We start from the raw sequence: 115,343 nt of genomic DNA on the forward strand, positions 1-115,343 counted from the left end.
ACGCCGGGTGACCGGCGTCGGCGAGGACGCGGTCCTCGGCGTCGAGGCCCCGCTGTGGTCGGAGACCCTACGGAGTCTGGACGACATCGAGTACATGGCCTTCCCGCGCCTTCCCGCGATCGCCGAACTCGGTTGGTCGACGGCGGCCAGCCACGACTGGGAGTCGTTCCGGGCCCGGTTGGGACAGCAGGCACCACGGTGGCGCCTGCAGGAGGTCGACTTCTACCCGTCTCCGCAGGTGCCATGGTCTTGACCGATCCCGTGGTGGGTCCGGGCCAGGCACAGGCATTCCGTGCCCGGCGCCCAGCCGCCCCGGGTCAACCGGCGGCCACCACCTGGTTCGCCGGCTGCGGCGTCGGCCCGCCGACGGGGGCCTGATCACCGGCGCCTGAGGTGGCCGGCGCCGGGTGGCCGGTCCCCTCCGACACCCCCTCGTCGGCGGCGGGTTCCACCGCCACCGGTGCCGGCCGGCTGATCCGAGGCCGGGCCGCGACCTGCGGATACTCGGCGGTCTCCGCGCCACCCGTGGCGGCTGCCATGACCGCTGCCGCGGCCAGGTCGGCCACCCGCTTCGCCTCCCGCTTGACCCGGGCGCGGACCTCCTTGGCGTGCTGCTCGGCGGAGTCCCCGGCCCGGCGCGCCTCGTCCAACCGGTGCAGCTCGTCGGTCAGCTCCTGCCGGGTCCCGGCGAGCCGCTGCTGCACCTCGGCGAACTCGCGCTCGATGCTCCCGCTCTCCTGCCGGGCCTGGGCGAGCTGCTGCTGCGCGGTGTCCAGCTCGGACTGCATCCGGGCCAGCGCCTCGCGCCGGTCCCGGATGCCCTGCTGCGTCGCGGCGAGCTGCTGCTGGTGGGTCGCGGCCTGCTCGTCCACGTGCTGGCGCACCTTGGCCGCGTACTGCTGGGCCTCGGCGATCAGCGTCGCGATCTCCTGCTCGGCCGCCGTACGCTGGGCGGCGAGTTCCCGCTCGGCGGACGCGAGCTGCTCGGCGATCTCCTGCTCGGCGGCGCTCCGCCGCTCGTTGATCTCCCGCTCCACGCCGGCCTGCCACTGGCCCAGCTCCTGCTGGGTCGTCGCGCGTGCCGCCTGCACCTCCTGCTGGATCTGGGTACGGGCCGAGACGAGGAACGCCTCGGACTCGGCGCGGGCCCGCTCGACCTGCTGGGCGGTCTGCTCGTCGATCCGCTCGGCCTCCTGCCGCGCGTGGTCGTGGGCCGCCTCGCCGGCCGCCCGCAGCCGCTCCGCCGCCTCGCGGACGCGGGCCAGCTCGGCCTGGGCGTTGGCGAGGCGCTCCTCGTGTTCCCGGTCGTGTTCCGCCCGCCGCGCCTCGGCCGTCTCCGCCAGTTCCCGTAGCGTCGTGTTGGCCTGCTCACGGGCCTCGGTGAGCACCCGCTCCGCCTCGGCCTCCAGCTCGGCGGCCCGCTGCCCGGCGGCATCGGTGATGGCCCCGCCCTGCTTCTCGGCCAGGGCCAGGATCTGGTCGACCATCGGGCCGAGGTCGCGGAAGGTCGCCCGGTCCGGCTGGGCCGGCCGGTCCCGCAGCTCGCTCACCTCCGCCCGCAGCCGGCGCGCTTCGACGGTCAGCTCGCGAAGTTGGGCCGCAGCCCGGTGCCGCTCGGCGGCCAACGCTGACCGCCCACTGTCGACCTGTTCGACGTAGCGGTCCACCTGCCGCTTGTCGTAGCCGCGCAGCGTAAGGTCGAAGCTCGGCCGCGAGGCCGCGTCCTCGCGTGCCGCGAACGGGTCGTCGCCGTGGGACATGCACCCTCCTCCGTACGAATCGCGAGCGCCATGCCGGCGGGAGATCCGCCCCACGGGCCGTGCTGTGGCGCCACGCTACCGTCGCGGCTCTGCGCCTGCGCGAAAAGGGGTGACCCTATGCGCCGGCCCCGCGGACCGGTAGGTCCACGGGGCCGGCGTCGCCCGGGTGCGGGCTATCGCCAGATGATGTCCGACGTGGAGTAGAGGCAGTTGGTGCCGTCGGCGCCCTCACCGATCTCGGTCGGCTCGCTGCCCTTCGGCACGCCCCTGTACTTCACGCAGATCCGGGTCGTGCGGTTCGGGTCGTTGAGGATGGTGATCCGGCTGAACCGGGCGGTGTCACCCCAGTTGGTGTTGATGCCGGCCAGCATCTTCGTCGAGGTCGCGGTGACGTTGTCCATCACCACGTGCCGCTGGTACGACGTGGAGCAGTTGCCGCACGCCCGGTAGAGCTTGCCGGAGCTCTCCACCCGGAAGTTGCGGATGTACACGGTGCCCCCGCCGTTGTGCTGGAACACCTTGTCGCTGGCGGAGCGCGCCCCGCCACCGTCCACGGTGTAGGTGGTGCCGCCCCGGAAGGTCGCGGCGTCCTCGCCGACGTCCTCCCACCAGACGTTGACCAGCGTGCAGTTGCCCTCGCAGTGCACGCCGTCGCCGGCCGGGGCGCCGATGATGACGTTGCGCAGGGTGGCTCCGGGGGCGAGCAGGAACATCGGGTCCTGGCTCTCGCCCTGCCCGCCGTCGCCGATGCCGTAGTACCGCTTGAGCCCGCCGTCCAGGCTGACCGGGACGTCGATGGTGGCGTCGACCTTGTAGTTGCCCGTCGGCGTGGGCCAGTTCGCCGGCGGGTTGGTCGGCGGGGGTGTGGTGGGCGGCGGCGTGGTCGGCGGGGCGGTGGTCGACGGCGGTGTGGTCGGGGTGGTCCCGCCGGAGGAGTCGACCGCGACGTCGTCGAAGCTGCCGCTGGCGTACGAGGTGACCAGCCCGATCCGGCCGGCGGAGGCCAGGGCACTGGTGCCGGAGCCGACCTGGGTGCCGTTGACGAAGCCTCGGATGGTGTTGCCGGCGGTCTCGATGCGTAGCGTGTACCAGCTGCCGGCGGCGGCCCCCACGGATGCCGAGCCGAGCGAGGTGATCTGGCTGCCGTTGACCGCCTGCAACTCGGCCCGGCCGGAGCCGAGCAGGGCCAGCCGGTACATCTTCGTGCTGCTGGCCGAACGGGCGGCCAGGCCCACCAGGCTGCTCGACGAGCCGAAGGACAGCGGCTTGACCCGCGCCTGGACCTGATAGTCGGTCCAGCTCGTCTGGCCGGCGAACTGCCGGGTCAGTTCGCTGCCCGCGTTGGACTGCTGGAACACGCCGGAGGTGTCGGTGACCACCGACCAGGTGCCGCCGGACTTCGACCAGCCGCTGGCGTCGCCGTCGTTGAAGTCGTCCGAGAAGACGGTGGCGGCGGAGGCCGCCGAGCCCAGGCCGGCGGCCAGCACGGCGGCGGTCGCCCCGGCGGTGAAGGCCGCCGCCAGGGCCCGTCGGTGAGTGCGTCTCAGTTGCACGATCTTTCTCCTTCGAGGGGGTGGTGTGGCGGTCCGCGGTCCGGTGGCCCGATGGGAGGGCCGGGACGGTACGTGCTGTGACCGGGACCGGTGCCCGCCGGCCCGCGTGCCGGAGGCCCGGACTCCGGCGAGGCTCGACGGGGAGGTCAGATGCCCTGGAAAGCGCTTCCCCGTGCTGTTTCAGACTATGGTTCGGCGAAGATGGCGGTCAATGCCACGGCATGTGCAGGTCTGTTGCAGCCGTGGGTTCTACAGGGGCAGTCGGTCCGCGCCGGCCAGCACGCCCACGACCGCCGGCACGGCGGGCGCCGGCAGCACGGGGCCGCGTCGCAGGGTCGGCGTCCAGCCGGCGTCCGGGGCCAGGTCCGGCTCGTGTGCCCCGTTGTACGCGGCCACCAGGTCGACAGGGCGGGCCCGGTCCCCGGCGGCGCGGACCCAGTTGCCCCGGGTGGTGACGGCGGTGCCGCCCCAGTCGTACAGCAGGTCGCCGGCCGCGACACCGGCCCCGAGGCTGAAGAAGTTGTTCTCGGCGACCACGGCGGACTGCACCCCGACGCCGATCGCGTACTCGAAACCGTCGCCGGCCAGCCGGTAGTGGTTGTTCCAGACGTCGACCTGGCCGAACCGCACCCGGGGCAGCCGCTGGAGCACCCCGTCGAAGAGGTTGTGGTGCAGGCTGACCTTCAGCCGCCCGACGTCCGGGGCGACGGTGTTGGACGAGCCGATCAGCATGACCTTGTCCCGCCCGACGAACCGGTTGTACGAGACAGTCACCAGGCTCGCGGTGTGCGTGACGTCCACCGACCCGTCGTGCACCTGGTACGGCCGACCGAAACGCACCGGCTGGCCGCTGTCCGGGTTGTCGCCGTCGGTGAACGTGTTGTGGTCGATCCAGACGTGCTCGCTGCGGCGCACCGAGACCTGGTCGTACTGGGAGTTCCAGTTTCCGGCGTCGCCGTCGGTGGGGGACCAGGCGGGGAAGCAGTCCCGGGCATCGTCGAAGGTCAGGTTCCGCACGATCGTGTTGTGCGCCCCGTCGAGCATCAGCGTCAGGCCGGTCAGTCGGGCGCCGCGCAGCCCGACGACGGTGGTGTTGGGGCCGACGTTGATCTGGGTCTGCCGGGTCTGGTTCGCGACGGACCGCACCCGCGCCGCCTCCAGTGGCCCGCTCGGTGCCACCCGACCCCATACCGCCGGGTCGTACGCCGCGAGGTACGCCGGCAGCGAGTACGCCGGGTCGGCGAGGTCGACGCAGTCGAGCAGTGCCCCGTCAGGCCCCTCGAACCCGTCCACCACGCCCCGGACGTAGATGATCTTCGGCGTGGCGTTGCCCCGGTTGGTGGCGTTGTCGCCGCCGAGGGCCGCGACCAGCTCGGCCCGGCTGGAGACCACGTGCACCTGCTCCGCCGTCGCGCCACCGGTGGTGCCGGTCCCCTCAGCCGCCCAACCGTCCCCGGCCGGCAGCGCCTGCCGGCCGAGGTGCCGGGCGGCCGGGGAGAGCCCGCCGCCGGTGGCGGTCATGCCGTCGTCCGGAGCCGGAGCCGCCGTGCCGTCCGGAGCCGGAGCCGGAGCCGGAGGGGCCGCGCTGTCGGGAGCCGGGGCTGCCGTAACGCTTCCGGGGGCCGCCGCGAGCGTGACGGCGATGATCGCCGCGCCCACTGTCTGCTTCCACATCTGTCGGACCGCCTGTTCGTCGCCTTTTCGATATCAGGCAACGGTAGGTTTCACAATTTATGTGAGTCAATGACCAGCGTGTGCAGAAATGTTGTAACTGATTTAGGTATGCCGATATTGTCCCGACCGCCTCGGTCGGGTTGGTTGCACTATGTCCGGTATGGACCCGCGTCAGACGGGCGGTTGAGTTGTAGTGCGTTGCGGTTCGTCCCCTCCGGTCAGGTCCGTCCGGTGCGGCGGCACCGCCCACGGCACCGCCAGCTCCGACAGCAGCGCCCCCTCGTCGGCCGACCGGCGCAGCAGCCGGTTGATCCCGCGCACGGTCAACACCCGGCCCGGGCCGTCGCCGGCGACGGTGACGAGATCGCCGCCCAGCGGCGTCGGCTCGGGTGCGGCGGTGACCGCCTCCATCACCGCGGTGAACCCGGCGGTCCGCGCCAGCGGCGCGATCAGCGGCACCGCACGGTCGGCCCGGTGGTCGAGGAGATTCTCCAGCAGCCCGCGCCGGCCCGGGACCTCGCGCGGGCCGGCGTCGCCGGGCAGCAGCAGGCGGTCGGTCGGGTACTCCAGCACGGCCCGGCCGGCGGTGCCGGTCACGAGCACCTCCCCGGCGACGAAGTCCTCCCCGGCCAGGGTCACCGCCGCCACGATCGGCGGTCCCGAGCGGGACAGCACCCGCAGGGTGGCCGTGTCGTCCACTTCGATCGGGCGGACCCGGTAGCGCTCCACCTCGATCCGCGCGGGTTCCACCGGCCCGTTCCCGGCGGCCTCGGCGACCGCCAGGCACTGCATGACCGCGTGCGCCAGCGGGTTGGCGAGGGCACCGTCCAGCACCGCCCGGCCGTGCAGCGTCCGCCGCCCGGCCCACGGTGCCCGCGCGTAGTAGGCGTCGGGGCGCTGCCAGGCCGCCACCGTCGCGATGCCGGTGACGGTCCCGAGCCGCCCGGCCCGGACCGCCTCGGCCAGCTCCGTCAGCGCCGCCGAACCGAGCGCCTGGAAGCCCACCTGGCACGCCCGGCCCGTCGCCGCCAGGGCGGCGGCGAGTTCCCGATGCTCGGCGGTGGACAACACCGGTGGCTTCTCCAGCAGCAGGTCGGCGCCCGCGGCGAGCACGTCCAGGGCGATCGGCAGGTGGGTGTGCGGCGGGGTGCAGACCACCACCACGTCCGGCCGGGCCGTCCGCAGCATCTCCCGGTGGTCGGTGCAGACCAGAGTGCCGTCCGGCACCGGAGCCGCCGGGTCGTCCTCGATCGGGCGTACGTCGACCAGGGCGACCAGCCGCAGCCGCCCGGCGGCGTGCAGCGGGGCGACGACCCGCCGGTGCGAGCGTCCGTGCCCGTTCGCCCCGACGACGGCGACCCGGGGCGCGGCGGTCGGGGGCGACCCGGTGCGGGCCCGTGGGTGGGCCGGCCGCACCGGCGATCCGTCCCGGCCCGCCGGTGCGGCCGTCACCGGGCACCCGCCAGCGTCGCGGCCACCCCGTGCCGTTGCAGGGCGGTCAACCACCCGGTCACCTCGGCGCGCACGTCGTCGTCCTCGGCCACCTGGGCGGGGAAGACCGCGCGCAGCGCGAACACCGCGTCGACCGCCCCCGCCGGGGTCCGGGGGCCGGCGGCGAGCGCCGCGCGGATCTCCTCGGCGAGCGGATCAGCCAACGGCAGCAGGCGGCCGTCGTCGGCGTGGCCCTGGGCGAAACGCAGCCAGGCGGCCACCACCAGTGTGGCCCAGTGCGCCGACCGCCCGCCGGCCCGCAGGTCGGCGATGGTGTGCAGGACCCGCTGCGGCAGCTTCTGCGAGCCGTCCATGGCCACCTGGAGGGTGCGGTGGTGGATCGACGGGTTGGCGAACCTCGCCAGCACCTCGTCGCCGTACGCGACGACCGAGACGCCCTCGGGTGGGTCGAAGCTGGCCGCCACGTCCTCGGCGACCAGCTGCCGCAGCACCGTGGTCAGGTGCGGCAGCGCCAGCGCGTCGGCGACGGTCTCCCGGCCGGCCAGCGCGCCCAGGTAGGCGGCGGCCGAGTGCACGCCGTTGAGGGCGCGCAGCTTCAGCCGCTCCCAGGGCCCCGCGTCGGTGGTGAGCACCGCGCCGGCCCGCTCCCAGGCCGGCCGCCCGCCCGGGAAGTCGTCCTCGATGACCCACTGTCGGTACGGCTCGGCCACCACCGCCGCCAGGTCGGCCACCCCCAGCGCCCGCTCGGCGTCGGCGAGGGTCCGTGCCGTGCTGGCCGGCACGATCCGGTCCACCATGGTGCCCGGGAAGCTGACGTGGTCGCGTACCCACCCGGCCAGCGGCTCCGGCACCCCCGCGTACGCCACCGACTGCTCGACCAGGCCGCGCAACCGGCGGCCGTTGGCGGGCAGGTTGTCGCAGCTGACCAGCGCCAGCGGCGGGCCCTGCGCGGCGGCGCGGGCGAGCAGCCCGCGCAGCAGCAGGCCCGGGACGGTGACCGGCACCCGGTCGGTACGCAGATCGGCGGCGACCTCCGGGTCCGGCCGCAGCAGCCCGGTCACCGGGTCGAGCTGGTACGCCTTCTCCGTGACGGTGAGGGTGACCACCCGGATCCCCGGGTCGGCCAGCAGCGCCACCACGGCGGCGGGGTCACCCGCGGCGTGTCGCGTTCCCGCCAGCGCGCCGACCACCCGGGTGTGACACCCTTCGGCGCTGGTGGTGGTGACGCTGAACAGGTTGTCCTGCGCGGCCAGCGTCGTCACCACGTCGGGGTTGCGTGGCGCCACGCCGACGATGCCCCAGTCGCCCCCTGCCCGGGCCATCGCCTCCTCGGTGTAGACCGCCTGGTGGGCGCGGTGGAACGCGCCCAACCCGAGGTGCACGATCCCGGCCGGCGCGCTGCCCGGGCGCAGCAGCGGGCGGCTGTCGGTCGGCACCCGGCGCAGCGTGCCGAGCCCGAGCCGGGCGACGCCGACGCTCACCGCCACACCGGCCCGTCCGGGAAGCGGAACCCGGCGACCGACTCCGGCTTCATGGTGGAGCTGTAGCCGGGCGCCGTCGGCAGCAGGTAGCGCCCCTCGCGGGTGCGCACCGGGTCGACGAAGTGCTCGTGCAGGTGGTCCACGTACTCCACCATCCGGCCGTCGAGGCTGGTGCCGACCCGCAGGTAGTCGAAGACCGCCAGGTGCTGGACGTACTCGCACAGGCCCACGCCGCCGGCGTGCGGGCAGATCGGCACCCCGAACTTCGCCGCCATCAGGATCTCGGCGAGGACCTCGTTGACGCCGCCGACCCGGCAGGCGTCGATCTGCATCACGCCGATCGCCTCGGCCTGGAGCAGCTGCTTGAAGATGACCCGGTTGGCGGCCACCTCGCCGGTGGCGACCCGGCACCGGCCGCCGGTCAGCCCGGTGACCGCCCGGGCGATCCGGGCGTGCCCGAGGATGTCGTCGGCGTGCGTCGGCTCCTCGATCCAGTACGGGTCCACCTCGGCCAGGGCGGTCATGTTGGTGATCGCCTCGTCGACGTCCCAGACCTGGTTGGCGTCCATCATCAGCAGCGCGTCCGGCCCGATCTCCGCCCGGATGATCCGGGCCCGCCGCAGGTCGTCGACCGGCAGCCCGCCGACCTTCATCTTCATCGCCCGCCAACCCTCGGCGTACGCCTGCCGGGTCAGCGCCCGGACCTTGTCGTCGGGGTAGCCCAGCCACCCCACGGAGGTGGTGTACGACGGGAACCCGTCGCGCTCCAGCCCGGCGCGGCGCTCGTCCAGCCCGACCAGCCCCTTGTCGAGGATGGCCGCCGCCTCGTGCGGGGTGATGGCGTCGGTGATGTGGTGGAAGTCGATGCTGGCCACCAGCTCCTCGGTGGGCAGCTCGGCGAGCAGCTGCCACATCGGCTTGCCGGCCAGCTTGGCCCGCAGGTCCCAGACCGCGTTGACCAGCGCGCCGGTGGCCATGTGGATGACCCCCTTCTCCGGGCCCAGCCAGCGCAGCTGCACGTCGGCGCTGAGCGAGCGCCAGAACGCCACCGGGTCGGCGAAGATCTCCTCCACGGTCCGGCCCTGCACGTGGTGGGCGAGGGCGCGGATCGCCGCGCAGGTCACCTCGTTGCCCCGACCGTTGGTGAAGGTGAACCCGGCCCCGGTGACGCCGGCGTCGGTGCGTAGCTCGACGTAGCTGGCCGAGTAGTCGCCCCGGTTGATCGCGTCCGAGCCGTCGCCGGCGGCGGCGGTCGGGAACCGTACGTCGTGCACGTCGACGGCGGTGACGGTGACACTCACAGGACCTTCTCTCCGATCTTGAAGACCTTCTTCGGCAGCCGGTACGCCAGGTCGACGATGGTCTCGGCGGCCTCGTCCTCACCGAGCCGGTGCTCGGTGACCAGCCGGGCCAGGTAGCCGGCGTCGACCCGGCGGGCCACGTCGTGGCGTACCGGGATGGAGCAGAACGCGCGGGTGTCGTCGACGAATCCGGCGGTGTTGTAGAAGCCCGCGGACTCGGTGACCGACTCGCGGAAGCGGCGCAGCACCTCCGGCGAGTCCAGGAACCACCAGGGCGCGCCGAGGTACACCGCGGCGTACCCGCCCGCCAGCGGCGCGAGTTCCCGGCTGAAGGTGTACTCGTCGAGGGTGTAGAGCACCACCCGCAGCCGCGGGTCGTTGCCGTACGCGTCCAGCAGCGGGGTCAGCGCGTGCAGGTATTCCGTGGCCTGCGGCAGGTCGCCACCGACGTCGCGGCCGTGTCGCGCGTACAGCCAGCGGTTGTGGTTGCGCACCGCCCCGGGGTGCAGTTGCATGACGAGGCCGTCGTCCAGCGACATCCGGGCGAACTCCAGCAGCATGTGCGCCCGGAACGTCTCCGCGTCGGCCGCGTCGGCGAGCCCCCGCAGCCCCCGGTCGTAGAGCCGCGCCGCCTCGTCCGCGCCCAGCGTCAGGGTGCGCGCGGTCGGGTGGCCGTGGTCGGTCGAGGTGGCGCCGGCCGCGATGAAGACCTCCCGCTGCCGGCGCAGCGCCGCCAGGTAGCCGGCGTACCTGCCGGTGTCCTCGCCGGTGATCTCCCCGAGTCGGGCGACGTTGCCGGCCCAGCCGTCGAATTCCATGTCGGCCACGTTGTCCGGCCGGAACGTGGTGATCACCCGACCGCCCGGCCCGCCCCAGCCGTCGGCTGCGAGCTTGGCGTGCTGCCCGAGGTCGTCCAGGGGCGACTCGGTGGTGGCGAGCACCTCGATGCCGAACCGCTCGAAGAGCGCCCGAGGCCGGAACTCCGGCTCGGCGAGCCGGGCCGCCAGCTCGTCGTAGACGGCGTCGGCGGTGGCCGGCGAGAGCGGGGTGCGCACCCCGAACACCTCGCGGAAGGTCTGCTCCAGCCAGAGCCGCGACGGGGTGCCCCGGAACAGGTGCCAGTGCGCGGCGACGCGTCGCCAGATGGCGCGCCCGTCGGTCTCCGTGTCGCTGCCGTCGACGGTGGGCACGCCCAGGTCGGCCGGGGGTACTCCCTGGCTGAGCAGCATCCGGGTGAGGTAGTGGTCGGGCACGATGAGCAGCCGTGCCGGGTCGGGGAACGGGCGGTCCTCGGCCAGGATCGACGGGTCGACGTGCCCGTGCGGGGAGATGATCGGCTGGGGGGCGGCCAACGCGTACAGCCGTCGGGCCACCGCGCGCTGCGCGGGGTCGGCGGGGAAGAGCAGGTCGGTCGTGGGCACGGATGGGACTCCTCGGAAGGGTTCTCGGCTCAGGGGAGGTCGAGCAGGTCGGCGACCTGGACCGGGGCGCCGGTGGTGAAGGACCGGTTCGCGGCCAGCCCGGTGAGCAGGGCGAGGGCACCGTCGCGGGCGGTCGCCGCCCGTCCCATCGGGTCCGGCTCGCCGCCGATCAGGACCCGGGCCATCCGGGTGTCAGCGCCACCGTGCCCGGAGCGGGTGTGCCCGGACACGGGTACGACCTGCGGCGGCGCCCAGAACGGCCGCAGGGTCAGCGTGGCGTGGCCGGCCTCGGCGGCGGCCTCGTCGCCGTGCAGCGCCGCGCCCTTGAGCGCACCGGCGGACGCCGGGCTGACGTGGTCGCTCTCCACGACCTCCAGCTCCACGCGGCCCCGGCTGCCGTTGACCATCACCCGGTAGCCCTCGTAGGGGGCGTACGCGGTGAGGTGGTAGGTCATCGTCGCGCCGGTGGAGTACCGGGCCAGCACCGCCATGTCGTCCTCGATGTCGACGCCGGGTGCGAAGACGTTGCGGTCGCGCTGGTAGCCGTCCTCGGCCTCCGCGTCGAGGTAGAGCTCGCGCAGTTTCGGGTGCGCGTCGAGGCGCAGCGCGAACGGGTCGTCGCCGGCGGCGGGGGAACCGTGCGCCCGGTCGTAGTCGCGTGCGTGGCCATGCCGGCGACCGGCCTCGCCGTAGAAGAACAGCCGGCCGCTGGCGTACACCTCGACGGGGGTGGCGTCCAACCACCAGTTGACCAGGTCGAAGTGGTGGCCGGCCTTGTGCACCATCAGCCCGCCCGAGTGCGCCTTGTCGCGGTGCCAGCGGCGGAAGTAGTCGGCACCGTGTCGCACGTCGAGCAGCCACTCGAAGTGCACCGAGCCCACCTCGCCGACCGCGCCGTCGGCGAGCAGTTCCCGCAGCTTCTCGTGCAACGGGTTGTAGCGGTAGTTGAACGCCACCCGTACCTGCCGGCCGGTGTCGGCGACCGCGTCGAGGATCTGCCGGCAGCCGGCGGCGTCGACGGTCATCGGCTTCTCGGTGATGACGTCGCAGCCGGCCCGCAGCGCCGTGTCGATGTGCCCGGCGTGGGTGTCGTCCACGCTGGTCACCACCAGCACGTCGACGCGTTCCCCGCCGAGCATGGCGGCCAGGTCGTCGGCCCGGTACGTCGGCACCGGCGGGTGGCCCAGCTCGCCGAGCCAGCGGTTGTGGGCGCCCATCCGGGCCTGGTTGACGTCGGCGAACGCGACGAGTTCGGCGGTGTCGGCGTGGTCGCGCACCAGCGCCCGGACGAACATCTCGGCCCGGGAACCGGTGCCCACGAGGGCGTGACGGACCCGCTGACCGTTGCTGGACGACATGGCGACCGCCTTCCGATTGCTGCAAAGGTTTGCAGCGAAATAACCACGAGCCACGCGGCGCCGTCAACGATCGATGTCAAACCGGCGGCATAGATCCGATTTGATGGGCATTTGAGAGCATGGTGGGAGCGTGGCCGAAACACATCTGTAATCGTCGACCGTTGACACCGGCGCAACCGTTTGCATTAATTGGCGGCACCTGACGTGACGCCAGCCACACTGGACGAAGGGCCCCGCCGTGCCAGCCACCATCCGAGACGTCGCCCGGGCCTCCGGCGTGCACATCTCCACGGTCTCCCGCACGTTCTCGGCCCCGCACCTGGTCAACCCGGACACCCGGGGCCGGGTGCTGGCCTGCGCCGAAGAACTCGGCTACCGGCCCAACCGCGCCGCCCGCGCCCTGATCACCGGCCGTACGCACAACATCGGGCTGATCATCGCGGACATCGCGAACCCGTTCTTCCCGCCGCTGATCAAGGCGGCGGAGAGCCAGGCCCGGCAGCGTGACTACCACGTGTTCGTGGCCGACACCAATGAGGATCCGATCGCCGAGGAAGAGCTGGTCCACGCCCTCGCCAAGCAGGTGGACGGGGTGCTGCTGTGCAGCCCGCGGATGAGCAACAGCATGATCGAGCAGCTCAGCCGCGAGGTGCCGCTGGTGGTGATAAACCGTCAGGTCGCCGGCCTGCCGTGCGTCACCATGGACGTCGGCCAGGGCGCCCGGTCGGCAATCGAGCACCTGCTCGGCCTCGGGCACCGACGGATCGCGCTGCTCAGCGGGCCGCGCGGCTCGTGGACCAGCCGGGAGATCCGCCGGGCGGCCGGCGTGGCGGCGCGGGCCGGCGGCGCCGAGTTCACGGTGCTCGGGCCCAACCAGCCCACCGAGACCGGCGGCGCGGCCCTCGCCGAGCAGGTCCGCCGCAGCGGGACCACGGCGGTCCTCGCCTACAACGACCTGATGGCGATCGGCCTGATCGAGGGGCTCGACGCCCTCGGGTTGCGCGTCCCGCAGGACGTGAGCGTCGTCGGCATCGACGACATCGCCCTCAGCCGGCTCACCCGGCCCAAGTTGACGACGGTGGCCACGCCCAACGCGGCCGCCGGCCGGACGGCCGTCGACATGCTCCTGCAACACGACACCGTCGCCGCCCGCGGATCACGCGGCAGCCGGGGTGTCACGAGCGACGACCGTCGTACCACCGCACAGGTAATGCTCCAGACCGAACTGGTCATCCGCGACTCGACCGCCGCCGCGCCGGCGGACGGTCGGAACCGCCCCGACGCCGAGTCGGCCACCCCGGGCCCGCATCGCCTTGCGGGCCCGGGTCGCCCGACCGCGGCCACCGGTGGCGTGGTCGCCTCCTAACGCCAAGGAGTGAGCGCACATGCACCCCGCAACGCCCCCCACCACTGGCACGTACGCCGTGCCCGTTCACCGTACTCCCGTCCGCCGACGGCGGCTGATCCGCGGCCTGCTCGCCGCGGTCGTCGCCCTGCCCCTGGTCCTCGGTGCCGCCGGCTGCGGCGACGAGGAGACGAGCACCGATCCGAACGCCCCGGTCAAGCTCTCGATCTTCTGGTGGGGCGGTGAGGCCCGGGCGAAGCTGACCGAGGAGGCCCTCGCCCTCTACACGAAGAAGCACCCGAACGTCACCTTCGAGAAGACCTGGCAGGCCAACCAGGGCTACTTCGACAAGCTGGCCACCCTCACCGCCGGTGGCAACCCGCCGGACATCTTCCAGATCGACGACAACTACCTGGCCGAGTACGCGTCCCGCAGCACCACCCTCGACCTGACGTCCTACAAGGACGCAGGCGATCTCGACGTGTCGAAGTTCCCCAAGAGCCTCTGGCAGTACGGCGTGGTCGACGGCAAGCTCGCCGGCGTGGCCGCGGGGGAGAACACCCAGGGCCTGGTCTACAACAAGACGTTGCTCACGAAGAACGGCCTGCCCGAGCCGACCACCGGCATGAGCTGGGAGGAGCACATCGCCTGGGCCGAGCAGGTGGCGAAGAAGACGAAGGTGCCCGGCACCCAGGACCCGAGCGCCGACTACAAGGCGTTCTGGGTGTGGCTGCGCCAGCAGGGCAAGGACCTCTACAAGGGCAAGGAGCTCGGCTTCACCGCCGAGGACGTGACGAAGTGGTTCGACCTGTGGAAGGGCGCCCGGGACCGGGGCGCCACCCCGACCCCCGACATCATCCACGAGGGCAACGCCACCGACATCACCAAGCAGCTCGTGGTCACCGGCAAGGCCGGCACGAGCTGGGTCTGGGTCAACCAGATGCCGGAGCTGAAGAAGAACACCAAGGACGAGTTGGGCGTCATCGCCTACCCCGGTGACCCGAGCGCCCAGTGGGCCCGCGCCTCCATGTACTGGTCCGTCTTCAAGGGCAGCAAGCACAAGGACGTCACGGTCGATGTGATCAACTTTCTGGCCAACGACCCCGAGGCCGTCAAGATCCTCGGCACCGACCGGGGCCTGCCGTCCAACCTGGACCTGCGCCGGGTGGTCAGCGACGACGTGACCGACCCGGCGATGAAGCAGTCGATCCAGGTGGAGTCCGATCTGGCGCAGAAGTTCGGCGAATCGCCGCAGGTGCCGATCAAGGGCCACAGCAAGGTCAAGTCTGAGCTGATCAAGGCCGCCGAGAACGCCCAGTACGGCCGGGTCGCCCCCGCCCAGGCGGCGGAGCAGTTCCTCGCCGCCTGCAAGTCCGCCATCGCCTGACCCTGACGCTAGGAGAGGAACCGGCTCGTGGCCCTGACCACGGCGCCCGGTCCGACCCGACGTACCGGATCCGTCCCGACCCCCGCCGGCAGGCGCGGGGTCGGGCGGGCCCGGCACGGTGACGGTCTGGCCGGCTACGTCTTCCTGTCGCCCTGGCTGCTCGGCCTGCTGGCCGTCACGGCGATACCCATGCTCCTGTCGCTCTACCTGAGCTTCACCAACTACGACATCCTCACCCCCTTCTCCGAGGTGGAGTGGGTCGGCTTCGCCAACTACGAGCGGATGTTCACCGCCGACCCGTCGTACTGGCACTCGGTGCGGGTGACGCTCACCTTCGCGCTGGTCGCCGTACCGCTGAAGCTGGCCGCCGCGCTCGGGGTGGCCCTGCTGCTCAACCGCGCCTGGCGCGGCGTCGGGTTGTTCCGCGGCCTGTTCTACCTGCCGTCGCTGCTCGGCGGCAGCGTCGCGCTGGCCATCGTCTGGGTGAACATGTTCAACCGCGAGGGCGCGTTCAACTCGCTGCTGGCCGTCTTCGGCATCGAGGGCAAGCCGTGGGTCAACGACCCCGACTGGGCGCTGGAGACTCTGATGGTGCTCGCCATCTGGCAGTTCGGCGCGCCCATGGTGATCTTCCTGGCCGGTCTCAAACAGGTGCCCACCGAGCTCTACGAGGCGGCCTCCGTCGACGGCGCCGGCAAGTGGCGGCAGTTCGTCAACATCACCCTGCCGATGCTCTCGCCGGTGATCTTCTTCAACCTGGTGCTGGAGACCATCAACGGCTTCCAGGGCTTCACCGCCGCGTTCGTGCTCAGCAACGGCACCGGCGGCCCGGTCGACTCCACCCTGATGTACACGCTGAACCTCTACATCACCGGGTTCACCGACCTGGAGATGGGCTACGCCTCCGCGATGGCCTGGGTCTTCCTGGCCGCCATCGCGATCATCACAGCGATCTTCTTCAGCACCGGGCGGTTCTGGGTGCACTACTCCGACGGGGAGGACCGGTGACGGCGACGGCAACCCCGGCGACCGGCCGGCGCCGCGTGGGCGGCGGGCAGGCGGTGCGTCTGCTCATCCTGATCGCGATCGTCGCGGTCGTGCTCTACCCGCTCTTCTGGATGATCGGTACGTCCCTGAAGAGCCAGGAAGAGATCGTCAACAACATCGGCCTGCTGCCGAACGAGTTCACTCCCGGCAACTACGTCGACGGGTGGACCAACTTCGACTTCAGCTTCGGTCGGTTCTTCCTCAACAGTGCGATGGTCAGCCTGCTCACCGTGATCGGCAACGGGATCTCCTGCCTGCTCGCCGCGTACGCCTTCGCGCGGCTGCGGTTCCGGCTGCGCGGCGTCTGGTTCGCCGTCATGATCGGGACGCTGCTGCTGCCCGGGCACGTGCTGATCGTGCCGCAGTACATCCTGTTCCGCAGCCTGGGCCTGGTCGGCGGCGAGTGGCCGTACCTGCCGCTGCTGATCCCGCAGTTCCTGGCCACCGAGGCGTTCTTCGTCTTCCTGATGGTGCAGTTCATGCGGGGCATCCCGCGCGAGCTCGACGAGGCCGCCAAGATCGACGGCGCGAACGCCTTCGGCATCTTCCGGCACGTGATCCTGCCGCTGAGCCGACCGGCGCTGGTCACCACGGCGATCTTCTCGTTCATCTGGACCTGGAACGACTTCTTCCGCCAGCTCGTCTTCCTCTCCGACCTGGAGGACTACACCGTGCCGGTGGCGCTGACCCTGTTCATCGACTCGACGAGCCAGAGCGCCGTCGGTCCGATGTTCGCCATGTCGGTGCTGTCGCTGCTGCCGGTGTTCCTGTTCTTCGTGGCCTTCCAGCGGATGCTGGTGGAGGGCATCAACACCAGCGGGCTCAAGGGATGAGGCCGCACCGGGACGACGGGCCGTACGGGGATCACGGGCCACAGCGGGACGACGGGCCGGTCCGCCGTGACTGGCGGGACGTGCTCACCGACGCGACGGACCTGGCCGTGCTCGGCATCGTGCTGACGCTGGCGGCGCTGCCGGTGCTCACCGCGGCGGCGGCCGTCGCCGCCGCCAGCGCGGCGGTGCACGACCGGTACACCGTCGGGTCCTGGCCGTCCGCGCGGGAGAACCTGACCCGGTACGGCCGGGCGTTGCTGCCCGGCGCCGGGGTGAGCGTGCTGGCGGTCGCTGCCCTCGGGCTGCTGGCCGTCGACGTCGCCGCGCTGGCCGGCGGCCGGGTCCCCGGCGGCGCACCGCTGCTGCTGGTGACCGTCGCGGTGACCGCCGCCCTGGCCGGGTACGCCGCGCTGGTGGTGGTGGAGGTCGGTCGCCGGGGTGGGCGCGGCTGGCGGGACGCCGCCCGCGCCGCCGCCGGGGCCTGCCGTACCCACCCGGGCACCTGGGCCGCCGCCGGCGGTGCCGTCACCGTCGCCGCGCTGCTCGCCGTGCTGATCACCCCGGTCGCGTTGCCCATCCTCGCCGGGTACGTGGTCGCCGCCCTGCACGCGGTCGCCCGGCGGGTCGTGTTCACCCCGGTGGGCCAGTCGTGGCCGAGAACTACCAGGAGCTCGACGTGATCGCGGACCGGCAGCCCGGCGTGACCGAGAACGACCGGCAGCTCAGCGTGGACGACGTGCCGGTCGCCCGGTACGTCGTCGACCCGGCGATCGACCCCCGGCACGGGCCCCGCCCGTACCTGCATCCCGTGCGGACCCTCGGCGGGACGGTGGTCACGGACGTGTTCCCGGCCGACCACGTCTGGCACCTCGGCGCCTCCCTGGCCGTGCAGGACGTCGACGGCACCAACCTCTGGGGCGGGCGTACCTACGTCCGCGACGCCGGCTACACCTGGCGCGACGACCACGGCCGGATCGCGCACACCCGGTGGGAGACCCGCGACCCGCAGCGGCTGGCGCACCAACTGGAGTGGCGCGACCGGGCCGGGGCGGTGCTGCTCACCGAGCGGCGCGAGCTGGCCGCGCAGCGGGTCGACGAGCGGGCCTGGGCCCTCGACGTCGGGTACACGCTGACCGCCCCCGCCGACCGGGACGTCGCGCTCGGCAGTCCGGCGACCAATGGGCGCCCGGGCGGCGCCGGCTACGGCGGCTTCTTCTGGCGGGCGGTCAGCACGACGCCCGGGCGGGTGTGCACGGCCACCGCCGAGGGGGAGGAGGCGGTCAACGGCAGCGCCGAACCGTGGCTGGCCTTCAGCGGTACCGGGCCGGACGGGGCCGCGTACACCCTGGTGCTGGTGGGGCTCGCGGAAGGTGACCGGTGGTTCGTGCGGACCGCGATGTACCCGGGGATCTGCGTGGCGTTCGCGTTCGACCGACCCAGGGTGATCGCCGCGGGTGCGAGCCGAGCCGGCCGGCACCGGGTGGTCGTCGCCGACGGCACGCTCGACCGGGCGGTGGCCGACGCGTTGGCCACCGGCGAGCCGGTGTGACGCGAGCCGGCACACCCCGGATTTGACGATCTTGCCGCGCGGGCGTAACTTTCTCTCTGCCAGCGCGGAACGGACGAACAGGGCGAAAGCCCTGGTCAGGCCGGAGCGTGGTGTGACCGTCGGTCCGGGTGGGTTCGCCTGTCTGGGCCGGTACGGGCGGTGCCCCCGGATTCGTCGCGAGGCGGATTTGGCGCGGCGGAACCGACCGGGTAAGGTTCACGACCGGCAGGAAACCGGGCGAGCTCGCGGGAAACCGTAGAGCGGCCGGTCTGCCGAACTTCCCGAAAATCGTCGGCGAGAGTCGGCGTTCGAGGGGTGCCTGGAAATAGGGTTGAAGTGGTGCGGATCGCTACAGAGCGGTTTGACTCGGCGGAAATCACCGGGTAGCGTAGTAAAAGTGCCCGGCGCGAGAGCGGCGGGGATGTGAGGGAAATGCCCCGGGTCGGGTGCTCCACGGTGTGGGGTTTCTGGGCGGTGTGTGGTTGTTCTTTGAGAACTCAACAGGGTGCTTGATAAGCCAGTGCCAAAATGATTTATACCCCGGGATTGGTCAGGCTTCGGTTTGGCTGGTCTTGGATTCCTTTGGCAACATTTGTTTGTTGCCGGGACAGTTTTTCAACAAGTTTTTGTTGGAGAGTTTGATCCTGGCTCAGGACGAACGCTGGCGGCGTGCTTAACACATGCAAGTCGAGCGGAAAGGCCCTTCGGGGTACTCGAGCGGCGAACGGGTGAGTAACACGTGAGCAACCTGCCCTAGGCTTTGGGATAACCCTCGGAAACGGGGGCTAATACCGAATATGACCTTATACCGCATGGTGTTTGGTGGAAAGTTTTTCGGCCTGGGATGGGCTCGCGGCCTATCAGCTTGTTGGTGGGGTGATGGCCTACCAAGGCGACGACGGGTAGCCGGCCTGAGAGGGCGACCGGCCACACTGGGACTGAGACACGGCCCAGACTCCTACGGGAGGCAGCAGTGGGGAATATTGCACAATGGGCGGAAGCCTGATGCAGCGACGCCGCGTGAGGGATGACGGCCTTCGGGTTGTAAACCTCTTTCAGCAGGGACGAAGCGTAAGTGACGGTACCTGCAGAAGAAGCACCGGCCAACTACGTGCCAGCAGCCGCGGTAAGACGTAGGGTGCGAGCGTTGTCCGGATTTATTGGGCGTAAAGAGCTCGTAGGCGGCTTGTCGCGTCGACTGTGAAAACCCGCAGCTCAACTGCGGGCCTGCAGTCGATACGGGCAGGCTAGAGTTCGGTAGGGGAGACTGGAATTCCTGGTGTAGCGGTGAAATGCGCAGATATCAGGAGGAACACCGGTGGCGAAGGCGGGTCTCTGGGCCGAAACTGACGCTGAGGAGCGAAAGCGTGGGGAGCGAACAGGATTAGATACCCTGGTAGTCCACGCTGTAAACGTTGGGCGCTAGGTGTGGGGGGCCTCTCCGGTTCCCTGTGCCGCAGCTAACGCATTAAGCGCCCCGCCTGGGGAGTACGGCCGCAAGGCTAAAACTCAAAGGAATTGACGGGGGCCCGCACAAGCGGCGGAGCATGCGGATTAATTCGATGCAACGCGAAGAACCTTACCTGGGTTTGACATGGCCGCAAAACTCGCAGAGATGTGAGGTCCTTCGGGGGCGGTCACAGGTGGTGCATGGCTGTCGTCAGCTCGTGTCGTGAGATGTTGGGTTAAGTCCCGCAACGAGCGCAACCCTCGTTCGATGTTGCCAGCGCGTTATGGCGGGGACTCATCGAAGACTGCCGGGGTCAACTCGGAGGAAGGTGGGGATGACGTCAAGTCATCATGCCCCTTATGTCCAGGGCTTCACGCATGCTACAATGGCCGGTACAATGGGCTGCGATACCGTGAGGTGGAGCGAATCCCAAAAAGCCGGTCTCAGTTCGGATCGGGGTCTGCAACTCGACCCCGTGAAGTCGGAGTCGCTAGTAATCGCAGATCAGCAACGCTGCGGTGAATACGTTCCCGGGCCTTGTACACACCGCCCGTCACGTCACGAAAGTCGGCAACACCCGAAGCCGGTGGCCCAACCCGTAAGGGAGGGAGCCGTCGAAGGTGGGGCTGGCGATTGGGACGAAGTCGTAACAAGGTAGCCGTACCGGAAGGTGCGGCTGGATCACCTCCTTTCTAAGGAGCACCTTCCGACGAAAGTCGGTAAGGAGCCCGCACTGCCCGCATGTGGTGGTGGGGTGCTCGATGGCGGAGACACTGGCGAGTTTTTCTTCGGCAACGGCCGGGGCAACCTAGTACAGCTGCCTTTTGGGGTGGTGGGAACGGATTGTTCTGGTGCGGCTGAGGGAGGATGTAGAGCACCCTGTTGGGTCCTGAAAGAACAACCGGTGGTTGTTTCTTTCGGAGCCGTTGGCGAGCGTGAGCTCGTCGGGCTGCCAGGCATGACCTGGCCTCGCATACCGATCACTGTGGTGGTGCTGGTGTGGGGTGGATCTGGTTGTGGGTTGGTCGTTTGTTGAGAATTGCACAGTGGACGCGAGCATCTTTGTGGTCAAGTTGTCAAGGGCGAACGGTGAATGCCTTGGCACCAGGAGCCGATGAAGGACGTGGGAGGCCGCGATAGGCCTGGGGGAGCTGTCAACCAAGCTGTGATCCCAGGGTGTCCGAATGGGGAAACCTGGCTGGAGTCATGTCCAGTCACCCACACCTGAACACATAGGGTGTGTGGAGGGAACGCGGGGAAGTGAAACATCTCAGTACCCGTAGGAAGAGAAAACAATTTAGTGATTCCGTGAGTAGTGGCGAGCGAAAGCGGATCGAGGCTAAACCGGCTGCGTGTGATACCTGTCAGGGGTTGCGTGGTCGGGGTTGTGGGACCCTGCTGAACGAGCTGACACTTGTTCGAGAAGTTACAAAGTTAGTGGCTAGTCGAACAGTCTGGAATGGCTGACCGTAGACGGTGAAAGTCCGGTAGGTGAAAGTTGCTGACCTTCTGTGGGTATTCCCGAGTAGCGGCGGACCCCTGTAATCTGCCGTGAATCTGCCAGGACCACCTGGTAAGCCTAAATACTTCCTGGTGACCGATAGCGGACAAGTACCGTGAGGGAATGGTGAAAAGTACCCCGGGAGGGGAGTGAAATAGTACCTGAAACCGTTCGCCTACAATCCGTCGGAGCCTTGCGGGGTGACGGCGTGCCTTTTGAAGAATGAGCCTGCGAGTTAGTGGCATGTGGCGAGGTTAACCCGTGTGGGGGAGCCGTAGCGAAAGCGAGTCTGAATAGGGCGATTCAGTCGCGTGTCCTAGACCCGAAGCGGAGTGATCTAGCCATGGGCAGGCTGAAGCGCGGGTAAGACCGCGTGGAGGGCCGAACCCACCAACGTTGAAAAGTTGGGGGATGACCTGTGGTTAGGGGTGAAAGGCCAATCAAACTCCGTGATAGCTGGTTCTCCCCGAAATGCATTTAGGTGCAGCGTCGCGTGTTTCTTGCCGGAGGTAGAGCACTGGATGGTCTAGGGGGCCCACAAGCTTACCGAAATCAGCCAAACTCCGAATGCCGGTAAGTGAGAGCGCGGCAGTGAGACTGCGGGGGATAAGCTTCGTAGTCGAGAGGGAAACAGCCCAGATCACCAGCTAAGGCCCCTAAGCGTGTGCTAAGTGGAAAAGGATGTGGGGTCGCATAGACAACCAGGAGGTTGGCTTAGAAGCAGCCACCCTTTAAAGAGTGCGTAATAGCTCACTGGTCAAGTGGTTCCGCGCCGACAATGTAGCGGGGCTCAAGCACACCGCCGAAGCTGTGGCATTCACATTTTATCCTCGCTTGGACTTGATTCCTTGTGCAGGTGTGTGGATGGGTAGGGGAGCGTCGTGCCGCGAGTGAAGCAGCGGGGTGACCCAGTTGTGGACGCGGCACGAGTGAGAATGCAGGCATGAGTAGCGAAAGAAGGGTGAGAAACCCTTCCGCCGGATGACCAAGGGTTCCAGGGCCAGGCTAATCCGCCCTGGGTGAGTCGGGACCTAAGGCGAGGCCGAGAGGCGTAGTCGATGGACAACGGGTTGATATTCCCGTACCCGCGAAAGAGCGTCCCTGATGAATCTCGTTGTGCTAACCATCCGAACCGGCGGCGACCTTCGGGTCAATGTTTGGGGAGCGTGGGAACCTGGCGGGTAGTAGTCAAGCGATGGGGTGACGCAGGAAGGTAGCTGAGCCCGGCCGGTGGTTGTGCCGGGGTAAGCGTGTAGGCCGTACCATAGGCAAATCCGTGGTGCATGAAGGCTGAGACGTGATGCCGAGCCGATTCAGGTGAAGTCAGTGATCCTATGCTGCCGAGAAAAGCCTCTAGCGAGTTCTTAGCGGCCCGTACCCCAAACCGACACAGGTGGTCAGGTAGAGAATACCGAGGCGATCGGGCGAACTGTGGTTAAGGAACTCGGCAAATTGCCCCCGTAACTTAGGGAGAAGGGGGGCCGGAGACGTGAAGCCCCATGCGGGTGGAGCGTTGTATGGCCGCAGAGAGCAGGGGGAAGCGACTGTTTACTAAAAACACAGGTCCATGCGAAGAAGTAATTCGATGTATATGGACTGACGCCTGCCCGGTGCTGGAACGTTAAGGGGACCTGTTAGCTCTTCGGGGCGAAGCGGAGAACTTAAGCGCCAGTAAACGGCGGTGGTAACTATAACCATCCTAAGGTAGCGAAATTCCTTGTCGGGTAAGTTCCGACCTGCACGAATGGCGTAACGACTTCCCCACTGTCTCAACCACAGGCCCGGCGAAATTGCATTACGAGTAAAGATGCTCGTTACGCGCGGCAGGACGGAAAGACCCCGGGACCTTTACTATAGCTTGACATTGGTATTCGAATTAGCTTGTGTAGGATAGGTGGGAGCCGGTGAAGTCCATACGCCAGTATGGGTGGAGGCAATCTTGAAATACCACTCTGGTTGATTTGGGTATCTAACTTCGGACCGTTATCCGGTTCAGGGACAGTGTCTGGTGGGTAGTTTAACTGGGGCGGTTGCCTCCTAAAGGGTAACGGAGGCGCCCAAAGGTTCCCTCAGCCTGGTTGGCAATCAGGTGTTGAGTGCAAGTACACAAGGGAGCTTGACTGTGAGACTGACAGGTCGAGCAGGGACGAAAGTCGGGACTAGTGATCCGGCACTTGCGAGTGGAAGCGGTGTCGCTCAACGGATAAAAGGTACCCCGGGGATAACAGGCTGATCTTCCCCAAGAGTCCATATCGACGGGATGGTTTGGCACCTCGATGTCGGCTCGTCGCATCCTGGGGCTGTAGCAGGTCCCAAGGGTTGGGCTGTTCGCCCATTAAAGCGGTACGCGAGCTGGGTTTAGAACGTCGTGAGACAGTTCGGTCCCTATCCGCCGTGCGCGTAGGATACTTGAGAAGGGCTGTCCCTAGTACGAGAGGACCGGGACGGACGAACCTCTGGTGTGCCAGTTGTCCCGCCAGGGGCACGGCTGGTTAGCTACGTTCGGAAGGGATAACCGCTGAAAGCATCTAAGCGGGAAGCTTGCTTCAAGATGAGGTATCCCACCCCACTTTGTGGGGGTAAGGCCCCCAGCTAGACGACTGGGTTGATAGGCCGGAAATGTAAGCCCGGTAACGGGTTCAGTTGACCGGTACTAATAGGCCGAGGACTTGACTACTAAGCTGCTACGCGTCCACTGTGCAACTCTTGGCAAACGAACAACAAACCCACGCGTGTGTGGTGTTGTTTGATATGTCGATAGAGTTACGGCGGTCATGGCGGAGGGGAAACGCCCGGTAACATTCCGAACCCGGAAGCTAAGCCCTCCAGCGCCGATGGTACTGCACTCGGGAGGGTGTGGGAGAGTAGGACACCGCCGGACAACTTTTTCAGTTCAGGGCCACCCTTCGGGGTGGCCCTGAACTGCTTTTCCGACCCGTGTCGAATAGGACTTCAGGTCCGTGTCGCACTCCTTCCAGCCGGCGGCCTTCCAACCGGCGGCCTTCCGGCCGAGGCCGAGGCTGAACCTGAGCACCGGCCGGTGGTGCCACATCACTTCGAGGGGCTCGGCCACCGCGCCGAACATCCTCCTGCTGATCTTCTTCAGCACGGCGCCGTAGACACCGGTGATCTCAGCCCTGGGGACCCGGGTGTTGCTGCTCATGTCTCCTCCTCGAGTGCTGCTCTCCGCATGGAGACACCGGCCGGCGCCGGTCTGTGAAAGCACCATCGCGCGGCCTGGGCCGTTTCACGAGACGCGCTCGTATGCGTACGCGCCTCGCGCGCATGGCCCTGGCCGTCGGGCGGCCGTTGGATGGAGGCATGACAGACACGAACCTCACCGTCCTCGTACTCGGCGGCACCGGCCGGACCGGCAGCCGCGTCGCCGCCCGGCTCGTCGCCCGCGGCCTATCCGTCCGGCTCGGCTCCCGGTCCGCCGAGATCCCCTTCGACTGGGCGGACCGGTCCACCTGGCCGGCCGTCGTCGCCGGGGTCGACGCGGTCTACCTGTCGTACCAGCCGGACCTGGCGGTGCCGGGTGCCGTCGAGGTCGTGGAGTCGTTCACCCGGCTGGCCGTGGCGAGCGGGGTGCGTCGGGTCGTGCTGCTCTCGGGGCGGGGCGAGCCGGAGGCGGAACGGGCCGAGAAGGCGGTCCGCCACGCGGTGGAGGCGGCCGGCGGCCGGTGGACCGTGGTGCGTGCGAGCTGGTTCCAGCAGAACTTCAGCGAGGGGCCGTTCGTCGACGGGCTGCGGGAGGGGACGCTGTTCCTGCCCGTCGACGCCGTACGGGAACCGTTCGTCGACGCCGACGACATCGCCGACGTGGCCGTGGCGGCGTTGCTGGACGACGGGCACGCCGGCGAGGTGTACGAGGTGACCGGCCCTCGGCTGCTGACCTTCGCCGAGGCCGTGGCCGAGATCGCCGCCGCGACCGGCCGCCCCGTCTCGTTCGTCCCGGTCACCATCGAGGAGTACGTCGGCGCGTTGCGCGACGCGGGCGTCCCCGCCGACATGGTGTCACTGCTGACGTATCTGTTCACCGAGGTGCTCGACGGACGTAACGAGAGCCTGACCGACGGCGTACGACGGGCGCTCGGCCGCGCACCCCAGGACCTCGCCGACCACGCCCGGGCGGCGGCTGCGGCGGGCGCCTGGGCCGCCTGACCACGGCCGGCCGCGGTCAGTGCCGGGAGCGGCGGGAACCGACGAGCCGTAGGGCGTTGCAGACGTCGACCACGCCCCGGACGTCCCAGGCGATCTCGCCGGCCACCTGCCTGGTGTCCGGACCGGCCACGATGCCCGCGAGGATGACGACGCGGTTCTGCACGGTCACCACGATCTGTTGGCGGCGGGTGCTCCAGTCGCTGCTCAACCGCTGGGCAACCAGCGCCGTCAGCCGGGTGTCCTCGTCGTCCGGCGCAAGTCCCGGCGGTTCGGGGCGGAAGCCGCCTTCGTCCGGGTAGGGCCAGGGGATGAGCATGTGTGCTCCTTTCGGTGGTCTGCCGGCCCGGCCGCCGGGTCAGCGGGACAACGCCTCGGTCACCGCCGCCGGGGGAAGGCCGCGCGGATCCGGCCCGGCGGCGACGGCCGCCAGTCCGCTGGCGTCCCCCGTTCCGCCCGAGGACAGCCGCCGGACGGCCTCCTCCGGGCTGGCGAAGATCGGGAACAGGCCGTCGAGCCGCATGGTGTGCAGGACCGTGCGGATGAAGCGGGACGGAGCGGCCAGGCAGAGCACGGCGCCACGGTCCCGGGCGTCGCGGTGGGCCCGGACGAGCAGCCCGAGCCCGTCGGCGTCGATGAGGTGGACCCGGGTCAGGTCGACCACCACGTGTCCGCGGACATCCACGGCCTGCCGCAGGGCGGCCCGCAACTCGTCGGCGGTGTCGACGTCGGTGTCGCCGGTGGTCGTGACCACCGCGACGTCGACGCGGCCATCGGCGCCCGCCCTGCCCGGCACTCCGCCGGCCGGCTGCCCGCCCCGCCCGGCGCTGCCGCCTCCGACGCCAGGCACCGGCAGGCTGCACCGGGGACAGCGGTGCGGGCCCGTGGCGAACGGCGAGCCGCTCCAGCCGTGGTCGGCGACCAGGGTCCAGACGACCTCGGCGTCGGGCAGGACGCAGGCGGTTCCCGTGGTTGTCTCCCCGCAGCTGTCGCAGATCAACGTCATGAGGTGCTCGTCCGGTACGACGGTCATGGTGTCTTCCTCCATGGGAGGTCGGGCCGTGCCACGCGCCGGCTCGCGACCGGCGGCTTCGGGGCGGGGTCGAGGTCCGGCTGGGCCCCGCGCGTCGGGGCGGGGCCGGCCGTGGCCAGCACCAGTGCGACGCCGAGGACGGCCGAGCCGGCCGGTACGCCGATGCTCCACGGGCCGGACCCGTCGAGGTCGAGGCCGACGATGCGGGCCAGGATGACGCCGAGCAGGGCGGTGACGATTCCCGCCACCAGGATCAGCCAGATCGGCACCTCCCGCCGGCGCGGGGCCAGCCGCCAGCCGAGCGCGGCGACGAGGAGACCGACGGCGAGTGCGGTGACGAGACCGGCGACGGTCATCTGCGCCCTCCTCCGGAACTGGTCGGCTGTTGCGTCCTCGGGGCCGGTAGGCCGACGGCAGCCGGCCCACGGGCGTCATCCACCACCTTTGGTGCCGCCCGTGGCGCAAGCCACGCGGTTGTATGACAGTTGCGTGACAAAACCGCCGAACGTCGGACACGGTTGGGCGGTCGCCGTCGCCTTGGGGATGATGCCGGTATGACGGACGTGCTGGTGATCGAGGACGACGACCGGATCCGTCTGGCGTTGCTGCTCGCACTGGAGGACGAGGGCTACCACGTCCGGGGCGCGGCCACCGCCGAGGAGGGGCTGCTGATGCAGCGCCGGGAACCGGCCGACAACGTGCTGGTCGACCTCATGCTGCCGGGCCTGGACGGCTTCGAGTGCATCCGGCGGCTGCGCCGCGACGACGACGTGCCGATCGTGGTGGTCAGCGCCCGAGACGACACCCACGACATCGTCGCGGCGCTGGAGGCCGGGGCCGACGACTACGTGGTCAAGCCGGTGGCGATCAAGGAACTGTCGGCGCGGCTGCGCGCCCTGCGGCGCCGGGCCCGGGCGGCGCCCGACCCTGTGCCGGTGCTCACGTTCGGGCAGTTGGAGATCAGTCCGGACGCCGGGGAGGTACGCCTGGCCGGCCGGTCGGTGCCGGTCACCCGCACCGAGTTCCGGCTGCTGTGCGAGCTGGCCGAGCATGCCGGCCGGGTGCTGTCGCGCCACCAGCTGCTGCAACGGGTCTGGGGCTACGACACCGGCGACGAGCGGCTCGTCGACGTGCACGTGGGTCGGCTGCGGCAGAAGATCGAGGATGATCCGGGCAACCCCCGGCACCTGGTGACCCTGCGCGGCCTCGGCTACAAGCTGACCCGGTGAGGCGGCTCGGACTGCGGGCCCGGGTGTCCGCCGGGTTCGCCGTCGGCGCGCTGCTGCTGTCCGCGTCCATGGCGTTGGTCTCGTACGAGCTGACCAGGCGGTCCCTGCTCGACGAGCGGGAGCGCACCGCCGTGCGGGCGGCGTACTTCGACGCGGCGGTGGTGCGTACCGGCCTGGACACGGAGGAACCCGACGTGGTGGAGGTGCTGCGGTCCCTCGACACCGGCGGCAACCGCCGACCGCTGCTGCACCGCGGGGACGACTGGTACGCCCGCACGGCCGACGCCGGCCTGACCGCCGCCATCCCGGCCGACCTGCAACAGCTCGTGCAGACCGGGAAACCGGCCGTGCAGCGGGTCCGGGTCAACGGCCAGCCCACCCTGCTCGTCGGCCTGCCGCTGGCCCCGTCCACCAGCTACTACGAGCTGACCTCACTGCGCGAGCTGGACCAGACCCTGCGGGTCCTGGCGCTCGCGCTCACCGCCGTGGCCATCGTGGTCGCCGGATCCGGCGCCGCTCTGGGCTGGTATGCCACCCGGCACAGCCTGCGTCCGCTGACGGCGGTGGCCGACGCCGCGCAGGAGATCGCAGCGGGCAACTTCTCCGCCCGGCTCGCGGCGACCACCGATCCTGACCTGACCCGGCTCTCCACGTCCTTCAACCACATGGTCGACCAGCTCTCCCAACGCATCGCACGGGATCGCCGCTTCGCCGCCGACGTCAGCCACGAGCTGCGCTCACCGTTGCAGACCCTGTCGGCGGCGGCCAGCGTCCTGGCCCGTCGCCGGGAACACCTCGACGAGCGCACCGCCACCGCCGCCGGACTGGTGGCCGACGAGATCACCCGGTTCCAGCAGCTGGTCAACGACCTCATCCAGCTCGCCCGAAGCGACCAGCCGGTCGACCGGGCGCCGGTCGACGTGGCGGCCCTGGCCCGCCGCGCCTGTCACGCGCGCGGGCTGGCGGACACGCTCGTGCGCACCGATCGGGGTGCCGCCCCCACCTGGCTGGTCGACGAACGCCGGGTCGAGCAGATCCTGGCCAACCTGGTCGACAACGCGCTGCGCCACGGCGGCGGACCGGTGGCTGTGCGGCTGTCGCGACGGGGCGGGACGGGAGTCATCGAGGTCGAAGACGGGGGGCCGGGCGTGCCTCCCGGCGACCGGGACATCATCTTCGACCGCTTCGTCCGTGGCCGGGCCGCGCACTCGCGCGCTGGCGGTGACGGCACCGGCCTCGGGCTGGCCATCGTCGCGGAGCACGCCGCCGCGCACCGGGGGCGCGCCAGCGCGGGCGCCCGCCCCGGCGGGGGTGCCCGCTTCCGCGTCGAGCTGCCCGGGGCGCTGCCGTGACCCGCCACGCGCCCGCCGAACCGCGACTCGGCGGGACCGGCCGCGTGTCCGCCGACCCACAGCTCGGCGGGATCCGCCGTGCGCCCGCGAGCATCCCGCCGGGGTCACGCTGGTCGGCGCGGCGGCCGGGCTGGTGGCGCGGCGTGGGCGGCGCGCTCGTCGTCCTCGGGCTGCTCGGCGGCTGCGGCGTCCCGACCGAGGACGCACCGCGTGCCGTGGCACCCCCACCCGGGCCGTTCCCCTCGCCGGGAGCGGTCGTCGGAACGCCGACCCCCACCCTGACGGCGGGGCGGGCGACGGAGGTGCTCTGCTTCGTACGGGACGACCGGCTGGTCCGCGTCGAGCGCCACGTCGACGGCACACCCACCGTCGACGCCCAGCTCCAGCACCTGCTGGCCGGGCCGACCACCGCCGAGCGCGACACCGGTTTCACGACGGCCCTGCCCGGGGCCGTGCCGGTGGCCGCCGCCCGGCCGCGAGGCACCGAGGTCGACGTGGACCTGGGTGGGGCCGGCGACGAGACGGGCCGCAGCGACGAGGTCCTCGCCTTCGGGCAGATCGTCTGCACCCTGACCGCCCGCTCCGACGTCGACACCGTGGTCTTCTTCCGGGGCGGGGCCCCGCTGGGGGTGCCGCGTGCCGACGGGTCGCTGTCCCGGCGACCTCTCGCCGCCGACGACTACGCCGGCCTCGTGGTGCCCCGTTGACGGGGCCGGCGGTGCGCGGTCCGGCCAGGGTCAGCCGCTGAAGGCGGTGAGGAACCGCGCGGAAGGCGTCCATCGGCCAGACCGGCGCGCGCGGGCCAGGCCGTAGGCCGTCGTCCCAGCCCCACCCCGAGATCCGGTCGAGCACCGCCGGATCCCGGGCGACGACGGTGACCGGCACGTCGCGACCCGCCCCCGCGCCGGTGACGACCGGGGCGGGCTGGTGGTCGCCGAGGAAGACCAGCACGAGGTCGTCGTCGCCGTGGGTCTCCAGGTAGGACACGAGGGTGCCGAGCGAGTACTCGACGCAGCGGCGGTAGCCGGCGCGGGGCTGCGACGACGGGTTGCCGGTGGTCGCGTGGTGGAAGATGCTCCCATCGCCGACCTGCGACCAGTCGACCAGGCGGGGGATTCTCGTCCAGGGGGAGTGGCTCGACACGAGCGCGATCTCGGCCATTGCCGGAGCGCGGTCCGCCCGGGAGCGTTCCAGCCGCTCGAAGGCCGCCAGCGTGTACTGGTCGGGCATCGGGGCGTAGCCGAACCTCGGCCCCCGGTAGCCGAGGCCGCGGCCGTCGTAGAAGCGTTCGTAGCCGAAGAAGGCCCCCTCCGGCCAGGGGCGGGTGACGGCCGGCATCACGCCGACCGTGCGCCAGCCGGCCCGCCGGAAGGCGCCGCCCAACGTCAACCGGTCGCTGGACAGCAGGCTGCGATGCCGTTGGTCGTTGTCGACCCACATCCCGGACAGCAGCGTGGCGTGGGCCAGCCAACTGCCGCCGCCGGTGGTCGGCGAGGTGAGAAACCCGCTGCGGGAGGCGAAGCCGGCCGCCCGCAGCCGGCGGTCCCCGTCGGCCAGCACGGCCCCCACGCCCTGGGCGTACTCCGGGTCCTCCACCGCGTCGCGCCCGTAGCTCTCCACGAAGGCGACCACCACGTCCTTGCCGCGCAGCCCGGTCAGCAGGCGGTCGCCGGGAGTGTCCCGGAACGGGTCGACACCGATCTGGGCCGCGAAGACCTCCCGGTCGCGCAGCCGGGCGCGCACCTGCGACGCGTGGGCGCCGACCAGGTCGGTCGCGGCGGCGTCGGCCACCGGCACGCCGGGGGACACCCGCACGCCGAACGTGGCGCAGGCCAGCCAGACGACCACCAGCGCCGCGACCGTACGCCGGGTGGCGACGCGGTGCCGGACCAGCGGACGGGTCAGCCGTAGCACCGACCGCGTCGTCGCGAGGACGAGGGCGGCGAGCAGCAGCACGGCCGCGACGACCGCGCCGGTGGCACCCGCCCGGCCGACCGAGTCGGTGAGGAACCCGACCGCGTCGTCGAGCAGGGCCCAGTCGAGCACCGGGTCGAAGGGACGGCCGAGCGTGGCGAGGAAGCCCAGGTCGGCCACCTTCAACAGGGTCAGCAACCCGAGCAGCGCGCCGGCGAGCGCCGCCACCGGCCGCCGCGCGGGCGCCGGCAGGGCGAGCAACAGGGCGACGACGAGCAGCCCTTCGAGGGGGACCCGCACGAACGCGCCGGGCGTGAGCCGGGCGGGCTGGTGCGGCGCGGTCAGGGCGGCCAGCACGAGCAGGGCGGCCAGCGCGGTCGTCGCCCGCGCCGCGTGCGGCCCCGGCGGGTTGTCGCCGAGCACCACCAGCTGCCCGGACGGCCGCCCGCTGGCTCCTTCGCGGGTACGGCCGCGGGGCGGTGACGGGCGGTCGGTCACCGGTGGCGACGAGGTCGGGGCGGACCGGCGCGAGCCGCGCGGCCGGTGACGCGGGACATCCCGGGCCGGCCGGTGCCGCCACAGCCAGCCGACGTCGCGGCCGAACGACTCGACGAGCAGGGCCAGCGCGACCGCCAGCACCAGCGCGTCGCCCGGACCGGGCAGCACCCCGGCCGCCGCGACCAGCAGCAGCACGCCCTGCGCCGCCGCGACGACCTTGCGCCAGTACCTCGGCGGCAGCGGGCGGCGCAGCCAGGGCAGCAGCCACCCGGCGGCGACGAACGCGTACCGCATGGCACCGAGGGCGAGCACCCAGGCGCCCACGGCGGGCGCGACGGCCAGCCCGAGGACGAGGATGAGGAACGCGTCGACCTCCATGTCGAAGCGTGCCCCCAGCGCGCTGGCGGTGCCGGTGCGCCGGGCAACGTACCCGTCGGCGGCGTCGAGGGCCAGCGCCACGGCGGCGAGGGCGACCAGCACCCCGACCGGCCCGGGCCGGTCGCCGGCGGCCGGGGCGAGCGCGTCCACCGTCAGGGCCGTCACGCCGCCGACGAGCACGGCCCTGGCCAGCGTCACCCGGTCGGCCGGCCCGAGCACGTCCCCGCCCGAGCGGCGCAGCCCCCGGTCGAGGGCCAGGCACAGCACCGTCCCGTACGCGGACCCGGCGAGCCAGCCCGCCGGGCCGAGGCCGACCGTCGCGGCCAGCCCCGCCAGCAGGACGATCTGGACGATCAGCCCGATCACCGGGCCTGTTCGAACCGTGGGCACCGTGCCTCCGTGTCTATTATCGACGATTACCGACAGCAACTACGGGTATACCGCTGTTCGGTTCGCCCCGGATTCGGGTGAGGAGGAGCCGATGACCGGTGAGGCGCGCGCCTTCTGGCTGCGTACGCCCGGCGAGGGCGAGATCCGGTCGGTGCCGCTGGCCGCTCCCGGCCCGGGCGAGGTGCTCGTCCGCAGCCGGTACTCCGGCGTCAGCCGGGGGACCGAGACGCTGGTCTTCGCCGGCCGTGTCCCCGCCGACCAGCACGCGGCGATGCGGGCCCCGTTCCAGGAGGGCGACTTCCCGGCACCGGTGAAGTACGGCTATCTCAACGTGGGAGTGGTCGAGCGGGGCCCGGACGAACTGCGCGGGCGGACCGTGTTCTGCCTGCACCCGCACCAGAGCGCGTACGTCGTCCCGGCCGGGGCGGTGGTGCCCGTGCCGGACGCGGTGCCGCCCGCCCGCGCGGTGCTCGCCGGGACCGTGGAGACGGCGGTGAACGCGCTCTGGGACGCCGCGCCCCTGGTCGGCGACCGGGTGAGCGTGGTCGGCGGCGGCATGGTCGGCTGCTGCGTCGCGGCGCTGCTCGCCCGTTTCCCGGGCGTGCGGGTGGAACTGGTCGACACCGATCCGGCCCGGGCGGCGGTCGCCGCCGCGCTCGGCGTCGGCTTCGCCCCGCCCGAGGAGGCCGCCGGCGGGCGGGACCTCGTGGTGCATGCCAGCGCCACCGCCGACGGCCTGCAACGCTCGCTGGAACTGCTCCGGCCGGAGGGCACGGTCGTCGAGCTGAGCTGGTACGGCGACCGCACCGTCGCGCTGGCGCTGGGCGGGGCGTTCCACTCCGGCCGGCTGACCGTGCGCGGCAGCCAGGTGGGCGCCGTCGCGCCGGCCCGCCGGGGCAGCCGGGACTTCGCCGACCGGTTGGGGCTCGCCCTGGAACTGCTGACCGATCCCGCCTTCGACGCGCTGCTCACCGGCGAGTCCCGGTTCGCGGAGCTGCCCGACGTACTGGCCCAGCTGACCGCCGGCAGCCTCCCCGCACTGTGCCACCTCATCACCTACGAGGGAGAGTGACCCGTGTTCAGCGTGACCGTCCGGGACCACATGATGATCGCCCACAGTTTCCGGGGGGAGGTGTTCGGCCCGGCGCAGCGTCTGCACGGGGCGACCTTCGTCGTGGACGCCACCTTCCGCCGCCCCGACCTCGACACCGACGGCGTGGTGGTCGACATCGGACTGGCCGCCGCGCAGCTGAAGGCGGTGCTCGGCGAGCTGACCTACCGCAACCTCGACGACGACCCGGCCTTCGCCGGCGTGAACACCACCACCGAGATGTTGGCCCGGACCGTCGCCGACCGCCTCGCCGAGCGGGTACGCGTCGGCGACCTCGGCGTGGGCGCCCGCGCCCTGGCCGGCATCACCGTCACGCTGCACGAGTCGCACGTCGCCTGGGCCAGCTACGAACGATCCCTCTGAGGCCGTGATGGTCGGGAACCCGGTGAGGCCGACGACCGCCCGCGGTGGCCCGGCGACGGTGCACGTGGTGCTGCCGAACGACATCGACGACCCGGCCACGCCGAGCGGCGGCAACAGCTACGACCGCCGGCTCTGCCGGGGCCTGGCGGCGGCCGGCTGGACGGTCCGCGAGCACGCCGTGCCCGGCGACTGGCCCTGCCCCGACCGGGCGGCGCGAACCGGGCTCGCCGAGGCACTCGCGGCACTGCCCGACGGTGCGCCGGTCCTGCTCGACGGGCTGGTCGCGTCGTCCGTACCGGAGGTGCTGAATCCGCACGCCCGACGGCTGCGCCTCGTCGTCGTCGTGCACCTGCCGCTGGAGCACGACGCCGAGGGCGCCGCCCTGGCCGCCGCCGTCGCGGTGGTCACCACCAGCGAATGGACCCGGCGGCGGCTGCTCGACCGGTACGCACTGCCGGCCGGCCGGGTGCATGTCGCCCGGCCCGGCGTGGACCCGGTCCCGCCCACGCCAGGGACACCGGCCGGCGGGAACCTGCTCTGCGTCGCCGCCGTCGCCCCGCACAAGGGGCACGACGTGCTGGTGGAGGCCCTGGCGGCGGTCGCCGACCTGCCCTGGAGCTGCGTCTGCGTGGGACCGCTGACCCGGGACCCGGGATTCGTCGTGGGCCTGCGCCGGCAGGTGACCGGGCACGGCCTCGCCGACCGGGTGCGCCTGGTCGGCCCGCGCACCGGGGCGGCCCTGCACGCCGGGTACGCCGCCGCCGACCTGCTGGTGCTGGCGTCGCGTCGGGAGACGTACGGGATGGTGGTCACCGAGGCCCTCGCGCGGGGGATCCCGGTGCTCGCCACGGCGGCCGGCGGGTTGTCCGAGGCCCTGGGCCGCGCGCCGGACGGCGCGGCGCCGGGACTGCTGGTGCCGCCCGACGATCCGGCGGCCCTGGCCGGCGCGCTGCGGCGCTGGCTCGGCGAACCCGAGCTGCGGCAGGTGCTGCGGCGGGCGGCGCGTGGGCGGCGGCGCACGCTCGACGACTGGACGGTCACCGCGACCGTCACGGCCGGGGTGCTGAGCGGGGTGGTGACGGCATGACGGCGCACCTGCCGCCGCACTTCGCGGACTGGCTGACGCTGCGGGAACCCGCCGACGCGGCGGCCCGCGCCGCCGACCTGGTGGACCTGGTCCGCCGCCGGCTGACCGGCGGACCGCGCGTCGTGCACGACCTCGGCGCCGGCACCGGCGCGATGGCCCGCTGGCTGGCGCCGCGACTGCCCGGCCCGCAGCACTGGATCCTGCACGACCAGGACGCCGACCTGCTCGCCCGCGCGGCGGCCGGGATGCCCGTGGCCGGCGACGGCGGGCCGGTCACCGCCGAGACCCGACGCGGCGACCTCACCCGGCTGACCGCCGCCGACCTGGCCGAGGCGTCGCTGGTCACCGCGTCCGCGCTGCTGGACATGTTCACCACCGAGGAGGTGGAGCGGCTCGTCGCGGCCTGCGCCGGCGCGGGCTGCCCGACCCTGCTGACCCTCTCGGTGACCGGCCGGGTGCGGCTCGCGCCGGCGGACCCGTGGGACGCGCGGATCGCCGCGGCGTTCAACGAGCACCAGCGTCGCAAGGTCGCCGGACGTGCCCTGCTCGGGCCGGACGCCGTCGACGCCTGCGCGGCGGCGTTCGCCCGGCGCGGCGTCGACGTGGTCCTGCGGCCCAGCCCGTGGCGGCTCGGCCCGCAGCGGGCCGGGCTGGCCGCCGAGTGGTTCACCGGCTGGCTCGACGCGGCCTGCGAGCAGCGGCCCGAGCTGACCGGCCCGACCCGGGCGTACGCCCGCCGGCGCCGCCGTGAGATCGCCGCCGGCCGGCTCGTCGTGCTGGTCGACCACCTCGACCTGCTGGCCGGCGGCGGGTGAACCGGGCCGGCCCGGGTGCCCGCCCGTACCGTCTGACGAGGAGTCCGATGTCCGAAGCCCCGCCCGCCGCCACGGTCCGTACGCAGGTCACCGTGCCGCTACGGTTCCCCGACGGATACCTCACCACCGCCCGGGTGTTCTCCTTCGACGGTCTCGTCGACGGCCGGGAGCACCTCGCGTTCGGGCTCGGCGACCAGGGCGGACACGCCCTCGACCTCCCCTTCGTCCGTGACTGAGCGTCCGTACGTCCTGCTCAGCTGCGCGACGTCGATCGACGGCTACCTCGACGACGCCAGCGGGCAGCGGCTGCTGCTGTCCAACGAGGCCGACCTGGACCGGGTCGACGAGGTCCGCGCCGGCTGCGACGCGATCCTGGTGGGCGCGGGCACGGTCCGGCGGGACAATCCGCGTCTGGTGATCCGCTCGGCGCGGCGCCGCGCCGACCGCCTCGCGCGGGGCCTGCCCGCCTCGCCGGCCAAGGTCACGGTGACCGGACGCGGCGACCTGGATCCCGCCGCCCGCTTCTTCACCACCGGCGACGCCGACCGGATCGTCTACTGCGCCAGCCCGACGGTGGGCCGGACCGGGAAGCGGCTGGCCGGCCGGGCCACCGTGGTGGACGCGGGTGATCCGGTGGACCCGGCGTGGGCGCTGGCGGACCTCGCCGCCCGGGGGGTGGACCGGCTGATGGTGGAGGGTGGGGCGGCCGTGCTCGGGCAGTTCCTCACCGCCGGTCTCGCCGACGAGCTGCACCTTGTGGTGGCCCCGTTCTTCGTCGGTGACCTGCGGGCACCCCGGTTCGGCGGCGAGGGGAGCTTTCCCTGGCATCCCGGCCACCGGGCCCGGGTGGCGGAGACCCGCCAGATCGGCGACGTCGTGCTGGTCCGCTACGCGCTGTCGGAGCGCTGCGACGCGGGCTGAGCGGGCCCCACCCCGAGCGCCTCGTCCACCCGCTCCAGCACGGCGACGTCGTCGCGACCGACCCCGCGTAGCAGGTCGATGGCGGTCGCCCGGATCTGACCGACGATCATCGTGACGGGCAGGGACGGGTCGGATCCGAGCAGCCGGCCGGCGACCCGCACGGCCGCCATGGCCGCCTCGTCGGCCCGCGCCACGTGCCGGTCGGCGTCCCTGCCGGTCAGGTCGGTCGCCATCGCCTCGCCCGCGGCGCGTACGGCGGTGGCCAGGGCCCGGATCGCGTCGCCCAGCTCCGGTGGCGTCCGGGTGTGCAGCCGGGTCAGCGTCACCCCGGCGCGGGTCAGCACCCGGACGTTGCGTACGGCGTAGTCCAGCTGCCGGGTGGTTGCCTCCACCTCCCGCACCTGGCCGAGGTGCCGCCGCCGGCGGACCCGGAACCGCAGCGTCTCCCCGGTGGCCCGGACAGCCGTGTGCAGCCGATCCACGCAGTCGTCCAGCCGCCGGGCCCGGTCCAGCGCCGCCCGGGCAGCGGTCTCGTCGCACCGGGCGAGTGCGCCGTCGAGCTCGTCGAGCAGCTCGGCCAGGTCGGCGAAGCTCTGCCGGGCCTCCCTGACGAGCGGGGCGAGCGGGTCGCGGGCCACCAGCAACTGGCTCGCGGCCAACGCCACCGCGCCGCCGATCAGCGCGTCGACGAACCGGAACGGCATCAGCGTGCCGCTGGGCGCGGCGACCGCCACCAGGTACATCGCGGAGACCGCCGCCTGCACCACGAGGGTGGTGCTCGCGCCGATCGCCACCATCAGGCCGGTGGTCAGCAGCACGACCAGGAGAATGGTGTCGGTGCCCGGGCCGAGCGCGTACACCAGCAGTTCGGCGACGAGCACGCCGGCCGCGACCCCCAGCAGGACCTCCACCGTCTGCCGGACCCGCCGCCCCCGCGCCTCGCCGAGGACGACCAGCGCGGCCGTGGGCGCGAAGAACGGGTCGGGATGGCCGATCACCAGGGCGGCGAGGACCCACGCCACGGTCGCGGCGAGGGTCAGCTCGACCACCGCCATGCCGTCGCGCCGGATCCGCCCGCCCACGCCCCGCAACCGCTGCCGCACCGCTCGTACCTCTTCCTGCCCAGGCCGCATCCACGCCGAATCCCGCTTGCCGGTGGGACCGGCACAGGCGTCGCCTCTACCCACACCGGGATCCCGGTAACCGTCCTGGTCAACGCGGTGCCGCAGGGGCTGCCCGGCGGTCGGCGGCGAGGGTCGCCCGTGCGGTGGCGGGGCTGCGCACCCTGCGCGACCGGTCAGGGCCGGCGGGCCTCGAACGTCTCCCGGTCGAGGAAGAGCAGCCGGGCGCGCTTGCCGTTCAGGTCGATCAGCGGCCCGGCGACGAAGCCGGTACGCAGGAGCCGGTTCACCGCCTTCTCGTTGCGCGCGTCCGGCTCCATCACGACGCGCCGGTGTCGCGGGTCGGCGAAGACGAAGCTGAGGAACACGTCCAACAGGGTGCCCGTGAAGCCCCGTTCGACCGTGTCGGGCGGGCCGATCAGCAGGTGGGCCCCGTGGTCGCCGGGCTGGACCTGGTAGCACTCGCCGACCGGGTCGGCGGCCGGCTCGTACGTCTGGAACAGCGCGACCGGCCTGCCGTCGCGGTGCGTCAGCCAGGCGTGGTGGGTGGGCAGCGAGTCCAGGTAGCGGTAGATTTCCTCGACCCGATCCCGGCCGGCGTCGCGCATGCCCCAGAACTGGGCGCGTTCCTGACTGACCCAGGCGTGGATCAGGTCGATGTCGGTGTCGGGGTCGACGGGGCGGATCGTCACGTGGCCGAAGCCGTCGACGTCCTGTCGGTAGGTGCTGGCGAGATCACGCATCGCGTGCCACCGTACGGTGATTCCGGTCGATGCGCGAGTAGGTCGGCTCGCGGCGTGCCACCGACCGTCCGGCGCTCCCGTTCGGCGGCGCCCACGCCCGTCACCCGTTGGCGACGGCGACCGTCGGGGCGCTCGCGGCGGCCCGGCGGCGGGCGGCGGGAACCACCAGGGGAGTGCCGGTCTCCGGGTCGTCGATCACCCGGCAGGGCAGCCCGAACACCGCCTCGACCAGTTCGGCGGTGACCACCTCCCGGGGTGGGCCGGCGGCGACCACCCGCCCCTCGCGCATCGCGATCAGGTGCGACGCGTAGCGGGCGGCGTGGTTGAGGTCGTGCAGCACCGCCACCAGCGTGCGGCCCTGCTCCTCGTGCAGCCGGGCGCAGAGGTCGAGGACCTCGATCTGGTGGGCGATGTCCAGGTAGGTGGTCGGCTCGTCGAGCAGCAGCAGGGGCGTCTGCTGGGCCAGCGCCATCGCGATCCACACCCGCTGCCGCTGCCCGCCGGAGAGCTCGTCGACGGGCCGGTCGGCCAGGTCGGCGACCCCGGTGGCGGCCATCGACTCGGTGACCACCCGCTCGTCCTCGCGTGACCACTGCCGCAGCAGCCCCTGGTGCGGGTACCGGCCGCGGGCGACGAGTTCGGCGACGCCGATGCCGTCGGGCGCGATGGACGACTGGGGCAGCAGGCCGAGGGTGCGCGCCACGCCCCGGGCCGGCAGCCGGTGGATGTCCTCGCCGTCGAGCAGCACCGCCCCGGCGGCCGGCTTCAGCAGCCGGGACAGGGCCCGCAGCAGGGTGGACTTGCCGCAGGCGTTGGGGCCGATGATGACGGTGAAGGACCGGTCGGGCACGGCGACGCTCAGGTCCTGCGCGACGGTCCGCCGCTCGTAGGCGAGGGTCATCGCCGTGCCGCTCAGCCGGGACTGCATGCTCGGTGCTCCGTTCTCGTCGTGGTTGGCCCGCGGGCCGGGCCCGGTCACAGCCGGCCGGCCCGGCGTTCGGTGGCCAGCAGCCAGACCAGGTAGGCGCCGCCGAGCACGCCGGTCACCACGCCGACCGGCAGTTGGTGCCCGGCGAACGCCCGCATCGCGAGCTGGTCGGCGGCGACCAGGAGCAGCGCCCCGACAGCCGCCGAGGGCAGCAGGTTCGGCCCCGGCGCCCGGGTCAGTCGCCGGGCCAGGTGCGGGGCGGTGAGGGCCACGAAGTTCACCGGCCCGGCGGCGGCCGCCGCGAGGGAGACCAGCAGCACCGCCGCCGCCAGCACGACCAGGCGCAGCCGCTCCACCCGTACGCCGAGGGCGGCGGCGGTGTCGTCGCCCATCTCGACCAGCCGCATCGCCGGCCCGTACCCGGCCAGCATGAGGGGCACCAGCACCGCCAGCGCGATCAGCAGCGGCAGGGCGTTCGACCAGCCGCGCCCGTCGAGGCTGCCGGTGAGCCAGAGTACGGCGCGGGCGGCGTCCATCAGCGGGGCCCGGGTGAGCAGCCACCCGTTGACCCCGGTGAGGATCGCCATGGTGCCGATGCCGACCAGGATCAGCCGGTATCCGTGCACGCCGCGCCGCCAGGACAGCGCGTAGACCAGCGCGCCGGTGACCAGCCCGCCGAGGACCGCCGACGAGGCCAGCGCCAGGCTGCTGCCGCCGAGCACCACCACGACGAGGGCCCCGGTCGCCGCGCCCTGGGTGAAGCCGAGCATGTCGGGGCTGCCCAGCGGGTTGCGGACCAGTGACTGGAAGACCGCGCCGGCCAACGCCAGCGCGGCGCCGACGCAGAGCGCGGTGACCACCCGGGGCAGCCGCAGCTCGGTGACGATGAACTCCTCGGCCGGGGTGCCCCGGCCGGTGAGGGCGCGCAGCACGTCGGCGGGGCTCATCGGGTAGTCGCCGCTGCCGATGGCGAGCACGCTCAGCGCCAGGGCCAGCAGCACGCAGGTGACGCCGACGGCGACGGCGCGGGGTCGCAACCGCAGGGACAGGCCGCCGGGGGTACGGAGGGTGATCATGGGTGGGCCACCCGCCCGCGCAGCACCAGCCAGAGGAAGAGCGGCCCGCCCGCCACGGCGGTCACGAGCCCGACCTGGAGCTCGCCCGGCCGGCTCAACACCCGCCCCAGCACGTCGGCGCCGAGCAGCAGCACCGGCGCCAGCACCGCGCAGTACGGCAGCAGCCAGCGCAGGTCCGGCCCGGTGAGCGCGCGGACCAGGTGCGGCACGAGCAGCCCGACGAAGACGATCGGTCCGCAGGCGGCCGTGGCGGCGCCGCAGAGCAGCGTGATCGCCAGGATGACGGCACCCCGGACCAGGGCCGGTCGGGCGCCGAGCGCGCGGGCCGCGTCGTCGCCGAGCGCCATCGCGTTGAGCGGGCGCGCGACGGCCAGGGCGACCAGCAGCCCCGCCGCCATGAACGGCGCGACCGTGCGTACGGTCGACGGTTCGGCGCTGGCCAGCGAGCCGACCGTCCAGAACCGCAGCCGTTCCAGCGACGCCGTGTCCATCAGCATCACCGCGCTGACGTACGAGTAGAGGGTGGCGTTGAGTGCCGCGCCGGCCAGCGCCAGCCGGGCCGGGGTGGCCCCGCGACCGCCGCCGACGGCGTACACGGCGGCGGTCACGACCGCCGCGCCGAGCAGCGCGAACCACACCTGCCCGCCGACGCCGCCGACGCCGAACAGGAGCGCACCGCTGGCCACCGCCGCCGAGGCGCCGGCGTTGATGCCGAGCAGGCCGGGGTCGGCGAGCGGGTTGCGGGTGAGCGCCTGCATCACCGCGCCGGCGACGCCGAGCGCCGCGCCGGCGAGCAGGCCGAGCAGCGTACGCGGCAGCCGCATCCGGTGCACGACGGCGTACTCCGCGGCGCCGGGGTCCAGCAGGCCCGGCCACACGTCGGCGAGCGGGAGCTGTTTGGCGCCCACGGCGATGCTGAGCACCGCGACGGCGGCGAGCAGCAGCACCGACGCCGCGAGGCCGGCGGCCCGCAGCGCGGCCCGGCTGCGCCGGCGCACGACGGGCGGTGCCGGCGCGGTGCCGGCGCGTTTGGAGAGGGTGGCGGACAGTATGGGCTCCGATGTGGTGCGCGTTTCCGAACGGGACTTGACAGCCGTTTAGGTTAGGTTAACCTAACCCCGCTGTCCACGGTCATTCGCCCGACCCCGATCGAAAGACACCGCCATGTCGCATCCCGTGCCCGCCCGCCGCCTCTCCCGCCGGGGCCTGCTCGCCGCCGGTGGCGCCGCCACTCTGGCCGCCCTGCTCGCCGGCTGCGGCGGGGACGAGGACTCCGCCGACCCGGCCGCCAAGAACTCCGGCGGGCCGTGGTCGTTCACCGACGACCGTAACGAGAAGGTGAGCGCCGCCGCCCGCCCGACCCGGGTGGTCGCCTTCACCGGGGTCGCCGCCGCGCTGGTCGACTTCGGGATCGACAAGCAGATCGTCGGCGTGTTCGGCGAGACGAAGCGCGCCGACGGCAGCAAGGACCCGCAGGCCGGTGACCTCAACGTCGAGGGTGTGGAGATTCTCGGCAACGTCTGGGGCGAGTTCAACCTGGAGAAGTACGCCGGCCTGCGCCCCGAACTGCTGGTCACCCACATGTACGACCCGGGCGCCTTCTGGTACGTGCCGGACGAGAGCAAGGCCAAGATCCTGCCGCTCGCCCCCAGCGTCACGATCACCACCGCCCGGGTGCCGATGACCAAGCCGATCGAGCGCTACGCGCAGCTCGCCGAGTCCCTCGGCGCCGACCTGTCGGCGAAGAAGGTCACCGACGCCAAGGCCCGCTTCGAGGCCGCAGCCGAGTCGGTCCGCCAGGCGGTCAAGGCGAACCCGGGCCTCAAGGTGATGGCCGCCTCCGGCAGCCCCGACCTGTTCTACGTCTCCAACCCCAAGGTCAGCACCGACCTGATGTACTTCGCCGAGCTGGGCGTCGACATCGTCGTCCCCACCAAGCTCGAGGCCGGCGACTATTTCGAGGCCCTGAGCTGGGAGAACGCCGGCAAGTTCCCGGCCGACCTGATCCTGCTGGACAACCGCAACACCGCCCTGCAGCCCAAGGACATGGCCGCCAAGCCGACCTGGCAGCAGCTTCCGGCGGTCAAGGCCAACCAGATCACCGGATGGGACGCCGTGCCCCGCTTCTCGTACGCCGGCGCCGCACCGCTGCTGGAGAACCTGGCCGCCGCCATCAAGAGCGCGAAGAAGGTCACCGCGTGACCACCGCCGTCGCCGTCCAGTACCGCCTCTTCGCCGCCCAGGTCGTGGGCGCCCGCCGTATCGGCGCCTCCCTGGTCCGGGTCACCTTCGGCGGGCCGGAGCTGGTCGACTTCGCCGGCGGCGGCCGGGACCAGAGCGTCTCGCTGTTCCTGCCGCACCCCGGCCAGCCCGAGCCGGTGCTCCCCGTCGCGGCGGGGGAGGACTGGTTCGGCGCCTACCGGGCGATGGACCCCGACGTGCGCGCGGTGATGCGCTCGTACACCATCCGGGAGCAGCGCCCCGAGCTGGCCGAGGTGGACATCGACTTCGTCAGCCACGGCGACACCGGCCCCGCCTCCCGCTGGGCCCGGCACGCCCTGCCAGGCGACCGGGTGGTGCTGCTCGGCCCGGCCGTCCACGACAACCGCAGCGTCTGCTTCCGTCCGCCGGTCGGTACCGACTCCGTGCTGCTGGTGGCCGACGAGAGCGGGCTGCCCGCCGCCGCCGGCATCCTGGCCTGGCTGCCGGCCGGCACCCCGGTCCGGGCCTGGATCGAGGTCCCCGACGCGGCGGACATCCAGGAACTGCCCACCGAGGCGCGGGCCGAGGTGTGCTGGATCGTGCGGGGCGGCACCGCCCCCGGCAGCACCCTGCTGGCGGACGCGGTCCGTGCCGCCCGGCTGGGCGGCACCCCGTACGCCTGGATCGCCGGTGAGTCCTCGATGGTGCGCTCGGTGCGTCGGCACCTCGTCGGCGAGCGCGGCCTGAACCGCCGGCACGTCACCTTCTCCGGCTACTGGCGCCGGGGTGCCTCCGAGGACGCCCTGCGCGCCGAGACCACCGCCTCGGCCACTGCCTGACGGTGCCCGCCGCGCGCCGCGTCCCGCCGCGATGGGACGCGGCGCGCGGCGTGATGCACAGCTCTGGCACATGGATCTGCTTGCTCGCACCGGGCGTCATGTCGAGCTGGCGGCTCTCGGTCAACGTGATGCGCACGCGCGCAGGCGGCTGAACCGGCTGCTCCACGAGGAAGGCTGGTTGGAGGATCTGCGACAGCGAGCGCGATCTGGAGATGGTGGAGCGCTGTACCTCCTCGGACGCCTGCTTCGAGATCGGGATGGTTCGGGTGCCGAGTGAGTGGGTGACTAGCTGGGTGACGACCACCGTCGAGGACCTCGCCCAGACCTGGCTCGGACGTCGGCTGCGCCTGTCCCGCCCCGCCGAGCCTGCCCGTAGCCGACCATGTAACGGGACGTACGTTCCGCTTCTTGGGATGGCTGAGGATCTTGGAGGGAACCGGCCCCTCCAGGGGCCATTCGGCTCCAAGATCTCCCATGCGGTCAGCCGTGGCCACGGTGGGCATCGGAAACGGCGCTCAGCCTGCGCTGCTCCCACCAGCAAGGGCGGGTCTCCGCCAACCACCCCAGGCCGGAGACCCGCCCGACTTTGCCGAGGCCTTGGCCGACGCGGTGCGAGGGGCGCCTTCTACGACACGTCGCTGGGTGGCGGGTTTCTGCGCTGCGAGCTGCCGTGGCAGGTACTCGTCGTTGAAGTGACCCCCTGAGACCGGACACCCCAGTGGCCTGGCTGTTGACGAGCGGGCTGAGTTGCTGCGGCTGCGGCGTCAGGTGGCCCAGCTGGAGCTGGAGAAGGAGATCTTGAACAGAGCCGCGGGCTGACCCCGATTGAGTCGGGTCGCTCCGTTACAGATCTTGAATGGTCAGGTTGTGTCGGGTTTGAGGGTCAGTCCGGTGTGCGCGAGGAAGCTGTCGAGTAGGTCGGTGCGGTACTGGATGCTCTTGAGTCGGTTCTTGACGATTGCGAGGAGGTGGTCGACGCCGGTCACGGCGAGGTTGCCGATGCTGCGTTTGAGGTGGGACCACACTGCCTCTGTCGGGTTCAGGTCCGGGGCGTAGGCCGGTAGCCGGATGACGGTCAGCCAGTCCCGGGCGTCGATCATCTGCCGCATGGCGGCGGAGACGTGGGTGTTCAGGTTGTCCCAGACGCACACGATCGGGCCGCCGAGCTGCTGGTGAGCGGCGTCGAGCAGGCAGATGTAGTCGCGTTCACTGAAGCTACGGCGCTCGTTCTTGCGACCGCGATGGGTGATCGTGCGGTAGATCAGCCGGGACCGCTTCCCGGGCCGGTAACAGGTCAACCCGGCGATCGAGACCCGACCGGAACCCTTGCCCGCCACCGGAACCACAGGGGTGTGCCCGCGTCGTCCCCAGGTGCGGGCCTTCGGAGGGCGCAACGTCTGACCAGCCTCGTCCTCGAAGACCAGCCACGCCTGCCGCTGCGCCGCTACCGTTTTCCCGCCGGCCACGTCTCCCGCCGCCAGGTGACGATCGCGGCCTCGTCACGCTCGACCGCACGATGCGCGGGGACCTGCACCGACCAACCCAACCGGTACATGATGTTCGCCGTCCCGCGCAGCGTGTACCGGGTACGGAACATCCGGGCGATCAAGTCCGACACCCGCGCCAGGGTCCACCGCTGATCACTACCGAACCCGTGCGCCGCCGGCCCTTCCTCCAGGCCATCGGCCAGCCGCCGCAGCCGGCCCTCATCCAGGCGACACCGAGACCCACCCGGCCCTTTCGAGGCCAGGGCCTGCTCACCACCGACCTGCCACCGTTTACGCCACCCGTACACCGCGGTCTGCGACACCCGCAGCCTGCGCGCGATCTCCGGCACCGACACATCCTGGGCGAACCACCCGGCCGCCTGCCGTCGTACCGCCTCACGCTTCGCCCGCCCCCGCGCGGACAACCCACCTCCATCGGGATACCTCATCCCATCGATCTACCCCAACGCGAGGCCATCACACAGGCCACATCGGACGAACCTGGCCATTCAAGGTCTGTAGCGGGACAGAGTCGGGGTTCCGAGCACCAGTCGGGGTTTGTTGTCATAGTCGCAGGTGTTGCCCAGCAGTTCGTAGCCAATCCTCAGCCGCGTGGCTCCCGTGACGTCGACATCGACCCTCTTAGGGTCAGCCAGGCCCGCGCGGACACTGACGAGACGGCGTCCATCACTGTATATCTGCACCGTCATCGGCCAATTGGAGGAGCTGTCGTCGAGCCCAGCGGTGGCAGTGAACCTCTTCCAGTTCGTGCCGATGTTGTATTCGGTGAACCCGCCGATACAGAAATTCACCGTGGCCGCGTCCGGATATTCCTCCCCCTTCAACGTTCCCGAACCCGAACTGAGCATTGGTCGTCCGTCAACGGGGTCCAGCAGGGTCAGCGCCTGCCGGTCCACACCGGCGGAGCCGGACGACGATGCCGAGGGGCCGGGCCCGGGCTCGGAGCGATCGGCGCTCGGGGCGGTCACCGTCACAGTGGGTCCGGGAACCACGACCGTCTCCGTCACCGTGACCCGCGCCGCAGTGGGCGAGTTCACCACCGCTGGCAGTCCGAAGAAGCCGAGCAGCAGCCCCAGCAGACCGGTGCCCGCCGAGACCAGCGCCGCGACCTCCCCGAGTGGCCTGCGTGCGGGTGCCGGTCTCGGTTTGCCGTCCGGTCCGTGTCCCGGCACACCAGGCCCCGAGGGCGCACTCACCACCTCAACCCCCCTTTGTTCACAGTCGATTTGGCTTCCGTGGAGACCGGTCCAACTGAGGCACCTTCGGCGGCGGACATTGATCTATTATCCGGCACGCTGATCGCCGAGGGTAGACCCTCGACTACCACTCGGATAGCCCAGATGCGCAAGGGCTGCCCCTAGTTGGGCGGTGTGGTAATCGTCGGCGAAACCCGCAGCTCAGACAGGTGCGGGCCAGAGAATGGTGACGGAAATCTGTCAGTCGTGTGCGCTGTCGATCAGTGAGCCACTCTCATCGTGATCAAGAGTGGTTGAGCAGGCAGGCGAGGGTGGTGTAGAACGACCGCTCAGCACAGGAGCTATGTTGCTGGTCTATCCCGCCAGCTTCCCACTGTCCACGCGTAGCCTGGCCCGCCGCCTGACGGTGCCCGCCGCGCGCCGCGTCCCGCCCCAGCGGGACGCGGCGCGCGGCGTTTCGTCGGTCGGTCAGAACTCCCGATACATGACGTGCAGGCCCACCCGGCCGAGGGCGGGATGCCGGAACGCGCCGGGCACCGTGCCCACCACGTCGAACCCTTCCCGCCGGTACAGCTCGACGGCGGTGGTGTTGCTCGCCACGACGGCGTTGAACTGCATTCCGGCGTACCCCCGCTCGCGGGCCCAGTCGACCGCGTGCCGGCACAGCGCGGTGCCCACGCCCCGGCCGCGCGCCGCGCGGGCAACCATGAAGCTGGCCGTGGCGACGTGCGCGCCGGGCCCGGGGCGGTTGGTGCCCATCTTCGCGGTGCCCAGCACCGCGTCGCCGTCGACCGCGACCACCGTCCGGCCCGGCGCGGCCTCCACCCACATGTCGTACGCCTGCTCGGCGGTCAGCTCCGGGTCGTAGGGGAAGGTCTCCTGGGCCCGGACCACCTCCTCGACGATCGGCCACAACTGGGCCCAGTCGGGCTCGTGGAACTCGCGGATCCGCATCCGGCGGATGCTATGGGCGGCAGGACGCGGCGGCAAAACGTTTACGCGCGGGAAGGGTGCGCCCGGCCAGTTGCCGTTGCGGTACCAGGTCGCGTCAGCCCGATGCCGCGTCGATCACTTCGTCGAGGATCCCCCGCGAGCGGATCAGATCGGTGATCATTCGATCGACACGGGTTCGTTCCGCGGTGAGGTCCGTGACCAGCTGCGCAGTGGCGATCTCGGACGGGCCGCCGTCCGTGTCCCGCATGCAGGGCAGCAGCTGTGCGATCTTCGCGCTGTGTAGCCCCGCGGCGAAGAGTTCCTGGATGCGGATGACCCGGTCGACCGCGCCCTCGGAATAGTCGCGATGTCCGCCGGGAGTGCGCTCTGCCATCAGCAGCCCCTGCTGCTCGTAATAGCGCAGCGACCGCCCGCTCACCCCGGTGCGCCGGGCCAGTTCCCCGATCCGCATTCCCCGCCCTTCTTGCCTGGCGACTTGAAACTGACACCGATGTCAACTTTTACCGTACCGGCATGCCAACCACGCCGGGCGTGAGGAAACGCACCACGACCTTCCGCCGTACTGAACTACCTGCCAGCTCCCGTGCCGAGACCGGGGACCGGAAACTGCCTGTGGCGGCACTGCTGGCGCTGGCCACGGCCGTCTTCATCACCAGCCTGACCGAGACGCTGCCCGCAGGGCTGCTGCCCGCGATGAGTGCTGACCTCAGGGTCAGCGGGTCCGCGATGGGGCAGTCGGTGACGATCTACGCGATCGGGACCGCGCTCACGGCGATCCCCTTGACCGCGGCCACAGCGGGGTGGCGGCGAAGGCGTCTGTTGCTGACGGCGATGGCAGGATTCGCTCTCGCCAATACGGTCACCGCAGTTTCGACGAACTATCCCCTGACCATGGTGGCCCGGTTCGTCGCCGGGGTGGCCGCGGGCCTGGCCTGGGCGATGCTGGCCGGATACGCCCGCCGGATGACCCCTGTTCACCTGCAGGGCAAGGCCATCGCGATCGCCATGGCCGGCATTCCGGTTGCGCTGTCCCTGGGAGTACCTGCGGGAACCTTCCTCGGCGAAGCGCTCAGCTGGCAGGCGGCCTTCTTGGTCATGACCGTGCTCACCGTCGTCCTGCTCGGGTGGATCACCGCGACGGTTCCGGACTATCCAGGGCAGCGGGCGGAAGGCCGGACCCCGATGCTGCGGACCCTCCACATCCCCGGCGTGGCGCCGGTCCTGCTCGTCACCCTGGTCTTCGTGCTGGCCCACACCATCCTCTACACCTACGTCGCCACCTTCCTCGGCAGGCTCGGCATGGGCGACTCCATCGACCTCGTACTGCTGGTCTTCGGCGCCACCTGCCTGCTGAGCATCTGGATCGTGGGCGCCAACATCCACCGTCGGCTACGAACCCTCACCATCGCAAGCACCCTCCTCGTCGCCGTGGCAGCCGCCATCCTGGCTGTACTGGCCGAGAGCCCTGCTCTGGTCTACGCCGCGGTAACGCTGTGGGGGCTCGGGTGGGGAGGCGCCCCCACGCTCCTGCAAACGGCCGTCGGCGACGCGGGGGGCGAGTCGGCGGACGCCGCACAAGCCATGCTCGTCACGCTGTGGAACGCGGCCATGGCCGGCGGTGGAGTCGCCGGCGGACTCATCCTCGACATCCTCGGGCCTCTGTTGCTTCCCTGGAGCGTCCTGGCGCTCCTGATGCCGGTACTGGTAGTGGTGATCGCCGCTCGCGCACACGGGTTCCCCAGCAGACGCGCGGGGACGACCGCGTGAACGCTTGCTGACCGGCACCCACTTGTCGCGTACCGTGCCGTGCTCGGGCCCTGCGGTTCCGCCGGGTGTCACGGTGACACCCGGCGGAACCGGAGGTTCACCCGAGGGTGAACCGGAAGAACCGGGGGCGGTAGATGCCCGGGTCGCGGTAGTGGTCCGCGTCGGGAGAGACGCGGGTGTCCATGCTGTTGACGTTGTACGACGCGACGAACGTGTTGCCGGAGCTCAGTGCCGTGTGTACGTGCGCGTTGTACGAGATGATGTTCGGATTCCAGTAGCTGCCGTACGGTCCGGGTTCCGGCATCCGGTAGACGGGGGTCTTCTGGGTGAACGGCCCGTACGGCGAGCAGGACGTCCAGGCGTTGATCTGCCCGCTGAACGCCTGGGTGCTGTCCTGGCTGAGCAGGAGGAACTGCCCGCCCCAGGGGGTCACGCTGTACTCGTTGGCGATGCCGGTCAGCAGGTTGCGGGAGTTCTGCTCCCGGACAGTCCAGCCCCACGGCGTGTGGTACTGCCAGGTGCCCCCAGCAAGATCGCTGCCGGACACCCGGGCGATGCGCATCTGCTTGTTGATCGGGGAGTCGTCCACGCCGTACACGTAGGTGTAGCCGTCGCCGCTGCGGCTGGCCGGCAGGAGCCCCGAGCCCCAGGCGACCCCGCTCGCCGAGGGCAGCTCCCGGACGCTGACCGGGGTGCGCAGGTTGGACAGGGCGAAGTTCGCCACCACGTTGCGGTGGAACCGCCAGTCCCAGGCGCCCGAGCCGAAGCGCTCGTACTCCTGGTACACCACCTGGAGCTGGCCGCCGGAGAGGTGGCCGTCACCGACCCAGTACCACTTGCCGATCCCGGACGGCGGCAGCAACGCCCGGGGCGCCCCGGCGGTGCCACCCTGGTAGGTGGTCAGGCTTGTGCCGCTCTGCACCACGAACGTGTTGTTCACCAGCGGCGCGGTCACCGGCCGGGTGCCGTCGCCGTTGAGCGGCCCCATCCAGGTGTCGGAGAACAGCCACACGATCCGGCCGTCCGGCAGCTTCACCGAATACGTGGAATCGCCGCCGGTCCAGCCGTCCGCAGTGCTGGCCGCGTACTGGTTGAAGGTGGCCTCCGGCTGGACGTTGGTCTCCACGCTGCTCACCGAGAGCGGGCGCAGCACGCAGGAGCGGCCCGTGAGTGGCAGCGTGGTCTCCACGTAGGTGGGGAACGTCTTCGGGCTGCTGTCCGCGTCGGCGGAGTGGACGTCCAGCTCAGTCCAGGTCGTCACCAGGGTGGCCACCATCGGGTGCTTGAAGTCCGGCACCGTGATCAGGCCGCCCGCGTCGGGGTGGCGCACCGTCTGAATGCTCGGGTACTTCGCCATCGTGCCGGTGCCGCCGGCCGGCGACCAGATGATGACGGCGGAGCGGCGGTGGGGGTCCTTGGTGGTGTCCACCAGCAGGGTCGAGCAGTATCCGCAACTCGGGTCGCCGGAGTTCTGGACCGCCCGGAAATCGTGGTAGACGGCGCCACCCTTGCGCAGGGTGTCCTGGTATTCCACGTACCTGCCAGCGGGTGTCGGGTGGCTCTTGCGGGCCGGCCTCGCGCCCCCGAGGATGTCGCCGCTCGTTCCCGTCATGGAGCTGAGGTTGGTGCGCCACAGTGACGTGTTGGCGTCCAGGTAGCCGTACGGGCGCCACGCGTCCACCGTCGGGGCGGGGGCGGCGTTCGCCTTGGCCAGCCGGTAGTTGGCGATGTGGTAGTTGAGCAGCATGTCGGCGAAGTTGATGCCGTACCCCTGCGCGGTGTGCCGGATCGCCTCGATCGGCAGGTGGCCGTGGTCCCGGACGCTCTCCCACGTGCGCCGTACGAAGGTCGCGTCGATCTGCTCGGTGAGGTAGGTGGCCAGCAGGAACGCGCCGTACTGCCGGCCTTCGCCCAGCCCGCCCCACGAGTTGAGCGCCGCCCCGGGCATGCTGAGCACGTCGTAGACGTTGCGGGCGTACAACTTCTCGTCGCCGGGGATGGGCAAGGACGGGTCGCGGGCGTAGGTCTGGCGGGTGGCCCACTCCGCGGTGGCCTCCATCCACCAGTTCATGGAGCCGAATTCCTTGCCGCCCACGAAGTTGACGATGAAGTCGCTTTCGACGTCGGACCTGTCCCAGTACTGGTACTGCATGACGTGGAACAGCTCGTGGCGAGGCAGGTAGTCCCAGTCGTCCTGCCCGTTGGGCACCAGGATGGTGGCCTGCTGGTTCAGACCGTAGGGCAGCACGAAGGGCGCGTCGATCTTGAGTCCGAGGCCGCCGACGACCGGGATCTCGTCGACGCCGTAGACCAGCACCCACGGCTTGCCGTCCCGGACGGGCAGCGGGTAACCCATCGCGCGGTACTCGTTGACGGCGATCGCGAGCGAGTTCAGCATGTGCTGTACCGCCTTCGCCCGGCCGTTGGCGTTGAAGTCCGCGGGGACGCCCGGCCTGCCTGCCGAGGCGACGTTGTACAGCACGAGGAACTCGCCGGCGGAGGCCCGGCAGCGGTAGGTGGTACCGAGGTAGTCGAACGGCTCGGCGGCGCAGTCGTCGTAGCCGGCCGCCACCGGGGCGGCGGCAGGCGCGGTGACATCTGGCGCGACAGTTGCCGACACCTCCGGCCTGGTGCTCGCCGCCAGCATCGACAGGTAGGTCAGATACCGCTGCGGGTCGCGGACGGCGCCGGTCGGCCGTAGGTGGGCGGGGACCGACCGGGGTGAGCGCAGCGCGCCCAGCCCGTACCGCACCGCGTCATCCCGGGAGAGCTTGCCCCGGTGGTAGGCCGAGAGAATCCGTTCGTCGGGTCCGAAGTCGGGCGGGGTGGCCGCCTTGTCGGCGGCGGTGCCGGGCGGCGCCTCCTTGAACGGCTTGGGCCGCGGGACAGGCGGCGTGGTCACTTGCGGCTCGGGCGGGTGCGGTGGCGCGGCGGTGCCGATGGTGCGATCGGCGGCCGGGGCGGCCCGTGGATCGGGGGCCGCCTGTGCGCTGCCGCCGGTCAACACGGCCGCGGCCAGCACGATCGTCGTGCTGACCAGGGCCAGGGTGTTCCTCATTGCTCACTCCAAATTAGACAACATCGGGCGTGTCCGACCAGCTCACGAGCCCGATCCACGACGGGCGCGGTTCGGGCCTGCCGGCTACGTCGCGAGAATACTGATGCCGATCATGCGCGCGCCGGTCTCGGTGCGCGGGCGGTGCGCGGTGCCCGGAGCGAACACCACGTAGCTGCCCGGCCCCAGACGGTGGCCCCGATCGATGAACTCGCCCGAGACGACGTAGTAGCGCTCCTCGCCCTCGTGCACGTCGACCTCCGGCCACTCCGTTCCCGGGGCGAAGTCGTACATCCAGCCGCGGGCCCGCTCGGTCGCCGGCAGGCGCCGCCGGACGATGCCGGGAAAAACCTCGACGGGTTCCACCTCATCGACCTGCAGGATCTGCACATCATCGGATTCGTGCGTCATGCGGTCATGATCGTCGTGCCGCCCCGCACCGGCCAGTGTCTGGAATGACGTTGCCAGGTACATTCCTGCCATGACCATTCACCGGGTGGTCGCCCTCGTCCTGCCGCCGCAGTCCACGTTCGAACTCGCCTGTGCCGCCGAGGTGTTCGGCGTGCGGCGCCCAGGTCTGCCAGTCAGCTACAGCTTCGACGTGTGTGCCGAGCACCCGGGCGCCGTATCCACCCTGGCGGGATACGACATGGCGGTCACCAGCGGGCTGCGCGCGCTCGAGACCGCGGACACGGTGGTGCTCCCTGGCTGGCAACGCCGCGAGCAGCCCGCCCCGCCCGCCGTGATCGACGCGCTGCGACGTGCCCACAGTCGCGGCGCCCGCATCGTCGCCATCTGCTCCGGGGCCTTCCTGCTCGCCCACACCGGGCTGCTCGATCAGCGCAGGGCGACCACCCACTGGCGGATGGCCGCCGAGTTCGCCGCCCGCTTTCCCGGCGTGCGCGTCGAAGCCGACACCCTGTACATCGACCTCGGCGACGTCGCGACCAGCGCAGGCACCGCCGCCGGGATCGACCTGTGCCTGCACCTGGTCCGCAGCGACCACGGCGCCGCCCACGCCACCCAGATCGCCCGGCACATGGTCATGCCGCCGCATCGCGAGGGCGGGCAGCAGCAGTACGCGGCCACGCCCCCGACCGCGCGTACCCCGGTGTCCCTGGCCCCTGTCCTGGACTGGGCCGCGGAGCGACTGCACGAGCCGCTCACCGTCAACGACCTCGCCGTACGGGCCAACCTGTCCCCGCGCACCCTGGCCCGCAGGTTCACCGCGCAACTGGGCGTCAGCCCAGGGCAGTGGCTGCTCCAGCGACGCATCATGGCCGCGCGAGCCCTGTTGGAGGAGACCGACCTGCCGGTCGAGACGATCGCGACCAGAGTCGGCCTGTCCACCGCCACCAACCTGCGCCGCCGTTTCCGCAGCACGGTGCACACCACACCGGCCGCCTACCGCCGCTCCTTCGGCCGCGGCACGAGCCCGTAGACCGCAAGGCGGCCGGATGTCGATGCGTTTGGGGTACGTGTGTCCAGCGGGTGCGTGGCATCGGGCACCACCCGTGTGAGTGGTCATCGTCAGGTAGGTTGCCCACGTGGATCCCTGCCTGCGGTTGGCCTTGCTTGAGTCAGACTTTCTGAACGATGCGGTCGCCGAGATACGCGAACGTCCGGTCGATGAGCTCAAGGCCCGTTATGCCGAGGTGCTCACGCTGGAGGTCTCGGCCGACGCCGATCGGGCCTGTTGGACCGATGAGGCCGACCTTTGGGACGCGCTGCCGGACGGCGTCGACGGCACGATCCGGTCGCTGGCCGGCATCGAAGGCTTCCTGGGGCTGCGCAACCTGTACCTGCGCGAGTCCGAGGTCGGTGACCTCGGACCGCTCACCGCGCTGCCTGAGCTGGAGCTGCTGTGGCTCGGTGTGCCGCCGGACGTGGACCTGGCCCCGCTGCTGGTGTGTGATCGGCTCAAGCGGGTGCGCATCGGCTGTGCGGGCGTGCTGCACCCAGCGGGCCACGAGGTGCTCGCAGCGCTGGCTGGGCGTGGTGTCCAGGTGGACAATTTCCTGCCCGACCCGGTCGAGGCGGCGGCGCCGTTCGGTGATCCGATCCTGAAGTTGGCGGTGCTCGACAGGCTGCTGCACTCGGTCGAGCTGCCGCCGACGTACTTCTTCGACGCGTTCGAGTTCGACGAGGGCAACCTGGCCCGGCTGATGGCGGTCGCGATACCCCAGGCGGAGCTCGACACCGTCGAGTCCCTCAGCTGGATCGGTGGTGGGCACGACACGGCGCACATGGTGTGGGAGCAGTGGGACGGCGAGTCCGACGAGTTCTGCATCCGGTCGCTGGCGGGCGTGGAGGCGCTGCGCAACCTGCGCGATCTGAAAGTCACCCCGCTCGCCCTGCTGCCTGAGCACCAGATCGCGCAATTGCGGGCGCGTGGCGTCACGGTCAGCGAGTTGGACGAAGCAGCGAGTCGCACACGCCCGCCGACGCTTTAGAGCGTCCCGGCCAGGCGGAGGCGCTGTTTGCCGTGGTTGTGCTTTGCGGTAGGCGGCTCAGCCGGGGCGTACCTGGGTCGGCCGTTCGGGCCGGGCGACGCCGTCGAGGGTCGTGGCGAGCGGGGCGGCGGGCCGGGCTGGCAGGACGGGCGCGTCCCGGCCGGTGCCCCGGTGGCCGTCGCCGTCGTGGCTCGACTCCTCGTGGTAGTCCTGTTCCACGTTGACCGACCACACGTCGTGACTGGTGCCGCAGGCGATGTTCTCGGCGGTGAGCATCGCCGTCAGCATCGAGTGGTCCTGGTTGTTGTAGCGGTGCATGCCGTTGCGGCCCACCGGGTGCACGTTGGGCACCTCGCGCGCCAGCCAGTCCCGGATCACGTCCACGTTGTGCTGGTAGCGCTCGTCGTAGACCGGGTACGCCTTCGGCATCCGCACCACGTACCCGGCCTCGACCACCCCCGGCCGGACCAGACCGAGCCGCTCCAACTCGGCCGTCGCGGCGGCGATCAGCCCGGCGTCCGGCGTACGCCAGGTCTCGTCGTCCTCGAACACGAAGTACTCCAGGCCGAGGCAGGTGCGGCCGTCCTTCACCAGGTGCGGCGACCAGGAGCCGAAGTTCTGGATCCGGCCGACCTTCACCGCCGGGTCGTGCACGTAGATCCAGTTGTCCGGGAACGAGAACTCCTCCGGCACCACCAGCGCGACGGTCAGGAAGTCCCGGTACCGCAGGTCGGCTGCGGCGGCCAGCACCTCCGGCGGGGCCGCCGGACGCAGCGCGGCGACCAGCTCGGAGATCGGCATCGAGGAGACGACGTGCGCCGCCGGCTCGGTGCGCTGCCCGCCGGCCCCGTTGACGGTGACGGCGACGGCTCTGCGGCGCTCCGGGTCCCGGTGCACGGCGGTCACCCAGGTGCCGGTGTCCACCCGGCCGCCGCGTCGGCGCACCTCCTCGGTGCAGCGTTCCCACATCATGCCCGGGCCGAACTTCGGGTACTGGAACTCCTCGATCAGGCTGGTGACGTCCGTGCGGTTGCGCCGGGGCAGCACCGCGTTGCGGACCGCCTTGGCCAGCGACAGGTTCTTGATCCGCTGCGCGGCCCAGTCGGCCTGCAAGCGGTCGGCCGGCATCCCCCAGACCTTCTCCGTGTACGTCTTGAAGAACATCGAGTACAGCCGCCAGCCGAACCGGGCCGAGACCCAACCCTCGAAGTGCGACTGGTCCTTCGGCGGGCGCAGCCGGGCCCGCGCGTACGAGCCCATGCACAGCACGGCCTCCCGCAGGCCGAGGTTGCGTAGGGCGTTCGTCGCGCTCAGCGGGTAGTCGAACAGGGCGCCCCGGTAGTAGATCCGGCTCATCCGGGGCCGCAGCAGGAAGTCCTCGTCGGGCAGGATCTCGTGCCAGAACTTCTCGACCCGGGCCACCTTCGTGAAGAACCGGTGCCCGCCGATGTCGAAGCGCCACCCGTCCCGCTCGACGGTGCGGCTGATCCCGCCCACCACCTCGTCGGCCTCGAACACCCGGACCGGGCTGTCCCGCCGGAGCAGCTCGTACGCCGCCGTCAGGCCTGCCGGCCCAGCGCCGATGACCACCGTGCCGCGTTCTTCGCCCATGCCCGTTCGCCCCCTGCTTCCGTCTCCCGGAGGCGGCCCGCTTACCCGGCATCGACCCGAACTCACCCCCGATGCCCGTCCGGGCCCGGGACGGCCCGACGAGGTGGACCGCCCGCCACGCGCCCGGCACCCGGTTCCTCCGCGCGGAGTCACATCGACGTGTCAACGGCCCCGGAACGGGGATATGGCACCGTTCGGGCGGCCGGAGCGGGAGACGCGTGATGGACAGAGGGCGGGCCGCCACGGATCGGCGGCGGCGCGCGGTGCCCGCCCGGCTGACCGGGCGCGGCCACGACCTGCGGCGCGCGGCGTCGCGGGTCGCCGGCCGGGTGCCGACGCCGTGGCTGTTCGTCCTGGCCGTCTTCTTCGGTACGAAGATCGTGCTCAGCGCCGTCGGGGTGCTGACGCTGAGCGCCTTCGACGACGTGCCGTGGGCGCCGCCGCCGGACGAGACGATGATGCGCGAGCAGCAGCGGGCGATTTCCGGGCACCGCGCGGTCGCGCTCTGGTTCGCCTGGGATTCCTTCCTCTACGACCACCTGGCCCGGCTCCCACTCGACCAACCGTGGCCCGACTTCGGTTTTCCCCTGCTCTATCCGTTTCTGGCCCGTCCGTTGGCCCCGCTGCTGGGCGGGGACACGGCGCTGGCGTTGCTGCTCGTCTCCAACGTCGCGTTCCTGCTGATGCTCTACTACGCCCATCAGTTGGGCGAGCGACTGCTCGGCGACGACGCCTCCGCCCGCCGGTTCGTCCGCTACCTGGTGCTGCTGCCGGCCGGGTTCCTGTTCCAGGCGGCGCTGACCGAGTCGTTGTTCCTCTGTCTCGCGCTGGCCACCTTTCATTACGCCGAGCGGCGGCGCTGGCTGCTTGTCGGTGTCGTCGGCTTCTTCCTGGCGATGAGTCGCTCGGTCGGGTTCTTCGTCGTGTTGCCGCTGGCCCTGGTGCTGCTGCGGCAGCACGGCTACCGGCTGGGCCCGCGTTCCTGGTGGGCGTACCTGCGCGTCGGCTGGCCGCTGGCGTTGGTGCCCGCCGGCTGGCTGACCTTCATGGCGTTCTGTCGATGGCAGAGCGGCGACTGGTTCGCCTACAAGCACGCCCAGGAGGAAGGCTGGGACATCAGCGTGCAGAACCCGCTGGCGGTGCTGTGGAACGGCCTGACCGACACCCCGCCCCGCGACGCCCTACGGGTGTGGTTCGCCGTGGTGGTGCTGGTGGTCCTGGTCGTGGGCGCCCGCCAGCTCGGGCTGCCCTATCTCGTGTACGGGCTGACCATGGTCCTGGTGCCGCTGTCGATGGGCCCGCCGGTGTACAAGAGCCTGCTGCGATACCTGCTCGCCGTCTTCCCGGTCGGCCTGGTGCTGGCCCGCTGGGCCCGGAACGCGGGCGCCGACGCCTGGCTGACCGCGGCCCTGGCCCTGCTCCAGGGCGCGCTCTTCGTCACCTGGCTGGCCTACTGGACCCACTTCATCATCTGACCCGCGCCCCAGGTGTCGGGCGGGGGCGGGTCGGGGTGACCTCGGGGGCCGGGCCGGTGCTGTCGCGGCGGACCACCTCGGCGGGCAGGATCTCGACGCGGGGCGCCGCCGCCCCCGGGTCGAGTGCCAGCGACATCGCGCGGGCCCCCATCTCGACCAGGGGCAGCCGGACGGTGGTCAGCGCGGGGGTGACGTCCCGGGCGATCGGCATGTCGTCGAAGCCGATGACCGACATCTGCCGGGGCACCGCCACCGACCGGGAGCGCAGCAGCGCCAGCGCGCCGATCGCCATCGAGTCGTTGAGCGCGACGATGGCGGTCAGCTCGGGATCGGCGTCGAGCAGGGCGGCGGTGGCGGCGACGCCGCCGTCGCGGTCGAACTCGGCGTGCCGGACGCGGTGCTCGGGCAGGCTCAGCCCGTGCGCGGCGAGGGACTCCCGCAGCCCGGTGAGCCGGTCGGTGGTGGTGGTGAGCACCGCCGGCCCGGCCACCACCCCGATCGCCCGGTGGCCGAGCTCGTAAAGCTCCGCGCCGATCAGCCGGCCACCGGCGCGGTTGTCCGGCATCACCGCGTCGCCGGAGTGCTCGTGCCGGCCGATGACCGCGACCCGTCCGCCGGTCGCCTCGTATGCGGCGAGCTTCTCGTTGAGCAGGCGGGTGAAGGTGGCGTCGTGGTAGCCCGAGCCGGCCAGGATGATCGCGGCGACCTGCTGGCCACGCAGCAGCTCGACGTACTCCAACTCGCGGTCCGGGTCGCGGTAGCTGTTGCAGATCATCAGCAGCCGGCCCTGGTCGGTGGCGACCCGTTGCAGGCCCCGGGTGATCTCGGCGAAGTACGGGTCGGAGACGTCGTGCACGATGACGCCCACCGCCACCCGGTGCGAACGGGCCAGTAGTTGGGCGTGCGCGTTCGGCACGTACTGCAACTCGGCGACGGCGCGCAGCACGCGCTCGCGGAGATCCTCGGTGACGGGCTTGCTGCTGCCGTTGATCACCCGGGAGGCGGTCGCGGGCGAGACTCCCGCCCGCCGGGCCACGTCGGACAGGGTCGCCACTGCCGCCCCCTCGGTCGTTGATCGACGGCCGTGCCCGGGTGCCGGCCACCCGTCACCGTACCGTAGCGAAAGCCCTTCTCCGGCCCCGCGCGCGACCACCCGGCCCGGTGGATGGCGCGTGCCGCGCGACGGGCCGGGAGGCCTCTTGCCTGAGGGGGAGGCGTTCCCTACGCTCCTCAGGAAAGCGCTTGCCTGACGTTTTGCCGCCGGGGACCTCCGGGCGGCAGCACAGGCGTGGAACAGGTCGCCGCCCGCCGCCGTCCCCGGTCGGCGGCGCCCGCGGAGGGAAGGAACACCATGACCCGCAGGTCGATAGGCATCATCGTCAACGGCGTCACCGGCCGGATGGGCTACCGGCAGCACCTGGTGCGCTCCCTGCTCGCCATCCGCGAGCAGGGCGGCGTGCCCCTGGCCGACGGCACCTCGATCTGGCCCGAGCCGGTCCTGGTCGGGCGCAGCGAGAGCAAGCTCCGCGAGATCGCCGAGCGGCACGGCCTGACCGACTGGACCACCGACCTGAGCGCCGCGCTGGCCCGCGACGACGTCGAGATCTACTTCGACTCCCAGGTCACCCAGCAGCGGGAGAAGGCGATCCGCCGGGCACTGGAGGCCGGCAAGCACATCTACACCGAGAAGCCGCTGGCGGAGGACACCGAGGGCGCCCTCGACCTGGCCCGGGCGGCGCGCGCCGCCGGCGTGCGTACCGGGGTGGTCCAGGACAAGCTCTTCCTGCCCGGGCTGCGCAAACTCAAGCGGCTCATCGACGGCGGCTTCTTCGGCCGGATCCTGTCGGTGCGTGGGGAGTTCGGCTACTGGGTCTTCGAGGGCGACTGGCAGCCGGCCCAGCGCCCGTCCTGGAACTACCGCAGCGAGGACGGCGGCGGCATCGTCGTGGACATGTTCCCGCACTGGCAGTACGTGCTTCAGGAGCTCTTCGGCCGGGTGCGTACGGTCTCCTGCCTCACCGCCATGCACGTGCCGCAGCGGGTCGACGAGGCGGGCCGCAGCTACCCGGCGACCGCCGACGACGCCGCGTACGGCATCTTCGAGCTCGACGGCGGCGTGGTCGCGCAGCTCAACTCCTCGTGGTGCGTCCGGGTGCACCGCGACGAGCTGGTCGAGTTCCAGGTCGACGGCACCGAGGGCAGCGCCGTGGCCGGGCTGCGCAGCTGCCGCGTGCAGCACCGCGCGGTCACCCCGAAGCCGGTGTGGAACCCCGACCTGCCGGTCACCGAGCCCTTCCGGTCGCAGTGGACGGAGGTGCCGGACAACGAGGAGTTCGACAACGGCTTCAAGGTGCAGTGGGAGGCGTTCCTGCGGCACGTCGTCGCCGACGAGCCGTTCCGGTGGGACTTCCTGGCCGGCGCACGCGGCGTGCAACTCGCCGAACTGGGCCTGCGTTCCGCGCGTGAGGGCGCCCGGCTGGACATCCCGGAGCTGGAGCTGTGAGCGTGGGAGTCGTGGGCGCGGCCGAGGTGGTGCTGCCGGGTGGGCGGCGGTACCGGCTGACCGGGGGCGCCGGCTTCCCGCGCCCGGCCGGGCCGCCGGCCAGCCGGATCGCGTACGCCGCCGCGCACGTGGTGGCCGATCCGTCGGCCGAGAACACCCCGGGTGCTCCGGCCGTGCTCGACTGGGACCGCACCCTGGCCTTCCGGCACCACCTGTGGTCGTACGGCTTCGGGGTGGCCGAGGCGATGGACACCGCGCAGCGTGGCATGGGCCTGGACTACCCGGCCACCCGCGAGCTGATCCGGCGCAGCGCCGCCGAGGCCCGCGCCGTCGGCGGGCGGATCGTCGCGGGCGTCGGCACCGACCAGCTCCCGCCCGGCCCGGCCACCCTGGCCGAGGTCACCCGCGCCTACCTCGGGCAGCTCGACGACGTGCGGGCCGCCGGGGCCCGCCCGGTGCTGATGTGCAGCCGCCACCTGGCCGCCGCCGCCCGCGGCCGGGAGGACTACCTGCGGGTGTACGACGAGCTGCTGACCGCCGCCGACGAGCCGGTGGTGCTGCACTGGCTCGGCCCGATGTTCGACCCGGCGCTGGCGGGCTACTGGGGATCGGCCGACCTCGACGAGGCCGCCGACGCCGTGGTCGAGCTGATCAAGGCCCACGACACCCGGGTGGACGGCATCAAGGTTTCCCTGCTGGACGCCGACCGCGAGGTGGCGTTGCGCCGCCGGCTGCCCGCCGGGGTGCGCCTCTACACCGGCGACGACTTCCACTACCCGGAGCTGATCCGGGGCGACGCGAGCGGTCACTCCGACGCGCTGCTCGGGGTGTTCGCCGCGATCGCGCCGGCCGCCGCCGCCGCGCTGGCCGCGCTCGACCGGGGGGAGTTGGCGGCGTACGACGAGATCTTCGCGCCGACCGTGCCCCTGGCCCGGCACATCTTCGCGGCGCCCACCTGGCACTACAAGACGGGCATCGTCTTCCTGGCCTGGCTGGCCGGGCACCAGGACCACTTCACGATGGTCGGCGGGGCGCAGTCCGGCCGCTCGCCGGCGCACCTGGCCACCCTGCTCACCCTCGCCGACGCCGCGGGGCTGCTGCCGGACGCGGACCTGGCCGCCGCCCGCGCCCGGGCCCTGTTCACCGTCGCGGGGGTGGACCAGTGAGCGATCCGGTTTCGCACGCCCCGCAGCCGGGAGCAGTGAAGGCAGGTGACGGCAACGCTCTGCGGCGGTTCTCGTTCAACCAGGCCACGTCGCAGCACTGGGCGCTGCCCGAGGTCGTCGCCGGTTGCGTCGCCGCCGGCGTGCCGGGGATCGGGCTGTGGCGGGAGCCGGTCGCCGAGTTCGGCCTGGCCCGCACCGCGAAGCTGGTCCGCGACGCCGGCTTGGCGGTCACCTCACTCTGCCGGGGCGGCTTCTTCAGCGCCGATGGCTGGCGGGACGAGAACCTGCGCGCCATCGAGGAGGCCGCCGCCCTCGGCACCTCGGTCCTGGTGCTGGTCTCCGGCGGGCTGCCGGCGGGCAGCCGGGACGTCGACGGCGCCCGCGACCGGGTCGCCGACGCCATCGCCGAGCTGGCCCCGCACGCCGCCGCGGCCGGAGTGACCCTGGCGATCGAGCCGCTGCACCCGATGTTCTGCGCCGACCGCTGTGTGGTGTCCACCCTCGGCCAGGCGCTCGACATCGCCGAGCGGTTCGACCCGGGCGTGGTCGGGGTGGTCGTCGACGCGTACCACGTGTGGTGGGACGACACCGTGTACGCGCAGATCGCCCGGGCCGGGGCGCGGATCGCCGCGTTCCAGGTGTGCGACTGGGTCACGCCGCTGCCCGAGGGGGTGCTGCTCGGCCGGGCCCTGCCCGGTGCCGGCTGCATCGAGCTGCGCCGGCTGCGGGAGGCCGTCGACGCGGCCGGCTACACCGGGCCGGTCGAGGTGGAGGTCTTCTCGGCGCAGGTGTGGGCCCGGCCCGGCCGGGAGGTCCTCGACGCGTCCGTCGCGGGATACCTGCACCACGTCGCCTGAGCACGGTCCCGGCCGGCTGCCGGGCCCGACAGCCGGCCGGGACCAAGCGAGGATGCGGAGGTGACGGATCGGCCGACAAGTGGCGTCGTCTTCACCTGACCGGCCCGGCTCTCTATGATCGGCTGAAAACTGTCGCCGATCATGTGGCAGGTCGACGGCAAAAACCTACGGGCGCGGGCCAGCGCCGGGAAGGGTGGGCATGGCGCTGTCCACGACCGTCCTCGCCGAGCTGCGCGGTATCGTCGGCCCGTCGCACGTTCACGACGCGGCCGGCGACCTGGTGGCGTACGCGCGGGACGCGACGCCCCTCTTCTCGCACCGACCCGACGCGGTGGTCTTCCCGGCCGACACCGCCGAGGTCGCCGCGGTGCTGGCGCTCGCCACCCGGTGCGGGGTGCCCGTGGTGCCCCGCGGCGCGGGCTCCAACCTGTGCGCCGCGACCGTGCCGCTGCGCGGCGGCATCGTGCTGGTGCTGACCCGGCTCAACGCCATCCTGGAGGTCAGCGCCGACGAGCTGCTCGCCCGGGTGCAACCGGGCGTGACCAGCGCCGCCCTGGCCGACGCTGCCGCCGCACGGGGCCTGCTCTGGGTGCCCGACCCGGGCAGCCGCACCGTCGCCACCGTCGGCGGCACCATCGCCACCTGCGCGGGCGGGCTGCGTGGCCTGAAGTACGGCGTGACCCGCAACTACGTGCTGGGCCTGGAGGCGGTGCTGCCCACCGGCGAGGTGATCCGCACCGGCGGCCGGCTGTGGAAGGACGTCGCCGGCTACGACCTGACCCGGCTGCTCACCGGCTCCGAGGGCACCCTCGCCGTGATCACCGAGGCGACCGTGGCGCTGCTGCCCGCCCCGGAGTCGACGAACACCGGGGTGGCGTACTTCCCGACACTGGCCGACGCGGGGGAGGCCGTCGCCCGGGTGATCCGGGCCGGGGTGGTGCCGGCGACGCTGGAGTTCCTCGACCGGGCCTGCATCGGGGCCGTGGAGGACTTCGCCCACCTGGGCCTGCGAACCGACGCCGGCGCCCTGCTGCTCTTCGGCGACGACGGCCCGCCCGACCTGGTCGCCACCCACCTGGACCGGATCGGCGCGGCCTGCGTCGAGGCCGGCGCGGTGGAGGTAACCACGGCCCGCGAGGTCGCCCAGGCCGAGGCGCTGCTGGCCGCCCGCCGCTGCGCGCTGCCGGCGTTGTCCCGCCGGGGCGGGGTGACCATCCTGGAGGACGCCACCGTGCCCCGGCCGCGGATCGCCGAGATGGTCGACCGGATCGACGCCATCGCCGCCCGGCACGGCGTCGCCATCGCCACCTTCGGCCACGCCGGTGACGGCAACCTGCACCCCACCTGTGTGCTCGACTCGGCCGAGGACCACGACGCGGTACGCCGGGCCGAGGCGGCCTTCGCCGACGTCTTCGCCGCCGCCATCGAGCTCGGCGGCACGATCACCGGTGAGCACGGGGTCGGCGCGGCGAAGCTGCCGTTCCTCGCCGCCCGCCTCGGCGACGACCAGCTCGCCCTGCTGCGCCGGATCAAGACCGCCTTCGACCCGGCCGGCATCCTCAACCCCGGAAAGCTGGGCTCGTGACCGGCGACGTGTTCAACCCGGAACAACTGTCCCGCTGCATCTCCTGCGGGTTCTGCCTGCCGGCCTGCCCCACGTACGCGATGACCGGCGACGAGGCCTCCTCGCCGCGCGGCCGGATCACCCTGATGCGCGCGTTGCAGGACGGCACCCTGCCCCCGGACGACGCCACCCTCGCCGAGCAGTCCTCGTTCTGCCTGGGCTGCCGGGCCTGCGAGCCGGTCTGCCCGGCCGGCGTCGAGTACGGCGACCTGCTGGAACAGTGGCGGGTGCACCAGTGGCGGGGCTGGCGACGGCCGCTGGTGGCCCGGGCGCTGATGCTGCTGGTCGAGCAGCGGTGGCTGCTACGGCTGCTCGGCCTGGTCCGCCGCGCTGCCCGCGGCCAGGGCGTCTCCGGGTCCGCCGCCGACGAGCCGGGCGCGCAGCTCATGCTGGGCTGCGTGGAGCGGGGGCTCTTTCCTGCGGTCAGCCGCGCCGCCCAGAGTCTCGCACCGGAACTCGCGGTCCCCACCGCGCAGGGCTGCTGCGGCGCGCTGCACGCGCACAACGGCGACCTGGCCGGCGGCGAGCGGCTGGCCGAGCGGCTCGGCGAGGACCTGCCGGGCACGATCGTCACCACCTCCGGCGGCTGCGCCGCACACCTGGCCTCCGTGCTCGGCCGGGACCGGGTGCGCGAGCTGTCCACCTGGATCGCCGGCCGGCCCGCCGGAGCCGAGCTGCGGGTGGCTGGGCGGCGAGCCAGGGTCGCCCTCCAGGACTCCTGCCATCTGCGCAACGGCCTAAGCGTCTTCGCCGAGCCCCGGGCGCTGCTGCGCCAGGTCGCCGACTACGTGGAGCTGCCCTCGGCGGCCACCTGCTGCGGGGCGGCCGGCACGTACTCGCTGCTGCGGGCCAAGGACTCGCGGCGGATCCTCGACGCGAAGCTCGACGAGATCGAGGCCGCGGGGGTCGACCTGGTGGTGGCCGTCAACCCGGGCTGCCTGCGGCAGCTGCGTACCGGTCTGCGCCGGCGCCGGTCGGCCGTGCGGGCCGTGCACCTCGCCGAGCTGCTCACCCGCGTCGAGTCGCCGTAGCGACACTCCGGCAGGGACGTGAGGAGCCCGGGCGCGCGACGCCGACCCGGACGAGTGCTGAAACGGCCCGGACCCCCCTCACAGGGGTCCGGGCCGTTCGCCGCGATCCGCTTCAGCCGGTCGGCGATCCACCGTACGTGGACCTGCCTTCACTCGGTACGCATGCCGTCCGGCCTGGTCAGCCGCCACAGCACCGGCAGGCTGAGCCCGGTGACCAGCAGCACCACCGCCGCACCGAGGCCGGTCGAGATGCCCAACGCCGGCCAGGCGACCGCGACCGGCGTCCGCACCATGCGCAGCAGCACCGCGCCGAGGCCCAGCCCGAACATGACCGCCAGGGCGAGCCCGATCACCACCGGCACGGCGCTCTGCCACAGCACCGACCAGCTCAGCGTGGAACGGCGGGTGCCGACCGCGACCAGCATCGCCAACAGTCGGCGGCGTTCCCGGAGCTGCTCCAGCACGCCGACGAGCATGCTGGCCCCGATCAGCAGCAGGGTGACCACGGCACCGATGTAGAGGCCGCGCTGGACGTTGACGAACCGGGTGGACTGTCGGGTCTCGCTGAGGGTGAGCACCGAGGCGGACGGGTCGATGCCGGCGGCGGCGTTGCGAACGTGCTCCACCGCGTCCGGCTGGTCGGGCGCGAGCCGCAGGTAGGCGAGGCCGCCCAGCGGGCCCAGTCGGGCGGCGTCGACCGCGCCGGGGGTGGCCAGCACGCTGGACTGCCGGTCGCCGGCGGGGTCGGCGCGCATCGGCGCCGCCCGGGCGTTCAGGGGGATCCGCCAGGCCGATCCGATGGTGTCCCGGACGGTGACGGTCGCGCCCGGCTGGATGCCCGTCTGCGGGGCCTCGGGGTCCCGGACCAGGAAGACGTCGCCGTCGGTGCACCGGTCGAGTCGGGCGAACTCGGCCAGCTCGGTGCAGTCGCCGATCCGCAGGTCGACGACGTCGTCGCTGCCGGCGGCCCCAGCCACGGTCAGCAGGGTGGTGTTGCTGTCGGTCACGCCGGGTGCGGCGGCCAGCCGGTCCAGCGCGATGGCGGCGTCCGGGTGGGCGGCGAACCGCACCTGCACCTGGGCGCGGGAGGTGTCCTGCCCGGTGTCGGAGGTGAACTGGTTGGCGACGCCGGCGAAGAGCATCTGCAACCCGATGGTGCCCGCCACGGCGACCGCGATGCCGTTGACCAGCCGCGCCGAGGCGGCGCTGTCGAGTTGGAGTCGGCGCACCGCGAGCTGCCACGCGACCGGGCCACCGCGCAGCCGGCGTACCAGCAGGTCGGTCAGCCAGGGCAGCAGGGTGACCACCCCGACCAGCAGCAGCACGGCGCCGGCCGCGGTCTGCCGCTCGACGCCCAGCGGGGCGACGCCGGCCGCGCCGGCCAGCAGCAGCCCGACCCCGGCGGCGGGCAGCAGCAGCCGCCACACCAGCCGGCGGCGCACCGGTGTCGCGCGCCGGGTCACCCCGAGCGGCTCGACCAGCACGGCGCGCATCGACACCAGGGTCACCACCACGGCGAGCGCCGGCACCGCCAGCGCGACGGCGACGGCCAGCGGCAGCGGCGGGCGCACGTCGGCGGCGTACACGCTCAGGTCCATCAGCGTGACCAGCGGCACCACCTGCCGGCCGAGCGCGAAGAACACGCCGCCGACCGCGACGCCGAGCAGCGCGCCGGCGGTGGCCTCCCCGGCGGCGATGCGACGGACCATCGCGGCGTCCGCGCCGACCAGCCGCAGCGCGGCCAGCCGCCGGTCGCGCCGTTCCCCGCCGAAGCGCACCGCCGCGCCGAGGAAGACCGCGATGGGCAGCAGCAGGACGACGAAGATGACGACCACCAGCAGCATCAACACCGGGCCGAAGGCCTCGCCGGGCAGCCCGCCGCCGAACGCGTCGAGCCGGGTCGCGCGGTCCGCGTCAAGGGTGTCGTTGCCCAGGTAGAAGGCCAGCTCGCGCGGGCCGGCCAGCCCTTCGTCGCCGATCGTGCCGGTGACCGTGGCCCCATCCAGCCGGGGCGCGAACAGCGCACCGTCGGCGGAGTCGAGCAGGTCGCGCAGCGCGGGGGAGACCACCACCTCGCCGGCGCGGGGCAGCGTCGCCAACCCCGGCGGTACCGGCGCGGCCGGGCCCTCGGGGCGCAGCACCCGGCCGCGTACCGGCTGCCCCCGGAACTCGGTGTCGGCCTGCCGGATCAGCAGCGTGTTCGCGGCGGCCGGGACCTTCTCGCCCATCCGCAGGTCGTCGCGGGCGTCGCCGCGCGCCTCGCGGGCGTCCAGCGCGCCGGGCACCGCGGCGCCGAGCAGCAGCATCGCCACACCGACCCCCACACCGACCGCGGTGAGCACCGCCCGCAGCCAGCCGTCCCGGCCGCCGGTGAACGCCATCCGGGCGCCCATCGCCAGGTCGGCCGCGCGGTCACGCAGCCACGTCACGCCGCGACCTCCAGATCCCGGGTGCGGCCGTCGCGCACCACGACCTCCCGATCGGAGTACGCGGCGACCCGCGCCTCGTGGGTCACCAGCACCACAGCCGCCCCGCTGTCCCGGGCGGCGGCGGTGAGCAGCCGCATCACCCGCTCGCCGTTGAGCGAGTCCAGCGCGCCGGTCGGCTCGTCGGCGAAGACCACCCGTGGCCCGGTGACAAGCGCCCGCGCGACCGCCACCCGCTGCCCCTGCCCGCCGGAGACCTCCCCGGGCCGCTTGCCGGCCACCTCGGTGACCTCCAGTCGGTTCAGCCACTCGGCGGCCCGCCGCTCCGCCTCGCGGCGGCCGACCCGGGCCAGCCGCAACGGCAGCGCCACGTTCTCCAGGCAGGTCAGCTCCGGTACGAGCTGGCCGAACTGGAAGACGAAGCCGAACTCCTCCCGGCGCAGCGCGCTGCGCTCGACGTCGGTGAGAGCGGCCAGGTCCCGGCCGGCGTAGCGCACCCGGCCGGAGTCGGGCCGGACGATGCCGGCGAGGCAGTGCAGCAGGGTGGACTTGCCGGAGCCCGACGAGCCCATCACGGCCAGCACCTCGCCCGGGTGCACGCGCAGGCTCGCACCGTCGAGCGCCCGGGTGGGGCCGAACGAGCGGTGCAGGTCCTCGGCGACCAGCAGCGGGGCGGTCACGACCGGACCGCCGCGGCGAGCTCGTCGAGGCGGGCGGCGGTCAGCTCCAGCCAGCGCAGGTCGGCCTCCAGATGGAACAGGGCGTGGTCGCAGATGAGCTGTTCGGCGAGGTCACCGTCGCGCTTGCGCCGGGTCAGCTCGCGCATCATCCGCAGGTGCTCGGCGCGCTGCACGTCGAGCACGTCTGCGGCGGGCCGGCCGGTCAGCAGGGCCAGCACCACCTTGGTGTAGAGGGTGCTCTGCAGGTAGGGCTCGGGTTTCTCGGCCCGGGCCAGCCACTGCGCCACGTCGGTGACGCCGGCCTCGGTGATCGCGTACCGCTTGCGCTCCGGGCCCTCGCCCGGCTCCACCGACTCCACCTCGACCAGGCCGCCGCGCAGCAGCCGGGAGAGGGTGGCGTAGACCTGCCCGTACGCGACCGGGCGGGCGTGCCCGAAGCGCTCGTCGTAGAGGCGTTTGATGTCGTAACCGTGGCGGGGGGTGGCCTCCAGGAGGCCGAGGAAGGTCTGTCCGATCGACATGCCTGGGACTATACACATCGCGTATACGCGATGTGTATACCCATGTAGATGGCGGGCGTCCCGGCTGCGGACCAGTGGCCGTAGCGGTCGCGGACCTACGAGAAGTCCACCGAGAGTCCCCGACACAGACATCGAGGTGTCCGGCCGATAGGGGTCACTTCAGCAGTTGTTGAGGACCACCAGGCCCGAGTAGTAGACCGGATTGCCGTTGGCCGACTTCAACGTGCCGTCGAGGTAGGCCCCGTCTGCGTACTGCGTCGCTGCCGTCTGAGTGCCGCTGCCCTCACTCGACGAGACGACCCGTCCGGTTACGCGCCGCGCGGCTAGCGCAGCGTGATGTAGAGGTCGCCGCGCCCGGGGTCGGTCGGCCTGATGTGCGGCACGCCCTGGCCCGGTACCCGGATCCTGGTGCCGGGGTGCGCGCGGGGAGGCACCAGAACCCGGAACGTCACGTCGTTCAGCCCGACGATCGGCAGGATACCGCCCGTTGCGAGGTCGACGGACGAGCCGTCTAGGGTGCAGTGCAGGTCGTCGCCGATACGAGTGAACCGTTCGTGTGGCAGTTCGTGGATTTCGATGTACAGGTCGCCGCGGGTTCCCCCGTATCGTCCCACCTCGGCCTGTTGTGCCAGCCGGATCCGCATCCCGTCCGCGACGCCAGGCGGGATCTTGACGGTCAGCTTCCGGAGGGTCCTCAGTAGCCCGCTGCCGCCGCAGCCGCGGCAGTCGAGCAGCGCCGGGAGCTCTCCCTCGCAGGTGCTGCACGTGACAGTGGTGTCCATTGTGATCGGCGCTTCGACGCCGAACACGATTTCCTCAAGGCTGAGGTCGAACCGGAGGATCGCGTCCGCCCCGCGGCTCTGCTGCAGCGCGGTGGTGGCGCTCTGCTCCGCGGCAGTCCGCCGGTCCGGCGGAATCTGCTCACGCGTGGCGCGTTGTACCAGCGCATGCACGCGGACCTCGCTGGCGTTGTCCGTGAGCGACACCAGGCTAAGTCGTTGCAGGCAGTGCAGCGCGTCGCGGGCGTCGGCTGCGCCGACCTGCGGTCGCACGTGCCGGGACCGCCGCAACGATGCCAGGAACCCGGTGGGGCGCGAGGGCGATCCCCGGCCTTCGTCCAGGTACCGCAGCGCCGCCGGGGTGATGAAGATGTTGGTCGGCACACCGTTGGGGTCCAGGTGGCTGGCCAGCTCCAGCAGCGGCCGGGCCAGTCCGGCCGGGGTCATTGCGTTGGCCAGTTCGATCGACAGCGACCAGGCCGCGGCGACCGTCGCGCGGTGCCCGTCGGGCAGCGCTTGCGGCTCCGGCATGAGTTCGGCCAGCCGCCGTCGCCGGTCGGCGAACCGCTCGCGGTACTCGCCGCAGGTCAGTCCCCGGTCCATGAGATATGCGGAGGCCTGGGCGAGGGCCAGCGGCAGGTAGCCCAGGTCGGCGGCGAGCCCGCTCACGTCTTCGGCGAGGTCAGCCCGGCCGGCCAGCTTGCCACGCAGGTATTTCTCGGCCTCGGCCGGCGTGAAGATGCCCACCTCGACCGGGATGCGGCCGGAGCCCAGCAGCGCTGCGTCCCGACGGCGGGTGGTGACGACGGTCCGGCCGTTCGGCGTCGACGGCGGCCATAGCCCGGTGAGGTCGCCCGGTTCGGTGAGGTCGTCCAGGACCACCAGCCAGCGTCGCCCGGTGTTGGCGAGCCAGGCCAGAAACTCCTCGGCGGCCCGTTGCGGGTCCTGATGGTCGGTCCCGCCGAGGTGGTTGCCCACAAGGGCGTAGGACGACAGGATGCCCGCCCGAGACGTGGCGGTCGTCCAGACGAGCAGGTCCACCGCACCGTCGGCCAGCTCCCGCCGGGCGAAGTGGGCGGCGAGTTGAGTCTTGCCGACGCCACCGAGGCCCGACAGCACCTGGCACACGACAGCGGTGCTGCCCGGTGCGGTCGCCGCGTCCAGTGCGGCCGCCGCGTCCCGCGGCTGGAAGTGGTCGGAGACCGGCGGAATCGACCCTGACTGGTATGGCCAGTCGACCTGGTTGCGGCCGCCGACCGTGACCGGACCGTAGAAGGTTCCGACCGCACCGTACACGTCGCGTAGACGTAGGCCAGGCGGATCGGTGGTGCCGGCAGCCGTCGCCTCTACCCGGCTGCCGGCGGTGCTGGGGGAGCTGTGTCCTTTGGTCGAAACTGACCGGTGCATGGAAAGAGCCGACCGCACCGTTGACCGTGTCCACGGTGATGTTCAACTGTGCGGCGCGGGCGGGGTCGGCCAAGGCGAGTAGTTCCCGAGCGGCCGTCAGGATCTGCTGGTCGGCGACCGCGCCGCTGTCGTGTAGGTCCTGGCCGATGCGGGCCTGCCACACCCCAGGCTCGGTCTCGTCGGCCGCCAGTTGCTCCAGGGCAGCGGCCCGTCCAGTGAACCGGCGCTGCAGTGACGTCTTCAACAACTGGTAGCTGTCCTTGACAGCTTCGGTGGCGGTGCCGGACACCCCGGCGCTCGCGCCGGCCGCGAGCGCCCCCACGATCACGTTGATCTCGTCCACTGGCGGGGACACCTCCATCAGATTGGTGGCTGAACGGGGTCGCGGTCAGGCTACGGAGGTGAGGTGCTGGTGGACGGTGCCGCAGCTGACTCCAGGGATGCGGACGACGCGGGCGTAGCCGATGGTAACCATGGGGCCACTCTACGGTTCGCCCGCTACTCGGCACGAGTGGCCTGCAGGGGTCAGGAAGGCCGGGGCGCCGATCCGGGCGAGCCACGTGAACAAGTCCTTCGGCACCGGTGACGCACGGATCATCGGTGTTCCAGCGCTTCCATCTACTGCCGGCGATGTCCGTCCTGGACAACGTCCTCGCGCCCGTCATCCCGGCTCGGGTGTCGTTCGACAAGGTCGTACGGGCACGGGAGCTACTGGCCGCAGTCGAGCTGGCGGGACGCGAATCCGCTGTACCCACCCAGCTCTCCGACGGCCAACAACAACGGGTGGCGGGTGGCCCGGGCGTTGAGCGGCTCTCCCGCGCTGATCCTCGCCGACGAGCCGACGGGCAGCCTGGATTCCGCCACCGGGGCCGAGAGCATGGACCTGCTGCTGCGGGTCGTCGCGGAAAGGTCCACGACGATGGTCATCGCCACCCACGACACGCCTCGGTCCGTACACATCGCCTATCCGCGCGGGGTACGCCGGTAGATTGCCCGCGCAGCCGTTCGCATCGGGAGGTCCACGTGTTCACCCTGTCCCTGACCGAGGACGTCGAGCTGCGTCCCCTGGAGCCCTGGCGGGCCGAGGAGTTCCTCACCCACCTCGATCGGGCCCGCGCGCACATCGAGCCCTGGGTGTCACCGTCGTTCGTGGTCGGTGACCTCGACTCCGCCCGGGCCGTGCTCCAGAGCTACGCGGACCGGTGGGCGCGCGACGCCGGCGGAATCTGGGGCATCTGGCGGCGGGACACCCTGGTCGGCGGGGTCATGTTCGTCTCGTTCGACGCCGCCAGGGGCGTCTGCGAGGCCGGCTGCTGGTTGGAGCCCGCCGGGGAGGGCCACGGGCTGGTCAGCCGGGCGGTCGGGCGGATCGTCGACTGGGCGGTGCGGGAGCGTGGCATCCACCGGGTCGAGTGGCGCACCAACGCGCGCAACGCCCGCAGCATCGCCACCGCCAGGCGGCTGGGCATGCGTCTCGACGGGACCATGCGCGAGGTGTACCCCGGGCCGGCCGGGCGGATCGACATGGAGGTGTGGTCGGTGCTGGCGCCCGAGTGGCTCGGAGCACGGTCAGACGCAGGCGAGCGCCGCGTCGAGTGAGCGGGGCACCCGGTCCGGCTCCAACGCCGCCACGAGCAGCCGCGCGTACGCGCTCTTGCGGCCGGACCGGGTGCCGAGGAAGCGGCGTAACTGCGCCTCGACGGCGCGTCCCCGCTGGGCCGGCTGCCGTTGGAAGAGGTCGAACGAGCGCAGCTCGCCCTCGGCGGCGAGCACGTCGCGCACCCCGTCCACGCCGACCGCGCGGATCAGTTCGTCCTCCAGGTCGGCCACGCAGACGTGGAACCCGAGGGCCGCCATGTCGGCCCGGGACAGGCCGGCACCGAGGCCGCAGCGTTCCAGTCCGCGCCGGAAGAAGCCCTCCTCGGCCTCGTCGTAGAGGCCCGCCAGCGGCAGCCCGCGTCCCGCCGGGCCGAGCCGGTCGAGGAAGTGGCCGATGTTCGTCGCGCCGCCCATCGCCACCACCCGTACGCCGTCGGCGTCGAGGTCCCGGCCACGCCGCGCGGCGAGGGTCTCCAGGGCGACCCGGTCGCTCGCCCCCTCGACGAGCACCACCGCCCGCGCGTCGATCCCGGCCGCCAACTCCCGGATGCTTCCCACGATCGCCTCCCGCCCCCGCCGCCGCAGCTCCGCCCGGTCGCGCCGTCGGGCATTCATTCGGGCGGTCCGGTCCCGTGTCCGTCAGGGGATCGTGGTCGGACGGGCCCGGGCGACGCAACCGGGTTCCAGCCGCGCCGCCGTCCGGGCCGGGTGCTGGCGTCGCGGTGCCGGGACGCGTGCCGGCGGCGACCGGCCCAGGACCGGCCGTCCGGGTCGGGTGCTGGCGTCGCCGTCCGGGCCGGGGTGGCCCGGACGGCGACACAGGGGTCAGGGCAGCGCCCGCAGGAACGGGCCGTGGCTCAGGCGGAACTCCCAGGCGTAGAACCGGTCCCAGTTGATCGACCAGGTCATCAGCCCTCGGAAGGCCGGGTTGGTGCCGCTGCGCGGGGTGTACGAGCCGCAGCCCTGCCCCTTCACCAGGCAGGTCACCGCGGCCTGCACCCCCGCCGGGGCGAGGTAGCCGTTGCCGGCGCTGGTGGAGGAGGGTGCGCCGAAGGCCACCTGGTCCTCGCGTAGCGGCGGGAAGACCCGGTCGGGGTTGCCGGCGACGGGGAAGCCGGCGAGCACCATGTCGGTCATCGCGATGTGGAAGTCGGCGCTGCCCATCGTGTGGTACTGGTTGTCGAGCCCCATGATCGGCCCGGAGTTGTAGTCCTGCACGTGCAGCACGGTGATGTCGTCGCGCAGCGCGTGGATCACCGGCAGGTACGACCCGGCGCGCGGGTCCTGCCCGCCCCACGGGCCCGACCCGTAGAACTGGTAGCCGAGTTGGACGAAGAACGTCTCCGGCGCCATGGTGAGCACGAAGCCCGCCCCGTACCGCTGCTTGAGGGTGCGGATCGCGGAGATCAGGTTGACGATCACCGGCGTGGTCGGGTTGCGGAAGTCGGTGTCGCCGGTGTTCAGGTAGAGCGAGTGCCCCTCGAAGTCGATGTCGAGCCCGTTCAGGCCGTACCGGTCGATGATGGCCGACACGGACCGGACGAAGGTGTCCCGGGCGGCGGTCGTGGTGAGCTGGACCTGGCCGTTCTGCCCGCCGATGGAGAGCAGCACCTTCTTGCCCTGTGCCTGCTTGGCGCGGATCGCCGCGCTGAACTCGGCCTCGGTCTCGACGCCCGGGCACTCGGCCGCCGGGCAGAGCTGGAACCGGATGTCGCCCGAGGTGACCGTGGTGGGCTCGCCGAAGGCGAGGTTGACGATGTCCCAGTCGGCGGGCACGTCGGCCATCCGCAGGTAGCCCGAGCCGTTGGCGAAGCTGGCGTGCAGGTAGCCGATCAACGCGTGCCGGGGCAGCCCGCCCGGCGGCGGAGTGGTGGGCGGCGGGGTGGTCGGCGGCGGAGTGGTGGGCGGGGGAGTGGTGGGCGGGGGAGTGGTGGGCGGCGGAGTGGTCGGTGGGGCGCTGGTTGGTGGCGCGGTGCTCGGCGGGGTGGTGGGCAGGCTGCCGGAGCACGGCGCGCCGTTTAGCGTGCAGTCGGTGGGGGAGCCGGAGCCGGTGGCCAGGAAGCCGAACGACACCGAGGCGCCGGGGGCCACGGTGCCGTTCCATGAGCGGTTGGTGAAGGTGTGCCGCTGGCCGACGCTGCTCACCGTGGCGTCCCAGTAGGAGCCGAGGGTGGTGCCCGCGGGCAGGGTGAAGGCGACCTGCCAGCCGGTGATGGCGCCCGGGCCACTGTTGGTGACGGTGTAGCGGCCCTCCCATCCGGTGCCCCAGTCGGCGGCCTTGACGAACGTGGCGGTCGGGCCGGCGGCGCGGGCCGGCGCGGCGAGGGTCAGCGTGGTGGCGGTGACGGTGGCCAGGGCCGCTACGGCGGCCAACAGCAGGTTTCGGGCAGGGCGACGCATCCGGACCTCCCGGGTACGAGGGCCGTCGGATCGACGGATGCACAATTATTAGGATTGTTAACTGTAGTTGTCCAGATGCACCGGCCGGTGCGTTGTCCCGTCCTGCGTTTCCCGGCCCGGTCGGCGGGCGCACCAGGGGCACGCCCGCCAAGCCGGGTCAGCGCCGGCCCTCGCGGCGCTTCAGGGTGCGCTCGTAGTCCTGGAACCGCGCCTTGGCGATGACCGAGCGGTCCGCCGCGCGGAGCACCCAGCCCTTCGGCCCGCGCCATTTTTCGGTCCACCCGTCCACCCTGGACCGTCGGCGTGCGGAAATGTCGTACCCGGCGGCGACCATCCATCCATGGCTGTCCCCGCTCTCACCCCGCACACCGACCAGCCGCGTTCGGTGCCGCTGCGCGAGGCGCGCACCCGGCTCACCCAGCTCGTCGCGCTGGCCGAGTTGACCGACACCGTCACCGTCGTCACCCGCGACGGCGATCCCCGCCCGGTGGCCGCGATCGTCCCGGCGGCCGCCGCCCGCAGCGCCGCCCAGGCCCGCGCCGACGCCGATCGCCTGGCCGCCGTCACCGCCGGATGGGCCCGGCGCCTCGACGAGGCACACCGGCTCAGCAGCCGCCGGCACGCCGCCGAGCTGCGCGCGGTCACCGCCGCCCTCGCCGAGGTCTGGGCCGAGCTCGACCGCCGGGTCACCCCGGGCAGCGATCCCGGTCTCGCCCGGCTCCGCGCCGCCCACACCGACCTGCTCGCCGCTGACCCCGCTGCCTGACCTGGCCCGGGATAGGCGTCGCGCGGCTCCGGGCCGTGCGCCTCCAGCACCGCCCGCAGCGGCGCCACCCCCGTGTCCCGCCACCGGCTCGCCGCCGCCGACCGCGCCGGCTCGCCGGCCGTCGAGGCGAACCGGCGCGGTCGGTCCAGCGGCCGGGAGGCGTCAGCCGGCGGGGTAGGCGTGGGTCTCTGCCGCCTTGACCGCGGCCCATACCGGCTGGCCGGGAGCCAGCCCCAGCTGGGCGGCGGCGGCCGGCGTGACGTCCGCAGAGAGCGAGATCGGCCCGTCGAGCCGCACCCGCAGGTTGTCGCCGTGCCGCTGCACGTCGGCCACCGTCGCCGCCCAGGTGTTGCGCGGGCTGCCCTCCGGTCGGGACGGGTGCAGCGCTACCGCCGACGGCCGGAAGGCGACGAATACCTCCCCGTCGAGCCGGTCGGCGACGGTGAGGCTCAGCCCGTCGGCGACCCGCACCCGGTGCCCGTCGGCGTGGCCCCGGTGCAGGTTCAGCCCGACGAGCCGTGCCACGTAGTCGGTGCGTGGCCGCGCCGTGACGGTCGCGGCGTCCCCCTCCTGCACCACCCGACCCTCCTCGACGACCACGAGCCGGTCGGCCAGCACCAGCGCGTCGAGCGGATCGTGGGTGACCAGCAGGGTGGCCCCCGGGTGTGCGGCGAGGTGCCGGTGCAGCTCCGCCCTGGTGTCCAGCCGGGTGCGCGCGTCGAGCGCGGCGAGCGGCTCGTCCAGCAGCAGCAGTGCCGGCTCGACGGCGAGCGCGCGGGCCAGCGCGACCCGCTGCGCCTGCCCGCCGGAGAGCTGCCGGGGCCGGCGGTCGACGTGCTCGGTCAGACCGACCCGGTCCAGCCAGCCGTGGGCGATCCGCCGAGCGGTACGCCGGTCGGCGCCGTGCCGCCGGGGCCCGAACGCCACGTTCTCCAACGCGCTCAGGTGCGGGAAGAGCAGGTAGTCCTGGAAGACCACGCCGATCGGCCGGCGCTCGGTCGGTGTCCAGGCGCGTCGCGGCGGCCGGTCCAGGTCGACGCCGTCGAGGGTGAGGTGCCCGTCGGTCAGCGGGAGCAGGCCGGCGAGCGCGCGCAGCGCCGTCGTCTTGCCCGCCCCGTTGGGGCCGAGCAGCGCGACCACCTCGCCGGCGGCGACCCGCAGCGGCACGTCGAGGCGGAACCCGTCCCGGTCCACCACCAGGTGCGCGTCGAGCAGGGGCGCGCTCACGGGCTGGTGATCCAGCGGTCGCGCAGCCCGGCGAGGATGGCCACCGACACGGTGAGCAGGACGAGGCTGAGCACCACGGCGGCCTGCACGTCCGTCTCCAGCGCCAGGTAGACCGCCAGCGGCATGGTCTGCGTCCGTCCCGGATAGTTGCCGGCGAAGGTGATGGTGGCGCCGAACTCGCCGAGCGCCCGCGCCCAGCACAACACCGCGCCGGCCGCCAGACCGGGGGCCACCAGGGGCAGGGTGACGTGGGTGAACGTCGTCCACCGGCCGGCGCCGAGGGTCGCCGCCGCCTCCTCGTACCGGCCGTCGGCGCCGCGCAGCGCCCCCTCCACGGCGATCACGAGGAACGGCATCGCCACGAACGCCTCCGCGAGCACCACGCCGGCGGTGGTGAACGGCAGGGTGATCCCGAAGGTCGCGTCGAGCCAGCCGCCGAGCAGGCCCTGCCGGCCGAAGACCAGCAGCAGCGCCACCCCGCCGACCACCGGCGGCAGCACCAGCGGCACGGTGACGAGGGCGCGTACCAGGCGCCGGCCGGGGAACTCGACGCGGGCCAGCAGCCAGGCCAGCGGCACCCCGAGCAGCAGACAGAGCAGTGTGGCCAGGGTGGCGGTCAGCAGGGACAGCCGCAGCGCGGTGAGCACGCCCGGCGCGGTGAGTCGCTGCGGCAGGTCGGCCCACGGCGTACGGGCCAGCAGCCCGATCAGCGGCAGCACGAGGAAGACCAGGCCCAGCAGGGCCGGCACCAGTAGCGCGACGGGCACCCCGGGGCCCCGCCGTCGGGCCCGCCGGACGTGGGTACGCGTCACGGGGCCTGGAATCCGGCCTCGGTGAGCACCGCCCGCCCCCGCTCCGAGCGGACGTACGCGACGAAGGCCTGCGCGCCGTCGGGGTGAGGCGCGTCCCGCAGCACGACGATCGGGTAGTCGTTGACGGCGCGGACGGACTCGGGGAACTCGACGGCCGTCACGTCGGCCGTGGCGGCCAGCGCGTCCGTGCGGTAGACGAGGGCAGCGTCGACCTCGCCGAGCCGCACCTTGGCCAGCGCGCCCCGGACGTCCTGCTCCAGGGTGACCGGGGTGAGGGCGACCGAGGCGGCGTCGAGCGCCGTCCGCGCAGCCGCGCCGCAGGGCACCTGCTCGGCGCAGAGCGCGACCTTCAGCCCCGGCCGGCTCAGGTCGGCGAGCCCGGCGACGCCCCGCGGGTTGCCCTTCGGTACGGCGACGACGAGCTGGTTGCGGACGAAGACCACCGGGTCGCCGTCGGCGTTGCCCGCCCCGGTGACCGTGGCCATGTTCCGGGTCGCCGCCGAGGCGAACACGTCGGCCGGCGCACCCTGGTTGATCTGGGCGGCCAGCGCCGCGCTGCCGGCGAAGTTGAAGACCACGGCGGTGCCCCGGTTGGCCGCCTCGAAGTCCCGGCCGAGCCGGGTGAACGACTCGGTCAGCGAGGCCGCGGCGAACACGGTCACCGTGCCGCCGCCCGAGCGGCCCGCCGACCCGCTGCTGCCGGCGGAGCCCCCGCCGCACCCGGTCAGGCCCGTGAGGACCACCACCATGACCACCACCGCTGTGGCGGCCACCGTACGCAGCCGGCCCGCTCTCACGACCCCTGCCTCGCCCGGGGGCCGCCCGACGGGGAGGCGCGTTCCACCACCACCGTGGTGGACTTGATCACCGCGACAGCCAGCGAACCGACGCGCAGATCCAGCTCGTCGACCGCCTCCCGGCTCATCAGCGAGACGATCCGGAACGGCCCGGCCTGGATGTCGACCTGCGCCATCACGGTGTCCTTGACGACGTTGACCACGATGCCGCGCAGCCGGTTGCGGGCCGACGAGGCGTCCGAGCGGTCGTCCGGGTCGGCGGCCTGGCCCCGCGCGAACGCGGCCAGGTCGACCCCGTCGATCACCCGGTGACCGTGCGCGTCGCGGCCGGCGGCGAGCCGCCCGGCGTCGACCCACCGGCGCACGGTGTCGGCGCTGACCCCGAGCAACTCGGCGGCCTCCCCGATTCGGAACATCGTCACCGGCCAACCCTAGCGATCGGCAGATGCGAGGCGCCGGGGCGGGTGCCCCTCGCGGATGCCGCCTGCTGAGTTGTCGAGCCTGGTATGCGCGGGCTTGGGCACCACCCGACACGACCGGACGGTCGGATGCTGTCGCCATGTTGTGGGATGGGACACAATGGAGGGCTCGCACGGCGGACTGCGACCGGGAGGGCCGAGTTGGGTCAGGACGACGAGACCAGCAGCAACCCGCCGGTGTCGGGGTCGGCGGCTCCCGCCCGCGCGTCGAGATCCCGGCAGTTGCGCCTGGCGGCCCTGCTGCTCCTGCTGGTGGTGGTCGTGACGGCCACGGTCCGGGTGATCGTGGCCAGCGGCCCACCCACCTGGGACGAGTTGCGCGAGCGGGCCGGGCTGACCAACCGGGACAGGTTGATCATCGGAGTGAAGGACGACCAGCCGGGCGTGGCGCAGAAGCTGGAGAACGGCGCGTTCGAGGGCTTCGACATCGACATCGCGTACATGATCGCCCAGGACCTGGGCTTCGACGCCCCGGAGGTGACGCTGCTGTCGATCGAGAGCGAGGACCGGGCCCGCCGGCAGGCGCGCGACGCCAACGGTAGCTTCGTCACGGTCGACCTGGTGATCGCCTCCTACAGCATCACCGAGCAGCGCCGGGAGCAGGGTGTGGTCTTCTCCTTCCCCTATCTGGAGACCGAGCAGTCGGTGCTGACGCTCGCGTCCGACCCCCGGCAGGTCGCCAGCCTGCGCGACCTCGACAAGGCGAAGGTCTGCACGCTGGGTACGTCCACCTCGGAACAGCGCCTGCGTGAGGCGGGCGCGAGCCCGATCGGCCGCAACCGGATCGGCCAGTGTGTCCAGGCGCTCTACGACGGTGAGGTCGACGCGGTCACCACCGACGCGGCGATCCTGGCCGGCTTCGTGGGCCCGCGCCCGCCGGGAGAGCTACCGCCGGCGACGAAGCTGCTGCGGCGCAAGGAGCTGCGGCACTGGGACATCGGCGCGGAGGCGGCGGAGAAGTGGGGCGTGAACACCGGCCCCAACCCGGCGATGCGAGACCTGGTCAACCTCTCCCTCTACCAGTCCGCGAAGGGCCCCGACGGCGACCGGTGGAAGGCGGCATTCGACCGTTACCTTGCCTCGGAGCAGCAGTACAGCAACCCGCAGCAGGTGGCGGTCGGCCGGCAGCCGGAGCCCGAGGAGACGGTGGAGGTGCGGCAGTGGCCGTGGGAGAGATGGGCCCTGCCGTCTCCGAGTCGACCGCGGTCGGGCGGGCCGACCCTCGTCCGGGCACGAAGCAGGCGCGACAGGCGCAGCAGTGGCTGCTGACGCTGCTGCCCACGTTCCCGGTGCTGCTGCTGGTGCTGCGGCTATGGCAGCTCAGCCGGCAGGACATGCCGACGATGCTGCTGCTGGTGCAGTACGTCAGCCCGCTCGGGCTGCTCAGCGCCCTGCTGATCGCACTGGTGTGGGCGTTCCCGCTCGTCGTGCTGGTGCTGACCGTCCTCGGCCGGCTGCTCCAGGTCAGCGCGCCTGACCGGTTCGACCCGGAACGCTCGCTGCTCGCCTACGGCACCGTGCGTACGCCCGGCTGGGTCCTGGTTGCGGCGATCGCACTGGCGACGCTCACCTGGCAGCTGCGGTTCCTGCCGCTGCTGGTGATGCTCGCCCTCTGGCTGCTGGCGCTGCGGACCCGGCTGCGTCACCCGGACCGCCCCCGGCGGCTGCTCGTCACCGGGCTGGTGCTGCCCGTCGTGGCGGCGGCTGCGAGCTACGCCTGGCTGGCGCCCGCCGTGCCAGCCGCGATCCGCGGCGGTGAGCTGGCCACGGCACTGCTGCTGGTCGTGCCGCCGTTGGGGGCAGTGGTGCTCACCGGACCGGTGCCGCGCCCGGTCGCCCCGGCGCTGACCCACACCCTCTCCTACGTGGTGGCCGCGGTGGTGCCGCTGGTGATGGGGGTGGTCTTCCTGCGGGTGCCGCTGCTGCCCGCCGTCGCCGTCGAGGTCGGCCCGGAGGCGGGCCCGGTCCGGGAGGTGGTACGCGGTCAGGCGGTCACCGTGACCGACCGGATGACGATCGTGCTCGACGGGCGGGGCGAGGTGCGCTTCCTGCCCAACGACCGGGTACGCGGGCAACTCCTCTGCCCCGACCCGGGGCGGATCCCGGTCAGCCGGGTGGACGTCTACGGCTGGCAGGTGGAGGAGACGGCGCTGGACTGGATGATCCCCCGGCAGCCGGTGGGGCGGACGGACCCGCGCTGCCTCGGCCGGCTGCCGTCCCCCGAGCCCACCGACCCGAGCCCACCGGATCCCGCCGTGTCGGCCATGCCGCCGTCACCGGCGGCTCGCTGACGGCCGACCCGACTTGAGGTGGCGGCCCAACTCCCGGGCGATCTCCCGCTCGGCGTCCCGCTCGGCCAGCGCCTGCCGCTTGTCGTACGACTTCCGTCCCTTGGCCAGAGCCAGCTCGACCTTCGCCCAGCCGCCCGAGAAGTACATCGACAGCGGCACCAGGGTCAGCCCGCCCTCGCGGGTCCGCTCCAGGATCCGGGCGATCTCCACCCGGCGCAGCAGCAGCTTGCGGGTGCGCCGGGGCGCGTGGTTGGTCCAGCTGCCGAAGCCGTACTCGGCGATGTGCAGCCCGTACAACATCAGCTCGCCGTCGCGTTCCTGGGCGAACGCGTCGACCAGCGACGCCCGGCCCTCGCGCAACGACTTGACCTCGGTGCCGGCCAGCACGATGCCCGCCTCGTAGGTCTTGAGGATCGTGTAGTCGTGCCGCGCCTTCTTGTTGGAGGCGATCAGCTTGCGCTCGGTCTGCCGGGCCGCGTTCACCCGGTCGAGGATATCGGGCGCCGGCCGGCCACCCGTCGCGCCGGGCTCGCCGCGCCGGCCGCCTCCTCGGCCAGGCCGGCGACCAGCCGGTCGACCGCCGGCGGGCGGTGCCGACCGCCGACGGTGGCCGCGTAGACCCGACGGGCCGGCGCGTCGTCGGCGTGTAGGCGCAGCAGCACCAGGTCGGCCGGGGCGGCCCGGACCGCCAGCGCCGGCACCAGCGCGACCCCGAGGCCGGCGGCCACGCAGCCCAGCTTGCCGGTCCAGTCGGCGGCGACGATGTCCGTGCGGGGCCGGAAGCCGGGCGGCATGGTGGCGCGCATCAGCGGGTCCTCGCCGCCGGCCGATCCGGCGATGAACGGGTCGTCGGCCAACTCGGCCAGGCGCACCGTGCGGCGCCGGGCCAGCCGGTGGTCCCGGGCCACCGCGACGAGCAGGCGCTCGTCGAGCAGGTGGCGCAGGTCGAAGCGCCCGGTGTCCAGCGGCCGGTCTGCGGGCGCGCTCACCACGGCGACGTCGGCGTCGCCGGCGAGCAACCGCTCCAGCAGGTCGGGCGTGCGGCCCTCCACCACCGAAAGGGCCACCCGGGGGTACGCGGCGCGGAACGCGGCCAGCGCGCGGGGCACGAGGGCGGCCATCGCGGTCGGGAACGCCCCCACCCGAAGCCGGCCGCCGCCGAGCCCACGCAGCGCGTCCAGGTCCCGATGGGCGGTGGTCAACCGGTCCAGCACCGCCTCGGCGTGCGGCAGCAGGCACCGCCCCGGCTCGGTCAGCGCGACGCCGCGCGGGAGCCGGTCGAAGAGGGCCACGCCCAGGTCGGCCTCCAGCGCCGCGATCTGGCGGGAGACCGCCGACTGGGTGTAGCGCAGCTCGCGGGCGGCGGCGGTGATCGAGCCGTGCCGGGCCACCGTACGGAACACGTCGAGGGCGAGCGGCTGCATCCCCGGAGCGTACGCCCGCCATGCGGGAATCGTATGGCTGCCATCGGAAGGATTCGTTGGTCGCATGGCGGTGCCCGACCTACGGTTTCCCGCATGACAGAGATCGCCGTACTCGGCGCGGGTCGGATGGGGGCGTCGATCGCCCTGCGCCTGCTCGACGCCGGTCACCAGGTGGCGGTGTGGAACCGCACCGCCGCCCGCGCCGCCCCGCTCGGGCAGGCCGGTGCCCGGGTGGCCCGGACCCCGGCCGACGCCGCCCGCCACGCCGAGGTCACCGTCACGATGCTCACCGACGCCGCCGCCGTGCAGGCGGTGCTGTTCGGGCCGGACGGAGCCGTGCCGGCCCTGCCGCCCGACGCCTGCCTGGTGGAGATGTCCACCATCGGCCCGACCGCCGTCCGCGACCTCGCGACGCGCCTGCCCGCCACCGTGAGCCTCGTCGACGCCCCGGTCGGCGGGAGCGTGGCCGCCGCCCGCGCCGGCCGGCTGCGGGTGTTCGCCGGCGGCACCGACGTCGCCGTCGCACGGGTCACCCCCGTCCTGGCGGCACTCGGCGACGTACGCCACTGCGGCGGCACCGGCAGCGGGGCCGCGCTGAAGCTCGTGCTCAACACGGCGTTGCTCGTCGCCGTCGCCGGGCTCGCCGACACCCTGGCGGTCGCCCGCGCCGTCGGCGTCGACCCGGCCACCGCCCTCGACGCGCTGGTCGGTGGCCCGCTCGGCGGCGTGCTCGCGCGGGCCGCCGCCCCCGGCGCCGACTTCCCGGTCGCGCTCGCCGGCAAGGACCTCGACCTGGTCCGGGACGCGCTCGGCGCCGCCCCGGCCCCGCTGGTCCGGGCGGCCCGGACCGTGCTGGCCGCCGCCGAGGACCCGACCGCCGACATCGCCACCCTCGTACCCCTGGAGACTCCGTGAAGCTCACCCTCGACAACCCGCCGACCGTCGCCGCACCGTTCGGCGACCGGTTCGCCCACGTGGCCCGCCTCGACCTGCCCGGCGGCGGCCTGCTCATGCTCGCCGGTCAGGTGGCCGTCGACGACGACGGCCACCTGACCGGCACGGGCGACATCGTTGCGCAGTCCGAACGGATCTTCGAGATCATCGTGGGGGTGCTGTCCGGCCACGGCGCAGGCTTGGCGGACGTGCTGCACATCCGGACGTTCATGACCGACCTCGCCGACCTGCCCGGCTATGCCGCCGTCCGGCGTCGGCTCTTCACCGCCACGCCCCCGCCCGCCAGCACGACGGTAGAGGTGAACCGGCTCTTCCTGCCCGGTGCCCTGATCGAGGTGGAGGTGACCGCCGCCGTCACCACCGCCTGAGCGACGCCCGTCGGCCGGGCACCCGCACCTCTCCCGGTGCCGTGCCGGCCCACCGAATCCGGTGGCGCCGGCCGCACCACGCGAGGCAGACTCCGCCGATGGATCATCGGGCGATGGTGCGGCTGAGCAAGCGGATGTCCCTGGCGTTGCGGCACCAGCCGGACCGGTTCGGCCTCGTGCCCGACCGGGCCGGCTGGGTGTCGGTCGACGCCCTGCTCGCCGCGCTGCGGATCGACCACGCCGACCTGGACGCCGTGGTGGCCGGCAACGACAAGCAGCGCTTCGCCGTGGAACGCGGTGCCGACGGCGTGGAACGGATCCGGGCCAGCCAGGGGCACTCGATCCCGGTTGACCTGGGGCTCGTGCCGAGCCCGCCGCCGGTGTGGCTCTACCACGGCACCAGCCGCGTCGCGCTCGACTCGATCCGGGCCACCGGCCTGCACCGGGCCGGCCGGCACCACGTACACCTGTCGCCGGACGTGGCGACCGCCCGGCGGGTCGGTGCCCGGCGGGAGGGCGAGCTGGTGGTGTTGACTGTGGACGCGGCGGCGATGGCCCGCGACGGGCATGCCTTCTACCGCAGCGCCAACGGGGTCTGGCTCACCGACGCGGTGCCCGCCCGCTACCTGACGGGCTGAGCCGGGCCGCTCAGCCCGCGGGCCGGGCGAGGAAGTCGGCGAGCACCCGGGTGTGGGTGGAGAAGGCCAGCTCCGTCGGCTCGGTGAGCACCAGCCACTCGGTGGCCTCCGCGGTCGGTGCCGACGGCGGCATGGCCTCCGTCCTCCGCTCGGGCAGCTCGCCGAAGACCATCATCGTGCCGCCGGCCGGGGCGCCGTGCACCGCGAGGAGTTGGGCGTCGGCGGCGTCGGCACGCAGGCCGGTCTCCTCCCACAGCTCTCGGACCAGCGCTTCCTGCCACTCCTCGCCGTACTCGATGAAGCCGCCCGGCAGCGCGAGCTGGCCGCGGGCCGGCTCGATGTCGCGGCGGACGACGACCACGCCGAGGCCCCGGGCCGTGCGGACCGGCAGCACCGCCACCGCGACGGGCAGCGGGTTGCGCCAGACCGTCTGGCCGCAGGCCGCGCAGCCCCGCGGCCACCCGGCCGCCGTCGGGTAGGCGGCGCCGCAGTAGGAGCAGTGGGAGTATGCCTCGGCGGTCATGCCGCAGCACGTTACCCGGCCCGGGGGCCGGCGCGAAGGGCGTCGCGGGCCTCCATCAGGGCGAAGCCGAGCAGGTTCGCACCTCGCCAGCGCGCCGGATCGTCCGCGCGTGGGTCGTCGGCGGCCAGGCCGATGCCCCAGACGCGGTCGACGGGGCTGGCCTCCACGAGCACCCGCTCACCGGTGCCCAGCAGGAAAGCCCGCAGGTCGTCGTGCTGGCCGAACTTGGCGACGCTGCCCGCCACCACGATGTCGTGACGCCGGGCCTCCCAGGTCGCCTGGTCGAAGCCGGGCACCTGGCGGCCGAGCGACTTGGCGCGGTGTGGGTGCCCTGACGCCAGGATCCGCCCGGCGATGTCGGTGTCGCCGAACAGCATCGCCTTGTGCCACATCATCCAGTGCTCGGCGGTGGCGTACGTCCGCTCGCCGTCGCTGAACGGGGCCGGCCACCACTGGCTCAGGCAGCCGGGCCCGACGCTGCCGTCGCGTTGCGGCTGGTGACCCCAGAAATGTAGGTAGCGGATCTTCCTGCCGGTGCGGGCGGCGGCGACGAGTTCGTCGACGGATCGTGGGGACATGGCGGCGAGTCTGCCCGAGGGGACCGACGGAACGCCGCGTATTTCCGGGCCGGAGCCGGCCCCCGGCCGGCCCCGGCGTTCCCGTCCGGGGTCAGGCCGTCGGCGTGCCGGTGTAGAAGGCGGTGGTGCGCTCCACGGCGGCCCGGGCGTCCCCCGCGGCGGTGCCGTCGGCGACGCTCGCCTCGCCCCACCGCTCGCTGCTCGCCGTCATGAACTGCCGGCCCTGCTCGGAGACGGTCCAGGCGCCGCTCTCTTCCGGCGTGATCCCGCTGCCGTCGGCGGCGAGGTGTGAGGCCAGGCCGAGCAGCCCCAGGTCCCAGCCGACCCCGAGCGCACCCGGGCCGAACTGGTCCCAGCGTTCCTGGTCGACGTGCGCGACGTGCTCCAGCTCGAACCGGGTCCGGCCGTCCTCGACCGGCGTCAGCCGGACCTCGATCCAGCTCACCTCGCCGCCGTACTCCCAGGTGGCGGCGAAGCTCTTCGGCGGGTCGCAGCGCTCGACGGTGCCGCCGGCGTTGCCCTCCAGTTGGTAGCGGCCGTGCAGCCGCAGGTCGCCGGAGACCGGCATGAACCAGCGCGGGATCCGCTCCGCGTTGGTGCAGGCGTCCCAGACGTCCTCCAGTGGCGCGTCGTACGTCTGGCTGATGGTCATCACCCGGGCCTCGCCGGCCTCCAGCACCCGCCGGCCGAGCTGGCGGCGTACGGCGTTGATCTGTTCGGTCGCTTCGATCATGGGTCGCTCCTGTGGTCGGTCGTGTCGTCGGTCGCGGCCGGCTGCTCACACAGCCGCCGTTCGCGCCTGCCTCGGGCCAACTCGGTGGCGAGGGCGTGCAGGGGCGGCGTCCAGAACCGGCGGAAGTGGTCGAGCCAGCGGTCGACCTCCCGCAGCGGCCCGGGATCGACGGCGTAGAGACGCCGGGTCCCCTCCGCCCGGACGGTGGCGAAGCCGTTGTCCCGCAGCACCCTCAGGTGCTGGGAGACGGCCGGCTGGGAGATCCCGAACTCCCGCCGGATCACGTCGCACAGCCCGCCGGCGGTCATCTCACCATCGGTGAGCAGTTCGAGGATGCGGCGCCGCACCGGGTCACCGAGTACGTCGAAGGCGTGCACCGCATCTTTATATCAGTCTGTACTTATCTAAGCGAGCCGTGATGTGACCCGGCGTGGCCCCGGTACGCGAAACCGTCGGGGATACGACTCTTCGCGGGGTCCGTGCGAAGATCGCACGACGCTACCCTGGCATCGACGGACCTATAATTTCCGTACGGTCGTGGAACCCGTGAGCGGAGGCGGGAGTGCCACTCTTCTTCCTGAGCTACGCCCACGAGGACAACCGCAACGGTCAGGTGCAGGAGTTCTTCGGCGACCTCAGCGAGGCGGTGGCCCGGCTGGCCGGCGTGGGGTGGGACGAGGCGGGATTCGTCGACGGGCAGATGCCACTCGGCGCGACCTGGTCGCACGAGCTCGCCGACGCGCTCGCCACCAGCTCCTGCCTGGTGGCGCTGACCTCCCCCCGCTACGTGGTGAGTGACTACTGCGGACGCGAGTTCCGGGTCTTCGCCGACCGGGTGGACGCGCACGAACGGGAGTTCCGCCGCCGTCCCCCCGCGGTGCTGCCGATCCGCTGGATTCCCTGCGACCGCATGCCCGAGGTGCTGACCGGCTTCCAGCACAAGAACTTCCCAGCCGGCGCGGTGTACGCCCAGGACGGGCTGCTCACCCTCAAGCAGCGCCGCCGGCACCACGACGACTACCAGGACTTCGTCGACGCGCTGGCCAAGCACATCGTGCAGACCGACCGCGACCAGCGGCTGGCCCGCCCCGCCCGGCGCCCGGTGCTCGCCGAGATCACCAGCGCCTTCGAGGCGCCGCGCCGGCGGCCGGCGGCCGGTGTGCCCGCCGCCCGGGTGCCCCGCGCGACCAGCGCCCGGCACGTCTGGTTCGTCCTGGCCGCCGGCAGCTCGGCGGAGCTGGCCGACACCCGGCCCGGGGCGGAGGACCGTTACGGCACGCTGGCCCGGGACTGGCGGCCGTACCGCCCCGAGCTGGAGGCGCCGATCGGCAGCTACGCCGGGGCCATCGCCACCACCAAGAGCTACGGCTGGACGGTGGAGGACGCCGCGGACCTCACCGAGGTGCGGGAGTGGGCCCGGGCGCACAACCAGATCGTCGTGCTCGTGGTGGACGTCTGGTCGGCCGGCCTGCCGCGCTACGAGCTGACCCTGGTCGGCTACGACCGCGACCCCGACACCACCACCCCGGTGCTGGTGCCCTGGACGGCCGCCGACGACGCGGCGGCCGACGGCAACCAGCGGATGTGGGAGACCCTGGCCCGCGTTCTCTCGCACCACGTGGTGCGCAACGATCCCGCGATGTGGCGACCGGAGATCACCACCGCGGGCCATTTCCACGCCGAGCTGGAGGACGCGCTCGTCGTGGCCCAGAGCCGGATCTACCGTACGGGCACGGTCTACCAGGAGCCGCCGTCGGACGGCTCGGTGCACCGCCCGATCCTGGAAGGTCCCTGATGGAGGCGGGCAGCCGATGGTGGTGAACGACGCGGCACGCGGGCAGATCGTCACGTTCTACTCGTACAAGGGCGGCACAGGGCGCACGATGGCGCTGGCCAACGTCGCCTGGATCCTGGCCAGCCAGGGGCTCCAGGTGCTCGTGGTGGACTGGGACCTGGAATCACCCGGCCTGCACCGCTACTTCCACCCGTTCCTGCGCGACTCCGAGCTGCGGGCCACCCCCGGCGTCATCGAGATGATCTGGGATTACTCGATGGCCACCATGCAGCGCAACCCCGCCGACGATCCCCAGGAGCTGCTCGCCGGGCACGCCAAGATCCAGCGGCGGGCGGTCTCGCTGAACTGGGAGTTCCCGCACGGCGGCGTGATCGACTTCGTGGCGGCGGGCCAGCAGGACTCGGCGTACTCGCGGTTGGTGAGCACCTTCGACTGGTCGAACTTCTACGAACGCCAGGGCGGGGCGGCCTTCTTCGACGCGGTCCGCGCCCAGATGCGGGCCGAGTACGACATCGTGCTGATCGACAGCCGGACGGGCCTGAGCGACGTCGCCGGCATCTGCACCGTTCAGCTGCCCGACACCGTCGTCAACTGCTTCAGCATGTCGACGCAGAGCATCCGGGGCGCGGCGGCCGTGGCCCGGTCGATCCGCGCCCAGCGCGCGGACGACCCGCCGCTGCTGGTGCCGGTGCCGACCCGGGTGGAGGACGCCGAGCTGCGTAAGCTGGAGACCGGCCGGGACCTGGTCCGGGCCGAGTTCGCGTCATTCCTCGACCACCTCTCCGAGGCCGCGCGGGCCCGCTACTGGAACACCATCGAGGTGCCCTACCGCACGTTCTACGCCTACGAGGAGATCCTCGCCGCGTTCGGCGACCGCCCGGAGCAGACCGGCACCCTGCTGGCGGCGTACGAGCAGCTCGCGTCGGTGGTGACCGGCGGCCGGGTCACCCGGCTGGAGCCGATGCCGGAGGAGGACCGGCGCCGGTCGCTGACCGCGTTCGAGCGGTCCCGGCTCACCGCCGAGCAGACCGTGCTGGTCGGCTACGCCTCGATGGACCGGCTCTGGGCGGAGTGGATCAGCGACCAGCTCGAGGAGGCCGGCCTGCGGGTGGACCGGCGCGCGGTCGACGTGCCGGTCCGCACGGGTGGCCGGGCCGAGTTCGACCGGGCGCTCACCGCGGCCAGCCGGGTGCTGGTGGTGCTGACCCGGCACTTCGCGGCCACCCCGCTCGCCGGGGAGGCGTGGAAGGTCGCCGCCAGCCGGGACCAGATCGCCGGCACCGGCGTCCTGGTGCCGTTGCGGGTCGACGAGTCCCGGCTCGCCCTGCCCTACACCGACCGCACCCCGGTCGACCTCGCCGACGCCGACGCCGGCACCGCCCGGACCCTGCTGCTCGAGGAGGTCGGCGCACCCGCGCACGCGGTGACCGGTCGGGCGGTCGGCCGGTTCCCCACAACGTTCCCCGGCGTGTGGAACGTACGCCAGCACGGCACCACCTTCGTCGGCCGGGCGGCGCAACTGGAGGCGTTGCGCGACCGGCTGACCGCCTCGCCCGCCTCCGGCGTGCAGGTGATCCACGGTCTGGGCGGGGTCGGCAAGACCCAGCTCGCCGCCGAGTACGCGCTGCGCTTCGCCCGCGACTACGACGTGGTCTGGTGGATCCCCGCCGACAGCGAGGAGCGGATCCGCGGCGGGCTGGCCGACCTCGCCGAGGCGATGGGGCTCGGGGCCGGCGGCGGCGGCGAGGCGGTCCGGCGGGTGCTCGACGCGCTGCGCCGGGGCGGCCCCGGCCGACGCTGGTTGATCATCATGGACAACGCCGACGAGCCGTCCCGGGCCACCCGGGCGCTGATCCCGCAGGGCCAGGGGCACATCCTGCTCACCACCCGCGACCAGAGCTGGAGTGAGTACGCCACCGCCACCGAGCTGACCGTCTTCGACCGGCGGGAGAGCGTCCAACTGCTGCGCGAGCGTGTCCGCGGCCTCACCGAGGACGAGGCGACCCAGGTCGCGGAGAAACTCGGCGACCTGCCGCTGGCGGTCGAGCAGGGCGCGGCCTACCTGCGGGCCACGGCGCTGCCGGTGGCGCAGTACCTCGCGTCGCTGGACACCCCCGGCCTGCTGCGCATCCTGGAGGGCCGGCAGTCGGCCGGCTACTCCAAGGCCCTCGCCGCGACCTGGCTGGTGACCCTGCGCCAGTTGCGGCAGGAGAAGCCGGCCGCCGCGCGCCTGCTGGAGCTGTGCTCGTACTACGCCCCCGAACCGATCCCGGTCGCGATGCTCACCGGCGAGCGGTTCGCCGTCTTCATGGCCCCGTTCGATCCCACCCTCACCGACCCGATCCTGCAAGGGCTGGTCACCGCGGAGCTGGGCCGTTACGGCCTCGCCCAGGTCGACGCGGAGAACAACACCATCCGCATCCACCGGCTGGTGCAGCTGGTCATCAAGGACCAGCTCGACGACCCGGCCGAGACCCGCCGGCAGGCCCAACTGCTGCTCGCCGCCGCCAGTCCCCGCGACCCGGACAAGCCGGCCAACTGGCCGCGCTACGCCGAGCTGTGGCCGCACGTACGCCCCTCGGCGCTGCACGAGTCGACAGCCGAGGAGGCCCGCCAGCTCGTCGCCGACACGGTGCGCTACCTCTACCGGCGCGGCGACTACGAGACCGCGCGCTCGCTGGCCGAGGACGCGCTGGAGCGCTGGCGCGACACCGACGACGACGACCCGACCGCGCTGCGGATGCGGTTCCACCTGGCCAACGTCCTTCGGGCGCAGAGCCTCTTCGACCGGGCGTTCGAGATCGACCAGGACGTCTACGACCGGCAGCGCAGGATCTTCGGCGAGCAGCACCTCTACACCCTGATGACGGCCCGCAGCCTCGGCGCCGACCTGCGCGCCCAGGGCCGCTACCACGACGCCGAGCAGCGCGACCGGCGCACCCTGGAGCTGAGCATCCGCAGCTTCGGCGACGACAGCGGGCGGACCCTCACCGCCGAGAACAACCTCGCCGTCTCGCTGCGCCTGGTCGGGCACTTCCGCGAGGCGGCCCAGCTCGACCAGCACATCTACGAGCGGCGCCGGGAACGCTTCGGCGAGGAGGACCCGTCCACCCTCGCCTCGGCCAGCAACTACGGTCGGGGGCTGCGCGACACCGGGGAGCTGTGGCGCTCGCACAGCGTCCTGCAACGCACCTCCGCCACCCAGCAGAAGGTCATCGGCCCCGACCACCCGGAGACCCTGCGTACCGCCAAGGAGCTGGCGCTGACCCTGCGCCAGCTCGGCCGCTTCGCCGACGCCCACCGCGTGCTGGAACGCACGGTGGTGCGTTACCAGCGCACCCTCGGCGGCGACCACGCCGACACCCTCTCCTGCGAGATGGCGCTGGCCACCACCTGGTCGGCGGTGGGCGACAACCCGACCGCGCTGCGGATGGCGCGACGGCTGCGCGACGGCTACACCGAGGTGCTCGGCGCCGACCACGCGATCACCCTGGCCTGCCTCAACAACCTCGGCGTGTTCCTGCGCAAGGCCGGCGAGCACCCGCAGTCCCGGGACCTCGCCCAGCGGGTCCGCGACCTCCTCCTGGCCAGTCTCGGCGAGCGGCACCCGCACACCCTGCTCGCCACGCTCAACCTCGCCAACGACCTGTTCGCCCTCGGCGAGCGGGACGCCGCCCTGCTGCTGGACACCACCGCGTACGTCGAGCTGACTCGGGCGCTCGGCGCCGACCACCCGGACACCGTGTCGGCGTCGGTCAACCTGGCGGCCAGCAGGATGGCCACGGAGAGCGAGGCGGACGCCGGCCGCGCCCTCTACGACGACGCGTTCGGCCAGTTGGTGCAGCTGTTCGGCGGCGACAACCCACGGGTGGTCCAGGCCCGCCAGCGGGACCGGTTCAACGGCTACATCGAGCCCGCCTTGCTCTGACCCGGCCGGTCAGGCGGGTGTCGGGCCGCGCGGGGAGGACCGGCCGGCACCGGCCGGTCGCCGGGTCGGCGCTAGGCGGGGCCGCCGGCCAGCCAGGTCGCGACCGCCACCGGGTCGGCCCCGGGCAGCCGGTGGCACAGCGCCCGGACCAGGTCCGGGCGGGTGGTGAGCACCCGGGCGGCGGCGGTACGCCCCAGCCGCCCGGCGGCCAGCGCGACCCCGACCAGCGCGTCGGTGTCCCCGGGGTCCCCGGTGAGCCGGCGACTGTAGCCGGCCAGGGCGGCCGGCGCGTCACCCGTGGCGTACGCGCGGTCAGCCTCGTCCAGGTGGAGTGCCGCATCTCCGGTCCGGGACGGAACCGGGTCGACGCCGGGACGCGCACTCCGCCGGTCCGCCGTACCCAGCAACCGGCGCCGCACCGCCGCCTCCGGCCCGGTGTCGCCGGTCAGCGCGGGCCGGGCCGCGCCGGGCACGACGGCGGGCGGGGTGACCGGCGGTGGACTGCGCCGACCCCGTCGCCACGCGTGCGCCGTCTCGTCCACGTCGTCGTCGACCGGGGCCAGGTTGGCCAGCGCCCAGCGCACCGCCCCGCCGTCCGCGACGTCCCGGGCCGCCGCCTCGACCGGCCCGTCGCCGTCGGCTCCCCAGCCGCGCAGGGTGCCGGCCATGCCCGTCACGAACGCCCGCCCGTCGTCGGTCAGCTCGGCGCTGCCGGCCAGCTGGGTCACCGCCCGCGCGGTCTGCTCCCGCCAGTACGCGTACTCGAACGCGCTGCGCACCCCCTCGTGCCGCCGGCAGCGCCACACCTCGGCCACCCCGAGGTGCGCGTACGTGCCCTGGAGCAGCGCGCCGACCGGGCGTGGGTCCCACCGCCAGGGTGCCCGGTAGCGGGCCGGCCCGCCCGGCGCGTGCAGCGGCAGCAGGTCCAGCAGCGCGCCCAGCTTGGTGTGCTGCAACTCGTGCACCAGCAGCAGCGCGAGGGTCTCCGGGTCGGCCGGCACGGAGACCGCGATCGCGCCCAGCGCCGCCCGGCTGGTCGCGCTGACCGGGTGCCCGGACGGTGGCGGCGTCAGCGGCACCAGCGAACGCAGCAGCGCGGCCAGCCCTCGGGCGTGCGCGGGCAGCCGTGCGGTCAGCCAGTGCCACGCCCGCCCGGTCAGCCGGTCGAGCCGGGCCGCCGCCGCGTCGTCGAGCCGGGCCGTCGGCGGCTGGTGGTACCGGTGCCGGTACGGATCCTGGTCGTCGACGAGCACCTCGGCCGGGGGCGTGTCCCGGAAAGCGGTGATCCGGCGGGACGGCAGCCAGGGCCGGGCCGGGCCGGGACCGTCGCCCGGCCCGCCCGTCGAGGCGTACACGGCGCCGGCCGGCCCGTGCACCGACAGCCCCGGCGGCGCGACGCCGTCAGGTGCCGGCCGGCCGTCGTACCGTCCTCCGACGCCGCGCACCACCGCGAGACCGGCGCCGAGCCCGACCGCGCCGCCCACCGTGGGCAGCAGCAGCGCGCCCCCGGGGCAGGGCACGGTGAGTGTGAAGGGCAGACCCGCGCGGACGGCTGCGGCAACCGCCAGCCCGGCCAGGTAGCCCGCGTCGGGGTGGCCGCGAAGCGCGGTCGTGGCCCAGCCGGTGACCGGCGGATGGGCCAGGACGTGGGCGACCGCCGCCGGGTCCGCCCGCTCGGCGCGGGTCAGCAGGGCGAGGCACTCCCGCACCGACGGCCCGTCCCCACCGGCGCGCGCGGCGGCGACGGTCAGCAGCCGCCGCCGTCCGAGCTGCCCGGCGCGCAGCACCTTCAGGGTCGCGTCGTCGCCGTGTCCGGCGGCCAGGCCGGCGAGCTGGGCGGGGGAGAGCACCACCGCTCACCGCCGCTGCTGGGTGGACAGGGCGCGGCGGCGCAGGGCGTCGACGTCCGTGGCCACCACCCGTTGCACGTGCCGGATCAGCCGGTAGAGGTCGGGGCAGTAGACCGACGGGTGTGCGAATCCGGCGCCGGCGCGGAAGCGGTGCGCGTAGAGGCCACCGCCGCAGGCGCTGAGCACCGGGCAGGCCCGGCACTCGGCGGCCAGGGCCTCCGGGCCGGTGGGTCGGCCGGCCAGCGACGGATGCCGCAACGCCTCTTCGAAGGAGTGCCGGAAGACGTCGAGGCCGGTACGCATCGACGCGTCGTCGGTCGTCTTGAGGGTGTCGGTGCCCTCGATGGTGCCGTCGGTCTCGATCGTCATGATGTCCGGCTCGGCGAAGCCCAGCGCCCGGGTGCCGCTGCGACCGCCGAGCACCAGCGCGATCAGCGACTCGAACAGCCGGATCCCGGTCCGCCGAGGGGTGGTGGAGTACCAGCGGTCGAAGACGGCCACCAGCCAGTCGCCGTACGGGGTCTCGGCGCCGCCGGGTCTGCGTCGGGGCGGGGGAGTGGTCCAGTTGCCGTGCGGCAGCAGCAGGTCCAGCCGGGGTGGGGCGAACGCGAGCAGCGACTCGTAGACCCGCAGCGGGTCGTTGGCCAGGTCGATCGTGCAGAGCAGCCCCGCCCAGCGCGACCGGTGCTCCGGGCGGGCGAGCAGCCGCAGCGCGGCGGCCACGTCGGCGAAGCTGCCCCGCCCGTCTGGGTAGCGGCGGTGCCGGTCGTTGGCGGCCTGGTCACCGTCGAGGCTCACCCCGACGTCGATGTCGTGCCGGTGGCACAGCGCCAGGAACTCCTCGTCCAGCAGTACGCCGTTGGTCTGCACGCCGACGTCGAGCAGCGCGCCCGGGGGCAGCGCCGCGCGCAGGGTGTGGATGGTCCGGTCGAGCACCGCCGGACCGGCCAGCAGCGGCTCGCCACCGTGCAGCACGACGCGTACCCGGTCGAGCCGGTGTCGCGCCAGGTGCTCGCCGAGGCGCCGCGCGACCTGGGCCACGGTGTCCGGGGCGATCAGCCGGGGCCGCTCCCGCCACCGCTGGTCCGCGTGCCGGTAGACGTAGCAGTGGTCGCACGCCAGGTTGCACCGGCTGTGCACCTTGAGCACGAGTTGCCGCACCCGGGGTGGCGGCGGCGCGCCGCTTCCGGCGGCCGGCGACGTACCGGCTTCCGGGACGGGCCCGCAGTGCTCCGCGGCCGGTTCCGAGGGGTCGTGGCGGGTCGACGGGTGGGCGTGACCAGGGTGCGGCGGGGCGGCCGACGTCGGGGCGCCGGCGGACACGTCAGAAGCTCGACTCGAACGCCGACACGTCGAGCTGCCGCCCCGGCTCGTCGCCGGCCACGAGCGCGCCGAGCACGTGGGCCAGCACGCTGTCACCGGCGCCGGCGAGCAGATCGGCCAGCGGTATGTCCCCCAGCCGCACCAGGGCGTGGCCCGCCTCCACGGGCGGGTGCGGCAGCTCGCTCTCAGCCACGGTGGACCGGCCGGCGATCGTGGATCCTGCCGCGCGTCATCGCTGCGCTCACCCCGCCTTTTCTACACCATCGGGAGCCGACCGCGACGGCCCGACACCGCAGCCCGCGCCGCGGCCGTCGGCACCGGGGGCAGCCCCGTCCGGTCGGCCGGCGGTCCGGATCCCCGGTGGCGGTGACGGCCCGCCCGACGTCGTGTGACGGCAGGTCGCGGGCCCGGGCGGCCAGGATCGCGATGACCGGTGACATCCCGCCTCCCGTCCGCGTCGGTGTCCGAAGCATAGGGGCGGGGCGACGTCCCGAGCGACCGCCGTCCGTAAACCCGACTCACGGTCGTGTCGTACCCGTGGTCCATGATCCTTGTCGTCACAGCGACGCCGGCGAGGTTTCCGGCGTCCGGATCGTCATGGCTGGCGCCGGCAGCGGCGGACGGGAGGTCGGACAGTGGCTGACGCGGAACGGACCGCGTGGCGACGGCGCAGCACGGTGCGGGTGATGCCGCCCGCGCGGCCCCGCAAGCTGGCCAAGGTGCCCTTCGTGGAGTTGGCCGACGGGCGGTTGCAGGGGGTGGTCTCCAGCGGGTCGGACGTCGACCGGGTCTACGTGTCGTCGATCGCCTCCGGCACCCACGCCTACCACTGCAGCACCAACAACAACCGCCCCTGCGGCGGGCTGCGCGGCGCGCCGTGCAAGCACCTGCACGCCCTGGCCGAGGAGGCCCTGCTGCAGTACGGCGCCGACCGGGTCGCCCGCTACCTGCGGGTCGACGTCGGCGCCGGGGCGGACACCGCCGGGAAGTTGCTCGCGGCCCTGGACGCGCGGCACGAGCCGACCCCCGCCGCCGTGGTGTTCAGCCGCTTCCTGCGCCACCTGTCCTACCTGGAACTGCCGGGCAGCGCGGTCCCCCTGCCCGAGCTGCACTGGTTCCCGGCCACCGGGGCGGGCCGCTGATGATCGGCACGCAGCTCGCCGTCCTGCGCGACGGCGCCCCGACCGGCCTGACCGACGTCCTCGACCTGGTCGGCGGCCTCGACGACGCCCTGGTCGGCGGCCTGGCCCGGGTGGGTGAGGCCGACGCGGCCGCGCTGGCGGCCCTGGCCGGCGCGCTGGCCGCCACCCCGCTCGGTGACCGGGTGGCCGAGGCGGCCGGCAAGGTGACCGCCGGCTCGGTGCTCGAGGAGCACCTCCTCGCCCTCGCCGGCGCCCGGTGCGCGCTGCTCGGCGCCACCCACGACGCGCTGCTCGGGCAGCTCGACACCGCGCTGGGCCGGGCCCGCGCCCCCTGGACCCCGGGCACCGTCGATCCGCCGGGTGCGGGGTCTCCGGCTCGCGCCGGAGCCCGCGCCTGGCTGCACGAGGTGGCGGTGACCGGGTGGGGCGGCGTCGACCACGAGCTGGTGGCCGGGGCGGGGGCACCGATCGAGGCCGCCCTCGCCGAGCCTGGCCTGCGTCGGCTGGCGGTGCTGCTCGACGGGCTCGCCGCCGAGCTGCGGGCCTGCGTGCCGGTCGCCACGATGGCGCAGCCGCCGGTCCGGCGTTGGGCCGACCTCTGGGCCCGGGGTGTGCTGCTGGCCCAGGACGCGACGGCGGCATCCGTCCCGACGGCGGTCGAGGAGGTCTCCGGGCGGCTGCTCGTGCTGGGTGTCGACGTGCACGAGCACGACACCGCCGTGCAGGCGCAGCTGCACGCGATTCTCGAGCCGGCCGACGGCGGGCCGTCCCGGCTGGTCCGTTGCGCGGTCGGCGCGGTCAAGGTGGAGACGATCGTCGGGCCGGCGCTGTGGCGCCTGCTGGACGCCCACCCCGTGCTGCTGGCCGCGCTGGCCGAACGGCGCGGCCTGATGGTCACCGGTCTGCCGCTGCACGGCGCGGACCTGCTCTGGCACGACGACCGGGTACGCCTCGGCGAGCCGGCCGATCCGTTCGCCACCGCCCGGGTCCTGTTGCCGACGGCGGTCGCGGCGGCGTCGGCCCCCCTGGACCGGCACCCCGTCGGGATCGCCGAGCCCGTGCTGGTGGAGGGCTACACCGTAGGCGACGACGACGGCGCGATGACCTTCGCTTTCGGCGGCCAGCCGATTGCCGTCGCGGTCGACCGGCTGCCCTCCTGCGGCCCGCTCACCCCCGACCTGGTGGCGGCCTCCTCCGCGTGTCTCGGCCTGGTCCGGTGGGACGACGGTCGGTGGCTGCTGCAACCCCTGGCGGTGCGGGCCACCGTCAAACGCCGGCCGGTCGACGCGCACACCGGCGACTGGGCGGCCGGGGTCACCGACCCGAAGGTCGCCAAGGCCGAGGCCAGGGCGGGCGACGCCGTGGCGGTGCTGCGCGAGCGCGCGGGACGGTTGCTGCGCCGATGACCGACTCGCCGAACCCCGTGGACCTCGCCGCCGCCAACCGCCGCCAGGTGCTCTACTGGCGGCTGCTGGCCCGGCTCTTCGACCCCGACGAGCAGCCCACCCTGGAGGCAGCCAGCATGGAGGTCGTCGACGACCTCGGCCTGCCGGCTGCCCTGCTGGATCCGGCGGTGTCGGTGGACACCGTCGTCCAGCGCTTCCCGGCCATCGCCGACGAGCTGCGTGGCCTGCTTCGACCGGCGCCCGACGGCGCGGGTCACCCGGCCACCGACGCGGACCCCTCGCCCGCCGGCCCGACCGTCGTGCCGGCACCTGGCTCCGCTGCGGTGCCGGCACCTGGCTCCGTCGCCGTGCCGGCACCTGGCTCCGTCGCCGTGCCGGAGGACACCGGCGGATCCCCCGCCGCAGCCGTCCCGGGATGCGATCCCGCCGCCGGGTCCGACGGTGACGAGGCGCCGCCCGCGCCGGGCACCGCCGAGGTACGCCGCGCGGCCCTGGTGTCGAAGTTGCTGCTCAACGTGTTCGCCACCGGCCACGGGGCGGTCGACGCCGGCCAACTGGCCCGGTGGCAGTCCGACGCCGGCTGGTTCGAGCAGGCGCTCGGGACGGAACCCGGCGGGCTGCGCCGGCAGGGCGGCGCCGGCCTGGGCGCGGTGCTGGCCGGCCTCGAGGGCGACCTGGTCCGCCGGATGCACCTGCGGGAGGTGTTGGCCGATCCGGTGCTGGCCAGTCGGCTGACACCGAGCATGTCGCTCATCGAGCAGTTGCTGCGGGACAAGGCGAATCTCTCCGGGGTGGCCCTGGCCAACGCCAAGGCGCTGATCCGCCGGTTCGTCGACGAGGTCGCCGAGGTGCTACGCACCCAGGTCGAGCAGACCAGCGTCGGCGTCGTCGACCGGTCCGTGCCGCCCAAGCGGGTGTTCCGCAATCTCGACCTCGACCGCACCATCTGGCAGAACCTGACCAACTGGAGCCCGGAGGACGAGCGCCTCTACGTCGACCGGCTCTACTACCGGCAGACCGCCCGCCGGGTCACCCCGGCCCGGCTGATCGTGGTGGTGGACCAGTCGGGCTCGATGGTCGACTCGATGGTCAACTGCACGATCCTCGCGTCGATCTTCGCCGGCCTGCCCAAGGTGGACGTGCACCTGATCGCGTACGACACGCGGGCGCTGGACCTCACGCCGTGGGTGCACGACCCGTTCGAGGTGTTGCTGCGTACCAAGCTGGGCGGCGGCAACGACGGCCCGGTCGCGATGGCGCTGGCCCGCCCCAAGATCGTCGAACCGAGGAACACGGTCATGGTGTGGATCTCGGACTTCTACGAGTTCGACCGCTCCCAGCCGTTGTTCGACGGCATCGAGGCGGTGCACCGCTCCGGGGTGCGATTCATCCCGGTCGGCTCGGTCAACAGCTCCGGTCAGCAGAGCGTCAACCCCTGGTTCCGGCAACGCCTCAAGGACCTGGGCACGCCGGTGATCTCCGGTCACATCCGCAAACTCGTCTTCGAGCTCAAGAGCTTCCTCACCTAGGAGAACGAACCCCTCATGTCCGAGATGCTGCGTGCCCCCGCCGAGGTCAAGTACGCCGACGAACTCGACTTCCTGGAGTCGGTCGACACCGACCCGAAGCCGTTCTCGTGGCGGCTGAGCCCGCGGATGGTCCGATTGTTCATCCTCGGCTCGGAGCGGGCCGACGGGCTCGACCGGGAGATCCCGCAGAAGTGGTTCGGCGACCGCACGTTCGTCGAACGCAGCATCGTGACCCTGGCGTCGGACCGGGGCCTGCTGCTGATCGGCGATCCGGGCACCGGCAAGAGCTGGCTGGCGGAACTGCTGTCCGCCGCCGTCTGCCGCAACTCGACCCTGGTGGTCCAGGGCACCGCCGGCACCACCGAGGACCACATCAAGTATTCGTGGAACGTCTCCATGGTCATCGCCCGGGGCCAGTCCCGGGAGTCGATGATCCCCTCGCCGATCATGACCGCGATGGAGCAGGGGACCATCGGCCGGTTCGAGGAGCTGACCCGTTCCACCAGCGACGTGCAGGACGCGCTGATCTCGATCCTGTCGGAGAAGTACGTCTCCGTCCCGGAGCTGGACCACGACAACATCGTCTTCGCCAGGCCCGGCTTCTCGATCATCGCCACCGCGAACAGCCGGGACCGGGGCGTGAACGACCTCTCCTCGGCGCTCAAGCGGCGGTTCAACTTCGTCCGGATCCCCGTGGTGACCAACAAGCGCAGCGAGGCGGAGATTGTCCGCTTCCGCACCGAGGAGCTGCTGCGCCGGCACCAGATCACGCTGGACGTGCCACCCACCCTGCTGGACATCCTGTTGCAGAGTTTCGCCGACCTGCGCGCCGCCGCCTCCTCGGCGACCAGCGACGACGAGAAGCTGGAGTCGGCGCTGTCCACCGCCGAGCAGATCGGCGTCCTGGAGGACGCCATCCTGCACAGCCAGTTCTTCGGCGACCGCACCCTGCGGGCCGCGACGCTGGCCGGGTCGCTGGTGGGCTCGCTGGCCCGGCGCAGCCCGGAGGACCTGGCGATCCTCAACAAGTACCTGCACGGGGTCGTGGAGCCGCGGGCCAAGCAGGACGGCGGCGGTTGGGAGGGCTTCCTCGACGGTGGCCGCCAGGCGATCGCCTCCCTGTCGTGACCGCCCCCACCAGCAGCGCGCCGAGACCGACCACCGCGAACGCCACGTCTACGGACGGACCGTTCGGCGCGCTGCGCGAGCAGCTCACCGCCGCCGCCAGTGCCTTCGCCAGCAGCTCGGGCGCTGTCGCGGAGATCCTCGCCGGCATCGTCGACGACGTCGACCGCGCCCTCGGCGAGGAGCTGGAGATCTTCCCGGTCTGCCACCACTCGCCGGCGTCCGCGCTGGCCATGGTCCGCAGGCTGCGCGCCAAGCAGCCGAAGGTGATCTACCTGGAGCTCTGCGAGGATCTTCAGCCGCTCCTGGGTGAGCTGCGCAACTGCCGCCTGCCGGTGGCCGTGCAGGCGTTCGCCTCGCAGCTGGACGGCTTCCCGGCCGACTGGGGGCCGCTCAGCGTGGTCGCGCCGATCACCGAGGCCAGCGCCGAATACCAGGCCATCGCGTACGCGCTGGAGACGCCGGGCGTCGAGCTGGTGCTGGTGGACCGCTCGACCGACCACGTCTTCCAGTGGTCGCCACGCCGCCCTGACGACGCCGACGAGGCCCCGGCCGGCGAGGACGTCGAGGCTGCCGCGCCGGCGGGGGAGGAGGCGGCCCTGCACGGCGACGCGGTCGGGGTGGAGATCGGCGACCTGCGGCCCCGCTTCGCGGAGCTGGAGGCCTACCTGCTGCACCACGGCAAGGTCCGGCACTGGTCGGAGTGGTGGGACCAGTACGTCGAGCAGCCGCTGGCCGACGCCGACCACGACACCTACCGGCAGGTGATGGTGCTGATCGGCAGCCTGTTCCGGCGGCTGCGCCCGGCCGGGTCGGACCGGCAGGACCGCGACGAGGACCGCGAGCGCTACATGTGGACCCGGATCCGCGAGCACCTCGCCAGCTCGGGTGCCGACCCGTCGGAGTGCCTGCACGTCTGCGGGGCCTTCCACGCGGCCAGCCGCGTCGAGCAGTTCGGGCTGGCCGCCGACGCCCCGTTCGAGATCAGCCCGCGCACCGGCACCCGGTGGCACTACGGGCTCATCCCGTCCAGCCACTCCGCCATCGAGGCGCAGTTCGGTCTCGCCGCCGGCTCGGTGTCGATCGCCGCCGCGACCTGGACCAAGGCGGTCGCCCGCACCGGACTGACCCCGTTCCGGCTGGAGGGGCAGCGCGGCGGGCGCACCCGCACCGGTGGCCGCCGCCGCGCCACCCCGGCTCCCGCACCGGCTGCCCCGGTCGCCGACCGGCTCTCCGGATACCTGGCGCAGCCGCCGGCGACCCAGGGCCTGGACGAGGCGGAGCTGCGGGGCTGGTGCGTGGACATCGTCCGCCTCGCCCGGCGTAACGGATACCTGGCCAGCACCGCCGACGCGATCGCCGTCTTCGAGACCGCGATCCTCCTCGCCAGCCTGCGCAACCGGGCCCGCCCCACGCCGTACGACTTCGCCGACGCGGCGGTCACCTGCATCGAGAAGGACGTCGTCCCGGGCCGCCGGGACGTCCGCCGGCTCTGCGAGATCCTGTTCGGCGGCGACCGGGTCGGCCAGGTGGGCTACGAAGCGCTTCCGCCGCTCGCCCGCGACGTCCACGACCGGCTCGGCCCGCTCGGGCTGGACCTGGAGAAACGCACGATCCAGCGGGCCCTGGTGGACCTGCACGCCAACCCGGAGCTGGTGCCCTGCTCGGATCTGCTGTGGCGGCTGCGGCATCTGCTGCCCCGCGACGCGGTCCGGCCCATCATGGGCGAGCGCCGGTTGGGGCACCGCTCGATCCAGGAGAGCTGGGACCTCGCCCTCGGCCGCAGCCAGCGGGCGCTGATCGAGCTGGGTTACGAGGGGGTCACCGTCGAGCAGGTGCTGGAGCAGCGCCTGCGCCGGGCCGTCCGGGGCCCGGACGCGACCGCTTCGGTCGCGTTGGAGGCCGTCGAGGACGCCATCCGGCTGCTCGACAGCCCGCGCCTGGTCGACGAGCTCGGCGCCCGGGCGGTGGAGCTGCTCGCCGCCGAACGCACCGTCGACGAGGCCCCCGAGGTGCTGCGCCGGATCCGGCGGCTGCTCGCCCACCACCGCGCGACCGGGCCGCTGCCGGCCTGGTGCGAGGCGTTCGTGACCACCGGGTACGCGCACTACTGCACCCTGCTGCCCACCGCCTTCCTCGACGAGGACAGCGGCGTCCGTCAGGTCGGCGCCATGCTGGGCTTCCTGTTCGGCATGGAGAGCCTGGCGCTCTCCCTGGGCTGCGACCGGTCCCAGCTCGAACTCGCCGTCGCGCAGTCCCACCCGGAGACGCCGGCCAAGATGGCGCTGCTCTGGGCGGCCCGGCACCAACTGGGCCTGCTGCCCCTGGCCGAGTTGCGCGAGCGGTGTGCCACGTTGCTCGCCAACCCGCTGGTGGTGCCCGCCTTCCCGCAATATCTGAGCGGCTTCGTGCAGGCCCTTGAGCCGGTGCCGGGGCTCGCCCCGTTCGTCGTGGAGGTGATGTCGTCCGCGTTCGCCCGGCTACCCGACCCGGTCCTGCTGCCCTGGCTGCCCACACTGATCACCACCCTGCGCGCGCACGGCCCGGAACTGGTGCCGCTGCTGGTGCGGGAGGCGGGGCGTACGTTCCCCGGGTCGCTGCCCGCGCTGGACGCCTGGGTGCCGCCGTGGTCGGCGCCGGCGTCACCGCAGGCGGCGGTCCCCGTGGTCACGTCCGGGCCGGTGGCCGGCCTGCTGTCCGGCCATCCGGAGGCCGTGGACGCCGTCGCCGCGCTGCTGGGCTGCGGCGGCGGGTGGCGCGAGGAGGCCGCCACCGCGAGCGCCACCCCGCCGGAACTGACCACCCTGCTGTCCGCGCATCCGGAGACCGCCGATGCGGTGGCCGCGTTGCTGGCGGGCGAGCCGAGCTGACGGCGGGTCGGCGACGGGCCGGCGGGACGTCCGACCTGCACGGCGGGCGGTAGCTTGTCGGCCCGCCGGCGCGGACCACCATCGGCGAACTGGTCCGGCGGCTCTGACCGCCGCCGGCAACGGCGACCGCCGGACGGGGAGATCGGGCGTGGCTAGGCGTCGTCTCCGACCGGGGGCTGTCTCGCGACCGGCGGTTCCAGCGACCGTTGCTGGTCGATCTGAGCGGCGGGGGCAGAACGCGACCGACGAAGCGCGACGAGCTCCGGATCGTCGTGTACATACACCCAGTAGTCGGAGCCGGTGGAGAGCCCGAGAGCCCGCATCTTCCGGGCGACGGCCCGCTCGTAGTCGACGGAGTACGTCGGGTCGGACGGCCGGTCGTCGGCCGGGGCGGCGCTGTCGTCTGGCATGGGACCGATTCTCGCCGCACTGTGTGAGATCACCACACTCACGGTCGTCAGCACGTCCACAAACGATGATGCGGCCCCACCGTCGACGGCCCGGTCGCCGAATTTCCCGCAGGTTGTCGATCCAGGCTCGCCTCGTTCGTATGGAGGATGAGAGGCCGGCGGTGGTGCCGGCCGTCGACGCGAGGAGAAGTCATGAAGCAGTACCTGGTCAGCATCTACCAGCCTGGCGGCGAGGGGATGCCGGACCCGGAGTTCCTGGCCGGGGTGATGCGTGAGCTCGGCGCCATCCGGGAGGAACTGGAGGCGTCCGGGTGCTGGGTGTTCGGCCAGGGGCTGCACGCGCCGGACACGGCGACCGTGCTGCGGCCGAAGGACGGGGACGTGCTGGTCACCGACGGACCGTTCGTCGAGGGCAAGGAACACCTCGGCGGCGTCACCATCCTGCGGGCGCCCGACCTCGACGCCGCGTTGGCGTGGGGCCGCCGCTACGCGCTGGCCACCACCTTGCCGATCGAGGTGCGCCCCTTCCAGGGTGAGAGTTGACCGTGCCGGACGTGGAGGCGGTGTTCCGCGCGGAGTACGGCCGCGCGGTCGCCGTCCTGGTCCGCCTCCTCGGCGACATCGACCTCGCCGAGGAGGCGGTACAGGAGGCGTTCGCGGTGGCGGTGGCGCGGTGGCCGGAGACCGGGCCGCCACCCAGCCCGGCCGGCTGGATCATCACCACCGCCCGGAACCGGGCCGTCGACCGGCTGCGCCGGGAGACATCCCGGGCGGACCGGCACGCCCAGGCGGCCCTGCTGCACGTCCGCGACATACCGGCCGAGGAGGGACCCGTGCGCGACGACCGGCTCCGGCTGATCTTCACCTGCTGCCATCCGGCGCTCGGCCCGGCCGCCCGGGTCGCGCTGACCCTGCGGCTGCTCGGCGGGCTGGGCACCGCCGAGATCGCCCGGGTGTTCCTGGTGCCCGAGACGACCATGGCCCAGCGGATCGTCCGGGCCAAAGCCAAGATCCGCGATGCCGGGATCCCTTACCGGGTGCCCCGCGACGCCGACCTGCCGGACCGGCTCTCCGCCGTGCTGGCCGTGCTCTATCTGATCTTCACCGAGGGGCACACCGCCAGCTCGGGCGACCGGCTCGTCCGCGACGAGCTGTGTGCCGAGGCGATCCGGCTGGGCCGGCTGCTGGTGGAGCTGATGCCGGACGAACCGGAGGCGCTGGGGCTGCTGGCGTTGATGCTGCTCACCGAGGCGCGCCGCCCCGCCCGCACCACGGTCGGCGGCACGCTGGTGCCGCTGCCCGAGCAGGACCGCCGCCGGTGGGACGCCGGGCTCGTCGCCGAGGGGCAGGCCCTGGTCCGCCGCTGCCTGCGCCGCGACCGGCCCGGTCCGTACCAGATCCAGGCCGCGATCGCCGCCGTGCACAGCGACGCGCCCGACGCCGCCAGCACCGACTGGACCCAGATCCTCACGCTGTACGACCAGCTCACCGCGTACGCCCCGGGGCCGGTGGTGGCGCTGAACCGGGCTGTCGCGCTCGCCGAGGTGGCCGGGCCGGCGGCGGCGCTGGCCGTCGTCGAGCGGCTCGACCTGGCCGGCTACCACGTGTTCCACGCCGTCCGGGCGGACCTGCTGCGGCGGCTGGGCCGGGCGGGGGAGGCGGCGCAGGCGTACCGGACGGCCGCCGAGCGGACGGACAACGCGGCCGAACGCGCCTTCCTGTCCACGCGGGCGGCCTTGGCGCTGACGGGCGGATAACGCCCGGGTGGGCCGCGCCTGCACCGGCGACCCGCGATGGCCCTGGGGCGCACCGGGGTCGCCACCGGCACAGACCCCGCCGGTCCGCCCCGCCGGCCGGAAACGGCGCCCCTGCCCTGCGCGTTTGCCCGCTCGGTGGGCCGGGAACCCGGATCATCCGGCAGCGCGGCGCCCGGCGCGCCGCCCGAGGAACGGACGCCGAGCGCCCATGACGTACCGTCCGGCAGTTGCCACCGCTCCCGACCTGACCACCCTGACGCTCGGGATGGAGGAGGAATACCTCCTGCTCGACCCGCATACGGGGGAGAGCCTGCCGGTCGCCGACCGAGTGCTCACCGCCCTGTCCGGCAGCGCGCGGGACCAGAGCCGGCAGGAGTTCCGGCACAGCATGGTGGAGATGGTCACGCCGGTCACCGCCGACCTGGCCGACCTGCGGGCGCACCTGGTGGCGCTGCGCCGCTCCGCAGGCAACGCTGCCGAGGCTGCCGGGGCCCGACTCGTCGCGGTCGGTGCCACCCCCGTGCACGAGCCGCACCGGACGGTGCCGGACAAACCCCGCTACCACGCGATGTCCCGGCGGTTCGGGCCGGTGGCGCACGATCCGGCCGTCTGCGCCTGCCACGTACACGTCGGGATGCCCGACCGCGAACTGGCCGTGCAGGTCTGCAACCACCTGCGCCCCTGGCTGCCGGTGGTGCAGGCGATCACCGCCAACTCGCCGCTGTACGACGGCCGCGACACCGGCCACGCCAGTTGGCGTTCCATGCAGTTGGAACGCTGGCCCAGCATCGGCCCGACGCCACACTTCGAGTCGGCCGCCGACTACGACGCGACGGTGGACGACCTGATCAACACCGGGATCATGCTCGACGCGGCGATGGTCTACTGGTACGCGCGCCCGTCAGCCGCGTACCCCACGGTCGAGATCCGGGTGGGCGACGTCTGCCCGGCCGTGGACGACGCGGTGCTGGTCGCCGGGCTGGCCCGGGCGCTCGTCGCGACGCTGGCCGACGACGTCCGCGCCGGGGTCCCCGCCCGACGGATCCGGGACTGCCTGGTCTCGGCCGCACACTGGCGGGCCGCCCACGACGGGCTGGAGGGCGATCTGATCGACCTGCGCTCCGGTTGCGCCCGCCCGGCCTGGGACCTGGTCGACGACCTCGTCGACACGGTCGCGCCGGCGCTGGCCCGGCACGGCGACCTCGACTACGTACGCCACCAGCTTGCCCGGCTGCGCCGCGACGGCAACGGCGCCACCCGGCAGCGCCGCGTGATGGCGCGTACCGACAACGACGTGCGAGCGGTCCTGGACCACCTGGCCGTCGAGACCCGCGCCGGTTGAGTCGTCCCGCCCCGGTTGCCGAGCCACCACCCGAACTGGTGGGGCGGCCAACGGATGCCGTGGCCGCCACAGCCTGACGGCCACCTCACCGCCTACCGCCTCGCCGCCTGATTCTGTCGCCTGTCCTGCGGCCTGCCGCCGCACTCCCGTTGGGCACCCGCCGCCACCGGCCGCACTCCGTCGGGCAACTGCCGCTGCCGTCGTCCGCCGCTGGGGACGGCGGCAGTGGGGTTCAGTGGAACAGCATGGGTGTCACCGGGCGGTGGAGACACCCATGCTGTTCCACTCGTGGGCTCGGCTGTCGTCCGCCGTGGACTCGGCGGCGTCTGTAGCCGCGGCCTGGCGACGGCCCGACGCTGCCAGCATCGGGAGCCCCCGGTGTCGGGTTTCCGGTGTCGGGGCTGCCGGTGCCGGCCAGCCTGATGGCAGCCGGATCCCAAACGGTCGGGAGCGGTGCGGGACGTCCGGATTGCGGCGGTAGGCAGCGGCGCGGGGCGGTCAGGTCGGCGTGCGCCGCCCGGGGCTGTCTGCCGGGCGTCGGCCGGGTCGGTCGGCGTCCGGCGGGGCGGCGTGCGTGGGCCGGGGGCGGTCAGCGGATGTCGTGGGACTGGAGCCAGAGTTCCAGCAGACCGAGCTGCCACAGCTTGTTGCTGCCCGCGGCCGCCTGCGCCCGGTCCGGCTCGGCGAGCAGCTCGTCGACGTACTCGCGGCGGAACAGGCCGCGTTCGCGGGCGGCGGGGGCGGCGAGGGCCTCGGCGACGAGCTGCCGTACCGGCCCGTCGACGTTGCGCAGCGCCGGCACCGGGAAGTAGCCCTTCGGCCGGTCGACCACCTCGGCGGGCAGCACCTGGCGGGCGATCTCCTTGAGCACGCCCTTGCCGCCGTCGGCCACCTTGTGCTCGGGCGGGCAGGCCGCGGCCAGGGCGACCAGGTCCTGGTCCAGGAACGGGGTGCGCACCTCCAGCCCCCACGCCATGCTCATGCTGTCCACCCGCTTGACCGGGTCGTCGGGGAGCATCAGGTGGGTGTCCAGGCGCAGCACCGAGTCCAGCGCCGTCTGCGCGCCCGGCGCGGCCAGGTCCGCCGCGAGCAACTCGCGACTGACGTCGCGGTCGCAGGCGTACGCCGGGTCGACCACCCGGTTCAGTTCGGCGTGGTCCCGGTCGAAGAACGCGTCGGCGAAGGTGGTCGCCGCGTCGGCCCGGGGCACCCGGGCGAGTGGCTGGTGGTAGCCGTAGCCGGCGAAGACCTCGTCGGCGCCCTGGCCGGACTGGGCCACCTTGACGTGCCGGGCCACCTGCTCGGAGAGCAGGTGGAAGGCGACCACGTCGTGGCTGCCCATCGGTTCGGTCATCGCGTGGACGGTGCGGCGTACCGCCGGGACCAGGTCGTCGTCGGCGAGCCGGATGCGGTGGTGGTCGGTGCCGAAGGCCCGCGCGACCAGGTCGGAGTAGTGGAACTCGTCGCCGGCCTCGCCGCCCCGGCTGTCGAAGCCGATGCTGAAGGTCTGGAGGTCCTGCTGTCCGGCCTCGGCCAGCAGCGCCACGATCATGCTGGAGTCCAGGCCGCCGGAGAGCAGCACGCCGACGGGGACGTCGGCGACGAGCCGTCGTCGTACGGCCGTGCGCAGCGCCTCCCCGACGGTGGCCCGCCACTGGCCGGCGTTCATGCCGTCGTGGGCGGGGTCCCGGGCGTAGTCGGGCCGCCAGTAGACGTGCTCGCGGCTGCGCCCGTCGGCCTCGACGACGCGCAGGGTGGCCGGGGGGAGCTTGCGTACCCCGCGTAGGACGGTCCGGGGCGCCGGCACGATGGAGTGCCAGGAGAGGTAGTGGTGCAGCGCCACCGGGTCGATCGTGGTGTCCACGTCGCCGGCGCGCAGCAGCGCCGGCAGGGTGGAGGCGAACCGCAGGCAGCCGGGTGACTCCGCGAGGTAGAGCGGCTTGATGCCGAGCCGGTCGCGGGCCAGCACCAGCCGGCGCCGCCGCCGGTCCACCAGCGCGACGGCGAACATGCCGACCAGGCGGTCGACGAAATCCTCACCCCACTGTGCGTACGCCACCAGGATGACCTCGGTGTCACTGGTGGAGTGGAAGGTGTGCCCGGCGTCCCGCAGCTCCTCGCGCAGTTGGGGATAGTTGTAGACGCAGCCGTTGAAGACGACCGCCAGCCCCAGGTCCTCACGGACCATCGGCTGGGAGCCGGCCTCGGTGAGGTCGATGATGGTGAGCCGGCGGTGCCCGAGGGTCACCCAGCCGTCGGTGAAGAGGCCCTCGCCGTCGGGGCCGCGGGACCGCATCGCCTCGGTCATCCGGGTCACCGCGCCGGCGTCCGGCGTCGATCCGTCGAACCTCGCCTCGCCGCTGATGCCGCACATCGTCAGCGGCCACCGGACTTCCGGGACACCGGACCCACCGTCACCACTCCTGTCGGCGTCGCAGGTGCCGGGCCGCCCGCTCACGGGGGCCCGGTCCCGTCGGCAGGACGGGCCGCTGGGCTACCCGGCACGCGGGGCGGCAAACCCCGCGCGCCGCGCCGCTCGGGGCCGTGCCGCGCCGTTCGGGGGTGCCCGGGCCGCCGGGCGGTACCGGGTTGTCGCCGGTGCTTCGGCAGCGGTGATCCACGTCCCGAGCCGATCTCCGGGCGATCCGGCGGGCCGGTCAGTCGCGCAGCGTACGCAGGATGCGGGTGAGCTGGTCCCGGTCGGCGGGTGCGAGGCCACCGAAGAGGTCCTCGGCGGCGGCCCGGCGGGCGGCGTGGATGGCGGCGCCGGTGCGGATACCCTCCTCGGTCGGCGCGACCAGGGTGGCGCGCCGGTCCGCCGGGTCCGGCCGGCGCCGCACGAGCCCGCGCGCCTCGAGGTCGTCCACGACCTCGGTGGCCGAGCGCGGGGCGATGCGCAGGTGCTCGGCGAGCGCGCTGAGCCGCAGCGTGCCGTGCCGGATCAGCACGCCGAGCGCGCGGGACTGGCCGGGTGTGACGTCCCATGGCGCGAGCGCCTCCCGGGTGCGGTGGCGCAGCCGCCGGGTCACCGCCCGGAACGCCTCGGCGAGGCCGTCCCCGCCGTCGTCGGTGTCTCCGGTCACGGGGAATACGGTAGCAGTATAAGCTGTTGCTCCCTCATGTTGAGGTAACCTCAGCAATGCCTACGTGAGGAAGTATCCCTTGGAACCCGTCCCCTCCGGCCGCGACCGCGGCCCCCGCAAGGTCACCGCCGCCGAGAAGGCGCAGGCCCGCCAGGTGTCGCTGCGGCGCATCGGCCGGCTGTTCGCCCGGCACCGGGGCGCGCTCGGCACGGTCACCGCGATCATCGTGGCCTCCTCGGTGCTCGCCATGGCCTCTCCCTTCCTGCTCCGGGCCGTGATCGACCGGGCCCTGCCGGATCGCGACCTGCCGCTGCTGGCCTGGCTGGTGGCCGGCATGATCGCCGTCGCCGCCGTGACCTCCGTGCTCGGCGTGGTGCAGACCTGGATCTCCACCCGGGTCGGGCAGCAGGTCATGCACCGGCTGCGCACCGACGTCTTCACCCACCTGCAACGGCAGTCGCTGGCGTTCTTCACCCGCACCCGCACCGGTGAGGTGCAGTCCCGGATCACCAACGACATCGGCGGCATGCAGAGCGTGGTCACCTCGACCGCCACCTCGATCGCGTCCAACCTGACCACCGTGATCGCCACCGCGGTGGCGATGGTCGCGCTCTCCTGGCGGCTCTCCCTGGTCTCCCTCGTCGTGCTGCCGCCGGCCATCTGGCTGACCCGCCGGGTCGCGCACCTGCGTCGCGAGATCACCGCGCAACGGCAGCGCGAGCTCGCCGATCTCAACGTCACCGTCGAGGAGGGGCTGTCGGTCAGCGGCGTACACCTGGCCAAGACCCTCGGCACCGGCCCCGCCCTGGCCGCGCGCTTCGCCGCCTCGTCGGACCGTCTGGTCGACCTGGAGTTGCGCTCGGAGCTCGCCGGCCGCTGGCGGATGGCCACGATGAGCGTCGTCTTCGCCGCCATCCCGGCGGTCATCTACCTCAGCGCCGGCCTGCCCGGCGCCGCCGGCACCCTCAGCATCGGCACCCTGGTCGCCTTCACCGCCTTGCAGGGCGGGCTGTTCCGGCCGCTGATGGGCCTGCTCAACGTGGGCGTCTCGGTGACCGCCTCGCTGGCGCTGTTCGCCCGGATCTTCGAGTACCTGGACCTGCCGGTCGAGGTGGACGACCCCGCCGAGCCGGTCGACGTCGACCCCCGCCGGGTCCGGGGCGACCTGCGCCTCACCGACGTCACCTTCCGCTACCCGGGCAGCGACACCGCCGCCGTCGCCGGGATCACCCTCGACGTGCCGGCCGGCACCGGGCTCGCCCTGGTCGGCGAGACCGGTTCCGGCAAGAGCACCCTGGCCGCGCTGGTCAGCCGGCTGCACGACCCGACCAGCGGCCGGATCACCGTCGACGGCGTCGACCTGCGCGACCTGCGCCTGGCCGACCTGGCCGCGATCGTCGGCGTGGTCAGCCAGGAGACGTACCTGCTGCACACCACCGTGCGGGAGAACCTGCGCTACGCCCGCCCGGACGCCACCGACGCCGAGATCGAGGCCGCCGCCCGCGCCGCCCAGATCCACGACCTGCTCGCCGGGCTGCCCGACGGGTACGACACGGTCGTCGGCTCGCGGGGGCACCGCTTCTCCGGCGGCGAGAAGCAGCGCCTCGCCATCGCCCGTACGCTGCTGCGCGACCCGCGCATCCTGATCCTCGACGAGGCCACCAGCGCGCTGGACACCGAGACCGAACGCGCCGTCCAGCGGGCGTTCGACGAGGTGGCCCGGGGGCGTACCACCATCACCATCGCCCACCGGCTCTCCACGGTGCGCGGCGCGGACCGGATCGCCGTGCTCGACCACGGCCGGATCGTCGAGTCCGGCAGCCACGACAGCCTGCTGGAGCGCGCCGGCCGCTACGCGACCCTGGCCGCCTGACGACCGGAGCTGCCGTCGACGGTGTCCTCGGACACCCGACCCCGGGCCGCCGGACCGACCGACCGACGGTCATCGGCGTCCACGTCGTGCTGGACCAGGTCCGCACCGACCCCCGGCCGGCCCGGGAGCGGCGGCGCTCCACCCCCGGCCGGCCGGGGGACACTGTGGAGCCGCAATGTGGCGCTGCGGCTGTCAGGGGAGCACGGGCAGCCCCGGGTCGTGCAGGGGCCGGTGCCTCGGGCACACCCACAGGAACTCTCCGGCCGGCGTGAACACCCGGCTCAGCCCGCCGAAGGTCTGTGCGGGGTCGAGCTGCGAGAGCAGCACCCTGAAGGACCGCAGCGCGGCTCCCTCCGCCGGCGACAAAGTGTGCCGGGCGTCCGTCCCCACCGGCGCGGCGTCATCGACGACAGCGGTCGGCAGGGTGTCGATCAGCGCCTTCATGAGATTGAGTTCGCGCTGGACGCCGCTCAGGTCGGGGGCGACGAAGGCAGCCATCGACGTCGCCACCGGATGGACGAGGCGCAGAGTCTTGAACATGAGGTTCAGGTAGGGAGCGGAGGCGCGCAACCACTGGCGAGGCTGGTCCAGTTGGTAGCTCGCACCGTCCCAGGTGTGCCACTGACCGGGATGCTCGCACCACAGGGTGATCCGGATGGGGCGCCGGGTGAACCAGAACCACCGCCACCCGGTCGGTGGAAGCGTCGCGACGGTGAACAGGCGGGGGCAGTCGGTGACCTCGGTGCCGACGGCCTTGACCACTTGGCGGAGGTGATGCGCGGAGTCGGCGGCGAAGGAGGCCGCGTCTGCCAGGTGACCGCCGATCTGGCCGACCTCCCGGGTCAGCGTGCCCATCCGTCGTTCCAGACGGTTCAACTCGTCGCCCAACAGCGTCGGTGGGACGAACCCGGTCAACAGGCCGGTGACGTCGTGATCGTGTTGACAGGTCAGGCACGGCAGGCTGAGCCGCTGCATCGGGTCGCGCTCCGGCTCCCCGGCACGGACGGCGGTGGCCTCCCGGACCGGCGCCGGGGCGGCCGAGCGTTCCCGGAATTTGATCAGCCCGTCGAGCGGGAACCGGCCGGCACACCCGACTCCGTCGGCGTCACCGGTGGGGCAGGGTACGAACAGTCTGAAGGCGAGCCCCGGCCACCGGGTCGTCAGCAGTCGTTCCAGGCTGTCCCGTAGCACGTTGAAGAACAGGTCGGGCGACGGCGCGCGTACCTCCACGGTCAGTGCCTGGTCGGTGTGCAGCTCCACCAGGGCTTCCGACCGGTAGGCATCGATCGGATGCCGGAGGAAGACGCCGCGTCGCCAGTGGCGTCCCGTCGACGCGTCGTGGTGCCGCACGGTGAGCCAGGCGACCAGACCCGGCGGAGCGCTCTCGTCGAGCTCGCAGGTCAGCCGGAGCACGCGGAGGCCGTCCGGGACCGGAGTGGATGCGCCCCAGGGCAGGACGGGCCGCTCGAACGGCACGAGTTGGGCGATCAGGCTGCGCTCGCCGTCTTCGAGCCGGTAGGAGACGTCGAACTTCTCCATCAGCCGCAGGAAGAACGGATGGTGCGTCCGGTCATAGGAGAGGCCGTCGTCGCGGCGGCGCCAGATCCGCCGCAGCTCCCGGTGGTCGAGGATGCCGTTGCCATGGCGGACAGCCTGGTCCTCCAGCACATGGCTGATCGCCTTCGTGAGCCACTCGGGGTTGAGGATCACGATGTCCCGCAGGCCGTCGTCGTCACCGTAGTAGATGACCTGCCCCAGGTCGTGGAGCAGTTCCGCGAGGTGGTGGATCTCCTCGTCACGGACGCGGTGCTGACGGCATATGACGGCGAAGTCGTCGAACGGGATCTGTGGTTCGGCGGCGGCCCTGGTCAGGATCGCGTCCCGGGCGTCGGCCCACCGCCTGCTGGTGAGCTGCCCCATCTGGGGCAGCCGGGCCGCTTCCGCGGCGATGGCCTGTCGGAGCGCCGGTATGCCGTTGGCCGTCTCGCTGTCGACCGTGTGCTGCCCGGCCAACATCGTGGGAAAGGCATCCCGTAGCCGGGGATAGTCCAGCTCCGGCCGCCGCTCGTCGCCGTGGGTGGCGACGACCACGACCCTGGCGTCCGCGCCGACCCTGAGCCGGATACGGCGCAACCAACCTTCCACCTCGCCCTGCTCCTGACCCTCCCGGGGGTGCCAGACCAGCAGGTAAACCGCTCGCCGGCTGAAGAAGAACTGGTGGGTGACCCGATAGATCTCCTGCCCGCCGAAGTCCCAGGTGCGCAGGGTCAGCACCTCGTCCTTCCACGGGTGGGGCAGTCGTAGTTCGCGGATCTCGATTCCGTGGGTGGTGGGACGTCCCTTGACGAACTGCTCGTTGTTGAGCGCCCCCACGAGCGACGTCTTGCCGACGTTGCCCTCTCCGACCAGCAGGATCTTGGCCTCGAACTGGGGGACGCCGTCCTCCAGGCTCTGCAGGTAGGCCCCGAGCGCCCGGGTGCCCCGGCCGAGGGTCTGGGCGAGGGCCTCGTCCAGAGGATTGCCGTCCAGCCGGACGGTCAGTTGGCCCTTGGCCAACAGCGGCGCGAGCGACGTCGGCAACATGGTGAGCTGGTTGTCCCGCAGATCGAGCAGTTGCAACCCGGGCAGTTCACCGATCTGCGGCGGCAGCGTGGTGAGCAGGTTGCCGCCCAGGTCGAGTTCCCGCAGCAGCTTCAGCTCGCCGATCTCCGCCGGCAGGCCGGTCAGGCTGTTGCCCGCCAGGTCCAGCTTCCGCAGCCGGTGCAGCTTTCCGACCTCGGCCGGGAGGTCGGTGATGTGGTTGTGGTAGAGGATCAGCGTTTCGAGATCGGTCCTCGCGAGCAGCTCAGGGGGAAGTGCGGAGAGCCCGGTGCGGCTGAGGTTCGCTACGGTTTCCAATGGTCGCCCATCCTCGCGGCTCAGGATCTCTCACCACTATGGACGATGTGTCAACGAGCATGCCGTCCGTAGCCCGGGGCGCTGCTCGTCGCGGTCCCGGTCATGGTCAACGCCCGCGGAAGTGGGACGGGCCTGTCGCAAAACCATCTCATAACCCGTCTCACAATTATGTCTCAGACAGGCCGAGATGCCGGTAGACGGTGGCCCGGGAGACGCCCAGCACGGCGGCGATGTCGTCGGCGGAGTGCGTGCCCGTGGCGTACATCTGCCGCGCGTTCTCGACCTGTTCGTGGCTCAGCGTCCGGGGGCGGCCCGGCCGGCGCCGCGGCGGCGTCCCGGCGCCGCCCGGCGGCACGTCGCCCAGCAGCCGGCCCACGCCGTCGAGCATGTCGGCGCGCAGTACCTCGACCGGTATGTCGGTGAAGAAGACGACCGGGTCGCTGCACGCGGCGACCGCCTGCACCGCCCGGACCCGCTCCCGGCGCCCGGCGTCGGGCCCGGCGATCAGGTCGTTGGCCCGCATCGCGATCTGTACCAGGCGGTGGTAGGTGTCGTTCCGGCCGACGAGCGCGATGTCGTGGAAGAGCATGCCGAGCGGGCGGCGGTGGCCCAGGATGATGTCCACCCAGCCCTCCAGCACCGTCCAGCGGGCACGCTCCGCCGGCCCCGCCTCGGCCGCGTCGAGCAGCGCCTCGAAGTCGGCCACCAGTGGCTCGACCAGGGCCGCGAGCAGGTGCTCCTTGGCGGGAAAGTGGTAGAGGATCGCGGCCTTGGTCAGCCGCAGCCGCTCGGCGATCTGGCGTAGCGAGGTGCGCTGGTAGCCGTGCTCGGCGAACAGGTCCAGCGCCGCGCGCAGGATTCGGGTACGCGTGTCGTTGGGGGCCTCGACCGTCATGCCGGTAAGCCTAGCCACGACTGACCGGTGACTGGCGACACTGTTGATTCGACTGACCATCGGTCAGTACAGTGAGGACGTCGGCACCGCCATCGGCAGGAGGCTTCATGCCCGTCATCTCCATCGACAACCTGGTCAAGACGTTCGGCAGCGTTCGCGCGCTCGACGGGCTCGACCTGAAGGTCGAGGCGGGGGAGGTGCAAGGCTTCCTCGGTCCCAACGGCGCCGGCAAGTCCACCACC

97 protein-coding genes, 3 rRNA genes and 4 pseudogenes (2 of these 104 only partly in view) are annotated in these 115,343 nt (G+C 72.6%); 52 read left to right on the top strand and 52 right to left on the bottom strand.

What is annotated here, in order from left to right; genetic code table 11:
- Positions 1–253, top strand: the 3' portion of a protein-coding gene (locus GA0070608_RS22225; protein WP_245715883.1) for a beta-N-acetylhexosaminidase. It extends 1,343 nt beyond the left edge of the window; only the last 253 of its 1,596 coding nucleotides appear in the window; its start codon lies beyond the left edge, outside the window; the stop codon is at positions 251–253.
- A gap of 64 nt (positions 254–317) precedes the next feature.
- On the opposite strand, the gene GA0070608_RS22230 is transcribed toward GA0070608_RS22225, so the two are convergent.
- The 8 genes from GA0070608_RS22230 to GA0070608_RS22265 all read right to left on the bottom strand — a co-directional run bounded on the left by GA0070608_RS22230 (position 318) and on the right by GA0070608_RS22265 (position 12,000).
- Positions 318–1,760, bottom strand: coding sequence for a coiled-coil domain-containing protein (locus GA0070608_RS22230; RefSeq protein ID WP_091630459.1), 1,443 nt, complete (start codon positions 1,758–1,760; stop codon positions 318–320).
- A 173-nt stretch (positions 1,761–1,933) separates the two neighbouring features.
- Positions 1,934–3,313, bottom strand: coding sequence for a pectate lyase (locus GA0070608_RS22235; protein WP_245715884.1), 1,380 nt, complete (start codon positions 3,311–3,313; stop codon positions 1,934–1,936).
- Positions 3,314–3,562: 249 nt separating this feature from the next.
- The gene (locus tag GA0070608_RS22240) at positions 3,563–4,834 is read right to left on the bottom strand and encodes a pectate lyase family protein (protein WP_425413256.1); all 1,272 of its coding nucleotides are present in this window, start codon (positions 4,832–4,834) and stop codon (positions 3,563–3,565) included.
- Between the two features lie 324 nt (positions 4,835–5,158).
- Positions 5,159–6,403: a Gfo/Idh/MocA family protein gene (locus tag GA0070608_RS22245; RefSeq protein ID WP_091630462.1), complete on the bottom strand. Its 1,245-nt coding sequence runs from the start codon at positions 6,401–6,403 to the stop codon at positions 5,159–5,161.
- Positions 6,404–6,435: 32 nt separating this feature from the next.
- On the bottom strand, positions 6,436–7,926 hold the full coding sequence (locus tag GA0070608_RS22250; RefSeq protein WP_176733801.1) for a mannitol dehydrogenase family protein: 1,491 nt from the start codon (positions 7,924–7,926) through the stop codon (positions 6,436–6,438).
- Positions 7,917–9,221: an enolase C-terminal domain-like protein gene (locus tag GA0070608_RS22255; protein ID WP_091630463.1), complete on the bottom strand. Its 1,305-nt coding sequence runs from the start codon at positions 9,219–9,221 to the stop codon at positions 7,917–7,919. The genes GA0070608_RS22250 and GA0070608_RS22255 overlap by 10 nt, the downstream gene beginning before the upstream one ends.
- Positions 9,218–10,642: a glucuronate isomerase gene (gene uxaC / locus GA0070608_RS22260; protein WP_176733802.1), complete on the bottom strand. Its 1,425-nt coding sequence runs from the start codon at positions 10,640–10,642 to the stop codon at positions 9,218–9,220. Before uxaC ends, GA0070608_RS22255 begins: the two co-directional genes overlap by 4 nt.
- Before the next feature lie 29 nt (positions 10,643–10,671).
- Positions 10,672–12,000, bottom strand: a complete 1,329-nt coding sequence (locus tag GA0070608_RS22265; protein ID WP_091630465.1) for a Gfo/Idh/MocA family protein — start codon at positions 11,998–12,000, stop codon at positions 10,672–10,674.
- 238 nt (positions 12,001–12,238) lie between these two features.
- On the opposite strand from GA0070608_RS22265, the gene GA0070608_RS22270 reads away from it, so the two are divergent.
- The 9 genes from GA0070608_RS22270 (at position 12,239) to rrf (ending at position 23,993) form a co-directional block, all read left to right on the top strand.
- The gene (locus tag GA0070608_RS22270) at positions 12,239–13,366 is read left to right on the top strand and encodes a LacI family DNA-binding transcriptional regulator (protein ID WP_091630466.1); all 1,128 of its coding nucleotides are present in this window, start codon (positions 12,239–12,241) and stop codon (positions 13,364–13,366) included.
- A 19-nt stretch (positions 13,367–13,385) separates the two neighbouring features.
- Positions 13,386–14,732 (top strand): ABC transporter substrate-binding protein, encoded by a 1,347-nt coding sequence (locus tag GA0070608_RS22275; RefSeq protein WP_091630467.1) that lies wholly within the window; start codon positions 13,386–13,388, stop codon positions 14,730–14,732.
- 27 nt (positions 14,733–14,759) lie between these two features.
- On the top strand, positions 14,760–15,740 hold the full coding sequence (locus GA0070608_RS22280) for a carbohydrate ABC transporter permease (RefSeq protein ID WP_091630468.1): 981 nt from the start codon (positions 14,760–14,762) through the stop codon (positions 15,738–15,740).
- A gap of 110 nt (positions 15,741–15,850) precedes the next feature.
- Complete coding sequence (locus tag GA0070608_RS22285) at positions 15,851–16,612, top strand: carbohydrate ABC transporter permease (protein WP_091635816.1); 762 nt, start codon at positions 15,851–15,853, stop codon at positions 16,610–16,612.
- Complete coding sequence (locus tag GA0070608_RS22290) at positions 16,609–17,292, top strand: hypothetical protein (protein WP_091630469.1); 684 nt, start codon at positions 16,609–16,611, stop codon at positions 17,290–17,292. The genes GA0070608_RS22285 and GA0070608_RS22290 overlap by 4 nt, the downstream gene beginning before the upstream one ends.
- On the top strand, positions 17,262–18,161 hold the full coding sequence (locus GA0070608_RS22295) for a DUF6807 domain-containing protein (protein ID WP_342672638.1): 900 nt from the start codon (positions 17,262–17,264) through the stop codon (positions 18,159–18,161). The genes GA0070608_RS22290 and GA0070608_RS22295 overlap by 31 nt, the downstream gene beginning before the upstream one ends.
- A 626-nt stretch (positions 18,162–18,787) precedes the next feature.
- A 16S ribosomal RNA gene (locus GA0070608_RS22300) occupies positions 18,788–20,303 on the top strand.
- A gap of 374 nt (positions 20,304–20,677) precedes the next feature.
- Positions 20,678–23,789 (top strand): 23S ribosomal RNA (locus tag GA0070608_RS22305).
- Between the two features lie 87 nt (positions 23,790–23,876).
- A 5S ribosomal RNA gene (gene rrf, locus GA0070608_RS22310) occupies positions 23,877–23,993 on the top strand.
- Together the 16S, 23S and 5S rRNA genes form the textbook arrangement of a ribosomal RNA operon.
- Positions 23,994–24,005: 12 nt before the next feature.
- Here rrf and GA0070608_RS22315 read toward each other — a convergent pair.
- On the bottom strand, positions 24,006–24,275 hold the full coding sequence (locus GA0070608_RS22315) for a hypothetical protein (RefSeq protein WP_091630470.1): 270 nt from the start codon (positions 24,273–24,275) through the stop codon (positions 24,006–24,008).
- Positions 24,276–24,433: 158 nt separating this feature from the next.
- Between GA0070608_RS22315 and GA0070608_RS22320 the strand changes: the two genes are divergently transcribed.
- Positions 24,434–25,276 (top strand): NmrA family NAD(P)-binding protein, encoded by an 843-nt coding sequence (locus GA0070608_RS22320; RefSeq protein ID WP_091630471.1) that lies wholly within the window; start codon positions 24,434–24,436, stop codon positions 25,274–25,276.
- Positions 25,277–25,292: 16 nt separating this feature from the next.
- Here GA0070608_RS22320 and GA0070608_RS22325 read toward each other — a convergent pair whose 3' ends face one another.
- The 3 genes from GA0070608_RS22325 to GA0070608_RS22335 are packed head-to-tail and all read right to left on the bottom strand — an operon-like array spanning position 25,293 to position 26,662.
- Positions 25,293–25,592 (bottom strand): BON domain-containing protein, encoded by a 300-nt coding sequence (locus GA0070608_RS22325; RefSeq protein WP_091630472.1) that lies wholly within the window; start codon positions 25,590–25,592, stop codon positions 25,293–25,295.
- Between the two features lie 39 nt (positions 25,593–25,631).
- Positions 25,632–26,306, bottom strand: a complete 675-nt coding sequence (locus tag GA0070608_RS22330) for an STAS domain-containing protein (protein WP_091630473.1) — start codon at positions 26,304–26,306, stop codon at positions 25,632–25,634.
- Positions 26,303–26,662, bottom strand: coding sequence for a GlsB/YeaQ/YmgE family stress response membrane protein (locus GA0070608_RS22335; RefSeq protein WP_091630474.1), 360 nt, complete (start codon positions 26,660–26,662; stop codon positions 26,303–26,305). Before GA0070608_RS22335 ends, GA0070608_RS22330 begins: the two co-directional genes overlap by 4 nt.
- 198 nt (positions 26,663–26,860) lie before the next feature.
- Between GA0070608_RS22335 and GA0070608_RS22340 the strand changes: the two genes are divergently transcribed.
- The 3 genes from GA0070608_RS22340 to GA0070608_RS22350 all read left to right on the top strand — a co-directional run bounded on the left by GA0070608_RS22340 (position 26,861) and on the right by GA0070608_RS22350 (position 29,594).
- Positions 26,861–27,535, top strand: coding sequence for a response regulator transcription factor (locus tag GA0070608_RS22340; RefSeq protein WP_091630475.1), 675 nt, complete (start codon positions 26,861–26,863; stop codon positions 27,533–27,535).
- Entirely contained in the window at positions 27,532–28,887 is a 1,356-nt protein-coding gene (locus GA0070608_RS22345) for a sensor histidine kinase (RefSeq protein ID WP_091630476.1), read from the top strand. Before GA0070608_RS22340 ends, GA0070608_RS22345 begins: the two co-directional genes overlap by 4 nt.
- A gap of 143 nt (positions 28,888–29,030) precedes the next feature.
- Positions 29,031–29,594: a GerMN domain-containing protein gene (locus GA0070608_RS22350; protein WP_091635823.1), complete on the top strand. Its 564-nt coding sequence runs from the start codon at positions 29,031–29,033 to the stop codon at positions 29,592–29,594.
- Positions 29,595–29,865: 271 nt separating this feature from the next.
- On the opposite strand, the pseudogene GA0070608_RS22355 reads toward GA0070608_RS22350, so the two are convergent.
- A pseudogene (locus GA0070608_RS22355) lies at positions 29,866–32,067 on the bottom strand (CDP-alcohol phosphatidyltransferase family protein); the annotation flags it as partial.
- A gap of 91 nt (positions 32,068–32,158) precedes the next feature.
- Between GA0070608_RS22355 and GA0070608_RS22360 the strand changes: the two are divergent.
- The 6 genes and pseudogenes from GA0070608_RS22360 to GA0070608_RS22385 all read left to right on the top strand — a co-directional run bounded on the left by GA0070608_RS22360 (position 32,159) and on the right by GA0070608_RS22385 (position 36,364).
- On the top strand, positions 32,159–33,139 hold the full coding sequence (locus GA0070608_RS22360; protein ID WP_091630477.1) for a zinc-dependent alcohol dehydrogenase: 981 nt from the start codon (positions 32,159–32,161) through the stop codon (positions 33,137–33,139).
- A 3-nt stretch (positions 33,140–33,142) separates the two neighbouring features.
- Entirely contained in the window at positions 33,143–33,541 is a 399-nt protein-coding gene (locus tag GA0070608_RS22365; RefSeq protein ID WP_091630478.1) for a 6-pyruvoyl trahydropterin synthase family protein, read from the top strand.
- Between the two features lie 7 nt (positions 33,542–33,548).
- The gene (locus tag GA0070608_RS22370; RefSeq protein ID WP_091635826.1) at positions 33,549–34,628 is read left to right on the top strand and encodes a glycosyltransferase family 4 protein; all 1,080 of its coding nucleotides are present in this window, start codon (positions 33,549–33,551) and stop codon (positions 34,626–34,628) included.
- On the top strand, positions 34,625–35,443 hold the full coding sequence (locus GA0070608_RS22375; protein ID WP_091630479.1) for a methyltransferase domain-containing protein: 819 nt from the start codon (positions 34,625–34,627) through the stop codon (positions 35,441–35,443). The genes GA0070608_RS22370 and GA0070608_RS22375 overlap by 4 nt, the downstream gene beginning before the upstream one ends.
- A gap of 47 nt (positions 35,444–35,490) precedes the next feature.
- A pseudogene (locus GA0070608_RS22380) lies at positions 35,491–35,673 on the top strand (GTP cyclohydrolase); the annotation flags it as partial.
- The gene (locus GA0070608_RS22385; protein ID WP_091630480.1) at positions 35,672–36,364 is read left to right on the top strand and encodes a RibD family protein; all 693 of its coding nucleotides are present in this window, start codon (positions 35,672–35,674) and stop codon (positions 36,362–36,364) included. The pseudogene GA0070608_RS22380 and the gene GA0070608_RS22385, both read left to right, overlap by 2 nt.
- Here the strand turns inward: GA0070608_RS22385 and GA0070608_RS22390 are convergent.
- The 5 genes from GA0070608_RS22390 to GA0070608_RS22410 all read right to left on the bottom strand — a co-directional run bounded on the left by GA0070608_RS22390 (position 36,331) and on the right by GA0070608_RS22410 (position 41,284).
- Entirely contained in the window at positions 36,331–37,467 is a 1,137-nt protein-coding gene (locus tag GA0070608_RS22390) for an FUSC family protein (RefSeq protein ID WP_245715886.1), read from the bottom strand. The genes GA0070608_RS22385 and GA0070608_RS22390 overlap by 34 nt on opposite strands.
- A 194-nt stretch (positions 37,468–37,661) precedes the next feature.
- A complete protein-coding gene (locus tag GA0070608_RS22395; protein WP_091630482.1) occupies positions 37,662–38,228 on the bottom strand; it encodes a GNAT family N-acetyltransferase in 567 nt (188 codons plus the stop codon).
- 100 nt (positions 38,229–38,328) lie between these two features.
- The gene (locus tag GA0070608_RS22400; protein ID WP_091635829.1) at positions 38,329–39,156 is read right to left on the bottom strand and encodes an ABC transporter ATP-binding protein; all 828 of its coding nucleotides are present in this window, start codon (positions 39,154–39,156) and stop codon (positions 38,329–38,331) included.
- Between the two features lie 47 nt (positions 39,157–39,203).
- Positions 39,204–40,232 carry a FecCD family ABC transporter permease gene (locus tag GA0070608_RS22405; protein WP_091630483.1) on the bottom strand — a complete coding sequence of 343 codons (1,029 nt, stop codon included), beginning with the start codon at positions 40,230–40,232 and terminating at the stop codon, positions 39,204–39,206.
- Positions 40,229–41,284, bottom strand: a complete 1,056-nt coding sequence (locus GA0070608_RS22410) for a FecCD family ABC transporter permease (protein WP_411970844.1) — start codon at positions 41,282–41,284, stop codon at positions 40,229–40,231. Before GA0070608_RS22410 ends, GA0070608_RS22405 begins: the two co-directional genes overlap by 4 nt.
- Before the next feature lie 112 nt (positions 41,285–41,396).
- Here GA0070608_RS22410 and GA0070608_RS22415 point away from each other — a divergent pair, with 112 nt between their 5' ends.
- Entirely contained in the window at positions 41,397–42,434 is a 1,038-nt protein-coding gene (locus GA0070608_RS22415; RefSeq protein WP_091630485.1) for an ABC transporter substrate-binding protein, read from the top strand.
- Positions 42,431–43,273 (top strand): siderophore-interacting protein, encoded by an 843-nt coding sequence (locus tag GA0070608_RS22420; RefSeq protein ID WP_218107560.1) that lies wholly within the window; start codon positions 42,431–42,433, stop codon positions 43,271–43,273. Before GA0070608_RS22415 ends, GA0070608_RS22420 begins: the two co-directional genes overlap by 4 nt.
- A gap of 860 nt (positions 43,274–44,133) precedes the next feature.
- Here the strand turns inward: GA0070608_RS22420 and GA0070608_RS22425 are convergent.
- The 5 genes from GA0070608_RS22425 to GA0070608_RS22445 all read right to left on the bottom strand — a co-directional run bounded on the left by GA0070608_RS22425 (position 44,134) and on the right by GA0070608_RS22445 (position 47,382).
- Complete coding sequence (locus GA0070608_RS22425; RefSeq protein ID WP_245715730.1) at positions 44,134–44,739, bottom strand: transposase; 606 nt, start codon at positions 44,737–44,739, stop codon at positions 44,134–44,136.
- On the bottom strand, positions 44,718–45,209 hold the full coding sequence (locus GA0070608_RS22430; RefSeq protein WP_091623943.1) for a helix-turn-helix domain-containing protein: 492 nt from the start codon (positions 45,207–45,209) through the stop codon (positions 44,718–44,720). Before GA0070608_RS22430 ends, GA0070608_RS22425 begins: the two co-directional genes overlap by 22 nt.
- Before the next feature lie 60 nt (positions 45,210–45,269).
- Positions 45,270–45,977, bottom strand: a complete 708-nt coding sequence (locus GA0070608_RS32215; protein ID WP_141719528.1) for an NPCBM/NEW2 domain-containing protein — start codon at positions 45,975–45,977, stop codon at positions 45,270–45,272.
- Positions 45,978–46,445: 468 nt separating this feature from the next.
- Complete coding sequence (locus GA0070608_RS22440; protein ID WP_091630488.1) at positions 46,446–46,931, bottom strand: GNAT family N-acetyltransferase; 486 nt, start codon at positions 46,929–46,931, stop codon at positions 46,446–46,448.
- 94 nt (positions 46,932–47,025) lie between these two features.
- Positions 47,026–47,382 (bottom strand): MerR family transcriptional regulator, encoded by a 357-nt coding sequence (locus GA0070608_RS22445; protein ID WP_091630489.1) that lies wholly within the window; start codon positions 47,380–47,382, stop codon positions 47,026–47,028.
- Between the two features lie 62 nt (positions 47,383–47,444).
- On the opposite strand from GA0070608_RS22445, the gene GA0070608_RS22450 reads away from it, so the two are divergent.
- On the top strand, positions 47,445–48,698 hold the full coding sequence (locus tag GA0070608_RS22450) for an MFS transporter (protein WP_091630490.1): 1,254 nt from the start codon (positions 47,445–47,447) through the stop codon (positions 48,696–48,698).
- A gap of 97 nt (positions 48,699–48,795) precedes the next feature.
- Here the strand turns inward: GA0070608_RS22450 and GA0070608_RS22455 are convergent, their stop codons facing one another.
- Both GA0070608_RS22455 and GA0070608_RS22460 read right to left on the bottom strand, forming a co-directional pair.
- The gene (locus GA0070608_RS22455) at positions 48,796–51,756 is read right to left on the bottom strand and encodes a glycoside hydrolase family 183 protein (RefSeq protein WP_091630491.1); all 2,961 of its coding nucleotides are present in this window, start codon (positions 51,754–51,756) and stop codon (positions 48,796–48,798) included.
- 84 nt (positions 51,757–51,840) lie between these two features.
- Positions 51,841–52,164, bottom strand: a complete 324-nt coding sequence (locus tag GA0070608_RS22460) for a cupin domain-containing protein (protein ID WP_218107561.1) — start codon at positions 52,162–52,164, stop codon at positions 51,841–51,843.
- A gap of 70 nt (positions 52,165–52,234) precedes the next feature.
- On the opposite strand from GA0070608_RS22460, the gene GA0070608_RS22465 reads away from it, so the two are divergent.
- Complete coding sequence (locus tag GA0070608_RS22465) at positions 52,235–53,194, top strand: helix-turn-helix domain-containing protein (RefSeq protein WP_091630492.1); 960 nt, start codon at positions 52,235–52,237, stop codon at positions 53,192–53,194.
- 106 nt (positions 53,195–53,300) lie between these two features.
- Positions 53,301–54,206 (top strand): DUF6892 domain-containing protein, encoded by a 906-nt coding sequence (locus GA0070608_RS22470; RefSeq protein ID WP_091630493.1) that lies wholly within the window; start codon positions 53,301–53,303, stop codon positions 54,204–54,206.
- A gap of 57 nt (positions 54,207–54,263) precedes the next feature.
- On the opposite strand, the gene GA0070608_RS22475 is transcribed toward GA0070608_RS22470, so the two are convergent.
- Entirely contained in the window at positions 54,264–55,817 is a 1,554-nt protein-coding gene (locus tag GA0070608_RS22475; protein WP_091630494.1) for an NAD(P)/FAD-dependent oxidoreductase, read from the bottom strand.
- Between the two features lie 221 nt (positions 55,818–56,038).
- Here GA0070608_RS22475 and GA0070608_RS22480 point away from each other — a divergent pair, with 221 nt between their 5' ends.
- A complete protein-coding gene (locus tag GA0070608_RS22480) occupies positions 56,039–57,292 on the top strand; it encodes a hypothetical protein (RefSeq protein ID WP_245715887.1) in 1,254 nt (417 codons plus the stop codon).
- Here the strand turns inward: GA0070608_RS22480 and GA0070608_RS22485 are convergent.
- A complete protein-coding gene (locus tag GA0070608_RS22485; protein ID WP_091630495.1) occupies positions 57,285–58,346 on the bottom strand; it encodes a LacI family DNA-binding transcriptional regulator in 1,062 nt (353 codons plus the stop codon). The two genes, GA0070608_RS22480 and GA0070608_RS22485, sit on opposite strands and share 8 nt — an antisense overlap.
- A gap of 297 nt (positions 58,347–58,643) precedes the next feature.
- Between GA0070608_RS22485 and GA0070608_RS22490 the strand changes: the two genes are divergently transcribed.
- From GA0070608_RS22490 to GA0070608_RS22510, 5 genes are all read left to right on the top strand, one after another.
- A complete protein-coding gene (locus GA0070608_RS22490) occupies positions 58,644–59,795 on the top strand; it encodes a Gfo/Idh/MocA family protein (protein ID WP_091630496.1) in 1,152 nt (383 codons plus the stop codon).
- Positions 59,792–60,961, top strand: a complete 1,170-nt coding sequence (locus GA0070608_RS22495) for a dihydrodipicolinate synthase family protein (RefSeq protein ID WP_425413241.1) — start codon at positions 59,792–59,794, stop codon at positions 60,959–60,961. Before GA0070608_RS22490 ends, GA0070608_RS22495 begins: the two co-directional genes overlap by 4 nt.
- A 59-nt stretch (positions 60,962–61,020) precedes the next feature.
- Positions 61,021–61,818, top strand: a complete 798-nt coding sequence (locus GA0070608_RS22500) for a sugar phosphate isomerase/epimerase family protein (RefSeq protein ID WP_091635841.1) — start codon at positions 61,021–61,023, stop codon at positions 61,816–61,818.
- A gap of 199 nt (positions 61,819–62,017) precedes the next feature.
- On the top strand, positions 62,018–63,403 hold the full coding sequence (locus GA0070608_RS22505) for an FAD-binding oxidoreductase (RefSeq protein ID WP_091630497.1): 1,386 nt from the start codon (positions 62,018–62,020) through the stop codon (positions 63,401–63,403).
- Positions 63,400–64,473, top strand: coding sequence for a (Fe-S)-binding protein (locus GA0070608_RS22510; RefSeq protein WP_218107562.1), 1,074 nt, complete (start codon positions 63,400–63,402; stop codon positions 64,471–64,473). Before GA0070608_RS22505 ends, GA0070608_RS22510 begins: the two co-directional genes overlap by 4 nt.
- A gap of 149 nt (positions 64,474–64,622) precedes the next feature.
- On the opposite strand, the gene GA0070608_RS22515 is transcribed toward GA0070608_RS22510, so the two are convergent.
- From GA0070608_RS22515 to GA0070608_RS22530, 4 genes are all read right to left on the bottom strand, one after another.
- Positions 64,623–66,902, bottom strand: coding sequence for an FtsX-like permease family protein (locus tag GA0070608_RS22515; protein WP_218107563.1), 2,280 nt, complete (start codon positions 66,900–66,902; stop codon positions 64,623–64,625).
- Positions 66,899–67,579: an ABC transporter ATP-binding protein gene (locus tag GA0070608_RS22520; protein ID WP_091630498.1), complete on the bottom strand. Its 681-nt coding sequence runs from the start codon at positions 67,577–67,579 to the stop codon at positions 66,899–66,901. Before GA0070608_RS22520 ends, GA0070608_RS22515 begins: the two co-directional genes overlap by 4 nt.
- Positions 67,576–68,100, bottom strand: a complete 525-nt coding sequence (locus GA0070608_RS22525) for a PadR family transcriptional regulator (RefSeq protein ID WP_091630499.1) — start codon at positions 68,098–68,100, stop codon at positions 67,576–67,578. Before GA0070608_RS22525 ends, GA0070608_RS22520 begins: the two co-directional genes overlap by 4 nt.
- Before the next feature lie 323 nt (positions 68,101–68,423).
- Positions 68,424–70,286: a DnaJ C-terminal domain-containing protein gene (locus tag GA0070608_RS22530; RefSeq protein WP_091630500.1), complete on the bottom strand. Its 1,863-nt coding sequence runs from the start codon at positions 70,284–70,286 to the stop codon at positions 68,424–68,426.
- A 600-nt stretch (positions 70,287–70,886) separates the two neighbouring features.
- On the opposite strand from GA0070608_RS22530, the pseudogene GA0070608_RS34010 reads away from it, so the two are divergent.
- Together GA0070608_RS34010 and GA0070608_RS22545 are read left to right on the top strand one after the other, a co-directional pair.
- Positions 70,887–71,226 (top strand): annotated as a pseudogene (locus tag GA0070608_RS34010) (ATP-binding cassette domain-containing protein); the annotation flags it as partial.
- An 83-nt stretch (positions 71,227–71,309) separates the two neighbouring features.
- Positions 71,310–71,885, top strand: coding sequence for a GNAT family N-acetyltransferase (locus GA0070608_RS22545; protein WP_091630502.1), 576 nt, complete (start codon positions 71,310–71,312; stop codon positions 71,883–71,885).
- Here the strand turns inward: GA0070608_RS22545 and GA0070608_RS22550 are convergent.
- The 3 genes from GA0070608_RS22550 to GA0070608_RS34015 all read right to left on the bottom strand — a co-directional run bounded on the left by GA0070608_RS22550 (position 71,856) and on the right by GA0070608_RS34015 (position 74,574).
- Positions 71,856–72,500 (bottom strand): ATP-dependent endonuclease, encoded by a 645-nt coding sequence (locus GA0070608_RS22550; RefSeq protein WP_245715888.1) that lies wholly within the window; start codon positions 72,498–72,500, stop codon positions 71,856–71,858. The two genes, GA0070608_RS22545 and GA0070608_RS22550, sit on opposite strands and share 30 nt — an antisense overlap.
- A 210-nt stretch (positions 72,501–72,710) precedes the next feature.
- Positions 72,711–74,264: a chitinase gene (locus GA0070608_RS22555; RefSeq protein ID WP_091635852.1), complete on the bottom strand. Its 1,554-nt coding sequence runs from the start codon at positions 74,262–74,264 to the stop codon at positions 72,711–72,713.
- Between the two features lie 178 nt (positions 74,265–74,442).
- Positions 74,443–74,574: a hypothetical protein gene (locus GA0070608_RS34015; protein ID WP_281186142.1), complete on the bottom strand. Its 132-nt coding sequence runs from the start codon at positions 74,572–74,574 to the stop codon at positions 74,443–74,445.
- Between the two features lie 51 nt (positions 74,575–74,625).
- Between GA0070608_RS34015 and GA0070608_RS22560 the strand changes: the two genes are divergently transcribed.
- Complete coding sequence (locus tag GA0070608_RS22560; RefSeq protein WP_091630503.1) at positions 74,626–75,051, top strand: hypothetical protein; 426 nt, start codon at positions 74,626–74,628, stop codon at positions 75,049–75,051.
- Between the two features lie 162 nt (positions 75,052–75,213).
- On the opposite strand, the gene GA0070608_RS22565 is transcribed toward GA0070608_RS22560, so the two are convergent.
- Genes GA0070608_RS22565 through GA0070608_RS22580 form a run of 4 tightly spaced genes read right to left on the bottom strand, consistent with a single transcriptional unit; the run spans position 75,214 to position 78,309 of the window.
- A complete protein-coding gene (locus GA0070608_RS22565; RefSeq protein WP_091630504.1) occupies positions 75,214–76,278 on the bottom strand; it encodes an ABC transporter ATP-binding protein in 1,065 nt (354 codons plus the stop codon).
- Entirely contained in the window at positions 76,275–77,090 is an 816-nt protein-coding gene (locus GA0070608_RS22570; RefSeq protein WP_091630505.1) for an ABC transporter permease, read from the bottom strand. The genes GA0070608_RS22565 and GA0070608_RS22570 overlap by 4 nt, the downstream gene beginning before the upstream one ends.
- Positions 77,087–77,839, bottom strand: coding sequence for a molybdate ABC transporter substrate-binding protein (modA, locus tag GA0070608_RS22575; protein ID WP_091635855.1), 753 nt, complete (start codon positions 77,837–77,839; stop codon positions 77,087–77,089). The genes GA0070608_RS22570 and modA overlap by 4 nt, the downstream gene beginning before the upstream one ends.
- A 44-nt stretch (positions 77,840–77,883) precedes the next feature.
- Positions 77,884–78,309: a TOBE domain-containing protein gene (locus GA0070608_RS22580; RefSeq protein WP_091630506.1), complete on the bottom strand. Its 426-nt coding sequence runs from the start codon at positions 78,307–78,309 to the stop codon at positions 77,884–77,886.
- 198 nt (positions 78,310–78,507) lie between these two features.
- Here GA0070608_RS22580 and GA0070608_RS22585 point away from each other — a divergent pair, with 198 nt between their 5' ends.
- Both GA0070608_RS22585 and GA0070608_RS22590 read left to right on the top strand, forming a co-directional pair.
- On the top strand, positions 78,508–79,635 hold the full coding sequence (locus tag GA0070608_RS22585) for a transporter substrate-binding domain-containing protein (protein WP_245715890.1): 1,128 nt from the start codon (positions 78,508–78,510) through the stop codon (positions 79,633–79,635).
- Positions 79,527–80,657 (top strand): hypothetical protein, encoded by a 1,131-nt coding sequence (locus GA0070608_RS22590; protein ID WP_245715891.1) that lies wholly within the window; start codon positions 79,527–79,529, stop codon positions 80,655–80,657. The genes GA0070608_RS22585 and GA0070608_RS22590 overlap by 109 nt, the downstream gene beginning before the upstream one ends.
- Here the strand turns inward: GA0070608_RS22590 and smpB are convergent.
- Together smpB and GA0070608_RS22600 are read right to left on the bottom strand one after the other, a co-directional pair.
- Positions 80,640–81,140 (bottom strand): SsrA-binding protein SmpB, encoded by a 501-nt coding sequence (gene smpB, locus GA0070608_RS22595; protein ID WP_091630509.1) that lies wholly within the window; start codon positions 81,138–81,140, stop codon positions 80,640–80,642. The genes GA0070608_RS22590 and smpB overlap by 18 nt on opposite strands.
- Complete coding sequence (locus GA0070608_RS22600; protein ID WP_091630510.1) at positions 81,137–82,081, bottom strand: LysR family transcriptional regulator; 945 nt, start codon at positions 82,079–82,081, stop codon at positions 81,137–81,139. Before GA0070608_RS22600 ends, smpB begins: the two co-directional genes overlap by 4 nt.
- 93 nt (positions 82,082–82,174) lie before the next feature.
- Here GA0070608_RS22600 and GA0070608_RS22605 point away from each other — a divergent pair, with 93 nt between their 5' ends.
- From GA0070608_RS22605 to GA0070608_RS22615, 3 genes are all read left to right on the top strand, one after another.
- Complete coding sequence (locus tag GA0070608_RS22605; RefSeq protein ID WP_176733803.1) at positions 82,175–82,996, top strand: NAD(P)-dependent oxidoreductase; 822 nt, start codon at positions 82,175–82,177, stop codon at positions 82,994–82,996.
- Positions 82,993–83,403 (top strand): RidA family protein, encoded by a 411-nt coding sequence (locus GA0070608_RS22610; RefSeq protein ID WP_091630512.1) that lies wholly within the window; start codon positions 82,993–82,995, stop codon positions 83,401–83,403. Before GA0070608_RS22605 ends, GA0070608_RS22610 begins: the two co-directional genes overlap by 4 nt.
- Positions 83,404–83,501: 98 nt before the next feature.
- Positions 83,502–84,041, top strand: a complete 540-nt coding sequence (locus GA0070608_RS22615) for an RNA 2'-phosphotransferase (RefSeq protein ID WP_091630513.1) — start codon at positions 83,502–83,504, stop codon at positions 84,039–84,041.
- A 10-nt stretch (positions 84,042–84,051) separates the two neighbouring features.
- On the opposite strand, the gene GA0070608_RS22620 is transcribed toward GA0070608_RS22615, so the two are convergent.
- The 4 genes from GA0070608_RS22620 to GA0070608_RS22635 all read right to left on the bottom strand — a co-directional run bounded on the left by GA0070608_RS22620 (position 84,052) and on the right by GA0070608_RS22635 (position 86,252).
- A complete protein-coding gene (locus GA0070608_RS22620; RefSeq protein WP_091630514.1) occupies positions 84,052–84,564 on the bottom strand; it encodes an NUDIX domain-containing protein in 513 nt (170 codons plus the stop codon).
- An 11-nt stretch (positions 84,565–84,575) separates the two neighbouring features.
- Entirely contained in the window at positions 84,576–85,142 is a 567-nt protein-coding gene (locus GA0070608_RS22625) for a riboflavin biosynthesis intermediates N-glycosidase (protein WP_091630515.1), read from the bottom strand.
- Positions 85,143–85,233: 91 nt separating this feature from the next.
- Positions 85,234–85,875: an SRPBCC family protein gene (locus GA0070608_RS22630; RefSeq protein WP_091630516.1), complete on the bottom strand. Its 642-nt coding sequence runs from the start codon at positions 85,873–85,875 to the stop codon at positions 85,234–85,236.
- Complete coding sequence (locus tag GA0070608_RS22635) at positions 85,872–86,252, bottom strand: ArsR/SmtB family transcription factor (RefSeq protein ID WP_091630517.1); 381 nt, start codon at positions 86,250–86,252, stop codon at positions 85,872–85,874. Before GA0070608_RS22635 ends, GA0070608_RS22630 begins: the two co-directional genes overlap by 4 nt.
- Positions 86,253–86,437: 185 nt before the next feature.
- On the opposite strand from GA0070608_RS22635, the gene GA0070608_RS22640 reads away from it, so the two are divergent.
- Positions 86,438–87,670, top strand: coding sequence for a TIR-like protein FxsC (locus GA0070608_RS22640; RefSeq protein WP_091630518.1), 1,233 nt, complete (start codon positions 86,438–86,440; stop codon positions 87,668–87,670).
- Positions 87,671–87,686: 16 nt separating this feature from the next.
- Positions 87,687–91,598: an FxSxx-COOH system tetratricopeptide repeat protein gene (gene fxsT, locus GA0070608_RS22645; protein WP_091630519.1), complete on the top strand. Its 3,912-nt coding sequence runs from the start codon at positions 87,687–87,689 to the stop codon at positions 91,596–91,598.
- Between the two features lie 71 nt (positions 91,599–91,669).
- Here fxsT and GA0070608_RS22650 read toward each other — a convergent pair whose 3' ends face one another.
- The 3 genes from GA0070608_RS22650 to fxsA form a co-directional block, all read right to left on the bottom strand.
- Positions 91,670–93,451, bottom strand: a complete 1,782-nt coding sequence (locus GA0070608_RS22650; protein ID WP_091630520.1) for an aKG-HExxH-type peptide beta-hydroxylase — start codon at positions 93,449–93,451, stop codon at positions 91,670–91,672.
- Between the two features lie 3 nt (positions 93,452–93,454).
- The gene (locus tag GA0070608_RS22655; RefSeq protein WP_091635858.1) at positions 93,455–94,609 is read right to left on the bottom strand and encodes an FxsB family cyclophane-forming radical SAM/SPASM peptide maturase; all 1,155 of its coding nucleotides are present in this window, start codon (positions 94,607–94,609) and stop codon (positions 93,455–93,457) included.
- Between the two features lie 163 nt (positions 94,610–94,772).
- Complete coding sequence (gene fxsA / locus GA0070608_RS22660; protein ID WP_176733804.1) at positions 94,773–94,964, bottom strand: FxSxx-COOH cyclophane-containing RiPP peptide; 192 nt, start codon at positions 94,962–94,964, stop codon at positions 94,773–94,775.
- Positions 94,965–95,457: 493 nt separating this feature from the next.
- On the opposite strand from fxsA, the gene GA0070608_RS22665 reads away from it, so the two are divergent.
- The 6 genes and pseudogenes from GA0070608_RS22665 (at position 95,458) to GA0070608_RS22685 (ending at position 102,843) form a co-directional block, all read left to right on the top strand.
- Positions 95,458–95,913: a hypothetical protein gene (locus GA0070608_RS22665; RefSeq protein ID WP_091635861.1), complete on the top strand. Its 456-nt coding sequence runs from the start codon at positions 95,458–95,460 to the stop codon at positions 95,911–95,913.
- Positions 95,913–97,319 (top strand): hypothetical protein, encoded by a 1,407-nt coding sequence (locus tag GA0070608_RS22670; RefSeq protein WP_091630522.1) that lies wholly within the window; start codon positions 95,913–95,915, stop codon positions 97,317–97,319. The genes GA0070608_RS22665 and GA0070608_RS22670 overlap by 1 nt, the downstream gene beginning before the upstream one ends.
- Positions 97,316–97,549, top strand: a pseudogene (locus GA0070608_RS34175) (VWA containing CoxE family protein); the annotation flags it as partial. The gene GA0070608_RS22670 and the pseudogene GA0070608_RS34175, both read left to right, overlap by 4 nt.
- Before the next feature lie 93 nt (positions 97,550–97,642).
- Entirely contained in the window at positions 97,643–98,848 is a 1,206-nt protein-coding gene (locus GA0070608_RS22675; RefSeq protein ID WP_425413257.1) for a VWA domain-containing protein, read from the top strand.
- Between the two features lie 15 nt (positions 98,849–98,863).
- Positions 98,864–99,976 carry an ATP-binding protein gene (locus tag GA0070608_RS22680; protein WP_091630524.1) on the top strand — a complete coding sequence of 371 codons (1,113 nt, stop codon included), beginning with the start codon at positions 98,864–98,866 and terminating at the stop codon, positions 99,974–99,976.
- Positions 99,973–102,843 (top strand): DUF5682 family protein, encoded by a 2,871-nt coding sequence (locus GA0070608_RS22685; RefSeq protein ID WP_091630525.1) that lies wholly within the window; start codon positions 99,973–99,975, stop codon positions 102,841–102,843. Before GA0070608_RS22680 ends, GA0070608_RS22685 begins: the two co-directional genes overlap by 4 nt.
- A 152-nt stretch (positions 102,844–102,995) precedes the next feature.
- Here GA0070608_RS22685 and GA0070608_RS22690 read toward each other — a convergent pair whose 3' ends face one another.
- Complete coding sequence (locus GA0070608_RS22690; protein WP_141719530.1) at positions 102,996–103,253, bottom strand: hypothetical protein; 258 nt, start codon at positions 103,251–103,253, stop codon at positions 102,996–102,998.
- Between the two features lie 192 nt (positions 103,254–103,445).
- On the opposite strand from GA0070608_RS22690, the gene GA0070608_RS22695 reads away from it, so the two are divergent.
- The 3 genes from GA0070608_RS22695 (at position 103,446) to GA0070608_RS22705 (ending at position 106,352) form a co-directional block, all read left to right on the top strand.
- Complete coding sequence (locus GA0070608_RS22695) at positions 103,446–103,796, top strand: YciI family protein (protein ID WP_091630527.1); 351 nt, start codon at positions 103,446–103,448, stop codon at positions 103,794–103,796.
- Between the two features lie 2 nt (positions 103,797–103,798).
- The gene (locus GA0070608_RS22700) at positions 103,799–105,010 is read left to right on the top strand and encodes an RNA polymerase sigma factor (protein ID WP_091630528.1); all 1,212 of its coding nucleotides are present in this window, start codon (positions 103,799–103,801) and stop codon (positions 105,008–105,010) included.
- 208 nt (positions 105,011–105,218) lie between these two features.
- Positions 105,219–106,352: a carboxylate-amine ligase gene (locus tag GA0070608_RS22705; RefSeq protein WP_091630529.1), complete on the top strand. Its 1,134-nt coding sequence runs from the start codon at positions 105,219–105,221 to the stop codon at positions 106,350–106,352.
- A 589-nt stretch (positions 106,353–106,941) separates the two neighbouring features.
- Here the strand turns inward: GA0070608_RS22705 and GA0070608_RS22710 are convergent.
- Both GA0070608_RS22710 and GA0070608_RS22715 read right to left on the bottom strand, forming a co-directional pair.
- The gene (locus GA0070608_RS22710; protein ID WP_091630530.1) at positions 106,942–108,726 is read right to left on the bottom strand and encodes an N-acetylglutaminylglutamine amidotransferase; all 1,785 of its coding nucleotides are present in this window, start codon (positions 108,724–108,726) and stop codon (positions 106,942–106,944) included.
- A gap of 283 nt (positions 108,727–109,009) precedes the next feature.
- Positions 109,010–109,435 (bottom strand): MarR family winged helix-turn-helix transcriptional regulator, encoded by a 426-nt coding sequence (locus GA0070608_RS22715; RefSeq protein WP_091630531.1) that lies wholly within the window; start codon positions 109,433–109,435, stop codon positions 109,010–109,012.
- A gap of 79 nt (positions 109,436–109,514) precedes the next feature.
- Between GA0070608_RS22715 and GA0070608_RS22720 the strand changes: the two genes are divergently transcribed.
- Positions 109,515–111,308, top strand: a complete 1,794-nt coding sequence (locus tag GA0070608_RS22720; RefSeq protein WP_091630532.1) for an ABC transporter ATP-binding protein — start codon at positions 109,515–109,517, stop codon at positions 111,306–111,308.
- Between the two features lie 192 nt (positions 111,309–111,500).
- On the opposite strand, the gene GA0070608_RS22730 is transcribed toward GA0070608_RS22720, so the two are convergent.
- Both GA0070608_RS22730 and GA0070608_RS22735 read right to left on the bottom strand, forming a co-directional pair.
- On the bottom strand, positions 111,501–114,206 hold the full coding sequence (locus GA0070608_RS22730) for a COR domain-containing protein (RefSeq protein ID WP_091630534.1): 2,706 nt from the start codon (positions 114,204–114,206) through the stop codon (positions 111,501–111,503).
- Between the two features lie 166 nt (positions 114,207–114,372).
- On the bottom strand, positions 114,373–115,101 hold the full coding sequence (locus tag GA0070608_RS22735; RefSeq protein WP_176733805.1) for a TetR family transcriptional regulator: 729 nt from the start codon (positions 115,099–115,101) through the stop codon (positions 114,373–114,375).
- Positions 115,102–115,208: 107 nt separating this feature from the next.
- Between GA0070608_RS22735 and GA0070608_RS22740 the strand changes: the two genes are divergently transcribed.
- Positions 115,209–115,343 carry the start of an ABC transporter ATP-binding protein gene (locus tag GA0070608_RS22740; protein ID WP_091630536.1) on the top strand. 825 nt of this gene lie beyond the right edge of the window, so only the first 135 of its 960 coding nucleotides appear in the window; its start codon is at positions 115,209–115,211; its stop codon lies beyond the right edge, outside the window.

This window comes from Micromonospora peucetia (assembly GCF_900091625.1).
Classification (GTDB): domain Bacteria; phylum Actinomycetota; class Actinomycetes; order Mycobacteriales; family Micromonosporaceae; genus Micromonospora; species Micromonospora peucetia.

Coding starts and splice junctions, on each gene's coding strand:
- GA0070608_RS22415 (WP_091630485.1), top strand. CDS start 41,397: ATGTCGCATCCCGTGCCCGCCCGCCGCCTCTCCCGCCGGGGCCTGCTC.
- GA0070608_RS22480 (WP_245715887.1), top strand. CDS start 56,039: ATGGACAGAGGGCGGGCCGCCACGGATCGGCGGCGGCGCGCGGTGCCC.
- GA0070608_RS22430 (WP_091623943.1), bottom strand. CDS start 45,209: ATGAGGTATCCCGATGGAGGTGGGTTGTCCGCGCGGGGGCGGGCGAAG.
- GA0070608_RS22340 (WP_091630475.1), top strand. CDS start 26,861: ATGACGGACGTGCTGGTGATCGAGGACGACGACCGGATCCGTCTGGCG.
- GA0070608_RS22680 (WP_091630524.1), top strand. CDS start 98,864: ATGTCCGAGATGCTGCGTGCCCCCGCCGAGGTCAAGTACGCCGACGAA.
- GA0070608_RS22445 (WP_091630489.1), bottom strand. CDS start 47,382: ATGCGGATCGGGGAACTGGCCCGGCGCACCGGGGTGAGCGGGCGGTCG.
- GA0070608_RS22490 (WP_091630496.1), top strand. CDS start 58,644: ATGACCCGCAGGTCGATAGGCATCATCGTCAACGGCGTCACCGGCCGG.
- GA0070608_RS22615 (WP_091630513.1), top strand. CDS start 83,502: ATGGATCATCGGGCGATGGTGCGGCTGAGCAAGCGGATGTCCCTGGCG.
- GA0070608_RS22550 (WP_245715888.1), bottom strand. CDS start 72,500: ATGAATGCCCGACGGCGCGACCGGGCGGAGCTGCGGCGGCGGGGGCGG.
- GA0070608_RS22440 (WP_091630488.1), bottom strand. CDS start 46,931: ATGCGGATCCGCGAGTTCCACGAGCCCGACTGGGCCCAGTTGTGGCCG.
- GA0070608_RS22450 (WP_091630490.1), top strand. CDS start 47,445: ATGCCAACCACGCCGGGCGTGAGGAAACGCACCACGACCTTCCGCCGT.
- GA0070608_RS22620 (WP_091630514.1), bottom strand. CDS start 84,564: ATGACCGCCGAGGCATACTCCCACTGCTCCTACTGCGGCGCCGCCTAC.
- GA0070608_RS22465 (WP_091630492.1), top strand. CDS start 52,235: ATGACCATTCACCGGGTGGTCGCCCTCGTCCTGCCGCCGCAGTCCACG.
- GA0070608_RS22240 (WP_425413256.1), bottom strand. CDS start 4,834: ATGACCGCCACCGGCGGCGGGCTCTCCCCGGCCGCCCGGCACCTCGGC.
- GA0070608_RS22455 (WP_091630491.1), bottom strand. CDS start 51,756: ATGAGGAACACCCTGGCCCTGGTCAGCACGACGATCGTGCTGGCCGCG.
- modA (WP_091635855.1), bottom strand. CDS start 77,839: ATGGTGGTGGTCCTCACGGGCCTGACCGGGTGCGGCGGGGGCTCCGCC.
- GA0070608_RS22710 (WP_091630530.1), bottom strand. CDS start 108,726: ATGTGCGGCATCAGCGGCGAGGCGAGGTTCGACGGATCGACGCCGGAC.
- GA0070608_RS22275 (WP_091630467.1), top strand. CDS start 13,386: ATGCACCCCGCAACGCCCCCCACCACTGGCACGTACGCCGTGCCCGTT.
- GA0070608_RS22670 (WP_091630522.1), top strand. CDS start 95,913: ATGATCGGCACGCAGCTCGCCGTCCTGCGCGACGGCGCCCCGACCGGC.
- GA0070608_RS22315 (WP_091630470.1), bottom strand. CDS start 24,275: ATGAGCAGCAACACCCGGGTCCCCAGGGCTGAGATCACCGGTGTCTAC.
- GA0070608_RS22290 (WP_091630469.1), top strand. CDS start 16,609: ATGAGGCCGCACCGGGACGACGGGCCGTACGGGGATCACGGGCCACAG.
- GA0070608_RS22370 (WP_091635826.1), top strand. CDS start 33,549: ATGGTCGGGAACCCGGTGAGGCCGACGACCGCCCGCGGTGGCCCGGCG.
- GA0070608_RS22695 (WP_091630527.1), top strand. CDS start 103,446: ATGAAGCAGTACCTGGTCAGCATCTACCAGCCTGGCGGCGAGGGGATG.
- GA0070608_RS22375 (WP_091630479.1), top strand. CDS start 34,625: ATGACGGCGCACCTGCCGCCGCACTTCGCGGACTGGCTGACGCTGCGG.
- GA0070608_RS22330 (WP_091630473.1), bottom strand. CDS start 26,306: ATGACCGTCGTACCGGACGAGCACCTCATGACGTTGATCTGCGACAGC.
- GA0070608_RS22505 (WP_091630497.1), top strand. CDS start 62,018: ATGGCGCTGTCCACGACCGTCCTCGCCGAGCTGCGCGGTATCGTCGGC.
- fxsT (WP_091630519.1), top strand. CDS start 87,687: ATGGTGGTGAACGACGCGGCACGCGGGCAGATCGTCACGTTCTACTCG.
- GA0070608_RS22400 (WP_091635829.1), bottom strand. CDS start 39,156: ATGCAGTCCCGGCTGAGCGGCACGGCGATGACCCTCGCCTACGAGCGG.
- GA0070608_RS22690 (WP_141719530.1), bottom strand. CDS start 103,253: ATGCCAGACGACAGCGCCGCCCCGGCCGACGACCGGCCGTCCGACCCG.
- GA0070608_RS22335 (WP_091630474.1), bottom strand. CDS start 26,662: ATGACCGTCGCCGGTCTCGTCACCGCACTCGCCGTCGGTCTCCTCGTC.
- GA0070608_RS22325 (WP_091630472.1), bottom strand. CDS start 25,592: ATGCTCATCCCCTGGCCCTACCCGGACGAAGGCGGCTTCCGCCCCGAA.
- GA0070608_RS22395 (WP_091630482.1), bottom strand. CDS start 38,228: ATGCGTGATCTCGCCAGCACCTACCGACAGGACGTCGACGGCTTCGGC.
- GA0070608_RS22285 (WP_091635816.1), top strand. CDS start 15,851: ATGATCGGTACGTCCCTGAAGAGCCAGGAAGAGATCGTCAACAACATC.
- GA0070608_RS22630 (WP_091630516.1), bottom strand. CDS start 85,875: ATGATCGAAGCGACCGAACAGATCAACGCCGTACGCCGCCAGCTCGGC.
- GA0070608_RS22475 (WP_091630494.1), bottom strand. CDS start 55,817: ATGGGCGAAGAACGCGGCACGGTGGTCATCGGCGCTGGGCCGGCAGGC.
- GA0070608_RS22460 (WP_218107561.1), bottom strand. CDS start 52,164: ATGACGCACGAATCCGATGATGTGCAGATCCTGCAGGTCGATGAGGTG.
- GA0070608_RS22625 (WP_091630515.1), bottom strand. CDS start 85,142: ATGTCCCCACGATCCGTCGACGAACTCGTCGCCGCCGCCCGCACCGGC.
- GA0070608_RS22600 (WP_091630510.1), bottom strand. CDS start 82,081: ATGCAGCCGCTCGCCCTCGACGTGTTCCGTACGGTGGCCCGGCACGGC.
- GA0070608_RS22605 (WP_176733803.1), top strand. CDS start 82,175: ATGACAGAGATCGCCGTACTCGGCGCGGGTCGGATGGGGGCGTCGATC.
- GA0070608_RS22265 (WP_091630465.1), bottom strand. CDS start 12,000: ATGTCGTCCAGCAACGGTCAGCGGGTCCGTCACGCCCTCGTGGGCACC.
- GA0070608_RS22525 (WP_091630499.1), bottom strand. CDS start 68,100: ATGTCGATCGGACAGACCTTCCTCGGCCTCCTGGAGGCCACCCCCCGC.
- GA0070608_RS22320 (WP_091630471.1), top strand. CDS start 24,434: ATGACAGACACGAACCTCACCGTCCTCGTACTCGGCGGCACCGGCCGG.
- GA0070608_RS22735 (WP_176733805.1), bottom strand. CDS start 115,101: ATGACGGTCGAGGCCCCCAACGACACGCGTACCCGAATCCTGCGCGCG.
- GA0070608_RS22405 (WP_091630483.1), bottom strand. CDS start 40,232: ATGATCACCCTCCGTACCCCCGGCGGCCTGTCCCTGCGGTTGCGACCC.
- GA0070608_RS22360 (WP_091630477.1), top strand. CDS start 32,159: ATGACCGGTGAGGCGCGCGCCTTCTGGCTGCGTACGCCCGGCGAGGGC.
- GA0070608_RS22230 (WP_091630459.1), bottom strand. CDS start 1,760: ATGTCCCACGGCGACGACCCGTTCGCGGCACGCGAGGACGCGGCCTCG.
- GA0070608_RS22705 (WP_091630529.1), top strand. CDS start 105,219: ATGACGTACCGTCCGGCAGTTGCCACCGCTCCCGACCTGACCACCCTG.
- GA0070608_RS22530 (WP_091630500.1), bottom strand. CDS start 70,286: ATGCACCGGTCAGTTTCGACCAAAGGACACAGCTCCCCCAGCACCGCC.
- GA0070608_RS22560 (WP_091630503.1), top strand. CDS start 74,626: ATGGCTGTCCCCGCTCTCACCCCGCACACCGACCAGCCGCGTTCGGTG.
- GA0070608_RS22665 (WP_091635861.1), top strand. CDS start 95,458: ATGCCGCCCGCGCGGCCCCGCAAGCTGGCCAAGGTGCCCTTCGTGGAG.